Origin of the sequence: Exiguobacterium sp. s36, from assembly GCF_018618345.1 — a bacterium.
In the GTDB taxonomy this organism is placed as follows: domain Bacteria; phylum Bacillota; class Bacilli; order Exiguobacteriales; family Exiguobacteriaceae; genus Exiguobacterium; species Exiguobacterium chiriqhucha.
The window spans coordinates 1-114,872 of the sequence record NZ_JACSLW010000002.1; the positions used below are offsets into that span (position 1 = coordinate 1).

A 114,872-nucleotide genomic window follows, 5' to 3' on the forward strand; every position below is an offset into this window, starting at 1 on the left:
AGACAAATCGACTGGTATGCGACGGCGAAGAAATCGACTTTGCAAACGAAACTGTACCAGCCGGTCAATCAAGACATGTTCACGGTGTACCTCGATTTGTCAGCTTCGAACGGGATCGGCCTTCATCATCAGTTCGAAGAATTGATAGAGGATACGGCATTGGTCAGTCGGGAATTGATTGAAAGCGGCGGGAAGGTCGAGCTATTTGTGAACCGATTAGATCAAAAGGGACATGTCAATCACTTGAGCATCCAAGAAGGGGCGAAGCAGCTTAAAAACATCCTCGCTTTACTCTCTAGTCTATCGGAGCAAGATCACTATATGGGTTCAACCCGTTTCTCGCCTTACGTGACGAAAATAAAAAACAAGCAAGCTCAGCTCATAAAAATAGCATCACCTAACTGACTTTTTAAAAGCCCAGTTAGGTGATGCTATTTTTTTACCTTTTTTAGTCTTCAAAGAACCACTTCTTACGCGGTTCCACTTTCAGGTTGTCCCCGTGCTTCTTCATCTCGGTGATGAGGTAGCGTTCGAGCTCATTCATCGCCTTGACCCAATCTGTCATCGTCGCGACGAGCGGGACGACGGTCAGGATGAGGTCCTCCTCCTCCTCACGCATTCTCTCAATCATTAGCTTGGCGAAGTCGAAGTTCTCGTGAATCAAGTCCTCTTCCCGGTCGATGATGTGCTCGTTCTCTAATTCATAAGCCGAGAATAGACGCTCATGCCGTCTGAGCAAGTGCCGCATATGACGCATCAATTCGTCCTCGAGCTGAGGTGGTAGATGTTCGAGTGTCAGAAAATCGTCATGCAGCTTGTCGAGCACGTGGATAGCGGCACTGTTCGTATCAATCATCTTCGACTTCAAGACGGCCCGGCGATAAATCGGCGTCTTCTTCTCGAGCCAGCGGTTGGCTTTAATCTCTTCTTCAAAGAAGTCGTACGTCGTCTTTGAGGCTCGATGTTTCTTTTTCGTCTCATCGAGTGACTCAAATGACGAGCGTCCTCCCTCTGTTTCCGAGAACAGTCGCGCGATGCGGACGGCCATTTGGGAGACGGTCGCGATCTCGTCCTCAAGCTTCCGCTCATAGCGCGGCGGGAACAAGAGCGCATTGACGACAAGCGCCACGGTGATCCCCATCATGATGAGCAAGTAACGTTCACCGGCGAACATCCAGACGGGCATGTCCGACTGGCTCGCCCCTTCCATAATCAGAATCGTCGTCAAGATGACGGTCCGGGTCGTCGACTCGAGGTTCAAAAAGAGAAGGATCGAGATGGCGATGATGATGACGACTCCGATGGCGATCGGTGTCGGGTTCGGCGTCAACATTAATGAGAAGACGGCGAGCAAAGCCCCGATCAAGTTCCCTTTTAGTTCTTCTAATAGCCGGACACCCGTCTGATAAACGGACGGCAATAATGCGAGCGAAGCCGCGAGTGCCGGTACGACAATCTGTTGAAATTGAAATGCCTCGGCGATGAGCAATACCAAGGCGACGGATATCCCGGTCTTGATGGTTCTAGCTCCAAATCTCATGCGGTGTCGACAACGAAGTGTCTTCCTCCCTTATACACGTCTTAACTTTTTGTATCCCACTTACCCTGCCCTGAAACCTCACAACTTCAAGCCGTTGTCTCCTGTTTCGATAGCGCTTCCGTGGTATGATGGCGTTGGATATTTTCTTTAATCTTGATTGGGAGGGGTTTACTTGTCAACCATTGCTTTATTTGGAGGGAGCGGCCGCACGGGGATGCGGTTGCTTGAACGTTTGTTAAAAGACGGCCACGACGTCCGACTGTTGTCACGTCGCGAGGTCGAACCGAGGGATCGTCTCACGGTCATCATTGGTGATGCGACCGATGCGGATGCCATCGCAGAAACGGTGAAATCGGCCGACGTCGTCATGTCGGCGCTCGGTACGGATAAGCAGGACGTCTTGTCCCGCTTCACGCCGTTCATCATCTCAGCGATGCAAGCAGCCGGGGTCACGCGCATCTTGACGGTCGGGACGGCCGGCATCTTGCAGGCACATGATTCTGACAACTATCGTTTCGAGACCCGTGAGTCGAAACGTTCGATGACGACCGCGGCCGAGGATCACGCCCGGGCATATGAACTGCTCGATGCATCAACGCTCGATTATACAATCGTCTGCCCGACCCAATTGATTGAAGACGCGTCCGTCGGGAACATCGTCATCATAGCTGACGTGCTCGGGACACAGAACTCGGGACCAATCTCGCGTGACGATGTAGCAGATCTCGTCATTCAAGCCTGGGAAAACAAATCATATCGTAGACATCGCGTCGGCATCACGACGGAATCATAAGTAGGGGATGGGGATTTATGAACGAACAACGCATGCGCCTCGCGCAATTGACCGACGTATTTGACACACAAACTGAGACCGAGTCGGCTCGTCTCGCCAAGACCGCACTCCGAAAAGTGACACAAAACGAGATTTGGATCGCGGTCTGTGGTCATTTCTCGGCCGGTAAGTCGACACTTCTCAACAATTGGCTCGGGGACGGTGTGTTACCGACGAGCCCGATTCCGACGAGTGCGAATATCGTGACGCTTCGACATGGGGAAATCGGGGCATCCGTCGCCGTCAACGATACAGATTGGATTCGACTCGCGCCGGATGAGCTCGACCGTTTGAGCGACTACTGCAAAATCGAAGAGATTAAAGAAGTCGAGTACGCCCTGCCCCGCTTCCCGTTCGGAAGCGACGTCGTCCTCATGGACACGCCCGGAATCGACTCGACCGATGAACGGCACCGTCAAGCGACGGAACGCTCGCTCTTCCTCGCCGACCATCTGTTCTTCATGATGGACTACAATCACGTCCAGTCCGAACAAAACATTAAACTGATGAAACAGTTTAGCGCCGAAGGACGTCCCTACTCGATCATCATCAACCAAATCGATAAGCACGATGAAGGAGAGCTTCCGTTCAGCACGTTCAAGCGTTCGCTCGAGACCGCCTTCACCCGCCATGCGATCAATCCGGACGATATGTTTTACATCTCGCTCCGTGAGCTCGATCACCCGGAAAATGAAGTGGAACGCCTCCGGACGTACGTCCAAACCGTCATCGACGCCGCGCGGGAACATGCGGAAGCACGCGCCGATTTGCTCGTTGACACGTTGCTCGCCCGGTCCACACGTGCGAACGACGCGCTCCTGAACGAGTTGCCGGTCATCGAGAAGCAGCCGACGGAGATTCAAGCCCGCCTGCAACGTCTCGACAAAAAATCGATATGGCTCACCGCGTTCCGCCGCGAGTTCTTCAAACACCAGACACCGATTGTCGCGAGCGCGCCGATCATGAACTACGAGTTCCGCGAACTGTTGCGGGACTATCTCGAGAGTTGTGCGCCGGAGTTCAAGGTCGGCCTGTTCTTCTCAAAAGAGAAGACGCGCCAGGAACGGCTGCGTCGTGAAGACATTGCCGTCAAGGAGTTCAACCGATTGATTGATACGAACCTTCGCCCCCACTTGATCAAGTACGCCGAAGACATCGTCCGCGATTTGAAACTGCCCGAGGCGATTCTGTCGCGTCCTGACACGTTACCGGCCGCACCGAGCACGCTCATCAGTGACCAAGTGAAGTCCGGCGCATCGCTCAGTGGTGACACGGTGCTTCAATTCAGCCGCGACATCGAGTCGGCGCTCGCCTCTTGGGTGACGAAAGTGTCCGAACCGTGGGTCACGTCCGTCGAAACGTATCTTGAGGTTGAAGGCCAAGACCGAATCCATTCCATCGAGACCGAGCAAGATGAGTTGTATGACATGCTCGACACGTTGGCGCTACAACGTCAGCTCTCCGAACAACGAGACGAGCTCACCCATTACACGACACGTGACCTCTCTGATTCACGTATGACGGACCTTGAGACCCGTCACTACGTCACGGCCGACCAATTGCCGCAGAAACAAGTCGAACATCAGCAACAAGAAGTTGCTTCGACCTCGCTTTTGGTGGATGATATTACTGCTTTGTCTCTTGATTTTTCGTATGAATATGCGGTATGTGAAATATTAAAGGACCATCCGTTATTCAAGTCACGCGTCAAATCGCTCCGTCATAAATTGGCCCGGGCCGAATCCGAGACGTACACGCTCGCCATCTTCGGTGCGTTCTCGTCCGGCAAGTCGTCGACGTTGAACGCGTTGCTCGGTGAGACGGTGCTCCCGACGTCACCGAACCCACTGACGGCGTCGATCACGAAAATCGTGCCGCCGAACGGCCGTGCCAACAAAAGTGCGTTGATCACGTTCAAGACACGTGCCGAGCTCGAGGCGGAGCTGAACGATTACGGGGCGTCACTCGACGCGCTCCATCTCGACCACTCGTTCGTCAACGCCGTCAAGAACGCTCCCCTATCCTATCTCGGCAGCCAGGAGACGGTCGACTATGACACGTTCTGCTCGTTCGTCACGGAGGAAGAGAAGAGCTGTATCGTCAAAGAGATCGAGCTCGCCATCGACTCCCCTTGGGCCGAGCGCGGCATCATCTTCGTCGACACGCCGGGTGCCGACTCGCAGTTCAACCGTCATAGCGAGGTGCAGTTCGGCTATATGCGTGACGCCGATGCCGTTTTGTTCGTGACGTATTACAATCACGCCTTCACCGAGGCCGACCGAGAACTCGTCATCCAGCTCGGACGCGTCCAAGGGACAGGTGACCATCACATGTTCTTCCTCGTCAACGCGTCAGATTTGGCGGCGGATGAAGCGGAACGGTTCGCCGTCACCGATTATGTGTCGAACCAGTTGACGAAGCTCGGTGTCCGTCATCCGACGGTGCTGCCGATCTCGAGCCGAAACGCCATTCAGGGAACGGATGCCGGGTTCGACCGATTCTCGGCCAAACTTGAGCAATTCGTCGACCACGATTTGCGTCAGGCGAACGCGGTCCGCATCAAAGATGAGGCACATGCCCTCGTCGCCGCGTTCGAGGACGTCGTCAGCGAGGCCGAAGCGGATGCGAGCGTCAAGGCAGCCCGTCGTGGCAAACTCGAACAAGTGCGCACGTCTGACAATCGTCTCAACGTCACGACGCTCGAAGACCCGTTCAAGCGCGAGACGGACGAGCTACTCGCCCACCTCGAGACTCGCTCGCTCTTCCGGCTGTCGGACTTCGTCAAAGAGACGTTCCACCCGGTCGAGGTCGATGGGTCGAAAGCGAGCCTCGAGCGCGCCCTCACCCGGACGCTCGACAAGTATGCGTATGACATCCATCAAGAGTTGCAAGTGTTCCAATATCGACTCGAGCGCTTCTTGAAACGAGAGACGGAACGCTTGATCGAGCGCGAGACGCTCAAACTGCGTCCGCTCCTGCCAACGTTGTCGTTTGAGGACGACAGCGACATCGATTGGTTCCGTGACGCCGTCGACCCGGTCACGTTCGAGGCGGCTCCGTTCCGTCCCGTCTTGAAGCACTATAAGAACGCGAACCAGTTCTTCGAAGGCGACGGCCGGACGAAACTGCGCGACGACTTGAGTGCCCTGTTGAAGACGGCGGTGCGCGAGCAACTCGCGCGCGTCGGAAGTCATCAAGTCGAACGGACGGCGACGCAGCTTGCCGCGCTCGAGACGACGCTCAGCCAGAACTGGGACCGTGAAGTGAACGACCTCGTCGCCGGCGAATTGAGCATGCTCTCGGACGGTCAATCGTTCCAAGACATGACACAGCGCCTCGCTGCGCTCAGAAAGGACTGAACGCATGGGTTCCTTGTTGCTCGTCGGCTTGATTCCGGCCGTCATTATGACGGTCGCACTCGGCTTGTTTATCCGCCACCTGTATCTGAATAGAGAGTAGACTTTAAAGGATGGGGTCGAGACCGGCCCCATCCTTTTTTATGACAGCATGAACGGCTTTCACACCACTACTTGACGGTCCCAAAGCTTTTCGACGCTCACGAGTTCATCGTTGTCGAACGTCACTTTATATACGTCCGGCATGTCGATCTCTTCCCAGAACGAATAGCCGTTTTAGTCATCTTTTTATGGATTCCGCCCGACGTCCGACTGGCCCGATTGCAACAACGGGAGCTCGAGCGCTATGGAGCGGCGGCACTCGCTGGCGGCAGCCTATACGAGCAATCACAAGCGTTTTTGAGCTGGGCCGCCCTTTACGACCAAGCCGGGACAGAAGTCAGAAGCAAGACGTTGCATGAACAATGGCTGGCTGAACTGGCTTGTCCCATCCTAAGGATTGAGGGTGACTACTCGACCGAGGAACGTATCGCGATGGTGATGAATGCGTTAAAGCGGGATCAGCATCAATGATATTCCTTCCCGATTCTAATTTTAGTGAAATGAATTTCAGCGCTTGCCGGCGGGAACAACAGGTTACATACGAATACCTCGGTTCCGTCCAACATGTAACTCGAGACAGCGATATCGTGCATGAAGTAAGGTAGCTGTAGTCTCGTTAATTCTTTTATAGGTGCCACGCGGTCGTTCAAAGGAGCAGAGATGTCGACTTTGATACACCCTAAAAATTCAATCAGATGATGATAATCCTCATTTTCTTCCTCAATTTTAACTGAAACTTCATCTCCATAATACCGACAATCAAACCCGAGAACTCGAGCATCCCAATAATATATCTTTTCAAATTCATCTAGAATCTCTTGTGCATTCATTTTTTGTTCCGCACCTTCTCTTTAGAATAAGAGACCCGAGCACATGCTCGAGGCTCATTTGTTATACGTCGGCAGGATACCACACGTCGATGCGCTGCCGGATGTCGGTTATGACGTCCGCGAGTGTGAGCATATCGTCAATTGAATGGACCTCGGTCTCCCGCTCTCCTGCCTCAATCATTTTCACGAACGTCTGAATCTCATACGTCATATGGCTCGCCTGTTCTAAACCGAGTTCGACGGTCGTCCCGTCGCGGCCAACGAATGTCAACCGGTCGAGCGAACCGATATCGTCAATCACGATGCGTCCCGCTTCCCCGATGATTTCAGACGGGGCGTCCGTGCCATGGATCTTCGAGTGGAGCACGATGATGTCCATGCCGTCATAAGACAAGATGGCCGAACCACTACCGTCGACGCCTGACTCGAGCTTGACCGCGTTCGCCTGCACGCCGCCCGGTCGTCCGAACAGTTTCAGGGCCGGGCCGAGGCAATAGACGCCGAGGTCCATCAGTGAACCGTTCGAGAAGGCAGGATTGAACGTGTTCGGGTTGTCCCCGCGCTTATACAAGTCGTAGCGTGACGAATATTGCGACTTGTTCAAGATGACACGCCGGACCGGTCCGACGCGATGGAGCTCTTGACGCAACACCTTGAAGTTCGGCATGAACAAGTTGCGAAGCGCCTCGAGCAAGACGACGTCATGTTCGCGCGCCGTCTCAAGCATCTGTCTCACTTCCTCAACGTTTGAGGCGAACGGCTTCTCACAGAGGACGTGCTTGCCGTGGCGCATAAACAGCAGGCTCTGCTCGGCGTGGAGCGAGTTTGGGCTCGCGATATAGACCGCATCAATCACCTCACTGGACGCCATCTCCTCGAGCGAGGTGAACGTGTTTGGAATATCAAATTCTTCAGCGAACGCCGTCGCGCGTTCGTCTGTCCGAGAATAGACGGCGGACACGGTCGCGCCTGCGACTTGATGGGTCGCTTCAATGAAAGAACGGGTGATAAAGTTCGTGCCGATGATACCGAATCGAATCATGGGAAGATTCCTCTTTTCTTTAGGTTGGGATGACTTTGCTAAGCATGATTTCGTCATGGAGCGGGATGCCGTACTCCCCGATGACGGGGATTGACGGCTTATGGATCCGGGCCGCATCGACTGCGCCCGGGATGATCCGTGTGAGGCGCCAGCCTCGGCGTTGGTAAAACGCGAGCGCCCGCAGATTGTCATTTGTCGTGATGAGCGACAGCCGCTCAAGCTGATAGTGCTTGGCCACTCGCTCCACGGCATCGAGGAGTGCCGAGCCGATGCCACGCTTCTCCTGCAAACTGTCGAGCGAGATGATTTCAAGCTCGTCTGCTCGAATGACATACGTGACGAGCCCGATGATCACGTCCCTTTCCGACCAGACGAACCCGTCAAGTGCGGCGCAATCATACGTCCCGGTCGAGATGACCATCTCAGATGAGCCCCAGGCATCGATAAAGAATGCGCGGACCGCGTCACGCTTCGAAGGGGTAATCGATTCAATCATCGTCGAATCACTCCGCCTCTCGGGCAGGTGACGGTTTTGGCGCACTCGCCTCGGCGTAGATACGGAACTGTTTGAACTGTTCATCATAAATCAGGCGAATCGCCCAGCGGAACGCTTTTACATATAGGGTATACAGCCATGAGGACGGTGCGAGTGTGATGCGAATCGTAACGTCCGTCCCGTCTGCTGTCTCGCTCAATGTGTATGTCGCCGTCGACACCCCTTGATTCGTCATCGCCTGTACCTCGCACTCATATGGACGATTGACGGATGTTAAAATTGATTCGACCCGAATCTCTTTCTTATCCATTTGTTGGACCGAGATGAACCGTTTTCCCGTCACGAGTGAGGCGTCACCGTCCTCGTAGATGTTCTCAATCAAATGGTCGTTCCATTTGATGATATGTTCGTCTTCTGCGAGACAAGCGAACGTGTGGTCAATCGGTGCGTCGATTGTCATCGTATATGTAGCCACTTCAAGTTGTTTCAAATCAAATCCCCCTTAAGAAATCCCTTTTGGATAACGGATGTACTGGCGTTGCCCCTCGATGATTGCCTTATTCTTATTGATCAAGTGGTCGTAATTCAACTTGAACATTTGGTCAAAATCAGTGGCCTCGAGCACGTCTAACGCCTCCATGTTCTTCTGCATCTTTTCTTTGCCGACCGCAATTCCTTTGATGAACTTCTTTTCTTGTCGAGACAGACTTGACCACTCTTGTGAATTTTCGAGAAACGCCGCGAACGCTTGAATATCTTCACCCTGACTCGTTAATATCTTCAACGTTTGATGTTGATAGATATCTGCTAGCACGGCGAATTCTTTCATCTTAGACAAATCTGTGTCCGTGATGTGCTTTCGGATTAATACGTCATCGTTATAATACGCCGTATAGTCTTGAAGCATCTGATTGAACGTTTGCTGAATCTCCCAAAAGTGAGCAAACGCGTCTCTCCCCTGTTGAACTTGCGGGCTTGCATCCACAACCGGTATGTCCAACGGTTTCGTGTAATAAGAGATTGGAATGTTTGAGCGCTCTGTCGCCATACGCGACAGGTTGCCGCTTAAATCGGCAAAATAAGACAGGTTCGGCTGCGCAATCAGCACTTCGTCCACGACCTCTTCCCCGATTGTAAAGTAGGCGCTTGCTACCGGTTGATTGTTTCGCGTAAAGCCTGCCATGTAATACGGCGTTCCATTTACCATCCAATAGACTGGATTGACAAAAGCCCCTTCGGTCCATTTCTTATGTTTCTTTGCCTTTTTCATGAGTAATGTCGTTGTATTGTGCCACATCGTTGAATCTCTCCTTTTTGTCTTGCTGATGATTTTTTCGTCATACGCTAGACAAATAAACGTCTATTCACTCGGCACGAGAACTGTCAGCTGTTAGGTAAACACTTCGATTGGTTGCTTCTTAGTTCCTCTATTCATTGTAGTGAGATTTTGTTCGACCTATTCGTCGTCCTTGTCAGTGGACGATTAGAGTGATGAACGTCTGTTTAATATCAGCCACTCGATTCGAGCAAGGGTTGACGTTTCTATATATACGGCCGGGACAGCAGAGTCACGATACATATTGGACTCGGTTGCAAGTCCGTTCATCCACGTTTGAATCGATACTTCGGGCAATGTCAGCGTGATTAACGTTTTCTCAATCTGAAGCGAAGATCGATCACCGCGTTGCACTGTTAGGCGTGTTTGAATTTGAGAGGCACCTGAACCATGCGTCTTATACATGACATCGAACGATTCGATTGAACCTTCTAGGCACTGACTTAACTGGCGATGTATTACGAGACGTTTCGAGGCGGGATAAAATAAGTTAACGATGGTTTGCGAATCACGGACAAATTCTAGCATAGGACTCCTTTCCAGAGTTGGACCTCGAAGTTGGATTGTTCAATCGAGTGCTTTCTCGAAACAAATATACCGTTCATGCCCTTTCGGTTTTGAATCGAAATGGACGCTTCCGCGTTCGACGTAGCCGTGTCGTTTGTAAAAGTTGCAGGCGGCCTCATTCCCTGAGAAGCTGTCGAGTCGGATGCTCGTGTAGCCTTCTGCTTTCGCCAACTGTTCCGAGGCACGCAACATCGCTTTTCCGCTCCCTTGACCTTGCCGCTCCGGATGCACCATCAAAGAATGGATGACGAGTGGCCGAGCGTGACACCAGTCGATCGCCTCCCATTCCGGCGACTGCCATTCATCGAGCACGACGACTCCGAGCAACTCCTCACCGTCTTTCATGATATAGACAGAATCGTCTTTGATACACTCCTCAAAATAGGCGCGGTTCGGATACGTGTCGTCCCATTGAAAAATCTGTCGGGCGAGCAAATCGTCTTTACAGGCGAGATACAGTCGTTCGATTGCATCTACATCTGATGGTTTGGCTAATGCGATTGTGATCATTCCAATGCTCCGTTCTTGAAGGTGATTATTGCGGATTGATGATTCGCTCATATTTCATGTACTCGTCTTGGTTCATACTTAGACCGAACAGCTCCGTGATTGTGTCTTGCCGCCACGTGATGGGATTAAAATACTGTGAGCCCGTGTCGAACCAGCGCCCCTTCTGATCAAATCCCCACGTATACTTCACCCGGTCTAGTCCTTGCTGGATAAGCATCTTTCCTTCTTCCGGATTAGAATAAAGGCGGCGCTTCCCGAGCCACAAATACGGTTCAGGTGCCCACGGGCAGTGTTCAATCGCGAGTTGAAAATACTTGTGCTTCAAATGGCCGAATTCTTTTGCCAACGCAATGCACAGCAAGCCGCTCACTTCTTCTGGCCCTTGTTCGATGAGTGACGCTGCCAAGGCGACGTGTTCGTCCGTGATGACAAAGTCATTCCATCCCGTCCAATATAAGGCGAGCGCGAAATAGAACGGGTCATCCGGATGAAACGTATAGGCAGTGAGACCGAAGCTGTTCACCCGGGCAAAATCTTCGATGGTATTTATCAACTCATACCCGATCAGCAAGTCCCAGCGGCTGTGATCGGTCGGGTCCATCATCACGCGGTCAATCAACATCTGTTCGATGCCTCGGGTCTGTTGAAGGTACTGTTCGAGCTGTTTAAACTGTTCTGCCTCAACGTAGGCGTCGATGCGATCGTTCATCGCTTGTTGTTCCGCTGAAAGTTTTTCATTTCCTGAATACAGCTCAAAAATATTCCCTATAGCCTAATCATTCAAAAATGTGTTCTCCTCTCATGCGTCGCTTTCCACGATGCGCGCCAGTTCTTCAATCCGTTCGCGGGTGATCCCTTCCCGCTGTTCGACGGCAAGCGGATGGTCGGTCGGCTCCAATTCGATGAACGGCCGCATCCCCACTTCTCGGGTATGAACGTTCGTCTTTAAATTAAGGGTGTCCGGATAGCCAGGTAGTTCGGTTGCGAACCAGCCGAACATCGGGTCAAGTTCGATGCGGGACGGCTCATCCCACAAGTCGAGCATGCGGAAAAAATTGTCGGCACTAAGTGACACCCAGACGTTCCAAGAAAAAATCTCATCTTCTCCGACAATCGGGAGTTCCACACAGCCGTAGACGAAAAAATGAGCCTCATCGACGACACAAAGGTCATCGGTCAGTACGACGCGTCGCTTCAACTGTTTCTTCGTGAAGCCTTCGATGCTTACCGGCATGACAGAACCGTAACCTATCGGGGTTTCAAGTTCCTGGCGACAGTTTGAACACGGACAATTGTCGAGATGATCGCGTTTTTGGGAAAAAGGATTTATCATAGTTGCTGCTCTCTTTTCTTTAAAAATATTATATTAACGGTATGTGAAATAAATTTATTCGAAATACTCCAGAATGGTTTCTGGGTCATACTCCAATCCAACCAGATCGCTCGACCAATCGAGGCCGCACAGCAGCTCATCATCCGACATGTTCGGCAACCAGCGTTCGAGGAACAGGTCGACCGGCAACTCAATCACATGATAGTCGGCCCACTCTTCAGCCCGGCAAGCGAGCGCAAGCTCTCGGGACGAAAAGAATAACAACACGTCTGTCGCCTCGACGTGCGATGGTGCGTACGCCCATCCATCGTCCTGTTCCGCAGATATTCCAAAGACGAGTCCATTCTCCTCGACTCGTTCGCAAAACGTCTCGAGCACGTCATTCTCCGCCTGCTTCACTTCGACGAACGCCTCAATCGAATGCGCCGCCACCTCCAGGTCATCCATCTCGTGCCACCAGACGTAAATCGTCTCACGGTCGTCTTTTAGAAAACCGAGCTCGTCACCGGATCCGTTCGTCGCTAGCGTCACGAACCCTTCCGGCAACTCCTCTTGCTTCAATTCGTTGGCCCGAATCACATCATCCCACGTCTTATTGAAGAACCGCTCGTCCTTAATCGGATAAAAGAACCACTCTCCGAGTTCGAACTTGTTCCCGTGACCCCATGCGTCACGCAAGCCATCCGGGAAGCGCACCCCGATTTCTTGTTCCACCTGTTCAATCGCTTCGACCGAGAAGCCAGGAAGATTCGTCTCAAGTCTCATCTCATCGCCCTCTTTCTAACATCAATAACATGAGTATACTGAATTTACAAAAAAGAGGGAATTGATTCCGACAAGTTGATGCAATGATTAACGCGATTCTATCGCGCTAATCGTTTGAGAATGTAAAAAGGACCTGTACATCAGGTCCATCGTCACGAGACATCATTCGGTTGTAACCAGTAACTTCTTAGTCGATTCAACGACACCTAGATGCGTCATCACTCATCGAGGAACTGAACGCCGTTCACTTCATAATCACCGATTTGAATGAAGTGGAAGGTCGTGCCCTCTCCTAACCCTCTAGCCGCTCCCGAAAACTTAGCTACAACGTCAGGGCGTTTCCGCGCACCGAACGGCCATTTGTACAACAGTCCGTCTTTCAAGAAGTAGCCGACCTGACCTCGGACCTTCAGCGCCGAGCTATCGTGAAGAAGTTTCGGTGTCTTATACTTGTTAAGTCGCCCGGTCACATCGATATGAATCAAGTCATACCAAATCGACGGACAGAGCCAGACCCCGGTTCGATTTGCTTGCAGTAATTCGCAATCGACGATGGTCGGCGGACGTACTATATCGGACTGATAGCGCCGTAACACTTCACCTGTCTGCGAGAAGCAGACGAGTGCCTCGGTAGAAATCCCATCGCCGAACACCCCCTCGTCGACATAGCCGATCCAAATCCCCGTGTCGTTGACGGCGACCGCTCCGATGGCGTTGCCCGCATGGAACGAATGAAGAATCTTACCCCGCTCATCGATGACCCAGGCGTTGACGGGAGTCTCCTCGAGCGTCACATCGACGACCAGAAACGTTTCTGAATCAAGGAGACGGATGAATGGCGAACTCAACTGAAACGGCAGTCGCAGCGTCCGCTCGTTCCAATAGACGACCGGGCCACCCTGATTCACCAGAACAATCAAGTCATCCCCGAATACATCGGCATCAACGATTCGCGAATCTTTCGTTTGGTATAGCGTTTTAATGTACAAATTCACTTGATTCACGTCTCCTAACCCTTACTTAGCTCTCGCTTTCTCCCCTTTAGCCATAGACGATCAAGCCCTGCACCGACCACCGCCCAAAATAGGATCGTCACCCCATATTTGACGAACATCGTGATATTCGAAGGGTGGGTGAACGTCTCGACGAACCAATGCGTCTCCATGACCCAAAACGGAGGACTCGTCAGAAAGAAGAGAATCGATTTGTCATCAGCGCCGCTCCCATTATAAAGACAAATCAGCACCGCAAAAAGTGTAAGCCAAAACGTAAACGATTTGAATCGACCCATCGTCATGTCCCCTGTCGTGTTTTGGGTGTTTAGCCAGATTCGACCGTGTCCGTTCAGTGATGCAATCGGTTCTCATACTGTTCGAGCGTCGTGCGAAAACGCGCAACCTGTTCCGGCGTCACCGGATCGGTCATTCCATAGCGCTCGTCCAAATACGGCTTGAAATCGACGTCCGTCAATTCGATGCGTCGTGCCCACTCTAAAACCGTTTCCGTCGGCAACCATTTCTTCGCCGATGGCAACGCCTGATTGAATGCGATGAGAGCGTCCCGAATCGTCACACCGGTCCAAGCCGGTTCCTCGACACTCGTCATCGAGCTCGGGACTGGATGACGCGAGAACGTCCTTGTCATGAGCGAAGCTGTTTCGTCAACTCGCTTGCGGTGCTGAAAACGAATGTTAGCGGCAAAAATCAGTACGCTAAGCAATACACAGGCTAACAACAATACCCAATAGAAGAGGCCATCGCCTCGTTCGATGACGGTCGTCACGGAATCGATCGTATAATCCAAATAATCCAGTTTCAAACGAGACTGTTCTTCTTCTTTTGGTATCCTCATCTTTCCTTCGGACGACTCCATCAAATACTCAGATTCTGCCGGTGTCGGTCGTAACTTTAATCCCGATGTCGGAGGACGATACCACCACTCGATTAAATATGAGATGAGACGTATTCCGACAATGACCATCCCTACCGTCAGCACTGCGGTCAACCCAAGCCGAATCATCCAACGCATGGCGTCGCCTCCTCTATAATCGGTTTCCATATCAATTGTATCATCGAAAGTTTCATTTGGAATATCCATCCAGAAAGTTTCAGGCTTTCGTTCACAACAAATGCATCTTGGCGACCTTACTTGTCGGTCGCAATTTCAAAATCAAAGTCGCTAATTCGTTCGCTTCAGCATCCGTCATTAATTTGTCGGGAATCGCATTGAAAAAGAGCAAATATTCCTTCAAATCTATACGGTTAGTATCAAGCTCGGCAGCACGTTTCGCGTGTTCAAACGCCCGTTCATAGGCGTAAGGATGGTGACAGAACGGTTGGCTCATTAGAAGCGAAGCGGTCTCTTCCCAATCAGCAGTCTGCTCAACTTGAATCTGATCGCATACGATTTCGTAGACCATTAAATCATCCGTTTCAAACGCCACTTCAAGAAATGTATTTAACACCACTTCATGAGGGAGCGACTTCCCTAGACGTTGAACGGTCGCTCTGTCGTCTGAGAGAATTGCCTTGTGTAGTTGTTTTTTCAGACGCATTTGAACGTTTGCCCCTTCCTATATAATTTGTCTAAGCTCTTTTTTTCATTCATTTCCTTCTTTCTTTTTTTAGTCTGACTTCACCTATCCATCTTGACACACTATCCCTTTAGTGTAAAATTACACTTGTAAGTAAATGTAAATATAACCCTCATCAAGAAAGGGGTGTCCTGATGGGCAATCCAAAGAACTGCCTCATCGTGTTGTCATCGCTCTATGTGCTCGCATTTATCGTGAACCTGATTCCTTCCATCATGTTCCCTGATGCGACGATTCAGCCGATTCATGCGGTCGCATCCGGCTTACTGCTCGTCTGCATGTTCGGGACGTGTTTATTACGGAATCGTGTCGCCAAGCTGTTGATTATGGCTATTCTGTTCGCAAGTGTGACCGTGTTCACCTTGATCAGTTTCGAGTCGTACGTCTATGACATCGTGCTATTGGACGCCTTGTTCTTAATCCAGTATCCGCTCTATATCCTGTTCGTGACACCACTGTTCGGGCTCAACTACTTCCTGAACGTCAATCCGGAATACGTCGCCTTGCTCGTCTTTTTCATCGCAATTTTGTTGCTCGTCATCCATGAACTCGCGGTGACACGATTCGATCGAATCAAACCATGAGCGGAAGTTGCATCACGCGTCGTTTTCAAGCGATGATGATCTGCGGCACGAGCCTTTTCATATCCATCGTATACCTTTTGTTCTCCCCGAATTGGATTGGACCAGGATTCATGTGGATACTCGGAACGATGATATTGTTGGCAACCTCTTCAATAGGATTAACGGTTCACCTTTCCAAACATCGGGGATGGTATCGATCTAAGTACATTTTCGTAGGCATCGGCATATTCTTGATGCTTGGACTCATTTCCCTGTATATCTTGTGGTACGTTATTGCCATCAACATGAATCACACGACATCACATCCGCTAGGAGGACTCATATGAACTTCTATATCAGCTCCCGTTTCTCGAACATAGAAAAGGTCAGAGCCCTACGCAATCACCTACTCAACGACGGCCACACGCATACATACGACTGGACGACGAATGACCGCGCCACGTCACTTGAGGACTTGCGAGCCATCGGCACGAACGAGTTCGAGGCAATCAAGGCGTCGGACTTCGTCGTCATCTTGCTGCCGGCCGGCAACAGCAGCCATGTCGAGCTCGGAATCGCCCTCGGTGCAGGTGTTCCACTGTTCATCCATGACGCTACAAATCGTTTCGACGATGTCGAGACGACGAGCACGTTCTATCATCTTCCCCACGTCATCCAACTGACGGGATCGCTCGAGGACGTACCTCGGGCCATCACGACCCACTTCGCAACATGTGTTTCGCCTTCTGGAGCCGTAATCGGGTGATGTATTGATATGGGGTGTACCCGGTCAACCCATTAAAGTTGCGGATGAACTGATATTTGCTCTGGTTCGCCAAGCGGCACAAGTCGTCGACACGGATGACTGTCGCATAATTCTGTTCGATATACATAGAGACGGGTCCATGTGTTCGACTTTGAAGAGACGGGCGCGATGAAACGAATCTGTTCGGGCGAATCTGTTCGGGCGAATCGAATGGCACATTGATTCACGATGGCCAGACCAACCTTGCCACATGACTGACGACATCACCGGCATCCGTGTCGGTGGTGTCATTTACTTGATCTCGAAGAACGCACTCGCTCCGATTCGAAAAACGAGCTCGTCGTTTCAATCTGATGTTCTATAATGAAGATGATGGACACCTTTGATTGGTTATTCCCCACATATAGCGGGTAATTGAGGATGTGGCTCAGCACGAGCCGATTTGAAACGGATGGAGGGATGAACATGAAGCAATGGACCACTGACTCGATTTATTTGTTCGGGCTCATCGCTTGTATGATGATCGGCACGATGGCGTTCACCGTCCTTTTGTTCGAAAGTGACACCGGCCTTCTCGGCTATTTGATTTTACCTGCCATCGTCTTATCTTCCCTCATCTTCGGGATGCGGGCCGGGCTCACCTTGTCTGTCACGCTCCTCCTCTCTTTATTCATCTATTTCCGATGGTTCGCGTCCATCTATGAAGCAGGAAACATTCAGTTTTTCAACGGCAGAGGCATCAGTTTCACGATTTTGCTGCTCGTCATGTCCATCTTGTCCGGCCTCATTCATCAACTCGTGAAGAACGTGCAGCTGTCACGGCTCGAGTTAGAGGAGCGCGCCCGACAGCTCGTGGCCGTCGACCCTGAGACGTGGCTCGATAACGCCGAACGGTTTCAGATGGACTTGACTGCCGAACGCGATCGCCTCATCCGCCACGGTGAAGCTTTCACGGTGTCGTTCATTCAAATCCATGAGCTGAGACAGTTCGAGGAACGGTTTGGACGGACCGAATATGAATGGTTCTTGAACTACTTCAGCGACGAGCTCCACCTGGCCACGAGACGAACGGATCATAAGTATCGCGTCGCCCTAGACACGTTCGCCATCATCTATCCACACACGTCCCCTGAGGCCGCCCGTGTCGTCCATGACCGGATTCGCCCGTTACTCGAAAAGTACGAGCTTCAAAGCGGTGAACACGTGTCGTTGATGCATGTGGATACGTTCTATGACGTGAATCGAGAAAATGGCAATGCGGTCGTCGACGAAATCATTGCGAACATGTCCACGTTCAGTTGACTGTCGCCCGATAAATATCCCCAATCAGACCATCCATTTGATGCACCCCTAATTCTGCATTCGTCATGATGATCAGTGACTTGCCGATGTACGGGTACGCCACGAGCATGCTTTGAAAACCAATCCCCCAGCCGAGCGAGGATAGCTCGCGTTGCTCCTGTTCACCATCCAGAAAGACACCGAGCCCGGCGAACAGGTTCAACGACGAAGCAGACAGCATGTCTTCGACCGTCCGATGAGACAGTTCGCGACCGTTCCCTTTCACCGCCTCCATCAGTTCGATGACGACGCGCGACAAATCCTCAGTCGTCGTCCAGAGCCCGGCCGCCGCTGGATATGGATAGTGCGGGATGATGGGGGCGACGGAATGGCCGTGCTTGTCGTGGCCGCTCGCGAACGTCACACCTTCCACCTCAAAGTCATACCCACTCGCATGCATATCGAGCGGGATGAACAGCTCGTCACGCATCACATCCGCGAACGGACACTTCATCACGTCCTCAACCAATAGTTGAATCAGACAGAACCCGGCGTCCGAAAAGTGAAACGCTTGGCCCGGCTCGCCCGTCACATGAACCGGCCCGTCATGATACGGCGTGTCTCCGTTCATCAAAGCAGCCATCGACGGACGTCCGAACGTGACATCAAGTGCTCCGAAACCGCCCGTCGCATCGACAATTCCGGACTCATGACGCAACAACTGACGTAACGTCACTTCGGATGGTGTCGAGACAACATCCTTTAGTTGCCACGAGACGAGCCGATCATTCACCGGTTCATCTAACGCCAACTGTCCCGCTTCGACCAACTTCAAGACGAGGACACTGGTCAGAAATTTGCTCATCGAACAAGCATTGAAGCGCGTGTCAGCCGTCACCCGTTGACCGCTCCCCGTCGCCACCGTTCCCAATTGTTTAGCGTCCATCAGTCGCCCGTGTTCAATCCAGGCGATGCTACAACCCGGGACGCGATAATGTTTCATCCGCTCCTCGATATACGCTACATCTAGCGACATGCCGCACCTTCCTCTCCTAAAGATAATCTCACCGCATCACGATCAATTCGGACAAATCGTCAATCGAATCATCGGCGTCTGCTTCAGACTCTTCCCACCAATCGTTCCGTTTCCAAACCGTCCGTATGCCGACTCGCTTGGCGGCTTGGATGTCATGGAGCGCGTGATCCCCGACGAACATGGCAGTTCCTGGCGTAACGTCTAATGCCTCGAGAGCCCGATGAAACAGCTCGGGCTCTGGTTTCTTCATGCCTTCCCATTCAGAGACGAGAATACAATCGAAATAGTCGCGGATCCCTAGACCACGAATCGAATTCATTTGAAATTCGCCATACCCGTTCGTGATGATGCCGAGCCGAAGCCCACGCGCTTTCAAGGCGCTCAGCATCGGATCAAGATTCGGGAACGCGACGCAGAAATGCTGAAACTGGTTCTCATAATCATCGAGTAGTTCTTGTTGGGTGATCCCGGTAATCTCAAACTCCTGAATCAACTGATCATACACCGCGTCTTTCCAGCGATAGCCGTGCTGGTCGAGTTCGATGAAGCGCGTGACATAATCTCGTTCTTCGATGCCGGTCAGATGTCTGTTCAGTCTTGCATACTGGTCATGGATGAAGCGTCGCACGGATTCATCCCGGTTCAGCAGCGTGCCATCCAAATCAAAGAGCACGGCTTTTAACGCCGACACCTCGGTCGTTTGAATCGATTGAGTCAGCGACATGGGATTGAATCTTCGAGCACGACGACGGTCTTCGTTTCCGTATCGATAATCCGCGTGCGCGTATCGTTTTTCGACAGCAAAATCGCCTTGCCCGTCTCGTCAAAACAGTAGGCCATCGGAATTGAAAATCCACAGTTTCGATACGACCCGTCGGCATGGCTCGTCCCGAGAATGATGGAGCGTTGTTGCAATGCAATCTGTTTCGCTTCTCCAGACCAGTCACTGTACTGTTCTTCACTGAACATGCCGACTCCAATCGGATTGAAGATAATTTGGATAGGTTCTTCCGATTTGAGTCCGTCCAGCCCCATGAAGATTTCTCGACAGAGCATATATCCGTATCGAAGACCGTCGTCATCGACAGTTGACGGCATGAAGAGCGGCATCGCCTCCGGAGTCTTGGCACGGTCCAACAGTGTCTCCCCACGTTTGTTGATGATGAGGGCCCGGTCCACATTCTGCTCGTTCCGATAGCCCATCACGACTGCTGTCTGAAATGTCTTCGCAAGCTCCTTGACCTCGTCCAGATGTGTGTATTGACAATAACCTTCCGGATACAACATCAAGTCGACCGCAGGGTTCGCTTTGATGTCTTGAATGAATTGCTCTAAGTGTTGCTCCATTTTGGGTTGACCGATCAGAATCTTCATTTGTACCGCACATCCTTCTCTCATTTGCTTTGTTTAGAATCAATCGTCTCACTTCGAAGTAAACCCGACTGAATAAAGAGGTTTCTTCTCTTGAACCGCCTCGACCACGCCTCCAGCTATCTCTTCATGCGTCAACCAACGGCGCTCCCCCTTCTCGATCTGATAGCCGAGCTGCACTTGGTGATAACGGACGTCTTCAGGGATCGTCAGACCGTTTCTCATATCGCTCGAGTTGGCGTGAGTACCGAGGACATGGAACACGTCCGTGCCCCCGCGCAGTGCTAACAACACACACGGCAAGGCATCAGCTGCGTCCGAATGAATCCAGGCAACGACCAGGTCGAAATCTCCATGAATCGCCATCGAACGTCGCAGCGCCTCCTTCAGACGCAAGTCGTACCGATAGTCGACCAATACGGCAGACAGCCGGCCCGGCGATCGCTCGGTCAATCGGCTCATTTTCTCGGCATCCCGTCCGATGATGGACACGTGATACCCAACCTCTGCCAACCAAAGGACTGTTTCCGCCAGCATCCCGCTGCCGCCAATCACTAACGCATGTTTCACGCTCTATCCGTCCCTTCTGTCCGTTTATAAGTAAGGAAAGGAATCCTGACTGACGAGAGCGAAATCTACATACAATATCCCCTCAAGGAGGCATGATTCCCATTCCATCGACCATCTATTCCATCAAACCAATCGAGTCGTCACGCGAACTCAATGACTCGTTCCTTGTCATGAGCCAACTGCGCACCGACCTGACGCTCGATGCCTATCACGAGCTCGTCGCCGCCATGCGACCGCAAGGCTATGAACTGTATGCGTTATACGCCGACGATACCATCGTCTCACTCGCGGGGATCGAGGTACGTGTCAATCTCTATCTCGAGAAGCACGTCTTCATTTACGACCTCGTGACGTGCGCGAACCATCGCTCGAACGGATACGGCGAGATGTTGCTTCACTTCGTCCACGAATACGCCCGCGACCTTGGTGCCAAATACGTCTCCCTCGAGTCAGGACTCGCTCGAACCGAGGCGCACCGTTTTTATACAGATAAGATGGACTACGCCATCACGAGTTATTCGTTCCGTAAACAACTTTGATTTCTATGTAACGAAAAAGGAAGAGCCGAACGCTCTTCCCGTCTTTATTATATCGTGATTCACGAGCCAAAAACAGACTGTCTTCTCCTAAATTCATCCACTATACTGTGAAGACAACCTGACTGAAGGAGAGATGAAGCATGACCGATGACATGAGATCGCTCGACCCCGGCCCGTTTTTCCACGGGACGAAAGCCGAACTGAAACTAGGGGATTTGCTTGAACCGCAGCGACGCTCGAACTATCAAGACAAGCAGTCGAACTACATCTATTTCACCGCCACCCTCGACGCCGCCAAATGGGGTGCCGAACTGGCGAGCGGTAAGGCTCGTGAGCGCATCTATCTCGTCGAACCGACGGGTGACTTCGAGAACGACCCGAACTTGACGGACAAGCGCTTCGCCGGCAACCCGACCCGGTCATACCGGTCGAGCGCCCCGCTCAAAGTCGTGGCCGAGCTCGGGGCGTGGGAACGCCATCCGGACGATGTGATCACGCATATGCTTGAATCGCTTGAGAAAATGCGACAAGCCGGGGAAGATGTGATTGACGACTGACACGAAGGAGAAGCACCTTTAAGAAATCCCACAACAAACGCAAGTATCTCTTGATGTCTATCGAAGTGACTGATTGGCTCTACGTCTCGACAGCAAGAAGATTAGCATCAGATTGGCTATCGCTGAGATTGCAACCTTAAGCTGAAATCCATTCGTCAATCCTTCTATCACATATCCTTTTAGTTTTTGGGACAGACTCGCATCCGGTATCCAATCAATCACATAGCCAATTCCTAACATTGCGGGAAGGCTTATCACGACATAGATCATGATAAACATGGACGTGAACGTCTTGATCTTTATCGTCTCCTACCTCCATTTCTGGTTGCACTGAATCGTAAAGTCTCCCGACCAAATAGAAAATGATACAATCCATCCAATAATTGGCTCAAAAATAATAAAGAATAGACACTCTGTGTATATGTCGATGCCAACATGTATACAGAGTGTCTTTCGTATTAATTTTCTCTAACGTACTTTGCGAAACTATCGAGGATTGCCTGCCAGCCTTGGCGCTGTAACTCGAGCGGATTCATCGATTCCGCATCGAAAGTTTCAACGATTTTAGTCTGCTCACCTTCTGAAACAAATGAAATGCTTACTTTACGGTCGTCTTCGAGGCGATATTGAATGAGGTGATTAATTTGAACCTCATCATACACACCTTCAAAATCGAAGGCCATACTCTTGTCTTTCGCCTCCATCCGACTTCGAAACTTTCCTCCGGCTCTCAAGTCATTTTCAGCTTCCGTCGTATGCCAATCTTCGGATGCATGATTCCACTGTTTGATGTGTTCAGGGTCCGTCCAAAGTCGCCATACTTTGTCGATAGGTGCTTCAATAATTGATGACACCGTCACTGTATTTGATTCCATCTAATGATCTCCTTTGAAATGAATTGTTTCTAAACGCTTTAACGTCGACACTGGATGACATCCAACTATCCTTTACATCACTTTCATTCGATATGCGTTCGATGAACCCCTTCTCCAATCTAACTAAATAGAAGAAGGCGGTTTTTTGAATTGAGTCGAATGATTTGTATGAACGAGTGTGAACGGATCCGCGAGCGACGCGGCCGCCGCCTCCGTTTGAGACATCGTCTCTTCCGTGACGACCGCCTCTTGGCGTCGTAATCGGAACGCCCGCTCGAGGCGGCTCGTCAGCAAGTTGCTGAGGAAGACGAGCAGTGACAGGCCGAGAGCCGGAACGAGGAACATATGGTTCGTCATCCATGTCGTCGCTGTGAACTGCGTGAAATAAAAACCGAACATCGACGACCATTCAAACAGCGTCGGTCGGACCCCTTCAAACAGGAAGACGGTGCCTCCGAAAAAGACGCCGAACAACGACAGATGAATGAGCAACATGAGTGTTTGCACGAACTGTTGCATGAAGACGATGACCAACGTCGGAACGAGGTGCGGCCATAAGTGTTTCCTTGTCCGGTGCCACACACTGCCGCCCAACGTCTCGGCGACGATCATAAACTCTTGTTTGAGCAATTGCCGGACCTCTGTAATGAGATAAAGCGTGACCGCAGGCAAGCCGAGCGCCACGAACACCGTCAACTGCAGCGTCACGCGGTCCAGCAGCGGCGGCACCATGGTCGAATCCGCGAAGAAAAAGGACGGGAATAGCATCATCATAGCCAACAAAGAAATCGGTAGAATCAAAAACCCGTCTAACACCATTTTGAAGATTCGGTTCACGCGCGCCCCGCGAAACGCGAGTGGAATCCCGATCAATAGGCCGAACGCCATCCGTCCGAGCGCAACGGTCGCACAAATACCGACCGTCCACTTAAAGCCTTCGATCATCATCTGGAACAAGTCGTTGCCGGCCCGGTCGGTACCGAGCCATTGATCTTTCGACGGTTCAAGCGGTGGAATGCCAATCAACCGACCTTCGTCGGAGTAACGGTTCAAAAATTGGTCGACTTGGCCATCGCGGAATACGGTATTCCCGATACTTAGTAACAGCAAGCTGGCAAAAATGACGAACCCGATGATGAAAATCGGGTCCCGCAGTAACGTGCGTCGCATCAAATCCCTCCTTTCCAGGCGTTCGGGATGAGCCATTCCGCTACTAAATCCAATATGAAAATCGGGATATAGACGACCAACAAGATGACGAGCAGGATCGGCATGACCGGATTATAGACGGCGAACCGGAAAATCCCTTGCACGTTGAACAAATACTCGATAATCAACAGACTCGAGAGCACCGTGATCAAGTTCGAGCGGAAAAAGAGGTAGAAGCGGTACACCAAATTCGGGAGCAAATGTCTCCAGAACAGGGCGGCCGGTCGGACGCCTTTGGCCCGGGCCAGTTCGAGAAACAACGACACCTCCTCCTCGAGGATATGTTTCGTCAACCACTTGAGGAAGAAGAACAGAATCGTGAGCGTCAACGTCACAATCGGCAAAAAGCGTATGTATTCGGCGAACCCACCTGCGACTTCAATTCGATCGAACCCTGTCTTCTTATAAATCGTGATGGCAAGAAATTGCGAGACGATGAGCCAAAACAAATCCGGGATCATCTCGAGTGTCTGGCTCGTTTGCTGGAGCACCGTGCGCACGCGCTTTCCGCTCCGATAAAAGAAATAGGCGTACAGAAGGGCGAACCCGACCGAGACGATGAGTGACGTCATAAAGATGATGACCGTCTCTTTCATGAGCGGGGCGAGGTCTGGCAATAACGGTAACTCGCGTTGTGCGGTGACGTTGTAGTATGTAATCTCATCGAGTTTCGCCAACTGACTGAATTGTTGTTGAATCCCATTCCAGTAATTTGATGGCACGAACTCGAGTTGCACGACGAGTGACGGCAAGGCACTGATCGCAATCAATACAAATAGCGTGATGAAAAACTGAGCCGATTTTTGAGCAATCCAATTCATCCGATTCTCTCCTTTCAAAAAACAAGTACAATCTCATAACCGTTTCGAGCTTGCTTATAAACCATAAACTATAAAATCCAAAAAACGCTTCCAAAATAAAGCATATCCTTCATCCCGAAGTAAAATTTCCCCATTTACACTGTTATGATTTTATCATAATCATTTATGAATAAAAACAATATTCCGAAAATTTCAGAAATCTAAATTGTCTCTTGATTAAACAGTTTCTACATGAAAATCAGCGTTCTTTAAAACTTGACGACTTCCGTTGGACTCACCTTATTGCTTTATCGGAAAAGTAGATTTCAATTAATAATTAAATTCATAGGATGAATGGCAGAAAAACCATAAAAAAATATCCTTCTAATTAGAAGAATACTTTAGTATGTTGAAAAGAGCGTATCGCCATCTTTCGACTTCAACACATAGTCAACTCCAGTCGAATTCACTTTCGTCAACGTGACGGTACAATCAAACAACGTGCCTGGTCCATATGCAACGTCCTCCGGTATGTCCGGAAAATCGTAAGATTCCTCTTCAAACCAGAGCGTCACGCCGCCTTGTTTCGACTGATTGTCAACGACATAGCAACTCCCAGTTTCTGTCTCATAACGGCCAAGCGCGCGATCATATGTATCAGGTATGGCAATCATAAAACAAATGATTGCGATGCATATGCTGAATATAGCTCCTAGCAATTTCATCAATTTGCGCTCGCTCCGCCATTGTGACATATATACAAATGTCGAAAGCACACATATGAATCCGACAAACCAAAACGCAATTAATTGTGCCAACCTGATCACCTCTTTCATATTATACGAACATTGCCGTATAATGTTTCATCATCCTATCAGATTAAGGAGTCCTATATGGCCCACTTCCTCAAGTTACAATCTATCTCCATTTTCCTCGCGGTTCTGCTATTATTGAACATTCAACTGCTCGCCAACAGCGGACGGCTTTATTTGTTGATGGGTGATGCTTATATGCTAGCCATCACTATGTTCGGTCTTGTTTCACTCATCTTGTTCACGCGGCTCATCATCAAACGTGTCAGGCAACTCGCACCTTCACCATGGAACCTATCCCTGTACGTGTTATGGCTCCCTTATTTGGCGCTGTTCACCTATGCCTGGACACAAATCGTCCCCGCCCCTGGTGAAGCGGCATGGCCAAGTCGGGTCGTCGGGCTATTGATTATCGCGCTCACATTCACGTTCCCGCTCTATGTGTTCATCGTCCATATGGTCGCCTGCTCCAAACAACGAACGACGTAACCAAAAAACGTGTGCAACCCGAAGCGGGTGCACACGTTTTTTCATGAGAGCCCCTGTCTTCGTTTCTGCCACGCCACCAGCAAGATGCTGATGATGACGAGCAGGAACCACGACGACAGCTTGCCGAGGTCAACGAGCGCCCAACCGCTCAACTGGTTCGGATATGCCCAACCGTTGTAGAACGTGACGATATTTTCCGCGAACCAGATGAAGCAGGCAATCAAAAAGAAGGCGACGACGACGGGCATCGTGAAACGGCGGTCGTCGAGCCGGTACGTGACGATGGTACGGCCGAAGACGAGAAAGACGAGCCCGATCAACACCCAGCGCAAATCGAGCCAGATGTGGTGCCAAAAGAAGTTGAAGTAGATGGCGATCCCAAGGCCGAACGCGATGAGCGGCGGTGGCATCTTGAGAAACTCCAAATCGAGCCGGCGCCACGATTGGACGACGTAGCTGCCGACGCTCGCATACATGAAGCCTGCATAGAGCGGCACGCCGAACACTTTTGTCAGCGCCTCGTCCGGATAGCTCCACGACCCCATCTGGACTTTGAACAGCTCGAGGCCGAGCCCGATGACATGGAACCAGCTGATGACTTTCACTTCTTCCATCGTCTCGAGCCCGGTCTTGACGAGCACGACTTGGACGAACAGACACCAGATGAGTAGCACGTCATAGCGTGGGAGCGGAAAGTCGAACCATTTCGTCAGCGCGAGCGCACCGAAGATGGCGACCGGGAAGATACAGCTGAGTGCTTGTTCGTAACCAAAGATGAACAAATAACGGAGACGTCGCATCCTCTCACCTACAATTCGATGTATTCGTATAAGAACGACGACTCGCCGTCAAAGAAGCGCGGGTCATATAGACCGAGTCGCTCGTCATCCTCGACGACGACCACGAACGGGGACCACTGTTTGAGCGTGATTGCTTCTTTGTTCTCGGCGAAGAGCGGTGCAAGATCTGCATCGTCGGCACTCGTCAACTCGTATTGGACTTCGGGTTCTTGATAGACCGAGTCGCTGTAAATCGACACCGACTCGTCGGTCTTCGTGATGACGGTGAACTGGGTCGGGATGAACGAGGCCGACAGCGCCACCTCGTCGTGATCGGCGGCATACGACTGATACAAGTATGCCCCTTGCGCACTTTGAATCAGGACGTGAACGACGATCGCTGCCCAGGCGTAGCGATACACCGTGTGCCTGACGTCCGTTCGACGTGCGATCAGCCAGGCAACGAGGAAGATGCCCCAATAGACGAAGTCAACGATCGGGATGACGCCGAACGTGATCCGGACAGCCGATAACGGTTCGAAGTAACCCGTTCCCCAGGCGTTGAATAAGTCCGCCGTGTTATGGATGAACACCGACAAGAGCGCCCACCAGAAATAACGGATATCGGTCACCTTGAACAAGACGCGTACAAGTAGGTAAATGAGTAGCGCGAACAACGGGACGAGAAAAATCGAATGGGTGATGCCGCGGTGCCACATCTGATACATCCCTTCCGTGTCCCATAGTCGCGAGATGACGTCACTGTCCGGGATTTGACTCCCGACGAGCGTCGTGACGAATAAGGCCCGTTTTTCTTGTTTCTGAAAGTCTCGCTTATCGGCCGCCCCGTAGAGCGTCAGACCGAACAGCGTATGGGTAATCGTATCCAACGGTCTCCTCCTTTTGGACGGAAAAGACATCCCCCTCATGACGAGGAGGATGTCCGTCCTAGCTTATTTTTCTCGGTCCATTTTCATGGCGCGTCTTGCGACGACGGCGACAAAAATGACAGCGACAATCGGAATGATTAAAGGCATCCAATTCAACATCCGCCTGTCCCCTTTCTACAAGTGTCGCAAGCAGTATATCATACCTTCATTTCAATCGTTTAGTGAATGCTCGCCTTCGCATATCGTCCGGCCATCGCCTCGATCGTATCGCGCATATGGTCGCGGAGCGTCACCGGTTCAAGCACTTCGACTTGCGTCCCGAGCGACAAGAGCCAGAAGACGAAGCCGTCCGAGACGGCTGCGTCAAAACGGATCAGGAAGCGGTCACCGTCTTGCGTAATCGAGACGTCTTCGCCGAGCTTGTCGAAGATGACCGGGAGGACCCGCTCGTCGACGGCGAGGACGATTTCTTCGTCGAGCCCGTTGTACATATTGAATGACTTTTGGAAGTAGTCGTCCGGCAGATGATGCTTCATGCGCGGCGTGTCATCCTCGACGATTTCCGAGTTGACGATACGGTCGACGCGATAGTTTCGGATCTCCCCGATCGACTCATCGATACCGATCAAATAGTACTGCTCATGGTTCCAGTGCAGGTCAATCGGATTGACGACGTAACGTTCGCCGTCACGGCGGAGCGGGAACGTCCGCTTCGTGGCATCAAAGCCGATGACGTCCGTGTATTGGAACGAGATCGCCTTTTGTTCCTGAATCGCACGCTGGATGCGGTCGATATGGTACGGGATCTGTCCATGTTTCTTCTTCGGTGTTTTAATAATCGACTGGAGCGTCTCCGCTTCCGGGATGCTCGTCAGTTTTTGAAGTTTCTCGACGATCCGCTCTGTCACGTCTTCCGAGATGAACTTCGCCGCGACGATGGCATCGACCATCATCCGGAGCTCATGGATTTCAAACAAGCGGGCCGAATGCCAATATTTTTTGGCGAGGCCGTTCTTCTCGAGCTCATCCTGCACCTCGAACCCCGAATCGGTCAATGCTTGGATGTCGTCTTTCACTGATTTTTTTGCTAACTTAGAAGTATCTCCGATAGTAGATAAATATTCGAGCAAGTCTTCTAACGTCTTCGGATGGTTGTCATCTGTATGGCGTTCGAAAAACCGTCTCACCTCGAGTAACCGTTCTCGGTTGTTCACGGTTTAATCCCCTTTCATTTCTCTATGTAAAATATGTATAAACAGACAGTAGCATGTTATTTCCATGAAATAAAGTTATTTTCCATTACAATGCGTTTAAGGAGGCCATTCCGCTTTGAAACATTACGCGCACGTCAACGGCACAAAAATCGAATATATGGACCGAGGTCACGGTCCGATCATCATCCTGATTCATGGGACCCAGTCGTCAAGCCTCGAACCGTACCATGTGGACCGGCTCGTCGTGTCCGGTTTCCGGGTCATTGTCCCATCCCGTCCCGGTTACGGTGAGACTCCGTACTCATTTTCAGCCTCACCACAAGCGTTCGCCGCCAATTTACGTCGCATGATGGAAGTCATGGCCATCGATCAGTATCACGTGTACGGCATCTCGGCCGGGGGACCGACCGCCATCGAGCTCGCGTCGCAGAATGAGCATGCGCTCAGTCTGACGCTCGCAGCCGCGGTGACGAGTGTCGTCGACTTTCCGTATCGGCACTACATCAGCCGTAACGTCGCCCAACCGGCGTTCATCGCGCTACAGTTCGCCATGAGACAGTTCGTGCTCCGGGCGATTCAAAAACAACCGTTCGAAGCGACAGCCCGCATGATTCAATCGACGAGCCTGCTCGCACTCGATGTCATTCGTGACGAAGTGACCCCGTACGATATCTTCCTATTGAAACGGGTCGCGAACCAAATGGCGTTCGGTCTCGGTGCCCAGTTCGACTTGCGGCAACAAGTGACCGATGAAGCGCTGCTCGGGGTGACGTGTCCGACGTATATCGTCCACTCCAAAAATGACAAGGCCGTCCCGGTCCGCCACGCGCATCATGCGAAGCGACTCATCCCGCATGCCCAGCTCACCATCTTGAACAGCCCGGGTCATCTGATTTGGATCGGTCGTCAAGCGCGGAAGAGCGAGCAACAGATTGAACGCTTTATCCGCTTCAACTCGTAAGACGCCATTCCGGGCGTCTTTTTTAGTCGCCCGCTTCGAGCAGGTTGATCAATTCCTCCGTCACGTCCGCCGGGAGGCGGTACCCGATGTTCGTATCGTCCGCGTCGTACAGGCTACTGACGGATTTCGGATCATCGTTCAGCCAGATGTAATAGCGGTCCATCTCCCCGTCCTCGAAGTGGATTTCAATATCGTATTCAGGACCGACCACATTGGCGACACCGGGAAGTTCGTCCGCTTCACGCAGCATGTCTTCGAATACTCGTATCGCTTCCGGTTCGTCGAACGTGACGACATCGCGCTCTTGGAAACTTGAAAAACCGTCCGATTTCGAGACGCGGACTTCTTCAATCCCATCCGTCCGAAAATCGTTCGAGCCGCAGCCAGTCAAAGTAAGGGCTAATATTATATAACCAAGAACTGACATATGACGTTGTTTCATGAATAGACTCCCTTTGTTTGTGTATGGTTGATATACGCGATGAAAGCTAGTAAAGTTCCCATCACATGTCTATCGATCACTCATCCACCCCGAGCACTTGAATCAACTGATTCGTCATGTCTGCCGACACGCGGTAGATGAGGTGCGGATGGGTCACGTCCATCAAATAGCTCGGGTGCTGCTTCTGACCGAGCCAAAGATGATACTGCGCCATCACTCCGCCTTTCCAATGAAGTTCCAGGTCAAAGTCCGGTTCCCCGTGAATGGAATCTTCGAGCGCTTCATCTGCATTGCGCAACATGTCCGCGAACGGTCTCACTTTTTCGATTCCGTTGAACATGATGAAATCCGTCTCATTGAACGAACCGATCCCTGATGACTCAGCGACTCGCGCTTGAGTCATTTCTTCGTTGTTCAATTCATTCCAGTCCGGTTCCATCAACGCTTTGATTATCGCCGAAGCCCCTGTCAACATGGCTCGATTTAATTTCATGTCCTCCACCCCATTCACGTTGATAGTCATCTTTTACGAAAATCTTGACGAAAGGTTTCACAATTTTTGACATCATATCATTCATGCCTGTTTCCGCGTTCGCTCCAAGAAAATCGGCAACAGGTTCAAGATAATAGAGATGCTGGTGAGCACCCATAATGCCCGTCCCATACCTGGTATGACATCCGCCAACGCACTCCAATCCTCCGCTTCGACCCAGACAGATAAATAGCTGTAATCCGCGCATACTGTCAATGCGGTCAAGGACAACGCAAGCGCCATCGGCAGCTTGTAATCTTTCCCGACGCTGAACGTATATAAATTGACCAGTGTCGCCCCAATCGCCAGTAATCCTAAAACCATCCACACGTAAACCATCCCTCTCTATCATATGTAATTTATTCCCTATTATCAGAATAGCATACAGTGCCCCATTTAATGGGAAACAAAAAAGCCGAGCCGAAGCTCAGCTTTTCCTTATTGATACGTCCAACCGGTCAGGCTCGCAGTCGCGCCTTCGTAGCGCAACTGTTTCTCGAGCTCGCTCGGGAAGACACGGAGCGTCGCGACCGCCTCCCCGTCATTGACGAAGCATTCGACACTTGACGAGTCGACGAACAAATGAAGCGACGTCACGGCAATCGCTTTCGTCCGTGTCGTACCGTAATCCGTCGCGAACGGCTCTCCGGCGTTCGTCCGGTCAATCGTCAATTCGCCTGCCGCTGCGTCGTAACGGATGACGAGTGACTCGTCGCCGACTTGAAGCAAGTCGAGGCTGAAGTCTCTCCCATCCGTTTTCAGCTCCAGCTCGTAACGGTCCGGTGTCGCGACGCTGAGCGACGTGCCAGTCGCGTCGAGAAATGTGTCTTGGCGAAGCGTTGTCATCTCCGCCACCGGACGCTGCTTGAGCGACCCGTCCTCGATCGTGAGCACACGTGGTAACGTCAAGGCGTGGGCCCAACCGAACCGGTCTGTCGGATACTCGATCTCCGGGAGTCCCATCCAACCGACGAGCACGCGACGTCCATCCTGTTCTGTCGTCTGGGGGGCGTAGAAATCGAAACCGAAATCGAGTTCTTCGAACGCGCCGTGTGTGAACGTCATCGTCTCCACATCGAGCTTGCCGATCAAGAAACCGGACTGATAGATGTTGTGATAGCGGTGCCCGTTCGGTTCGATTCCTTGTGGCGAGAAGACGAGGACGTGCTGTCCGTTCAGTTCGAACACGTCAGGACATTCCCACATGTAGCCGAACGGATTGAGTCCTGTCTCAATCTCACCGAGGAACGTCCACTCGTCCAAGTCGCTCGAGCGATACAACACGACGCATCCCGTCTCGTCCGTGCGTTGTGCCCCGACGACTGCGTAATAAACACCGTCCTCGAGCCACACTTTCGGGTCACGGAAATGTTCCGTGTACCCGGCCGGCACTTCCGGGATCGCGACGTTGCGACGCTCAATCTTTCCATCTCGTAACACGCCGATCACTTGCGAGGCGTGACGCGTCCAGTCATCCGTCCGGTGATTGCCGGTGTACATGACGTGGAGTTCTCCGTCCTTCACGAAGCCGCTGCCTGAATAGGCACCGTGTGAATCTTCGGTCGTCTCCGGGACTAACGCTACCCCGCGGTCCGTCCACGTGACGAGGTCGGGTGATGTGACATGATACCAATGCTTGAGACCGTGTACCGGTCCAAGCGGGAACCACTGATAAAACATGTGATATTCCCCGTTGTAATATGCGAATCCGTTCGGGTCGTTCAGGAGTCCCGTCGGCGGTTGGATATGGTATCCGAACCGCCACGGGGAAGCCGCCGTCTTTGTGCGGAGCGTCTCCATCTCGAGGGCACTCACGTCACGTAACGAGCGATAACGCTCTGCCTTCGTCCAACTCATAACATCACTTCCTTTTTCTTAAGCTGCTTCTTTTACTGCTTCTTTTTTCGCTTGGCGTTTTGCGAGCACGAACGTCAATCCGAAGGCGACCGCGAAGGCAATGGCCATCCCGATGATATACGAGACGATTGACGCTGGTGCAATCGAGATAATCCCTGGAAGACCTGCCGCACCGAGGGCGACGGCGAGGACCTCACGTCCGACGATGAACGCCGAGGCGATCCCTGAACCGATGATGGCCGCGATGAATGGATAGCGTAGTTTCAAGTTGACCCCGAACATGGCCGGCTCTGTGATTCCGAGGAGTGCCGAGATACCAGATGCCGAAGCGACACCTTTCATCTTTTGATCACGTGTCAAGAAGAAGACAGCGAGTGTGGCCGCACCTTGTGCGACGTTCGACATGGCGGCGATTGGGAAGATGAACGATCCGCCTGTTCGTGCGATATCCGCGAGAAGTTGTGTCTCGATGGCGATGAAGCTGTGGTGCATCCCTGTGATGACGATTGGTGCGTACAAGAGACCCATGACGAGACCGCCGAAGAAGCCGAGTGAGTCGTACGTCCAAACGAGACCGTCGATAATCAAGTTACCCGCTTCACGCGTGATCGGTCCGACGAAGGCGAACGTGACGAACGCCGTGATGAGGAGCGAAAGGAGCGGTGTGAGCAAGATATCGAGTGAAGCTGGCATGAATTTACGGATGTTGATTTCAAGTTTCGACAAAATATAAGCAGATACGAGGACCGGTAACACTTGTCCTTGGTAACCGAGTTTTTCGATTTCAAAGCCGAGAATGTTCCAAACCGGGATATCGCCGACCGTTGCTTGCGCATAGGCGTTGACGAGATCCGGGTGAACCATGATCATCCCGAGCGCGGCGCCAAGGTACGGGTTACCCCCAAACCGCTTGGCGGCGGAGAAACCTATCAGGACAGGTAAGAAGACGAAGGCGGCGTTGGCGAACGTGTTGATCATCGCGGCGAGGTCGGCGATGCCAGGGTACTGGTCAATCAATGAGCTACCTTCGAAGAACAAATCAGGTGCCGTGAGCAAGTTGTTGATCCCCATCAAGAGACCACCGGCGACGATGGCCGGGATGATCGGGACGAAAATATCAGACAACATCTTAACGAACTGTTGGAGTGGGTTGCCTTTCTTCGCACCGGCCGACTTGACGTCGCTTGTCGACATATCGCCGAGGCCTGTCAGTTGAGCGAATTCGGCGTATACCTTGTTGACCGTACCTGTACCGATGATGATTTGATATTGGCCACCCGTCGAGAACGTCCCTTTGACGACGTCTAAGGCGTCCAACTTCTTCTCATCGACTTTCGATTCGTCGTTCAAGACGAGGCGGAGCCGGGTCGCACAGTGGGCCGCGGCGGCGACGTTGTCTTTTCCGCCGATTGCCTCTAAAATCGCTTCTGCTTCTTGTCTGTAGTTCATGCTGGTTTCCCTCCTAGCGCTTCAAGCACGCGTTGTTGTGATGGTATGGCTGGAATCGCGCCGTATGCCGTGCATGTCAATGCACCGGTCACGTTCGCATATTCGATGTCCTGCAAGAGTCGGTCGTCATCCATCCCGAGTGTCGACAACCGATATAGATAGGCTCCGACGAAGGCATCGCCCGCTCCCGTCGAATCGACGCTGTCGATTTTCACTGAAGCGATGACATCTTTGACATCTTTCGTCGCAATCAGCGTCCCGCGCGAGCCGAGCGTGATGGCGATTCGTTTCGCACCCGCTTCGAGAAGCGACGTGACCGCCTCGTCTAAATCATCAAGCCCCGTCAACAAGTGCGCCTCTTCTTCGCTCAATTTGACGAAGTCGGATTCAGCGATGAAATGGAGCGAATCTTGTTTGAACGCCTCGAGGTCGGTCACAAGCGCGTCACGGTAGTTCGGATCGAACGAGACGAACAGGCCGTCACGTTTGGCGAACTGAAGAAGTTTGAAGTAGGCGTTCTTTAACTCGCCGTCGAGGAGCGCCGTCGCCGACCCGAAATGGACGATGTCTCCAGGCTTGAATGCCGACAAGTCAATCGACTCGAACGCGTAGTCACCGTCGCTGCCGCGGCGGAACGTGAAGTCCCGTTCTCCGTCTTCTTGAATCGAGACGAACGCGAACGTCGTGTCACCTTCCTCAACGAGGTTCTCGACGCCGACACCGTTGTCGACGAGCGTCTGTTTTAAAAATCGGCCGAACGGGTCAGCCCCGACTTGACCGAGGAAGCTCGAGCTTCCACCGTGTTTGCTGACGACGGCCGCGACGTTTGCCGGTGCGCCCCCTGCTTTCTTCACGAATGTCGTCCCGTTGACGAGGTCGCTCGACGCGTCCTCACAAACCCAATCAATCAATAGTTCACCAATGCAATGTACGGTATTCATCCGTCCACCTCCATGTCTGAATGTATTGCTTCGTAGCATCTGTCGAACCGGTTCCAAAAATAAATAAAAAAAATGTTGCGGAACCGGTTCCGCAACACAAATGTAAACGATTTAATTTAAAATGTCAACGCTTTCGCGCAGTTTTAATTCAAAAGTTGTGAACGTTTTCATCGGGATGGTTTCACCTGTTAACAACTGGAGAATCATGTCAGCCGCTCGGGATCCGGTCCGACGGTATGGGAGGTGGACCGTCGTGATGGACGGATGGAGCACTTCGGTAAAATCATAGCCTCCAAATCCACTCACCGAGATGTCGCCCGGGACCGTCTTGCCGGCGTTGGCAAGTCCCTTCAACACGCCGAGTGCGATGTTGTCGGTCGCACAGACGACGAGTGACGCCGACAGCTCATGCCCTATCTGAGCCCCAATCGGAATCGCGTCATCGATTTTAAATGACGTCGTGTACGTCTTCACATCCGCCCCTGCCTCGTTGAAGGCGCGTAAAAAACCATCACGTCTCGTTTGACCGACGGCGATGTCGTACTCCTCGACGCCCACATAGATGATGTCGCGATGTCCCCAATCAATGAACTGCTTTCCGAGGGCGTACGCCGCGTCAAAGTCGGGATAAACGAGGCTATGAACGTGTCCATGTTCCTGACCGATCAATAAGACGGGGATTTGAATGTCTTGTATTGCCTGCAAGTGTCGCTCCGTCACGGTCGTCCCGAGCCAGATGATGCCGGCCACTTTCTGTTTCGCTAAGTTATACAGTTGCTCGATTTCCCGTTCGGTCTGTTGGGCCGTGTTGACGACAAGCATTTGATACCCGCGTTCGGTCAGTCGTTCATCGATGCCCATCATGGTCCGCGAAGCGGCATAGGAATCGAGCCGCGGCACGATGACACCAATCATTTTTGTCTGTTTCGACTTCAAGCTTTGCGCGAACTGGTTCGGCTCATAGTTCGTCTCTTGGATGACGCGCTCAATCTTGTCGCGGGTCGCCTGTCCGACCGAGCCCCCGTTCAAGTAACGGGAAACGGTGCTTTTCGCGACCCCGGCCAATTTGGCGATGTCATTGATTGTCACTTGTTTCATCTCAAAAACCTCCATACGAAAAAACTGACGCGTTAGACGCCGTCAGTTCAATGGTTGATTACATATCGTTTTTTAAAGTTTAAATAATAAAGGCCGTTCCGTTTCTCGAAGCCGTTCTTCTCGAGGACATGGCGTACCGCTTCCTGATGCGGACTCGTCGGCGGGATGCCGGCGCGGACCGTATGCCCTTCTTTCAAATCGGACTGCTCGAGCGCGAGGCGAAGCCCTTCAGTCGCATAACCCTTGTCTTTGAATGGGTCGAACACCATCAAATCAAGCTGATAGACGCGAGCCAGTTTCAAGAGCAACACTTTTCCGACGACTTGACCATCGACACGGAGGTCGTAATAGAAGTCCTCCCCATAGCTATGGGCGTCGGCTGAGTACACCTGCTCTTCGCCCATCTCGACAAAGATGCCTTTTAACTCTTCGGCTGACATGCCGTAGGAACTTTGACCGTATTTTTTAAAATGCTCATATTCGATCTCATCAATCTGACGAATAGGTTGACGCACGATTTCCATCCCGTGCCCTCCTTAACAGTTATCTCATTGTCTTTCCACACTCATTATATACGAACGGCGCCGTGAAGCGCAAAAGATAACCGAAATCAGACCGGTTCGATGTGAATGTGGACTGTATCGACGGCATGGTGTTCGTCGAGTTCGCGCTCGATGTCATCACATAAATCGTGCGCCTCCTCGACGGTGAGGCTTCCTTCGACGGCAATCGTCACATCGAGCATGACGTGATTGCCGAGGTGACGTCCTTTGATTTCACGGACTTCCTTGACGGCATCGAAATGTTGGATCGTCTCTTCATACGAATCGACAAGGTCCGGAGGAAACCCGTCCGAGAGCTGATGGGTCGCGTCGAGAAAGATTTGAATCGCCGTCCGGATAATCATCCCGGCGATGAGGACGGCGAGCACCGTATCCATCCACGGTAATTTAAAGTAGGCAAACAGGACGCCGAGCGTCGCCCCGATTGAAATCATGGCGTCGGCGAGATTGTCTTTCGCTGCCGCCTTCAAGGCGAGTGACCGGGTCTGCTTGGCCAATCTCGAATTGTACGCATATACGCCGAACATGACGAGCGCACTCACGAACGCGATGACGGCCGCGAGCGGGTTCGGTTCCACGTATTCGCCCCCGATCAGAGTGGCGATACTGTTCAATAGAACGAACACCCCAACGGCGACCATGATCAGTGATGCGACGAGTGCGGCGAGTGTCTCCATCTTGGCGTGCCCGTATTTATGTTCCGCGTCTCGGGGCAGCGCGGCGATGCGAATGCCGATATAGACGGCGATTGAAGCGATGATATCGGTCGTGTTATTGAATCCGTCGGCGAGGACGGCTTCCGAATTATACAAATAACCGAATACGACTTTTAGGACAGATAAGACCAAATACGTCGTGATGGATAAAATGGCGCCTTTGAGCGCTTTTGGTGGATGAGTTGTCGACTGCATCCGACCACCTCCTTATTAGCTAAGTCAGTATACCAGTCGAATGTCGTGTGGGCATAGAGAAACAGTGTTTCCCTCAGTCAAATAAAATGGAATATATTCCCGGTAGTTTCGTCTTTCGATAATTATGGTAAAGTAAATGAGAAGATACCTAACGGTTACCCAACAAAAGAGGTGAAACGAATGTTTACAGAACGTGATGGAATCAAGCTTCGCTTGGAACAAATTGACAGATTACTCGCCGATTTGAACCGAGAAGCAAAACAATTGATGGCTCGTCTGCGTGAACTCGACGCAAGCGGTGAAAACCCGCATGAAGTGACGCTCAAGCCGGAAGATCGTGATACGCTCAAATCGTCAATCGATGAGACGCTCGAAGCGCTTCAAAGTCGCTCGAAACGCCCGATCAACCCGAATGATGAGAAGAAGAAAGAACTCGCCTCGCATAAGGCGCTCATCGATGAACTGTCGGATTTACTCAGCAAGAAAAAATGAGACGCCTCCGCGTCTCATTTTTTCAGTAAGGAGATGCTATGACCTATATCGTTACGACTTGTTTACGCCCGACCGAGGCAACCATCGAACGGGCCGAGGCTCACGCAGCAAAGTACGGCGCCCGTTTTATCCCCCGGCGCAAACACTCCATCGACACGTTAAAGCAACGCCACCAGACAGGCGTCCTCGTCTTCGATAAGCGCCGTGTCGAATATACCCCACTCGACGGAGATGAACCGTTCTTTTTCCATCCATCGAGCTCGGTGTTCCGCGTCAAGCAGCTTGCACGTGGTGGGAACGACCCGCTCGTCGATGCTGCCGCAATCAAACCAGGTGACCGTGTCCTCGACTGCACACTCGGGCTCGGCTCGGACAGCATCGTCCTCAGTCATGCCGTCGGTCCGACCGGTCGCGCCGTCGGTCTCGAGAGTGAGTTCGTCACCGCGATGCTCGTCAAAGAAGGCTTGACCGTCTGGGAAGAGAAACACGACGCGGTCAATGAGGCGATGCGTCGACTCGAGGTAGTTTGGATGGACGCCCTCACCTATTTGAAGTCATGCCCAGACGATTCGTTCGACGTCGTCTACTTCGATCCGATGTTCGAAAAGACGATTTCAGAATCGGTTCACTTGAACCCATTAAGATCCCTCGCCAACACAAATCCACTGTCTTTTGAACTCATGACGGAGGCCCGTCGTGTCGCGGCCAGACGGATTGTCCTAAAGGCTCATTTTGAGAGTAAGACGTTCGAAACGTTTGGTTTTACACGGATTGTTCGCAAAACATCCAAATTTCATTACGGCATCATCGATGTAGAGACTTGACCCCTTAGGTCTTTAGGACCAATCGGGACGAAAGTCTCTTTTTTCGATTCTTATTTTCTGAATATTGACATTAATCTGACACAAGTTTAATGTTGGATTCAAGCTCACACAATTTCCCATTATTTTCACAGGAGGTTAGTACAAATGAAAAAACGTTCCATCCGTCGCACGACGCTCGCCGTCGCGCTGACATCGGTCATGAGCGTCAGTGCGATCCCGGCCGTCGGTGCCGCTCCACTCGCCGCCTCACCGCTACCAACCCCGAGCACGAATGCTCCATTCGATCACAACATCATCGATGAGGATCGGCTCGCCAAAGCGCTCGAGAAACGAGGCGTCATCAAAAAAGGGCTTTCGGCCACCGAGCGCCAAAAGGCCGTCGATGCCTATATCGAGAAGAAGCAAGGCAATGCGCAAGACGTCCATAAGCACGGCTTGAACGATAAAGCCGCTGAAGCAAAAGAGAAGATACATAACCAATTCGAGAAAGAATCGAAACGTCTCCTCGACAAAGCGAAAAAAGGACAAGCGAACTATCGGAAAGGCAAGCCGAACGGCCAAGTCAAAGTCGACCCGGCCAAGCAAGCTGGCTATAACGGCGCCGTCCGTGAAGACAAAGTACTCGTCCTTCTCGTCGAATATAGCGACTTCAAACATAACAACGTCGTTCAAGAAGAAGGCTATCTCTATAGCGACAACTTCAGTAAAGAACACTACGAGCAGTATATGTTCGGCGACGAGTCGTTCGAACTGTTCAACGGTGAAAAAGTCCAAACGTTCAAACAGTATTATGAAGAGCAGTCGGGCGGCAGCTACACGGTCGACGGCACGGTTTCTGACTGGTTGACCGTCCCAGGCACGGCGAAAGACTATGGTGGTGACAATCCGGCTGGCGGGAATGACAACATCGGACCAGGTCCGCGTCAACTCGTTAAAGACACGTTGAACGCGGCAGTCGCTTCAGGCATGGACCTCGCCGAATATGATGAATACGATTTATATGACCTCGACGGTGACGGCGACTTCAACGAGCCGGACGGCTTGGTCGACCACTTGATGATCATCCATGCCGGTACCGGCCAAGAAGCGGGTGGCGGTGTCCTCGGTGATGACGCAGTCTGGTCACACCGTTGGGTCGTCGGGAACAGTCCTTACCGTGTAGCTGGAACGACAGCAGACGTCCCGTACTGGGGCGGTCAAATGGCGGCATTCGATTACACGATTCAACCGGAAGACGGCGCAGTCGGCGTCTTCGCTCACGAATATGGTCACGATCTCGGTCTTCCAGATGAATACGACACACAGTACACAGGTCAAGGCGAACCAGTCCAATCATGGTCGATCATGAGTGGCGGCAGCTGGGCTGGTAAAGTGGCAGGTACGGAGCCGACGAGCTTCTCGCCACAAAACAAAGAGTACTTCCAAAAATTGATGGGCGGCAACTGGGCGAACATCACGGAAGTTGATCTTGAAGACATCACACAACAAGGTTTCGTCTCGAAACTCGATCAATCCGTGACGAAATCGACGAACCCTGGATTGTTGAAAGTAAACCTTCCAGACAAGAAAGTAAAAGGCATAGAGCCAGCATTCGGCGAGTATTACTACTACTCGACAAAAGGCGATAACTTGCATACCGAACTCGCAACACCGACGGTCAAACTCGGCGCGGACGGTACGCTCGCTTTCGACACACGTTTCGATATCGAATTTGACTACGACTACTTGTACGTGAAAGCACTCAGCGGCGGCAAAGAAGTCGTCCTTGATGTCTACGGCGATGACAACACTGGAAACGGTGCGGAATCGACGAACGGTGCTTGGGTGAACAAATCGTACGACTTGTCTCAATTCGCGGGTCAAGACGTGCAAATCGTCTTCGAATACGTGACAGACGGTGGACTTGCCCTTGAAGGATTCGCACTCGACAACTTGTCGATCACGTCAGGCGGTCAATCGCTTCTCGCAGACGATGCGGAAGGCGCAGAGAAAGTCACACTCGACGGTTTCGTCAAGTCAGACGGCTATGACACGAAACCTCACTACTACTATCTTGAATGGCGCAACCATGAAGGTGCAGACACAGGTCTCTTGAACGGCCGTGGCGTCAAGTACAACACAGGTCTCGTCGTCTGGTATGCGGATGATTCGTTCTCAGACAACTGGGTCGGGATTCACCCGGGTGAAGGTTTCCTCGGTGTCGTCGACTCGCATCCTGAGGCCCTTATCGGCAACTTGAACGGTCAAGAAACAGTCGCTGGCAGCACGCGCTACCAGATCGCAGATGCGGCGTTCAGCTTAGATAAGACGCTCCCATGGTACATCGATTCACCGAGCCGTGGCATCTATGACTACAAAGCTCAACCAGGCGTGAAACAGTTCAACGACGCCAACACGTACATCAACTCGCTCATCCCAGATGCGGGCCGTAAACTTCCACAATACGGACTCGTCGTCGACGTCGTCGGCGAAGCGAAAGACAACTCGGCTGGAGCTGTTTGGGTCCGGACGAAGTAAGCTTGATTCAACGCACCCCCGCCCTTCTCACCATGAGGAGGACGGGGGTCTTATTATTCTAAAAAAGCTTGAAATTTCATGACAGACTGTGTAACATACTAGATGTAACCGCCTCTGTAGGTTAGTGGCAGACCTCAGCAATGGTAATGCTGCAGCACGAGTTCGATTCTCGTCGGAGGCATCAAGAATACCGCTCAACCAAGTGGTTCAAAGCACTTCCTGTATCTTTCAGGAGGTGCTTTTTATTTATCCGTGAAAACAACTTTGACAGACGACAAAAAACGCCCCGAAGGACGCTTATTTGCTCATTTGATGCATTCCCTAATCTTTTTTAAACTTTTAACTGATCATTCAATTTGTTTTCTTTAGGTTGATAGCTCTTTTTAGAAGTGAAAAAGAAAATGATAGACAGTATAAAAAGTGCTACAGGAAATATTATTAAAGAAGGATTAAATTTTGTGGAACTAACAGCATACTCGCCATACAAATAAATCGTCATCCATAAAGAGTTACATAATAAAATCACTGCCGATATAACTTTCATAATTTGCCCACCCACCTTTCAAGTGATATTATAGCCGATTTCCAAGCCACTTTTGGCCGCTTCCGAAAATTTACAAAAAATCATTCATTAATATTATTTATTGGTGTCTAATTACAATTAGATACTTCATTTAACAAATATGAGTATACATAGTTTAGATGATGTTACAATAGACTCGATGAAAGAAGGGAGTGTTTTTTGATGTCAGTCGACTGGTATTACGCTCTGAACATAATCTTGATGTTGACGGCGGGAATCGCGTTCATGGCGAGAAGTTATTTTATCAAGAAAGTCATTGAGGGCGACGAATCCGTCTACCAACACAAGCAAAACAAGCGTCGCGCCCATCAATCGAGCATTATCTTGGCGGCTGGGGTTCTTGGGATTCTCATTTTAATAGGAGCAACCAGCTTACAAGAAGACGATCCGGCAGTCGAAACAGCGACGGACCAGACGGAAACAATGATACTCGCGGATGGCGAATATGGGCCAGGCACTTATAAGGTCGGTACAGACATCGACGCCGGTGAGTACAAGCTCACTGCTGCTGATGAAGATTATCACGGCTATTATGAGGTAAAGACTGATTCTTCGGCAGATGGGGACATGGTCGGAAACTCGATGTTCGAAACCACAGAGTATGTAAGTGTCGAGGATGGCCAGTATTTAATCGTCAAACGCGCAACCTTCGCAATGAGTAAAGAGGCTACCGTGGCTGAACCAAAAGAAACGGACAAAGATTCAATTTTAGAGCCGACCGATGACACTGTCGATGCGTTCTTTGATACTCCGGAACAGGAAGCTGAGTTTTTCAAAGCAATCGCACTGACGGTGGAACAAGGACGTGAGACGATACAGTTAGCATCTGCCTTGACGCGAACATGCGGAAAGCTATGCCCTGATGTGCCTGGTGAGGAGTGGGTGTTGCAACTCGAATCGGCGAACAACGAAATGTTCGGACTGCAACGAAGTCTTAACGATTTCGCTATTGACCTACGCGTTATCCCCGTCGGCAGTTCGGAGAATATCGACTTTACGCAACGGGATGAGCTTGCCAGTGAATTTGAACGAGTCTCAGAACTCATCACCCCAATTATGCTGAAAGAAGATTGGGCGACATGGGACGACGCCAATGCGGCGGTCGATGAAGCAATCACGCTTATGCAAAATATGCGCGCCGAAGACGTTTACACGGTCCCGAATCAACAATGAAGTTATGTAAAAATCGTGCACAGTAACGTGCACACTTACCGCCCATGCACGGGCGAATTCACAGTTTTTCCAACTACTTTCTTACAAATTCAAGACCATCAACCCGCATAACGGCGCGAATTCTCGAGCGTTCGCATTCCCACGAAAAACCAAAATAGAAATGGTAATGCTGCAGCACGAGTTCGATTCTCGTCGGAGGCATCAAACGCATTCCGTGACACGGACCAACACAAGCACTTTCTCAAACTATTGAGAAAGTGCTTTTTTATAGTCGATCGTCCATCCTTATATTCCAATAAATGGTATGATGGATAAATACTTATATAAAGGAGACTCGATATGAAACGTTTCATCATTCTACTTGCTGCCGTCGCCTTATTGGCCGCCTGTACCGAACAGACGACAGATCGTACGTCTGACTCACCCCCGAAAATTAAAAATGTCGTAATCGATGTATCCGAGACACAACCTTTCTCCGAGCCCGTCCCGACCGAAGAAGAAGTCACAATCTTTTTAGGGTATCTTGAGTCTCTGAGCAGTGATACGTTCGGCGCGTTGCGCGAATCAGAGCAGGCAATTTTCCCCTGTGGGATGTCTTGTGAAGACCGTCCGCTCGACGAAATCTCTACGCAAATCGACAGTAACCTGGAAGAACTCGAATCCGTACGTGCCGACATTGATGAGATTCTCCCGGCACTTGACCACTTGTTGTCATCTGACGCCTCAGGCATCGACCGCGAGGGGTTGACCTCTGTATTGAACGAACTCACTTACATTAGTGAGAGGTTGACACGATTTATAGAAGGTGACGATTGGGAATCTTGGGAACATGCCCGTACCAAATTGAATCATCTGTCATCGATGATGAAAGGCATCGCCATTAACCTAAGTGGTGTATGACAGCATATCAACTAGATATATCGCTCTCATCCAACCCCGGGTGAGAGCTTTTTCCGTCTAGTCATGGAAACTGTCTTGACACGGTTTCCGTTCCTCTATAAACTTGTAAAGTTGACAGAATGAATGATTTGGAAGGAGTACGATCCCCATGCTCAATGAATGGTTATGGATTCCTTCTGCCTTGCTCACGCTCGGTCTGCTCGTCCTCAGCTACAAGCTGTTCGGACGCGTCGGACTGTTCGCCTGGATTGCGATGGCCTCGGTCGTCGCCAACATCCAAGTGACGCAGCAGATTGTAATCGGTGGTTTCATCTTTACTCTCGGGAATATCGTCTACGGTTCCCTTTATTTAGCGACAGATATCTTGAATGAAAAATACGGTCGTCACACCGCCCGTAAAGGCGTCTGGCTCGGCTTCTTCATCTTGATTGTCTCGACCGTGCTCATGCAATTCGCATTGCTTTATGAGCCGTTTGAAGAGGCACTGTTCATGCATGAGAGCTTCAAAGCGCTGTTCTCGATGCTTCCGCTCATCACGCTCGGTAGTCTCGCCGCGTACCTCGTCTCGCAACTGTTCGACGTCTTCATCTATTCGAAGATTCGCGCCAAAACGGGTGAGAAAAAACTGTGGCTTCGGACGACCGGTTCGACCGTCGTCTCTCAGTTCATCGATACGCTCACTTTCTGTACGATTGCCTTCTGGGGCATGGAATGGGATATCTGGTGGAACATCTTCATCACGACATATGTCGCCAAGTTCATTATCGCCTGGATGGCGACACCGTTCATGTATTATGCGAAACGGACCGTCCCACAGGACGACGAGACAGAAAAAGCTGCTTAATCAAAAACCGCGAGCCGATGGGCTCGCGGTTTTTACTTTCCTTTGATATGAAGCCGCACCGCATAAGGGCGTGCATCTTCAAGCGACGATTTCTCCCGACAAACGGTGAGCGCCACGTACGCGTCGATGGCGAGCGCCTCGATGGCCTCGTCCGTCGCCTCGACCTCTAGTATGGTGTAGGGCGGCAGTTGTTCCAATTTGATCCACTGCCCGTGTAGATTTTTCGCGTAGATGATTGGTTCGTCGATCGAATAGCGTCGGAGTAAGTCCTTGACGTTCATACGATCCCTCCTTCACCAACTCTGTCTTTCTATTATAGAGAGCGTTTGCAATTCTGTAAACCGCGCTTCCTAAATTTTGGTGGCTTCACCCCTTCACGATTCACTTCAAATAGCCGATAATCTAGGTAGAGAAATGAGGTGAACCGATGCGCTATCGACGACAAGAAACGTTTCGCTATATTTTACCGAATCCCCGCTTCATCCCATATCGCCTCATTTGGGAAGACAAAGAACTGCATGACGGGGAAGCACAACTGCTCAATATCAGTGCCCACGGTCTGAAGATGCGATGCGACTACTTATTCCCACTTTCCGAAGGGCTGAAAGTTCAGATCAAATTGAATCTCGTCCCGTTGATTCAACCGCTCGACTTAACGGGCCACGTCAGGCACCGCGGACAAATGGGAAGCCTATATGATTACGGGATCCGACTCGAATCAGACTCAGACGAGACCCAGCAACTCGTGACGATGATTAAAGCGTATGCTCGTGAAAATCAATGAGAACGTGTCGATTGACACTTCTCATTTTTTGTTCGCTTGATTCCAGGGTATACTAATGGAAACAGAGACAGACTCGAGGTGTTGGGCATGACTAGAAAGTTTTTACTCATTCCGTGGGCCACTGCGATTGCTATCGCGCTCCTCGGCCCGAATGAACCGTTCTCGAGCCGGTTTTTGCTCGATTTCATCACGTATAATACGGACGCCTATGAAGGATATTCGCTTTCCCTTTTCAGCATCCTAGGCGTCTATCCGCTCGCCTTGTTCCCGCTTCTTTGGTCTGAAGTGAACCAGTTGCGCCCGAATCCTCTCATACCGGCAGCGACCGGTTTCATCGTCGGCGGCTTCATCATTGCCCCGTACTTGGCGTTCGCGCGGCAGTCGCCTTATCCGACACCGATTAAGCCGCTCCCGACGCGACTGCTCGGGGTGCTACTCTTGCTCGTCACGATTGGCTTGTTCATCGCCGCATCAACGACCGGGAACGTGGCAGAATATTGGTCTTACGTCGAACAGAACCAGTTCGTCCGGACGATGACGGTCGATTTCGTCTTGCTCGCCTTCATCCAAATCACGTTGATGAATCGGGATGCCAAGCGCTACAAGATGAGTTTGTGGCCTCTGCCTTATATCCCCTTGTTCGGTTTGTTGTTCTGGCTAATCATTCGCCATAAACAACCGTTCAACGAGGCACCACCGAACCGCCACAAATTAATATGAGACGAGCCCCTTTCACATTCAACAAGGAAGGGGCATCTCTATGGAAACCGGGATGACGGTTCCCAAATCAGTCCAGCTCCTTTATACTGAGAATTCAGCTTACAGACGAAAGAAGGTACACCAATGAGATTTTTTAAAGTGATGACGCATACGAACGACAGAGGCGAAGACATCATCTTGAGCGAATACTTCAAAATTAACGACAAACAAGTCGATCAGTTTTTGAAGGACACGCTCGAGCTTGATATGTACGACCAGAAAGTGACACTGAAAGAGTGTCAAATCGCCAAAGACCGTTGGGAATGTCCGGTCGGCGATTTCGTCGTCGTCGAGTATTTCAATGAGAAAGAATTCGACAAGATGACCGAGTATCGCAGCCCGGCACCGAAGAAATAACAGTAAAAAGGGATTTCCGACATTGATCGGAAATCCCTTTTTGTATGAATCGCCTATCAAGCATCGGCGTCCTTAGTTTGAGTCGTCATTGTCCTGTTCCGGGTCCGGATCTGGATGTTGGGTCGGTGCCGGTTTAGTGGCCGGATCTGACTCTTCATCCGGGACTGGATCTGGGTGTACCCCAGGTTGTGATTCATCACGTTTCATTGAGCATCCCTCCTCTGCATAATGCTTTAATTCCACATTCCGTCTTCACTAAAACATCAGTGTATGTCTTTGTTACCGATGACACGACGCGAGATGGCTTTCTCGATTTCGACGATGACAAAGACGATGAGACCGAACGCGACCGGATAAATCCAGTCTTGCAGCTCGAGCGGTGCCGTACCGAACAGCGTATGCATGAACGGGACGTAGGTGATGAACAACTGGAGCCCGATCAGTAGTGCTGAGACGACAAAGGCGATTTTATTGTCGAAGAAATGACGGTTGAACGCTGGCGCGAGCTCCGTCCGACAGTTGAACAAGTGGAACAGTTGCGCCATGACGATCGTATTGAGCGTAATTGTCTGCAACTTATCAGTCGAATAATCGAAATCACCGAGCATATAGTTGATAATTAAACTACCGCCCCCGATTAAGATCGAGACGAACGTTATGCGGAAAATGTAATAGCGACTTAACAACGGCACGTTCGCAGGGCGCGGCGGCCGTTTCATCGTGCTCTCTTCAAGCGGCTCGAATGCGATAGCGAGCGAGAGCGTGATGGCGACCACCATGTTGACCCAGAGGATTTGAACCGGGCTAAGCGGTGCCGCTGCACCAAGCAAGATACTCATGGCGACGAGAAGTGCTTGTCCACCGTTTGTCGGGAGCAAGAACAAAATCGTCTTCTTCAAGTTATCGTAGACACGGCGTCCTTCACGGACGGCGTTGTAAATCGTCTTGAAGTTGTCATCGACGAGGACCATCTGCGAGGCCTCTTTCGCGACTTCCGTTCCTTTAATCCCCATCGCGACACCGATGTCGGCCCGTTTCAAGGCTGGTGCGTCATTGACGCCGTCTCCGGTCATCGACGTGATTAAGCCGTTCTGTTGCAACCCTTTGACGAGACGAAGTTTATCGTTCGGGCTCGTCCGGGCGAAGACATCATTATGAATCGACGCCTCTTTGATTTCTTCGTCGGTCATGTTCGTCAATTCTTTCCCTTCGAGGGCACCTTCGACTTCCATACCGAGTTCTCGCGCGATGGCGACGGCCGTGTCTTTATGGTCGCCGGTGATCATCTTGATACGGATTCCTGCGTCACGACAAGCCGCGACCGCTTCAATTGCTTCTTGACGTGGCGGATCGACGATACCATAAAGCCCGAGGAACGTGATGCCGTTCTCGACGTCTTCGTGGTCGACCGTCTCTTTCGAGGCGTCGACGCGCTTGAAACCGCCTCCGAGCACGCGTTGTCCGCGGTCGGCAATCTCTTTTCGTTTCTCATCCCAATAGGCGCGGTCAAACTCCGTGTCTTCCGCCATATCGAACAGGCGGTCCGGCGCCCCTTTGATGAAGATCATGCGCTCGCCCTTATAATCGACGAGCGTCGCCATATATTTGTACTCCGAATCAAATGGAATCTTCGAGATGACGTCCAAACGTTCGATCGGCCGCTCCGCCTTTTCGGCGAGCGTGAGCAAGCATGCTTCCGTCGGGTCACCATTGACGACCCATTCGCCGCCTTCTTCGTACAACTGGGCGTCGTTACACGTTTTCCCGACCGTTAGCAAATCGATCATCGACTCGTCATCATCCAAATCGAACGGTTGACCGTTCAATTCCAAATCACCGTCCGGCTCATAACCGCTCCCTGAAACTTCGATGTCGTGTTTGGACGTGACGACTTGTTTGACGGTCATCTCGTTTTTCGTCAACGTCCCGGTCTTATCGGTACAGATGACCGATACGGCGCCGAGCGTCTCGACCGATGGTAGGCTGCGGACGATGGCTTTTTTCTCAGCCATGTTCCGGACACCGAGCGCGAGGATGATCGAGATAACGGCCGGTAACCCTTCTGGAATCGCGGCGACGGCGAGACCGATTGTCGTCAGCATCAACTCGATCGGGTCGAAATCGCGGACGAAGTAACCGAACGCGTAAATGACGACCGAGATGACGAGGATGGCAATCGATACCGTCTGACCAAACTTCGTCGTCTGCCGAATGAGCGGCGTCTTCACCGTCTCGACTTCAGCAATCGAGGCGTTGATTTGGCCGAGCTCCGTGCCTTCTCCGATGGACGTGACGATTGCTTTCGCGCTTCCTGTCGCCACGCTCGTACCCGAATAAATCATGTTCTTGCGATCACCGAGGACGGCGTCTTCCGGGACGACTTGAATTTTCTTTTCGACCGTCGTCGCTTCGCCCGTCAATGCCGATTCCTCGACTTTGAACTTCTCCGCTTGAATGACACGGGCGTCAGCCGGGACCTTGTCCCCGGCGGCAAGGACCAAGATGTCCCCGACGACGAGGTCGCTCGAGTCGACTTGGCTCTGCTTCCCGTCACGGATGACGCTCGCCTTCGTCTCGAGTAACTTCTTAATACCTTCTAACGCTTGCTCGGCCTTGTTCTCTTGAAGGTAACCGACGACCGCGATAATCGTCACGACGAGTACGATGACAATCGTATCGATGTACTCCCCTAAAAAACCTGTGACGACCGCGGCACCGAGTAAGACAAAGACAAGAATATCATTGAATTGACGTAAAAATTTTATGATTTCAGGTGTCTTCTCTTTCTCGGGCAGTACGTTCTTCCCGTACTGCTCTTGCCGACTTGACACTTCCCCTTTCGACAGACCACTGTCCGTGTCCGTCTCGAGCGAACTCTTTACCGCATCCGGTTCGAGTGCGTGCCAGTTTTTTGTCTCCATCTGCATCTCTACTCCTCCTTGGTCATTCCTATATGAAAAGTCTTTCCCCTTTCTGTTCCCACTCCGGACCGGACTGACACATATGAGCTTGTTTTTTTCGCGAATTTCAAAGTTAATTTTGTTCACAATTATCCAATTCCTAAGATGGAAACGCTACCACCAAAAAAAGTCGTGTCAGATGGATGAAATGGCTTTACAGAACCGTTCGAATGGTTAACTATAGAGGAAATATAGAACAGAGAGAAAGAGGTACACCATATGGTCATTATTCAAGGTATCGCACTTTTACTGTTGATTCTTGCCTTATTCACATTATTCAGCTACAAAGCCCCGTTCGGGATGAAAGCGATGGGCGCCCTTGCCGGCGCCGCCATCGCCAGTTTCTTAGTCGAGGCATTCAACGCCTATGCCATCGGCGGTCTGCTCCCGCTTCCTTTATATGAAGAAGTCGGACAAGCAGCCGGTTCATTATCAGGTCCGGCCGCAGCCGCGCTCGTATCGATCGCCCTCGGCATCAATCCAGTTTACGCGCTCATGCTCGGACTATCGGTTGCGGGCTTCGGGATTCTTCCCGGCTTTTTCGCCGGCTACATCCTCGCGCTCGCCGGTCGTAAATTAGACCGGCACTTGCCGGCCGGTGTCGACATGATCTTCTACGTCATCATCATGGCTCCGCTCGCCCGTCTCGTGGCGACAGGCGTCGATCCGCTCGTCACGAACACGCTGACACAAATCGGTGCGGTCATCGAACTCGCCGCGACACAGAACCCGGTCGTGATGGGACTTGTCCTTGGGGGGATCGTCACGGTCGTTTCGACATCGCCACTCAGCTCGATGGCACTCACGGCGATGCTCGGCTTGACAGGTGTGCCAATGGCCATTGCCGCCCTTGCGTTGACGGCGTCGATTTCGATGAACTTCTTGCTGTTCAAGCGCTTGAACATCGGGACGAAGAAAGACCAACTATCGGTCGCAATTGAACCGCTCACGCAAGCAGACCTCATCTCGGCGAACCCGATCCCGATTTACAGCGTCAACTTCGTCGGCGGTGCGATTGCCGGACTCATCGTCGCCATGACCGGCATGGTGAACGATGCCCCAGGTTCTGCTGCCGGGATTCCGGGACTGCTCGTCATGTACGGCTTCAATGATTGGCAGACCGTGACCGTGACGGCGCTCATCTTGTTCGGAGTCGGGATCGTGGCCGGACTCGTAGGTAGTAAGCTGTTCAAAAACTTCCCAATCACGCGCCAAACCGAAAAAATGGCTGTTTCTGACGAAGAAGCCGCTTAATACAAAAAGGTTCTCACTCGAAATGGAGTGAGAACCTTTTTGTTATCGTTCCGCTTGCACTTCGGCGACCGTCTCTGCGACCGGTGTCCGATAGAGCGGAAAGAAATCAGATGGTCCGTGGCGGAGCAGATGATCTTGATTCAACCGGTGATAGACCACCTCGTCGAGCACGGCTTGACCGATGTAATACGTGAGCGGCTCGTCACTCGAGAAACTCTGCTTGAAATGAAAGAGCGCATCTTCCCCGGTCGCACCGCCACCGAGATGAAGGTACACCTTGTCCTTCTCGACCGCACGACGAATCATCTCCCGGAACAAGAAGTGGTTCGGCCGGAGCGCCAAATAGTCCGCTTCCGACCCGCCAAGATGATAGTGGGCCCCGTCATCTCCGAACAACATGAACACGCCCGCCACGATGATGCCGTCATGGACGGCAAACAATAATTCCGTCTCACACGTATCGCTGTTCCATAGGTCCTCGAAGTATCGATTCGGGAAATAATAGGCGTCATTCGCAGCACGCCGGTCCATTGTGGCCCGATACAGTCGAATGAACTCATACAATTCATGCGCCTGACCACGAGCGACCGTCACCTGTTCACGGACGGCCCGCTTCACGTTCCGTTTCGTCATCTTGCTGAAACGTTGCTCAAGCTGTTCGAACGAATCATCAAGTCGGACGTGGACCGTCTGCCGAATAGGGATGGCTTGCCCGAATACTTGCATCAAGTCCGGGTCGACGCGACATGGATGATAACGAATCGTCTCGGTGACGGTCGCTTGATTTTCAGCGCGTTGCAGAAAGAGTCGGCGTGCCTCCTTGACGTCCTCGTTCGTGAAGTTGCCTTCACGGAACGGGCCGCCATAACCGTACGCCGTCACGAGGTCGTCATGGCGATGCGCGATCAGACGACGGATGTACGGGTACAGTAAAATCCCGTCATCCTTGGCCGCGATATACAACTCAGGCTGCTCGCCGGGTTCACAGTTGGCCAACACGTAGTCGTAATGGTCATACGAATCACAGTTGACCTCCCGCAACCAGTTCTCCCACTCCCAACGGTGTTTCACGATTTGATTGAACATCATTCGTTCCCCTCTTCCTAAAATTCGTCATTGGTTCGAAGCGTGACAGGACAGTCTGAAGTCGTTTCCTATGTCCTGTTCCCATTCACCGCTGACTATTTGAAAGAGACGGATAGCTTTTTGTTGTTAACAAACATGAAGCGAGTTTGTTCATTCACAATAAAATCATCATGATTTCTTTTGAATTATGGAAAAAGACGACCGTGCCGAACACGACAGGTCGTCTCACAAGATTAAGCTTTGAAGTCGAGGATACGTTGGGACCGGGACGACTCACGGGCAGTCTCGATGATCCGTGTCGTCAAGAGCGCGTCACGAAGCGGGACGAGCGGGCGCCGCGTCGTATAACTATCCGCGAGCGCTTGATAGAACGTCACGTAACCGCCTGGGTCGATGTCGATCGTCGATTTAGAATCCGTGACGACCGTTCCGGTCTCACGGTCGGGGCATCTGACTTCCCCGTTCCGGAGACACGCCTCTTGCGGATCGAGCCCGAATTTGAGAAAGCTGCCTTCCGTCCCGTGCATTTCGAATCGCGGCGCCTCGATGGCGATGAACGGGTTCGAGCGAAGATAGACCCGTTTCTCTCCATAGTGCAACGTCACATGGAACCCATCATCGGACTGGCCCCCGTCACGTTGAACCATGACATCGGCCGATACTTTGTCCGGCTTCCCGAACAAGACGAGTGCTTGGTCAATCAAGTGGCTGCCGAGGTCAAATAGAATGCCCGCGCCCGGCCCAGCGTTCTCGCGCCAACGGTCACGGACAGTCGGACGGAACCGGTCGAACCGTGACTCGACGACTTTCCAATCACCGAGACGATGTTCTTCGAGCAATCGTTTGACAGTCAAGAAGTCTCCGTCCATTCGGCGGTTATGGAAGACGTTAACGATTCCCGCACTTGCCTGTTCGAGCGCAATCAACGCCTCCCCTTCCTCCGTCGTCACGAACGCCGGCTTTTCGACGAGTACGTCTTTCCCTGCTATCAGGCACCGTTCGACCATGTCTTTATGTAAATCGGATGGCGTCGTGATGACGAACAACGAGGCCTCTGTTGCAAGTGCCTCATCTAGCGTCGCATAAACCATTACGTCGCCGAGGACGGCTCGTACGTCTTCCGGGCGTGATGAGACGACACCGGCAATATGGAAGTCATCAAGTTCCTGTAAAAATGGTACATGGAATGTCGTCGCGGAAAAACCGAAACCGACAAGTATTGTGTTGATCATCTTGTTTCCTCCCATCAATTCGCTTCTCAGTATATCAAAAAAAGGGGTTGGTTGACCCCTTATGCACTGACACTCTCATCCATATTGTATTCGAACGTGTTGTATCCGTCCCGTGAGTCCACGAAAACGAAGCCAAACCGTGGATAATAACTATTCAAGAACGCATTGTCGGCCACACAGTCGAGTCGAATCGGTTCATGTGTGTCGGCCTCACGCAAGACGTGCTCCATCAGTTGTTGACCGACGCCTTGGCCTTTTAACCGTTCGCTGACGACGATTCGATGGATGTATTGACCGCGTTCGCCATCTTCCCATAAATTGTGATCCCAGTCATCTGCCGGAAGTAAGGCGATCGAGGCCAATACCGATTCGTCTTGCTCGTACACGTAAACGTGTCCCGAGGTGATGTCCGTCTGCACCCGATCCATGAGGTCCTGCTCCAAATATTCCGTCCATTGGTCGCTACCTTGTTGTTTTAGCGCTACGGCTCGTTGTTCGATTAGGTCCGCGATGTGCTTGGCATCGCGTTTCGTCGCGAGTCGAATCATAACGTCCTCCTTTGTATTGCAGTATTTGAAATACAAATATAACGGACTGTTTCGACTCGTTTCAACCATCTTGCTCACATCACGTGAAGGGGACGACCTCGCCTCCGTTCAACTGGTAACTATACGTCATTGTCGCGTTCAGACTGTGCGATACGGAACAGTAGCGATCAACCGACAACTCGATGGCACGACGGACCCGCTCTTCAGGCATGTCCCCATCGAGGACGTATAAGATGTGAATCGCCGTGAACTTCTTCGGATGTTCCGTCGCCCGGACACCGTCGATGTTCATCTCGAACCGCTCGAGCGGTAAGCGCATCTTATGCAAAATCGAGACGATATCGATGCCTGTACAGGCCGCCGTCGCCTGCAGGAGCATCTCGGTCGGCCGTGGACCGGTGTTGAGACCACCGACTTCCTCCCCGGCGTCGAGCGTCACATCATGCCCCGACGGCGTCGTCGTCTGGAACGCCATCCCTTGTTTCCAATTCACTTGTAAATGCATCTCTGTCTCCTCCTTATGTTTCGATAGCTTACTATTCCCTTGAATGAGGTATTATTAATCTATGCAGTGAAATTGTCGTTTAGGGAGTTGGTCGCATGGATTGGTCGGTCATTATTAGTTGGGGACTGTATATCGTCCTCGGATTGAATTTATTGTTCGCATTAGCCGTCATATTCGCGGAGCGCCGTGACGTCGGGGCGACGTGGGCATGGCTGCTCGTTTTATTTTTCTTACCAATCCTAGGGTTCATCGTCTACATGTTTCTCGGACGTCAGTTGAAAAAAGATAACTTCTTCAACTTGAGCGTCGAAGAGCGCTCGTTCCACGCCCTTCAAGTCGACAGTCAAATCGAGCAGATTCGCCGGAAAGAGACGATGATTGCTCAACCGTTATTCGAGAAGTACGAGCAACTGCTCGAGATGAACTTGCGCTCTTCGAAATCGCTCATTAGCGTCCACAACAAATCTGCCATCATGCACGACGGGGAACAGAAGTTTAAAGCGCTCATGGACGATATTCGGAGCGCCGAGACGGAAATCAATATCCAGTACTACATCATTCAGCGGGATGCGCTCGGGAAGGCGCTCATCCATGAACTGATTGAACGGGCCAAGGCCGGTGTCAAAGTGCGGCTCCTCTATGACGCGGTCGGCTCGCGCAGCCTCCGCAACTCCGACTTCAAAGAATTGATTGCCAATAACGGCGAGGTCCGTGTCTTCTTCCCGCCGACACTCGGCCTCATCAACTTTAAATTGAACAACCGGAACCACCGGAAAGTCGTCATCATCGACGGCAAAATCGGCTACGTCGGCGGCTTCAACGTCGGAACCGAATACCTCGGCCTCGTCGAGAAGTTTGGCTACTGGCGTGATACGCACCTTCGAGTCGAGGGAGACGTCGTCTACCATTTGCAACATCGGTTCATTCTCGATTGGAACTATTCCGGCAGCAAACATCATGACCCGGAGAACTCGTTCTGTTTCGCCCGCCATGACATCAAGGATATGTCACCGATGCAAATCGTGACGAGCGGTCCGAACTCAGACACGGAACATTTAAAAAACATGATGATTAAAATGATTATGTCGGCGAAGGAGCGCGTCATCATTCAGACGCCTTACTTCATCCCGGATACGAGTTTCATGGACGCCTGTAAGATGGCGCTCCTGTCCGGTGTCAAGATGGACATCATGATTCCCGGCAAGCCCGACCATCCGTTCGTCATGTGGGCGTCACTGTCATTCCTAGGCGAACTGCTCGACTATGGGGCGAACGTCTATATGTACGGGGAAGGTTTCCTGCACGCCAAGACGCTCGTCGTCGATGATGAGATTTCAACCGTCGGGACGACGAACTTGGATGCCCGCAGCTTCCGGTTGAACTTTGAAGTGAACGCCGTCATCTATGACGAGCGAGTCGCGCTCGAACTCGCCTCGTTGTTCGAGTCAGACGTCGCCGTCAGCCGGAAGTACACGATTGACGATTATTCAGCCCGGAAATGGACCGTCCGAATGCGCGAAGGCGTGTCACGATTGCTCAGTCCGATCTTATAACCTCCATTTATTGTAGTCGCCCTGTTATGTCGGATTAGCCATCGACATGATGGGGCGATTTTGATGTGGCGATGGGGAAAGATTACCTCACAACAAGCTGTGACGATTTCTCGTCATATTCTAAATTTTGTTAGCTTTTTAAAGAATACTCGCTAGTTCTTTCCCAAATTAGGGTATAAAGTATCAGTACTAACGTCCTACACTACCGCTACGGCTAGGAAAGGAGGAAGTATGCGTTCACGCATATGTCATACAATGGCTGATCATGAACCCATTCACCAAGACCGAGACACCACGAAACCCGATCCTTCCTCATGGGACCAGCTTCCGATTGGCTTGTTCGCCTTCAACCTGCACGGCCAGATTGTCAGCTATAATGAAGCTTTCATCGATTTGTTGGGTATATTGCCGATTTCGAGTCTATCGCTAGAGCGGTGCTCGTCATCTGCATTCGATTTGGCAGTTGCCATCCGCAACGTCTTGAACGGACAGACGATTCGCATGGCCGGCTGGTATAAACCGCCGGAACGGCAACCTCGCTTCATTCGCACGACGATGTCCCCAAGTTATTCGCCAGACGGTGATCTCGATGGCGGTGTCGGTATTTTAGAAGACGCGACGGAACAACGTCGCTATGAAGAGCGGATGGAACACTTGTCGTCGCTCGATCCGCTGACTGAACTATACAACCGGAAGAAGGTCGGGGATGTTCTCTCGACGACGGCTCAGGAGACCGTCGACAAGCGGGCACCCGCGGCTGTCATCATGCTCGATATCGACTATTTCAAACTCGTCAACGACACGTTCGGCCACCCGACCGGTGACCTCGTTTTGCGATCGATCGCCCAACTGCTCAGGCGCAACATCCGCAAGTCGGACTCGATTGGGCGCTGGGGCGGAGAGGAGTTTTTAATCGTCGCCCCCCAGTCGACACTCGCCGATGGTGTCCAGCTCGCGGATAAGCTTCGGCAGAAGATTAACGCCGAGCCATTCGGTCCCGTCCCGCGCGTCACGTGCTCGTTCGGCGTCAGTTCGCTCGAAGGCGGAAAGACGGTCGAACAGGCGCTCCAAGACGCGGACGAGGCACTTTACGTCGCCAAGAACCGCGGTCGCAACCAAGTGTCGAGCAAACGATAGTTTTGAAAAAGGATGCGTCCCCGCATCCTTTTTTTGTGGACAAACGATTCCGTCAAGTCGGCTAGCCTTTACAAACTTGAGATGATTGATTATAGTTATTGCAGACTCATTATATCTATAATAAAAGGAGTGTTTATGCATGCATGAGCAAGTCACTAAAAAAGCGGCCCGACTCGACTCCCTTCAACGGATGCCGGCAGAAGAAGTATTAAGTTTCTTGTCTTTCGCACCTGATGACCATGTTCTCGATTTGGGTGCAGGGACCGGTTATTTGAGTCTCCCACTCGCTCCTTTGGTCACACGGGTGTTTGCGGCCGATCACGATCAAGGGATTCTCGATTATCTCGAGACGAAAGCGCTAAAGCTCGGTCATGAGAATGTATCTCCCCTCCTCGCAGATTTTCGAAAGTTACCTTTGGATAACGATACGATTGACAAAACGGTCGCCACGATTTCGCTCCACGAGGTGTCTCCGCTGCACGACGCCCTCACGGAAATTTATCGGACTTTGAAACCAGGCGGACGCTTCTTATGCCTCGAATTAGAGAAACAGAGTACGGCACGAGGACCACGAGTCCTCGCTCACGACATGCAGCAGGCGATGCGGACGAGCGGGTTCAACATCATTGAAGTCGTCAATCCCGATTCAACGATTGCGAATCAACCAGTCTATATCATCATTGCCGAAAAGGAGGCATAATCCATGCAATTCTCCAAAAGTACCGACTACGCCCTTCATGCGTTAGCCTATTTGGCAAACCTCAATCCGTCCGGGCCGACCGGGATCAAACAATTGGCTGATGTGTTGAACGTCTCGGAAAGCTATCTGTCAAAAATCATGACCAACTTACGCAAAGATGGACTCGTCAATGCAGTCCCTGGCGCAAAAGGTGGATATGAACTGGCACGTGAGGCATCCCGTATTTCGTTTCTCGATGTCATTCTGGCGATGGAAGGCCGTCAACAACTGTTCGAGTGCTCGAACACGACGTCCAAACAACACAGTATGCTCGTCCAGGAAACACCTGCATCGGGCTGCCGAATCAAGCGCGTCATGGATGCCGCCGAGTCACAGTTCTTCGACTATCTTTCAAATCAGAGCATTCAATCGGTCATCAGTCAGTAAAGCATATTTGTAACAACAAAAAGGGATGATAATCTGCCTAGAACAGATCATCATCCCTTTTTTTATTATACGTTGAAGCGTGATACGAGCTCCTGCAATTCTTCGGCCATATCCGCAAGTGACTTCGCGGATTGAGCGATTTCTTCCATCGAACCGAGTTGGTCCTCCGTCGTCGCCGCCACTTGCTTCGAGGCGACCGAGTTCTCGTCGGCGATATGGGCGATTTGTGTCGCTGCGGCCGAGACCTCTTCGACGTTGGCGGCAATCTCTTCGACCGTCGCCGTCACGTCTTCGATGCGCGGCGTCATCGCCTGCGTCTGGGTCATAATCGTTCGGAAACGCTTGGCCGTGTTTTCCGTCGTCTCGAGCCCGGCTTTCGTATGGGCCGACACTTCTTTCATCAACTGGACCGAACGCTCCGTCTCTTGTTTGATATTGTCAATCAACTCAGAAATCTGTTTCGTCGACTGTTGCGATTGTTCGGCGAGCTTGCGCACTTCACTCGCGACGACGGCGAAGCCTTTCCCGTTCTCACCGGCCCGTGCCGCTTCAATCGCAGCGTTCAAAGCGAGCAAGTTCGTCTGGGTCGCGATGCCGTTGATGACGTCGACGATATTGCCAATCTCGTTCGAACGTTCGGCGAGCGAGTGAATGACTTTCCCGAACGTCTCGACCGATGAGTCAATCGCTTGCATCTGGGCCACGTTTTCAGTGACGGCAGTCGTCCCGTTCTCAGCCTCGAGCGCCGTCTCGCGGGACAGCTCAGACACATCGGTCGAGCTTTCTGCGATACGCATGATGCCACCGGTGATAGCTTGGAGCGAGACAGCGTTATCGTCGAGTTGACGTTTCGAGTCGTCCGCTCCGGCGGCCATCTGTTGGACCGCTCCGGCGATTTGTTCCGAGGCAGCCGTGTTCTGCGCCGAGTTCGCCATCAGTTCCTGTGACGAGGCGGCGACTTGTCCGATTGATTGATCGAGATTTTGGATGATGGCACGCAAGGAACGCGTCATCTCGTTGAAGCTCGCGGCGACACGACCGACTTCGTCATTCGACTCGACGACGATATCTTCGGTCAAATCACCGGCTTGAATCCGTTCAGCCCCGACCGTCAAACGGTTCAATGGTCGCAAAATCGAGCGTAAGATGACATAGAGCAGTCCCGCTGCCAAGACGAGCATCAATCCGATGACCCCAACGGTCGTCCAAAGAATTCCGGACGTCTCATCCGTGATTTCCTCATCATGTAACGTCCCGGCAATCTTCCAACCAGTCAACTCGTTCGTCATGAAATCCATCTGCTTGCCTTTATTTTCGAACTCATAGGCAAAGCGGCCCGCATCTTCTGCATAGAGCGGTTCGATCCATTCGCCCTCCCCTTTCTCCCCGGCCGCCATTGTCGGATGGGTGACGAACTGTTGCAACGCATCAAGAATCGTCACGTAGCCTTCTTTCCCGATTTGAATGCTTGCCGCGACGGCTGCGATATCGTCGACGTCGACGTCCACCGCGATCACCCCGCGACCATCTGTCCCTGTCTGCGACAGCGTGATCATCATCTTGTTCGAGGCTGCATCCACGTAAGGATCCGTCACGACGGCGCTCCCACCGGCCGCTTCTGCCGCCTCATACCACGGACGTGTCCGTGGGTCATAATCATCCGGTAACTCTTGCGCCGGATAAATCGTCATCTCGCCACCAGTCGAGGCGTAGTAAATATTCGTCACGTTCGGATGCGTCTCCAAATACTCGAGAAACTTCTCTTCCAAGTCAAGATTCTCCGCCCCCGACTCGTAGAGGGACGAATCAATCCGTCCGGCAAAGAACGCGACATCGCGTTGAATCGGTTCAATCAAGTTAGTGATTTCATCATTCATCCGCTCCACTCCCGCGTGAGCCGACTGCATGATTTGTTCGGTGATTTTCTGTTTCGCCTGATTGTAGGCGACAAATCCAATCAATAAAGAAGGAATCAATAATAGCACCAGCGACATCGTAATCAATTTTTGTTTAATGGTAATCGTGCGGTCGTGCTTTCGTCTCATAAAACAACTCCCATTCTCGAGAAAACTCGTTATGTTAACCTTTGTATCGGACAAAGCAGGAGAATGTTGACACCCTAGACAAAAAAACATCACCTTTTTCTATTTTTCGTTATTGAAACCCTTTTCATACACAAAAAGACCATTTGTTCACATAAAGCGAACAAACGGCCTCAGTCGTTGGTCAAATAGCGGGCCAGATTGTCGAGCGTGGAGCGAAGCCCGGTGTCGTGATCTTGTTTCTGAATCCCCGGTGGGACGTTCTCACAAACAATTGTAATGCGTGTTCCTCCATCGAGTGCCTCTAAATACCACGTCTGAATCATCTCTCCAGCAAAGGCGGGGTCTGTGGACTCGAACGTTCCGATTTGTACGATTTTGAGGCCGGGAACGAGGTCTAGAAAGCGGCCGTTTGATACGTCGGCCCGGTCAGTCGTTTTACCGGAGGCGAAATCAGTTTCTTCATACGTAAGGACGAGCTGGTACGTGCCGCCAATCCAAGGCTCGAACACGGTCGCGCGAGCCGACATACCTTCCGGTGGGAGCCACTCGACGAGCTCCTTTTTGTCGAGAAACGCTTGATAAATTCGATCTGGTGATGCCTCAATCCATGTCATGGCCGTATCAATCCGTCGATTCATCACTTATCACCTCTTACATGTCGTTATTGAATTCTCTATCAACTATTCGCGTACCCAATCACCAGTTCTCAGCCCTCGATACGAGTCATTGATTGAACTCGTTTTCGGTCCAACTTGCCTAAAGACGTATAGGGCAGCTCTTTAACGAAAGCGATTTCTCGAGGGATTTGATAGGTTGCCACTCGTGTGCGTAACCAGCTCAAAAGTGCTTCTTCAGTCATTTGTTTATCAGAATATAATTGGACGTATGCCTTCAGAATTTGGCCAGCGTAGACATCGTCTACACCGATGACAGCGACGTCTTCGACACTCGGATGGGTGCACAGCGCAGCTTCGATTTCCGACGGATAGATGTTGTTGCCGGCTGAAATGATCAAGTCGTCTGTCCGTCCACATAAAAAATAATACCCGTTCTCGTCCCGATAACCCATATCGCCCGTTTCAATCCAGAGGTCTGGGCTATTTTTCATGGACCATGTATTCCGAATGCAAAATTGACCGATTCTACCCGGTCCAACTTCTTTTCCGTCCATCACGACCTGCAATCGGTTTCCCGGAATTGCTTTTCCGAGCGTGTCTGGATGATCATATAAATCTTCAGGTGTCGCAATGATGTTCAAACCGGCTTCCGACGTCCCATATAGATTGTATAAGACATTCCCCAGATGATTGGTTACTTCACTCACTAAAACCGGATTTAGTTTTGCACCCCCAGACGCAATGCAAGCCAAGGAACCAAGCGCTTCTTGGTCGTGCTTCAATATTTTATGGACCATCAAAGGAACGACCGTGACCACTTCGACTTGATGCTGCCGAATGAGGGCGCATGCGTGTTTCGCATCAAAGCTCTCTTGCATGACAACTTTCTTTCCCAGAGCAAGAAAGGATAATAGGACAGCGATCCCATAGCCATGGTAAATCGGCGTGGCGATATAGGCCGTATTGTAGGTTGGCAGCTGCAATCGGTTCAGTAAAGCCGCAAACGGATGGAGGAAGTTAAACAGGGACGGACGGTGAATCACTTGTTTCGGCTTCCCAGTCGTGCCACCGGTCAACAGCACAATCTTTCCGCTGGATGAAGCCGTCAGTTTGGCTTTTTGGTGTGAAGCCGACGTTGACAACCTGTTGATGGATTCTTGCGTTTCATGATAACTGACGAGTTTTGCATGCTGATAGGACGATTTTTCAATCAATCCACGAAATTCTTCGTCGTAAATCAGGAAGTCGAAGAGATGTTCTTGTACGAGCCGGTCGAACTGCTGTTGACTCATGGCACAATTGAGCAAATATACATCTGCGCCGAGCCGCGATGCAGCAAAAATGCCTTGCACGAACGACGCGTGGTTTTTACAGAAGAACGCCACTTTATGGCCTTTCACAATCCCATACCTCTCTGCTAAAAGAGAAGCTAGATGTTCACAGCGCTTCTTCAACTCCTCATAATTGATTGTTCCCCGACCATCCACCAAAGCAATCTTTTGGCCGCCTGTCTTTTCCGTCAATGCAAAAAGAAGCATCAGGTTGACACCGTTTTGACGGATTGCCAAGCAAAGACGTCCTAAGTTCGATAAGGAAAGAAAATTGAGCTGCGACAATATGTTCAACAAATTAAACATTGCTTCTGTCACGCTCCTTTTTCTTGACTAACTTGAGAACGATAAAGGATAACGGTGACCTGAAAACGACTGAAGCCCATTGACCTAGAATCAGCCACCACGGTTTATAGACGTTCCGTTTCGTATACAAGGCGTGACCAATCATTTCCGCCACGTGAACCGGTGACATGGCGGGAGAGTTCTGATAAGCAATCGTCGGTTCGATCATCGGTGTCCTCACGAGCGGCAAGTAAATCGAAGTGGTGTATATGTTTTTGACTTTCAGTTCCGGCTCCGCCGAGCGCAACCACGTATCAAACGCGGTTTTAGACGCCTGGTAGGCAGCCCAGTAAGGTACAGGCAAGAGCAAGACGTTGATTGTAGAGACGTTGATAATTTGTCCGTTCTTTTGGGCAAGCATCGGAATGAGCGAGAGCAATAACTGGACCGGGGCAAAATAATTGAGTGCCATCGTACGTGTGAAGTCATGGTAACGATCCAGCGATTGGACAATTGGACGGTTGATGGAGATGCCGGCGTTGCTGACGACAACATCTAATCCGTCCGGCAATTGGTTCAGAAATGCCAGCAATTCGATTCGTTCCTCTTCGTTTCGCAAATCTGCCGGGAATACCGTCACACGGGCTGAAACCTGTTCAATGTCGTCTTTCATGGCGTTCATGTTTGCTTCGCTGCGGGCCACTAGAATCAGGTGCGCAGTCGTATCCGCTAACAGATAGGCGAACGCCTTGCCGATTCCTGAACTCGCTCCAGTGATTAGGACCGTCTTCCCGTCCACTTCTTGTTTCATCTTTTCGAAATGAAAGGAAGGCGATAAAAATAGAAACTTCTCCAAAAGCGTGTAGTTATGCATATAGCCAGCACCTTTTTATAAAATATTGTGATTGAATCAGGAATCACTGTTGACTTAATGTTCGAGATACATATCCAAATGCAACAGCTCGTCTCGAAGCGGCGACAAATCTTTTACCGAATGGACCCCCATCATATAGTCGTATCCGAAGAACACCTTGAACGTGTATTGTTTGTCTGACTCATTCTCTTTATACTCTAACTCGGCATAAAGCGTATTCCGGAACATGAGGCGAAACATGTTCGGGACTTGGTCTCGGGACATGACCTTTCCTGGCTTCACTTTTTTACGAAGTTCTCTCATCCGGATCGGATAAAGCTCATTGAACGCGTGTTGCGAAAAAGGTCGATAGTCATAGTCGCGTCGTTCTAGATAGGAGACGGTCAATGTCTTTACGCCTAAATAGAACATGATTTGCTCAATCGCTTTGACGTAATTCGATTCCACGCGGAGATATTCCTCCAATGTGAAGACGACTCCGTCAAACGTTCGATTGATGTCAGAGATTTCGGTCCATTCGTCAATCTCACCTCTCGTTTCAGGATGATATTTGGTTACGCTATAGATGTTCATCTAGTCACCTGGCCTGTTCTTTAAATATTGGCAGTCTAAAAAACGGACACAACGGTTGAGTCGTGTCCGAGCATACGCCGACGACGGCGTCGTGATCCCCTTTCGTCCACCCGTAGGCGACTTCGCGCAGATTGAGCCAACCCCGTTGCGTTGATGGTCTATTAACATGTAATCGATACGCCGCTTCATCATAAATCACTCCGTCTTGAGAAACGGAGACCTCACTGTCGTCAGCTTAGACGGTAAAAACGCATCAATTGCTTCTATGACTTCCTGTAGAACCTCAATCGTACCGAACGTATCGACATCCCTCTCTAGCCCATGGTTCACTCCCATGAGCAGGTGCGTCTTGAGCGATGGGATGGCCGCTAACGCGTCTACCCGATTCGCCGTATAACAATGGTCCTTGTCACCGATGACGACGAGTTGAGATGCCCGGGTCGTCCTCATCGTCTGTGTCACATCCTCGCGTCCAAGGAGCGGCGTCAACCAAATGACATGTGCCTCGTGGAATATGGGACGGGTCAACTCATGGTCTAGCGCGACGGTACCAAGCGACTTCCCGACGAAGACGAATGCTTCGTATTCATGTGTCGATAAGACATGATCGATGACCGTCCGCACATCGTGACGGACGACGTCGTCGATGTCATCGATGTGCGCATAGTCGTCACGGTAATATTGGTAGTTGATTTCCAAAATATCGCTTGAGCGTTCTAAGAGCAAGCTCGTTGTAAAATGGAACATCGGGGCAGCGGTCGAATACCGAAACCCCGGTAGTAAAATCGCGAGTTGCCGCGATGGCCTGTCCTGCGTCAACAAAGTATACGAGACTTCAATCCCGTCAAATCCTTTTAGCTTAGTTGTCTGTTATTGCATGATGATCCCCCTTATTTATAAAAACGGACGCGACCCGCTCAGGCCGCGTCCGTTCATGCGCCGACGATGGCGTCGTGATTCCCTTTTGTCCACCCGTAGGCGACTTCGCGCAGAGCGAGTTCCCCGAATAAACGCTCTTTCGCATCGATGACCTGCCCATCACGTTGCTCATAGAACGTGCGGTAAGGGTTCAATTCGAGCGCCCAAATGATGAGCCCGTGATTCGACATCGCTTGAATCGCTCGCTCTAGCAATAGCGAACCAATCCCGTTACGCTGATGGTCCTCTAGAATGTAAATCGCATAAATCTCATTCGGATGGTCCGGATATTCGCCCGTCCGTTCTTCCCCGTAAAGAACGAACCCGACGATTTCCTCTTCGACGATGGCGACAAACCCTTCGACTTCTCGTTTCGCGAGGGCGCTGCGGACCTTTTCAGACCACTCGATCGCGTTCGAACCGAGCTTCAAGAGAAAGTCGGTCGGCACAATTCCCCGATAGGTTGTGCGCCATCCGTTCACCCTCACCCGCGCAATCCCGTAAGCGTCTTTTGGCTCGGCTTTCCGTACGAGCATCCGTACCCCCTCCTTAGCGTAAGTTTTACAAGTATTTTACCACAAATCACCCAATCGAAATCAGACTTCTTCCAGATTTGACTGACAATCATTTGACAAAAAACGACCGTAGGAAATCCTACGGTCGTACTGGTCAAGCAACGTTACGCGTTGTTGTAGCTTGCGTCTCCGTCAATGGTTTTTTCAAGAATGAGAGGAGAAGTGCTCCAATCAAGGCTCCCGCAAGAATCGCAAGGGCGTAAAGACCCATGCTCATAGCGACGTTTCCAGCTCCTTCAAGGAGTGGGAAGACGAAGATTCCACCGTGCGGCGCTGGCAATTGGATGGCGAAGAAGGCTGACAATCCACCAGCGATGGCTGATCCGAGAATCGCTGACGGCAATACCCGAATCGGATCGGCCGCTGCGAACGGAATGGCCGCTTCTGTGATGAACGAGGCTCCCATGATATACGCTGTCTTCCCGGCTTCACGTTCTTGTTTCGAGAACTTTTGACGGGCGAATACAGTCGATGCGAGTGCGACGAGAAGTGGTGGCACCATCCCGCCGGCCATGACGGCCGCCATGACTTCTTGGTTACCGGCAGTAAGTGCCGCTGTACCGAAGACGTAGGCTGTCTTGTTGATTGGACCGCCCATATCGACGGCCATCATTCCACCAACGATAACACCGAGCAAGATGGCGTTCGCTCCGCTCATGCCGTTGAGTGTGTCCATCAACCATGTCATGAGTGCAGCGATTGGTTCGTTGACGACGAGCAACATGATCATCCCAGAGATGAATGAGCCGAGTAACGGATACAACAGGACTGGCTTGATTCCTTCAAGTGTGGCCGGCAACTTCGCGAGCGCTTTCTTCAAGAAGAGGACGACATAACCGGCAAGGAAACCGGCGATGAGTCCACCGAGGAATCCGGCGTTCCCTTGGCTGGCGAGTGCCCCGGCGACGAGACCTGGTGCGAGACCTGGACGGTCGGCAATCGACATCGCGATGAAACCAGCAAGAATCGGAACAAGGAAGCCGAACGCTGCGCCACCGATTGTCATGAGTTGGGCGGCGAATTCGTTGTATGACGGGTCATCCGGGTTAGCCGAGTTGATGCCCCAGAAGAAACTGAGGGCAATCAAGAGACCACCAGCGACGACGAGAGGAAGCATCGCAGATACCCCGCTCATCAAGTGCTTGTAGATACCGGTGCGCTGTTCTTTTTGCTGACCTGACTTCCCAGTCGCTTGATAGACCGGTCCATCTTGTTTCACAGCACGATTAATCAACTCTTCTGGCTTCCGGATCCCTTGGGCGACCGGGACTTCAATGACGTGTTTACCCGCGAAACGATCCATCTCGACGGCTTTATCAGCCGCGACGATGATGGCTGTCGCTTTCGCAATATCAGCCGCTGTCAATTCATTCTTGACGCCGGTCGAACCGTTCGTCTCGACTTTGATATCGACACCCATCGCTTCCGCTTTCTGCTTCAAGCTATCGGCGGCCATGTACGTGTGAGCGATACCCGTTGGACAAGCCGTGACAGCAAGGATGTAAGGTGCATCGGCTTGAACCGGTTTCGAAGCAACAGGAGCCGCCTCAGCCGCTTCTTTTTCTTCGATGGCCCGAATGACGTCATCTTCTGACGTGGCTGCATAGAGACGTTCTTGGAACGCTGGATCCATAAGGAAGACAGATAATTTCGAGAGTGTTTCCAAGTGTTCGTTATTGGCGTGTTCTCCAGCGGCGATCATGAAGAACAAGCGGCTGTTTTGGCCGTCGAGTGCTTCGTAATCGATGCCTTCCGAGCGTCCAAAGGCGATGGCCGGTTGTTTGACGGCCTTCGTCTTCGCGTGCGGGATGGCAATCCCTTCACCGAGTCCGGTCGTACTTTGTGCTTCACGTGCGAGGATGGCGTCGCGGTAGCCGTTACGATCCGATAGTTTGCCAGCGCGGTCGAGCACGTCGACGAGTTCTTCGATGACTTCGGCTTTCGAACGGCTGCGGAGATTCAGTTGAATCGTGTCCTTTTTAAGAAGGTCCGTGATGTTCATGTTGTTTCCTCCAATCGAGATAGTGGGATGACGCTGACTTCGCCGACCAGGCGGTCCACGTCTTCTTTTGTGCACAGCCCGAACGTATATGCAGACGCGCTGCCGGTCGTGACCGCATAGCGGAACGCTTCGGTTGCGTCGTGGTCGAGAATGTTGGCGACGAATCCGGCGACGAGTGAATCGCCTGCTCCGACCGAGTTGACGAGTTTGCCGCTCGGTGTGTTCGCCGTATAGGCGCCTGAACTGTTGACGAGCATCGCACCGTCACCGGCGAATGAGACGATGACGTTTTGGGCACCGCGTTCGACCAACTGCTCCGCATACGGGAGCGCCTGTTCGAACGTCTCGATGTCTGTATCGAACAGTTCACCAAGTTCATGGTGGTTCGGTTTAATCATGAGCGGATTGAGTGAGAGGACTTCGAGCATCGCTTCCTTCGTCGTATCGACGACGAACTCGGCACCGTTTGCCCGCACCGTCTCAGCGAGCGTGCGGTAGAGTGTATCCGGCAGATTGCCCGGAATGCTTCCGGCGAGGACGACGATGTCGCCCGGTTGAACGTGATCGAACTGACGCGTCAACCGTTCAAGTTCCGTGTCCGAGATGACCGGGCCGCTCGCGTTCAATTCCGTCTCTTCTTGCGCTCGAATCTTGACGTTGATGCGCGTCTGACCATCGACTTCGACGAAATCGGTTTGGACGCCCTTGTCGGTCAGCGCCTTCTTGATGAAGTCTCCCGTCGTGCCGCCGACGAATCCTAACGCGACTGTGTCGACGTCATATTCACGTAAGACGAACGCGACGTTGATGCCTTTTCCTCCGGCCCGCTGCGTCGTCTCTTGAATCCGGTTGACTTCACCGAGGACGACTTCAGGGAGCGTCACGTAATAATCGATTGAGGGGTTCAGTGTTAACGTGTAAATCATTGGGCGTTCACCACCTTTGTGATTGATTGAATTGAACTGACGCTTGTCGAGTCGCTCCATGTGACGAGTGTAGCCGCTTCGAGCGGAGCCACCCGACTGAACGAACGTTTCCCGAATTTTGAATCGTCCGCCAAAATGTACGCCTCGCGAGCCAGTTCGATTGCTGTTTTTTTGACGAGTGCCTCTTCCGGGTCTGGGGTTGTGTACCCGGCCTCTAGGTCGACGCCATTGATGCCAAGAAAAGCGAGGTCGACCCGATAGTTCATCATGCTCTCCCGAGCGTTATAGCCGACGAGTGCCTGTGTCGACCGTTTCAACTCACCACCGATCACGAACGTCTTGATATCGAGGTCGAACAAGTCGTTGGCGATTGGTAAACTGTTCGTCACGACGATGACGTCTTTTCCATCTAAAAAAGGAACCATCGCTTGCGTCGTCGTCCCGGCATCGAGATAGACGGACATCCCGTCTTCGATGAATGTCGCGGCCTTCCGTGCAATCGCGACTTTTTCATCGACGTGCTGATCTCGTTTCTCCTCGAACGTCGGCTCTTCTTCGTAGCGGGCCACGAGCGTTGCGCCGCCGTGTACCCGTTCGAGATAACCTTCTGCTTCGAGGTCGGTCAAATCCCGGCGAATCGTCGACTCCGACGATGCCGTCAACTCGACCAATTCTTTCAATTTGACAATCTTTTGCTCCGACAGACGTTGCAAAATCAGTTGATGTCGTTGCTTCGTTAACATCATATTCCCTCCGTAGCTCTAATATAAAGCGTTTTCATTTAAAAAACAATCATAAACATTCAAAAACATTCATCTTTTTTTACGTTTTCACAATTATAACATAAAAAACGGTCACTTAGTGACCGTTTTTGACAGTTCGTTATCGTTTCATCAACCAATCGTTCAATCGGCGGATGAGTTCGGGATGAAGCGGTGCCTCAATGGCGTTTCGATATTCCTTATGCAATGTGAGGAGCGCATGCGGACTCGTCCGTTCGACGAGCAAGTGGTTCATGTTGTGGATGATGTGGCTGTCGATGTCCCCTTTCGTCCGAATCGAGTGGACATGCTCCGGCGGGACTTGGACATCGCGGTCACCGGTCAGGGCGAGCACCGGGACCCGCACATGTTCGAGTCGCTCGCGGACGTCATACGACGCATGCTCGCGAATCCATTTGGCGTTCACGACTTGGCCGCGGTACTTGAAGGCGGCGACGTTCGTCCGCAGCGACCGTTCGAGCAAATCGTCTTGGCGCTGGCGAATCTTCTTCGGGACGCCGGTCAATCGATAGAACACGCCCTTGAGTCCTTTCACCGAACCGACTTCAGTTGCGAGTGCGTCGGCTTGCAGCAAGAACATCTTCTTCGAGGAATCGTTGAATCCGGCAAGAAGAAGCAGTCCGGCCGCGTTCGTCTCGAGCTGGACCGCCGGGGCGATCACTGCCCCTTCGCTGTGACCAAGCACATACATGTCACCTGCGTCCGGCTCCTGTTTGATGGCGTTGACGACGGTGATCGCATCTGTAACCAAATCGTGCAGCCCGACTTTATTGAAATCACCGTCCGATTCACCGATGCCTTGTTTATCATAGCGGTAGACGTTGACACCCATCTCAAAGAGCGCCTCGGCCAACTTTTTATATGTGCCGAATTGGGATGGTCCAAGATTGCCGTCCCGGTCGCTCGGCCCACTCCCGCTGAGCAGGACGACCGTCTTACGGGGTTCGCCGTGGGTCATCCACGTACCGGCCAGTTGTCCATAATTCGTTGTCACGTTCAGTTGTCGTTCCATTGTATCGCCTCCCCTTTCATCATACCGAAGTATTTAAGAGAGGACGAGTGTTTATCCGTAAAGAAAAGACGTTCTTATTAGGAACGTCTCGGGGAAAATCGTTTCATTGAGTAATCAGCCACTGCTTCAGCCATTCAACTTGCTCTTCCATCACTTCATTGGATAGACGATCTAGATTATCGTATTCAGTATGCAAGTCATAAACCGCCAACCGCGAATCGCTCAGGACGGCTAGAGGTAAGTCAGCTTCTCCGTAGCTGTCCAGACTTGAACTGCCTAATATCGTCACATCAAGTGCTTCGAACGGTTCTGTCTCTAAAAAGGAGTGGCGTTTCATCCCAATCGTTCGAATGTAAAGTGGGTCGTCCCCCGTTCCCATGGCATCTAACTGCAGAATCGTCTTCAACGATGGTTGACGCTCTTTCAATTGAGCGAGATAGTCATCACTTGCCTCTTCTCCAAACCCACTACCATTTAAAAAAACGTAGCGGATTGTGGCATCGGTTTTCACACCGTCCATCTTTTCTAAAAAATGATAAAGGATGGGAGACCCACTAACGCTTGATAGGACATGATCCCCTTTCCACGAAGCGTCAAGGCGAGACATGATGACAATTTCTTCATCCCCTTCCCCTTGTTGTACATACTCTATATACGGTATTTCTTCGAGGTACGGTTCGATGACAATCATTTCGCCATCACGAAAAGCTTTGGCCGCCTCTCCATCGATTCCGGTACCCCCAATTGGTAATGTATAGGAAACAATCACGAAGCCGCTCTCATCCGGTTCATTTGGATGCGGTGTAATGACGTAACCGGCTGCCCCTGCTTCAGCGAGTTTACCTAAGTAACGGTTGGCCGCTTCATCATTATCGATGACCCCGTAATAATCTGACGTATAGGCCGTATGCGACTTTTCGAGAGAAGTGTCTGTCATCGGCAACACGATCACTTTGCCTTCTACTTGTTCGATGGGGTCATCCCAGTTCATATGTAAAAGTTCACCTTCGATCTCCTGTTCGAGCGCCATGCTCGAGTATCCTTCAAAATAATCGTCGCCTAGATAAATGTCCGTCCAATAAGTAGAGCGCTGGACGTAATGGACGATACGCTTCGCACTCACTTCTAGCTCTGTACCAAATGTGTCAAAAACTCAAAACTATCGTAACTATCTGCATCCGATCTTGTGACGCAAAATATTCAGCCGTCTCATAAGGACTTGTTGATGAGAGCGGATTGAAATAAAGAAAAACGGTAAATAGTGCCGACAGTAAGCTGTACATAATTGTCATCTGCGTATCTCCATGAAAAAAAACTCATCAATAAATGGTTGTATTATCCTATTATATTAAGTTATCTGACAATTGTATATTTCTTTTTCACAAAAAACGGCCTCCCTCTGAATGAGGGAAACCGTTTTGATCGGTGCAAGACTTATACACCTTCGTATGCAGCGTACATGATCTCTTTCAATTCTTCGACGAGCGGCATTTTCGGGTTGGCCGTCGTACATTGGTCTTCGAACGCGTCGACTGCCATCTTGTCGACTTTCGCGTCGAGCTCCGCTTTCTTGATGCCTTGGGCTTTGAACGAGAGCTTGATGTTCAAGCGCTGACCGAGCTCGATGACAGCTTGAATGAGTGACTCGACGCCTTCCTCCGTTGTGCTGGCTGGAAGTCCGAGGTAGCGCGCGATTTCTGCGTAACGCTCGTCGGCGATGAATGACTCATATTTCGGGAACGCCGCGAGTTTCGATGGGCGTGTCGCATTGTAGCGGATGACGTGCGGCATGAGGATCGCGTTCGTCCGTCCGTGTGGGACGTGGAACTCGCCACCGATTTTGTGTGCGATCGAGTGGTTGATACCGAGGAACGCGTTCGCGAACGCCATACCAGCCATTGTCGATGCGTTGTGGACTTTCTGACGCGCTTCGGCGTCACTTCCGTTCTCATACGCTTTCGGGAGGTAATCGAAGATCATCTTCATCGAACGAAGCGCGAGTCCGTCTGTATAATCGTTAGCCATGACTGAGACGTACGCTTCGATGGCGTGTGTCAACACGTCCATTCCTGTATCGGCCGTGATTGATGCTGGGACCGTCATGACGAACTCAGGGTCGACGATGGCGACGTCCGGTGTGATCGCGTAGTCAGCGATCGGGTATTTGACGTTGCGTTTCTTATCCGTGATGACCGTGAACGGTGTCACTTCAGAACCCGTGCCTGATGTTGTCGGGATGGCGACGAACATCGACTTGTTACCGAGCGTCGGGAACTTGTACGTCCGCTTGCGGATATCCATGAATTTTTGGCGAAGGTTCGAGAACTTCTCTTCTGGGCGTTCGTAGAAGAGCCACATGCCTTTCGCGGCATCCATTGGTGATCCACCGCCGAGAGCGATAATCATGTCCGGTTGGAAGTGGCGCATCGCTTCGGCACCGCGCATCACCGTTTCAACTGACGGGTCTGGCTCGACTTGGTCGAAGATGCGGTACTCGACGCCAGCTGGCAAGTTTTTGACGACTTTATCGGCAAATCCGAGTTTGACCATCATTTCATCGGTAACGATCATTGCCCGTTTTTTCGATGTGAGCGATTGAAGGTACTGGACCGAGTTTTTCTCAAAGTAAATCTTTTCTGGGACTTTAAACCACTGCATATTCACGCGACGTCTCGCCACCTTTTTCACGTTGAGTAGATGTTTCGCCGTCACGTTCTCAGAGACGGAGTTTTTACCGTACGACCCACAACCGAGTGTGAGTGATGGTGTCATTTCGTTATAGAGGTCACCAATCCCACCGTGTGCCGTTGGCGAGTTGACGATGATGCGGCAAGCTTTCATCCGGAGTCCGAAGGCGAGGATGGCGTCGTCGTCAGTCGAGTGGATCGCTGCCGTATGTCCGAGACCACCGATTTCAAGCATCTTCTCAGCGATGGCAAATCCTTCTTCACGCGATTGGACTTTATAAGCACCGAGCACCGGGCTGAGTTTCTCGTGTGAGAGCAACTCTGTCGCACCGACCGTCTCGAGTTCGGCGATCAAGATTTTTGTATCGGCCGGGACTGTGAGTCCAGCTCGTTCGGCGATCCAGGCTGCCGGCTTCCCGACGATTTCCGGGTTGACCGCACAAGAGTCTGTTTTGATAACGAGTGTCTCGAGTTTCGCTTTCTCTTCTGGTGAGCAGAAGTAGCAACCGAGCGCCGTCATTTCCGCTTTCACTTCTTCATACACTTCTTGGTCGACGATAATCGCTTGTTCAGATGCACAGATCATGCCGTTGTCGAACGTTTTCGACAAGATGACGTCCGAGATGGCGCGTTTCACTTTTGCTGTTTTGTCGATGTAGGCCGGAACGTTACCAGGACCGACGCCAAGGGCTGGTTTACCAGTCGAGTAGGCTGATTTGACCATCGCCGCTCCACCAGTTGCGAGGACCATGGCAACACCTGGGTGGTTCATGAGCGCTTTCGTCGCGTCGAGTGACGGTTTTTCGACCCATTGAATCAAGTGTTCCGGAGCTCCCGCTTCGATGGCTGCGTCACGAAGGATCCGTGCCGCTTCACTTGAACACTGTTGTGCCGACGGGTGGAAACCGAAGATGATCGGGTTACGTGTTTTGATGGCGATGATTGCTTTGAACATCGTCGTTGATGTCGGGTTCGTGACCGGTGTGACCCCGGCGACGACTCCGACTGGTTCCGCGATGTACGTGATACCGTTTTGCTCATCGTCCTCGATGACGCCGACCGTCTTCTCGCCACGGAGTGAGTTATAAATATATTCTGTCGCAAAGATGTTTTTGATCATTTTATCTTCAAACACACCGCGACCGGTTTCTTCATATGCATGTTTCGCGAGGGCGACGTGTTGTTCGAGACCTGCGAGCGCCATCGCTTGAACGATTGCATCGATTTTCTCTTGGTCGAACGTCATCAATGTCTCGAGCGCCGTGTGGGCTCTAGTGACGAGCGTGTCGACCATCTGTTCTGCTGATGTTTCTACTACTGCTTTCTCTTTAACTGCCATGTTGGTTTCCTCCTCATGAATGAGAGCTTATACTGTTGACTTGATGGAGAGCACGGGGCAATCAATTGGTTCGAGAAGAGTTTGTGCTTTCCTTCACATTCATAGAATACAACGTTTCTCGCATTTTGTGCGTGACAACAATGTGAACTCTTTCACAATATTTTTCAGGGGAATGAGGATAGGGCTTGCTTTTTCATATGTCGCTCAGTAAAATCGAATGCGTTTTCATGAAAATAAAGTATATGCGATATGAAAACGCTTACATACGTTGTGTCCATGATGGGGCGAATGCGCTGTGCAAAATGTCACGGGATGAGGATTGGTCGTCCACCCTGCGCTCGGTCGTGTATAATGAAGAAAGAACCTAATTAGGAAGTGACATGATTATGCCGAGACAAGACGCAGCCGATCAGTTCGTGAAACTGATCCCATTTATTCGCCGGAAGTTGTTACGTCGTTCCGACCTTCCGCAAATCCCAAACTTAAACTTTTCCCACTTTCATCTCCTCATGTTGATTGAAGATGAAGGCGCGGTCACGAACGGACACATCAGTGAGACGTTATCGATTGCCCCGCCGAACGTGACGCCGCTCATCACGAAGCTCGTCGATGAGGGCTACATCACCCGCGTCCCGGACGAACGCGATCGCCGCGTCATCTGGAATCAACTGACCGAAAAGGGCGAACTCGTCCTCCGCGAGCGTCGCGATTCGTTCCGTCGCCTGTTCGAGGACCGTCTCGCGTTTCTGAACGAGGAAGAGACGGACCGCCTGATCGACAGTTTGAAGACGTTGACGGAGATCGTCGAGAAGATGGATAAAAGCGAGGGATGATTTTTGCTCGTCAACATCCACGTCTTCTTATATAATCGAGGATGAATCAATCGAACAATGGAAAGAGAGATGACATGTAATGGGTCGTAAATGGAACAACATTAAAGAGAAAAAGGCGTCAAAAGACGCCAATACGAGTCGCATCTATGCGAAGTTCGGCCGTGAAATCTACGTAGTCGCCCGTCAAGGGGAACCAGATCCAGAATCAAACCAAGCACTCAAGTTCGTCGTCGAACGAGCGAAAACGTACAACGTCCCGCGCGCAATCATCGACCGTGCTATCGACAAAGCGAAGGGCGGCGACGAAGAGAACTTCGACGAGCTCCGCTATGAAGGATTCGGACCGAACGGCTCGATGCTCATCGTCGACACGCTCACGAACAACGTCAACCGGACGGCGTCTGAAGTCCGCGCCGCTTTCGGTAAAAACGGCGGCAACATGGGTGTCAGCGGGTCGGTCGCTTACATGTTCGACGCGACGGCCGTCATCGGTGTCAACGGCATGTCTGCCGACGATGTACTCGAACTCATGATGGAGCACGACCTCGACGTCCGTGATGTCATCGAAGAAGATGAGACGGTGATCGTCTATGCGGAACCAGAAGCGTTCCATGCCGTCCAGACTGCCTTCAAAGCAGCAGGCATCGAGACGTTTGAAGTCGCCGAGTTGACGATGCTGCCCCAAAACGAGATTACCCTCGACGACGAGTCGAAAGAACAGTTTGAAAAACTACTCGACGTCCTCGAAGACCTCGAAGACGTGCGCCAGGTATACCATAACGTTGAAGGATGACGAACGAGCGATAACTTTTCGGAGTTATCGCTTTTTTTGAACAATCGATTTGACAACCCGAAACACGTATGTTAAATTTCAAAAGTCTTTATCATATTAAAGTGATAACAAGAGAAAGAGTTTTGAATGAAAGGTGTTGGAAATGATGAATGCTGTCTTATTAGCTGTTATCGTATTATTCGCGCTCGCGATCAGTCGCGTGCACATCGTCTTGTCACTCATCCTTGCCGCCGTCGTCGGTGGTCTAGTCGGAGGTCTCGGATTCAATGAGACGTTGACCGCCTTCAGTGACGGGCTCGGCGGAGGTGCGACAATCGCCCTCAGTTACGCGTTGCTCGGCGCCTTCGCCGTCGGTCTATCAAAAACTGGACTCCCAGACATCCTGGCTGAAAAGTTAATCAGCATGTCAGGACGCGACGTCACTGGCAAAAGTGTGACACGGGTCAAGGCGCTATTGCTATCGTTCTTATTACTTCTAGCGATAAGTTCACAAAACGCGCTACCGATTCACATCGCGTTCATCCCGATCGTCATCCCGCCGCTCCTCGTGCTGTTTAACGAGTTGAAGCTCGACCGCCGGCTCGTGGCGACGATTCTCACATTCGGTCTCGTCACCCCGTACATGTTACTCCCGGTCGGATTCGGTGGCATTTACTTGAACGAGATTTTGCTGCCGAACGTGGAAACGAACGGCATGACCGTCGGTGATGTCAACATCGTCAGCATCATGGCCATCCCGGCGCTCGGAATGCTCGTCGGTCTCATCACTGCCTTCTTCCACTATCGGAAGCCGCGTTCGTATGAGACGATTCAACTCGGACCAAGCGACTATGAGGTCCGGACGTTGAGCCCGCTCAAGATTTGGCTCACGGCCGCTGTCATCCTCGTCGTGCTCGTCGTACAGCTTCAGACCGAGTCGATGATCGCCTCGGCCGTCACAGGACTCATCTTGTTGACGTTGCTTCGCCTCATCCCTTGGTCAGAGGCCGATGACATCTTCACGAGCGGCATGCGCATGATGGCTTTTATCGGTTTCGTCATGATCGCAGCGAGCGGTTTCGCCGCCGTCATTCGCGCGACCGGTGCCATCGAACCGCTCGTCAGTGGTGCGAGCGGCATTATGGGTGACTCACAATTCGTGGCCGCACTCGTCATGCTCCTCGTCGGACTCGTCATCACGCTCGGCATCGGTTCGAGTTTCTCGACGGTTCCGATTATCGCAGCCATCTTTGTCCCGCTCTGCATCCAATACGGTTTCTCGGTCGAGGCGACAATCGCCATCATCGGGACGGCCGGTGCACTCGGTGACGCCGGTAGCCCGGCGAGTGACTCGACACTCGGACCAACGAGCGGCTTGAACGCCGACGGTCAACACGATCACTTGCGTGAGACGGTGTGGCCGACGTTCCTCCACTACAATATCCCGCTCATCATCTTCGGCTTGATTGCCGCCATGGTACTGTAATCACTTCCGATTGCGCCGAGCGTAAATCGTGCCGAGCAAGACGAGCACGAGTAAGAACCAAATCCCGGTATACATGAGGATCTCGATAATCATTGCTAATTCCTCCTAAATGTCCATGTAAAAAGGAGCGACGAAATCGTCGCTCCTTTTTATGATGAAGTTTTTAGCTGTTGTTGACAAGTGTTCAAGTATCCGTCGACGGTATCCGCGACTTCGCGGCCTTCCCGGATTGCCCAAACAATCAAGCTTTGTCCCCGTCTCGCATCCCCTGCGACAAACACACCCTCGACGTTCGACGTATAGTCATGGTTCGCCTCGATGCCGACTTTCCGGAGTTCACGCTCCGGTCGTTCGAATCCGATGGCGACAAGCACGAGATCGGCTGGATACGTCTCGACCGAACCGTCGACGACGAAGAACGTCGCCTTTCCGTCCGGTTTGACGATTTTCTCCATCCGCTCCGTCTCAATCCCGACGACCCGGTCCCCTTGTTTGATGACCCGGTTCGAGCGAATCAAATATGTGCGCGGGTCACGGTCGAAGTGTTCGATTGCTTCCGCATAGGCGTAATCGGTCGATAACGTGTCCGGTTGGAGCGGCCATGGCTTCTCCGGCGCCCGGAACATGCCTTTCTCCGGATGCTTCCCGAACTGCGTCACCGACTTGGCTCCTTGACGGATCGCCGTCGCCACACAGTCCGCGCCCGTGTCCCCGCCACCGATGACGATGACGTCTTTCCCGTTGGCGTCGAATCGAGCGTCGAGCGATTTCCCGCCGAGCGAACGCGTCGACTCGGTCAAATAATCCATCGCCGGCTCGACGCCTGTGGCATCATCCCCATCGATGCCGAGCGTACGCTGTTTTTGAGCTCCCGTGGCGAGAATGACGGCATCGTACGTGTGACGAAGTGACTCGATGGTCACATCGGTCCCGACGTTCACGCCCGTCTTGAAGCGAATCCCCTCCGCCTCAAGCAGACGTACACGACGTCGGACGACATCTTTCTCGAGCTTCATATTCGGGATGCCATAGAACAACAGGCCACCCGCCTCATCCGCTTTCTCATAAATCGTGACCGCATGGCCGAGCTGATTCAACTGATCGGCCGCTGCGAGCCCGGCCGGCCCGCTGCCGATGATGGCGACACGGCGTCCGGTCCGCTTCACGACGTGACGAGGTTTGACCCAGCCTTCCTCGAAGGCGCGGTCGATAATCGTCCGCTCAATCGATTTGATGGCGACCGGGTCTTCGCTGATACCGAGCGTACAAGATCCTTCACACGGCGCCGGACAGACACGACCCGTGAACTCCGGGAAGTTATTCGTCTCCATCAACCGTTCATAGGCTCGATACCAGTCCTGATCCGTTACGAGCTTGTTCCACTCCGGAATCAAATTGTGAATCGGGCAACCGATCGTCTCTTGTCCAATCATATCCCCGACGTGACAGAACGGGGTGCCGCAATCCATGCAGCGCTCGGCTTGTTTGACGATTGGTCCGTCTTCCATGCGGGAAGCGTATTCTTTATAATCATGAACCCGTTCGACGACTGAGCGCTCCGGCAATGTCTGTCGTGGGATATCGATAAATTTATGTCTCATACTCCCCCTCCTTCAGTCACGACACGGAATAGTTCGAGGGCGCGGTCGGCGTCACTCAATTCCGGACGCGTCGCCTCGATGTGACGCATGACGTCAAGCACGTTCGCATAGTCACGCGGCACGATTTTGACGAAGCGTTTGCGTTCTTGCTCGAACGCCTCGAGCACAGCTCTCGCTTTGACACTGTCCGTATGGAACTGGTGCATCTCGAGCAGTGCATAAATTTGTTCGGCATCCTCGTCGGTCAACTCACGGTCGACCGAGACGAGTTCTTGGTTGACGAGCTGTTCGTACGCTTGGTCCCCGTACAGATAGGCGACCCCGCCCGACATCCCGGCACCGAAGTTACGCCCGATATCCCCGAGGACGACGACCGTGCCACCGGTCATATACTCACAGCCATGGTCGCCGACGCCTTCAGTCACGGCGACGGCACCGGAGTTCCGGACGGCAAACCGTTCTCCGACATGACCGTTGAAGAACGCCATCCCTGATGTCGCGCCATACAGGCAGACGTTACCGGCGATGACTTGTTCACTCTCTTCGAACGGGGCATGTTTCTCTGCGATGATGGCGAGCTTTCCACCGCTCAGGCCTTTGCCGACATAATCGTTGGCGTCACCGATGACCGAGATGGTGATCCCGTTCGGCAAGAAGGCGCCGAGGCTTTGTCCGGCCGAACCGCTGAGACGGAGTGAAATCGTGTCCTCGGCGAGTCCGACGTTGCCATGCACTTTCGTCACTTCATGGCCGAGCATCGTTCCGACGGCGCGGTCCGTATTGCGGACGCGCCCGACGAAGAACGTCGGTTGGAGCGATTTGATGGAACGGGAGACGGCCGGAATCAATTTGCGATGATCATAAGACTGATAGGCCGGATGGGCCAATTCCTCTTTCTCCGGCAAAGCCGTCGGAATCGACAGCATCGGCGTCAAGTCGAGCGTTTTCGCTTTCGGATGAGCTTGTTTCCAGGCACTCTCCTCCAACAAGTCCGTCCGCCCGATGACGTCACGAAGCGAGGTCGCCCCGAGCGAGGCTAAAATCTCCCGTACTTCCTCGGCGAGGAACGTCATCAAGTTGACGACATGTTCGGGCTTGCCCATGAACTTCGCACGCAACGCCGGGTCTTGGGTCGCGACACCGACCGGACACGTATCGAGGTGACACGCCCGCATCATGATGCAACCGAGCACGACGAGCGGTGCCGTCGCGAACGCGTATTCCTCGGCCCCGAAGATGGCGGCGAGGACGATATCGCGCCCGGTCATGAGTTTGCCGTCAGTCTCGAGCGTGACGCGACCCCGGAGCCCGTTCAACGCGAGCGTCTGGTGCGTCTCGAGCAGACCGAGCTCCCACGGGAGTCCCGTATGCTTGATTGACGTCCTCGGCGACGCCCCGGTCCCGCCGTCATAGCCGCTGATGACGATCGTATCGGCGTTCGCCTTGGCGACACCGGCCGCGATTGTCCCGACGCCCGACTTCGAGACGAGCTTGACGCTGATTTTCGCGTTCGGATTGACATGCTTCAAGTCGAAGATGAGTTGCGCCAAATCTTCAATCGAATAGATGTCGTGATGCGGTGGTGGCGAGATGAGTCCGACACCTGGGACGGAGCCGCGCACTTCGGCGACCCATGGGTAAACTTTGTTACCCGGCAGTTGTCCGCCCTCACCCGGTTTCGCCCCTTGCGCCATCTTGATTTGAATCTCATCGGCGTGATACAAGTACTCGGCCGTCACGCCGAAACGTCCACTCGCGACTTGCTTGATACGACTGACGCGTTCACTGCCGTCCTCATCAGGGGTGAACCGCTTCCGGTCTTCCCCGCCTTCCCCGGAGTTGCTCTTGCCACCGATTCGGTTCATGGCGATGGCAAGCGTCTCATGGGCCTCTTTCGATAGAGAACCGAACGACATCGCTCCCGTCTTGAACCGACTGACAATCGATGCGACCGACTCGACCTCGTCGAGTGGAATTGCATCCTGTTGTTTAAAGGAGAACAATTGGCGCAAGAATTGACCTGACGACTCATGGAGCTTGACGTAGGCATCGTAATACCGGCGCTCGTTCTCGCGGCAGGCTCGTTGCAAGAGGTGAATCGTCTTCGGATTAAAGGCGTGTTCTTCCCCATCGGCGCGCCACTGGAAGTCGGTCCCGGCCTCGAGTGGTCGTTCGCGTTTATAGGCGGATTCGTGCTGCCGGCGCGACTCGTCTTCAAGTTCGGTGAAACCGACACCGGACAACTGTGACGTCGTACCGCGGAAGTGACGCTCAATCAAGGCGCGGTCGATGCCGACCGCCTCGAAGATTTGGGCGCCACGGTAACTTTGGACGGTAGAGATGCCCATCTTCGACATGATTTTGACGATGCCGTCGACAGAGGCCGTCTGATAGCGGCGGACCGCCTCGTCGAACGAGTAGGACAGCTGGCCCGCCTCGATCGCCTCGGCGATGGTCGCATAGGCGAGATATGGGTAGACGGCGTCGGCGCCGTAACCGATTAAGGCGGCAGCTTGATGGACTTCACGAACTTCGCCGCTCTCGGCGACGAGACTGCATGATGCCCGTAGATTGACGCGAATCAAATGTTGGTGGACGGCGCTCAATACGAGAAGCGCCGGCATGGCGAGCATATTTTCGTTCATGTTGCGGTCCGACAAGACGATGACGTCGGCGCCGTCACGAATGAGCCCCTCGACTCGCCCGAACAACACCTCTAACGAAGCCTCCAAATCGTGCGTATATGACGTATCGACCCGTTCGACGCGCAACGTCTCGTTCACTTTTTCGAGCGCGGCCGCATCGAGGAACGGGTGCTTGAGCCAGACGCGACGGGCGTGACCACGGCCGTTATGGACCGGGTTCGCTTGTGGCCCGAGCCATGTGAATGTCGCCGTAACGATTTTCTCACGCAACGCATCGATCGGCGGGTTCGTGACTTGGGCGAAGTGCTGTTTGAAGTAATGGAACAAAGAACGTGGCCGCTCGGATAACACCGCGACCGGTTGGTCATGTCCCATCGACCCGATTGGATCTTTTTTCTCGAGGATGAGCGGGACGAGATATTGTTCAATGTCCTCTTTCGTGTATCCGAACGCACGCTGCTTCCGATGCAGGTCGGCGACGAACGGCTCGTCGACCGGTCCATCGCTGAGCTCGGTCATCTGCTTCAACCATTTGCCGTACGGCTCGGCCCGTGCAATCGTCTGTTTGATTTCCGCGTCCGGGATGAGTCGTTTCGACTCCAAGTCGATTAACAACAGTTGCCCGGGACGAAGTCGTTGCTTCGACTTCACGTTCTCGGCTTGAACCGGGATGACGCCGCTCTCTGACGATAAAATGAGCTCGCCATCGAGCGTCTCGATATAGCGCATCGGCCGCAGTCCGTTCCGATCCAAGATGGCACCGATTTGACGGCCGTCCGTGAAGACGACACCAGTCGGTCCATCCCAAGGCTCCATGATCGACGAATGATATTGATAGAAGTCTTTTTTGAACGGGTCTATTTTCACTTCCGCGAACGGCTCAGGGATGAGCATCATCGCCGTATGGGCGATGGAACGCCCGGTCCGGGTGAAGAACTCGAAAGCGTTGTCGAGCATCGACGAGTCACTCCCCGTCTCTTGGAGGACCGGGAACAGCTGATTCACATCCTCGAACAAATCGGTCGAGGTCACGCCTTCGCGGGCCCGCATCGCATCGATGTTGCCACGGAGCGTATTGATTTCCCCGTTATGGACAATCATGCGGTTCGGATGCGCCCGTTCCCATGACGGGAACGTGTTCGTCGAGAAGCGGGAATGGACGATGCCGAACGTGCTCTTAAAGGACGGCGCCTGCAAATCGAGATAGAAGCGCTCGATTTGTTCCGGCGTGAGCATCCCCTTATAGACGATCGTCTTTGTCGACAAGCTCGGCATGTACAGGTTCAACGCTTCGGTCTTTTCAATCATCCGCCGGAGCTGATAGAGCGTCCGCTCGTTCGAGTCATAGTCCGCGAACGGGCACGAGACGAACCATTGATAGATGGTCGGCTGTGTCACGCGGGCATGTTCACCAATCGCATGTGGATTGACCGGGACTTCGCGCCAGGCGATGGTCGCAAAATCGAATTCGTCGGCGATTGCTTCCATCTGACGTTGCTTGTCCCGAAGTCTCGACTCATCCGGTTGGAAAAAGACCATTCCGACTGCATAGCGACCTGGCGTCGGCAAATTCATCGTCTCCAGGAACAGTTCGTGCGGCAGCTCGGTCATGATGCCCGCGCCGTCTCCCGCATCGATGACCCCTTGTCCGCCACGATGTTCTAGCTTGCAGAGCATCGACAGCGATTTACTAACGATGTCATGTTTTTTCTCTCCATTTAGGTTGACATATAGCCCAATGCCACATGCGTCTTTTTCGAATCGTGAATCGTACAAGCCTGTTCGCTTCATCGAATCAACCCCTCTCTCTCGATCTTGTTTCGTAAATTTTATTTTGTTCTAAATATTCTGATAAATCAAGTGGGTTGTATACTATTCTGCATAACACAAATCGTCAAAGTCATAATTGAAAGCGGATTCATTAGCTTTATCAAGCTATTTATGAAAACCACTTATAATCTATAAAGAATAATTATCCATCAAATATATTAGTATATAGGTTCACAAGAACTTAAATATTCACAAGGAAAAGCGATAACCAAATTAGGCTACCGCTTCAACTTCAACCAACTTATTCGACCGTCTTGCGAGAATGGTGTAAAAATGCCCGTGGCTTCTTCCAAATGATCAAGCCTACATAACCGAGCGTGAGCAAAATCAAGGCACTGACGAGGACGACGTAAAGCGTTGCTTCCTCGATTCGAGCGAAGATGGCGATGTATGCCCAGACGAAGACGAGCAGATAGATGAAGTCACGATGCCACCACATGAAGACGAGTGCTAGGACGACCCCGACCATGAGCATGAGCGACGTCCAAGCAAGCTCGTCGAGTCCGAGCACGGTTGTGACCCGCTCCCGATTCATGACGACGAACACGTTGACGATCGTCGCGACGGACACCCAGCCGATATAAATCGAGAATGGGAACCGGTCGAGCCAGCTCGTCGACGTCCGGAAGGCGATGTAATAGAGCCAAGCGAGCGTCGCCAAGAACGCGACCATGACGACGAGCGAGGCGATGAACCACTCGTTCGTAAACGTAAGCAACCAAAGGCCGTTCAAGATACACGAGACGAGAAAGCCCGCTTTCATCCGATTGGCCTGCCGGTTCGCGACCGACCCTTTCTTCAATTGCAAGACGAGCCAGACGGCGAGCGCGACATAAATCACGCCCCAAATCGAGAACGCATAGCCGGCCGGTTTGAAGTAAATATCGATGCGGTCCGACACAGCAGCGTTTTCACCGCTCGCGAAGTAGTTGATGACGACCGTCGCCAAAAATGCCAGCCAGTTGATTAATGGCCATTTTGATAAGTCCATAATTAGGATCCTCCGAAGAAGACCTGACACCTCCTTTATTAGCATAGTTTTCTATACCCATGTGCCAACGCTCATACACATCCGGACTAGCTCTAGGAAGAATCGCTAATTACACAATAAAACGACCCCGGTCTCAACCGGAGTCGTTTCAAAGAAGCGGCAGTGTCACCGCATTCGGGATTGCCCATCTGAGTTCATGGACAAAAGGCATCAATTGTTTAAAAGTCGATCTCGTCCGGGTCTGGACCGAGACGGTCATGGGTCGCCACGGCATCGATTTTCGCCAAATCGTCCGCGTCGAGCGCGAAGTCGAACACATCGAAGTTCTCTTGAATCCGGTGCGGCGTGACCGATTTCGGAAGCGCGACGTTCCCCGTGTCCAAATGCCAGCGAAGCACGACTTGGGCCGGCGTCTTCCCATGTTTCTCAGCAATCTCGGCAAAGGCCGGGATATCGAGGAACTTCCCTTGCATGAGCGGGCTCCATGCCTCGACTTGGATGCCCTCGTCTTGGCAATATTCGACGAGATCCGGTTGCGGGAGTTGCGGATGGAGCTCGATTTGGTTGATGAGCGGCGTCATCAGGCCTTCCTGTTTCAACGTATCGAGATGATGCTCTTTGAAGTTCGACACGCCAATCGCCTTGATTTTACCGGCCTCATAGAGGTCAATCAAATCTTTCCATGCCTCGACGAACCCGTCGACTGGCCAGTGGAGCAGACAGAGATCTAAATAGTCAGTCTCGAGTCGAGCGAGTGATTCGTCAAACGCCTCTTTCGTCCGACGCTGGCGAATGTCTTCGTTCCAAATCTTCGACGTCAAAAAGATATCTTCACGAGCGACGCCTGATGTTTGAATCCCTTTGGCGACACCCTCTTCATTCTTATAGACGGCTGCCGTATCGATATGGCGATATCCGACTTTGAGTGCCTCGGCGACGGCCTGTGGCGCCTCCGTCTCGTTGTCGACTTGCCATACCCCAAAGCCGATCATCGGAATTTTGACACCGTTGCGTAACGTTGCGAGTTGCATACAATCATTCCCCTTTCCAATCTGTTCGAGCTGATTGTATCATACCCCTCATTCTATTTCGAAAAACTAAATCGTCAAATCTTTTCGTGTGAAGCGTCCATAAGATAGGAGCATGCTGACGACGAGAATCCCCGCCAACAAGAAGAAGGAACGAAGCGTGGAATCCCCTTGGATTTGTGCGTTGGCGTCAAACAACGAGAATATCGACAGCGCATTCAACCAGTCGAGTTGGTCACTAAATCCTGAGAACACATTCGCCATCAAGAAGAGGGCGAATATGCCTCCCGTGACCATATACGACCGTGAGCTGTCGTCGAACAGGCTCGCGAGCACATAAGCGAGCCTCCCAAGCATGAGCAGCAGCAGACCCGCGTTTAACTGCAGCGTCCACAATAAGCCAAGGTCAATCTGTAAATCAAACAAGACGTTGGCGAGCATCAGGCTGAGCCCGTTCAGTCCGACGAGCAAGGCTGACGCCATCAAGAGTACGACCAGACTGGCCGTCACGTAACCGCCACGCAAAATCGGTGCGGCCAAATAGAGCATGACCTCGCCTGAGTCCACCGGTTTGGCCATGAGCCGTGAGGCGAATGTGAGTGCGAACAGAATCGCCAACACGTAAAAGATGAGCCCATAGTAATTGCCGGCCAACAAGTTCATGACGTTGTCCATCGCCAAATTCGGATCGATTTTGAACACATCGAGTAGCTCAGGTGGCAACGAATCCAGTTTGCCTTCAATCAGCCCCGTCTCTTGGATGGACGGGAACACCGCCGCCAAAAAGAACAAGTAGAGACTCGTCCCGAGCGAGTATCCAAAAATCCAGCTCCGGTTTTGTTTGAACAGTGCCGCGATGAGAACCATTTAGTTCGCCTCCCCGTAATATTGCATGAACAGATGCTCAAGCTCGTCGGTGCCGCTCGACAACGATTGGACCTCGAAACGAGCGAGTCGATGAATCAAGCGGACGCCTCATGGCAACAGTTGGCCGGGCGGGGCCATCGACCCGGAGCTGTCGACCGATTCGTATTTACGGTACGTGCAACAAGCGATTTTATCCGACCCGGGCCTGTCGACGTCATCGATGACCGAATCGAAGCAAGACTATTTCCGATTTTTCTTGCACGGCATCATTCGGAAATAACTAAAAAGTCGCCTTCCCCTTCTTGTGTGTATAGCAAGGGGGAGGCGACTTTTTATATTTCGTTGTTATTTATCATTCGTTCTAAACACCGATTCCTTGATTGGATAAAGCGACAGGTCGAGCTCGCAATCTCCTGTCAGAACGAGGTCTGCGAGCACTTTCCCGATGAACGGACCGACCGTCAAGCCGGACGAGCCGAGACCGTTCGCGACGAGCAACTGCTCCGCTCCCGGTACGCGTCCGAGAATCGGAATCGAGTTCGGGGTGACCGGGCGAAAGCCGACCCGCGTCTCAATCAGTTCAGCCTCAGCGAGTCCCGGAGCCGATTCTAGCCCTTTCGAGAGCACTTCATGAATTCCGATTGCCGTCGGCCGTGCGTCGAACGCCTTGTCACGCTCATGCGTCGAGCCGATGACGATTCGTCCTTCTTCAAATCCGAGCAAATAGCGGCGCCGCGGCGGCATGACGACCGGCCAGTCGGAAGCATCCGTGTCCGGCAGCTGGACGTGCACGATTTGCGCTTTTTCGCCAGCGACACGGGCCGTATAGCCGATCGGCTCCATCAACTCGGGCAACCACGCCCCACAGGCGAGCACGATCTCATCCGCCTCAAAGCGGACACCGTCGCACTCGACATGATAGCCGTCCGCTTCGACGAGGACGGCCGAACCGTCAACCAAGGTCACGCCACGCTTCACGGCGACCCGTTCGAGGGCAGCTCGCAATTTCTCTCCATCGACACGAGCCCCGCCTTCGACAAGGAGGGCGTCATATTCGTCCGAGAGCGGTGGAAATAGCGCTCTCGCCTCTTCCGCTGTCATCCGGGTCAACTCCCCGATTTCTGGTGCTTCTTCCCGGCGCAGCGCCGTCCGTTCTTGCATCTCGTTCAATTTCTTGTCTTCATGCAAGGCGAGCGTCCCGACTCGTTTATAGCCGGTCTCGGTCTCTCCTTCTCGTTTCAAGTCATCGACGACCGTCGCATAGTAGTGAGCGCCGCCTTTGGCGAGCGCGTACCATGCCTTATTGCGACGCTGGGCGATCCATGGGCAGACGATTCCTGCTGCCGCGTCGGTCGCACGGCCCTTTTCTTTCCGGTCGATGACGGTGACGTCGGCTTTCCCCGCCAAATGATACGCGGTCGAGATGCCGACGATTCCTGATCCAATCACAATCACTTTTTTCATAACAGTTGCGCCCTCATCGGTTCGATGACGGCTTCACATCCTTTCTTAAAAAAATCACCGGCCCGAGGGCCGATGATCAGTCGCGCATGGCGAGGCGATAGAGTAAATCGAGTAGTTCAATGTAGAGCCAGATGAGCGTCACAATCAAACCGAACGCTGCCAACCATTCGAGCTCTTTCGGAGCCCGGCTCTCAACTTGACGCGCGATGTAATCGAAATCGAGTACGAGCGCGAGCGAGGCGATGATGACGATCACAAACTGCACACCGATCGCAAGCGGTGATGAGCCCGTCATGAACGGGAGCCCTGAACCGAAGAAACTCATCCCGATTTGGATGAGATAGAGCAACATGACCGTAAAGATTGCGGCCGTGACGCCGGCACGGAACTTTTGCGTCACTTTGACGAGACCCGTCGAGTAGACGAACCACATCGCGAACGCGACGATGAACGTCGTCAACACGGCACGTCCAACGATGCCCGGAAGCATCGCTTCGAAGAAGTACGAAATCAACCCGACGAACACACCTTCGACGATACCATACAATGGCGCAACGACCGGTGCCGTTCTCGGTTTGAACGTGATGACGAGTGCTAACACCAAACCAAGGATGAGTGAGCCGATCATGAGCGGGAACAACAACGCCTCCCCGATTGTCGGCACGAGCATCCACGTCGTCCCGGCGGCTGCCGTGACGAGCAAGAGTAACGTGAACACTTTCGACCACGTACCGGCTTTCGTCATCGGTGTGGCGCTATAAGCTGTTGTCTCCATTGATTTACGGAGAATTGGATTCGATTTAAGCTTCAACTGTCGTTAACCCCTTTATTCTATTTTCAGTGTTTAGCCATGACCTTGATGAATTCGCGCATATAGTCAGGCAGGTCAGGCGGACGGCGGCTTGAGACGATATGACCGTCGACGACGACTGGCTCATCATGCCAAATCGCACCCGCGTTTTCCATATCATCTTTAATGCCCGGCGTGCTCGTGACGTTGACACCATCGAGAATCTTCGCTGAAATCAACACCCATCCGGCGTGACAGATTTGACCGATCGGCCGCTTCTCGTCATGCATGTAGCGGACGAAGCCTTTCACCGAATCGAATCGGCGCAACAAGTCTGGTGACCAGCCACCCGGGACGAGGATAGCGTCGTACGATGAGATGTCGACGTCATCGAACGCAATGTCCGATTTGGCCGGAACGCCGTATTTGCCGATATAAGCATGATCCGCCTTTTCACCGGCCAGGATGACGTTTGCGCCTTCCTCGCGTAACCGATGGACCGGATACCATAATTCTAAATCTTCGAAGTCGTCGCTGACGATTTGCAGAACGTTTTTACCTTGTAATTGCATCGAATCCCTCCCTTTATTTGTCTTTCACAAGTATACCCCATAAGCTACGTGGCGAAAACAGTGACTGTCCACCAAGTACGTGACTCACATCAATTCGTTTGTGTCACGGTCACAATCACATTGCCAGCCTTTCCTCCAGCATCGACGTATCGATGCACCGCGACGATGTCCTCGAGCGGGTAAACCGAATCGATGACGGCCTTTAACCGACCGGCTTCGAATAGCTCGTTCAAGAAAGCCAAATCCTCTTTCCGTTCACTCGCAGGTCCTTGCCCGGCGACAGAACTGAATTTCCCGTGTTCGGCAACATGTTTCCGTGCCAACCGCTTATCGATGTTTCCAGCCGCATCGAACACAGCGTCGTATGTGGTCAGTTTCTCGTCGTAGTTAGGCTTCGTGTAGTCGACCACGACGTCCGCGCCGAGACTTCTCACCAGTTCGAAGTTTCGCTCCCGACAAACTGCCGTTACGTGAGCCCCGTAATATTTCGCGATTTGAACGGCCATCGAACCGACTGCTCCGGAGGCCCCGTAAATTAATACGGTCTTCACTTGTTCGATGTTCACTTTTCGCAAAAAGTGAAGAGTCGTCGTCCCGCCAAACGGCAAGCTGGCTGCTTCGACAAAACTAGCGTTGTTCGGCATGCGCTCGACACATTTACTCGCTTTGACACACGCATATTCGGCATAGCCACCGAACCGCATCCCGGTCAGCGCATAGACACGGTCGCCGACCTTGAAGTGCTCGACGCGGCTGCCCGTCTCGACGACCTCGCCTGCCAAGACGACACCCAGAATCGGTTGACGCGGTGCCTTGAAACCGACGACGATTCGCATCGGAAGCTTACCTAGAGCCGGTACATCGAGTGACCGTAGCCGACGGTCCCCGGAATGAACGGCTGTGGTGTAAACTTGAATCAATAACTCATCCGATTTTGGCACCGGTTTGTCGACTTCTTGAAGCTGCAATACGTCCGGTGGTCCATATGCGGTACAAATTACTGCCTTCATCGTATCCCTCCTCTTAAGACGTGATGTTGTTACTAGAGGAATTCACCGTTTCAATAAAATAAAACCAGATGAAAGAGTCATCTGATCTCTGAAATTGGTTTTTCATCATACAAGCTGAGGAATTAGAATGACCGCCAACAGAAATACGGCAGTGGTCTTTGCTTTATTTCGATTCAACGAAAAAGGAAGCAAAAATAGCCCAAGAACAGTGATGGCGAGGATTAGGAATCCATGGATGAAATACCCTTCGGCGGATGCGATTGGGATACTGATCACCTGAACGGTTGGATTTGAGAAAAAACCCATCGCTTCAAAAACAACATTTCCGATTAGGCCAAGGCTCAGTAAGCATAAAGATAATGCAAAAAGTAATGAGTGCTGTTTCAAGATGATCCTCCTTTTAAAAGTATTTCAATAAACATGACGAGCTAGACTCGCTTGTCTTCTTCATTATAAGCAATCACATATTGTTTATGGAAAAAAATTCAACTAGTTCGGTTACAATGAGGTGGCTTCTATATCAATTTATTGAAAGAACTCTTACACGAAGGAGGTTTACAATGAAGACGTGCTATTATCTTGGATGGTTCAATGAATTTTTCCCAACTTATTTGGCAAATGCCTTGTCACGAGACGTGACAGATCGGCAGTCCCTTGTAATGATTAGCTCAGATCCTGCCTCAACTGCGGTTAATGGTGTTATCGAGCAATCGTGGCTACAGGAGGCTGGCATCTTGTTCAACGATTCTCACGTAATCAATTATGAAATGGATCGCACTAATGCGAAACATCTTCTCGACGCAGCTTCGATGATTTTCTTATTAGGTGGGGACACCATCAAGCAAAATCAGTTTATTCATGAATATGACCTAATCCAATCGATTCAACAAAGCGACGCTATCGTCTTAGGTGCTAGTGCTGGCGCCATCAATATGTCTTCGTCTTGGTTATGCTCGCCAAATATGGGTTATAACGTAACAACCTCAACTATTTTTCAAGGCGTGGCCCTCAACGATTTTTCGATGCTCTCCCACTTCAATCTCGAACAACACATGCACGTCGTCAAGCAAGAGCTAGCCTCGTTCTCTGAAGAAATACCAATCTATTTGTCGAACAAAGATTGTGCGTTTCGTGTTCAAGGCGATCAATTCGATATCTTCGGCGACGTCTATTTGTACTCGAATCGAAACATGACGAAGCTACCTGAGACCAAGTCCTTTGCCACTAATTTTTCACCCCCGCTCTAGAAGGGACTGATTATGCATCCTCGAGATGTGTACGAGAGTAAATCTGTATATGGAAAGCGAAACGTTCTGAAGTCCATATATTGTGTTATAATGAGTGCGACTTTTTGTAAATTCGAACGAGAAAGGGGACTTCCCACATGAAACAATACCATGATTTATGCACCCATATCCTCGAGCACGGTGTCGTCAAAGAGGACCGGACCGGGACCGGGACGACGAGCGTGTTCGGCCACCAAATGCGGTTCAATCTTCAGGATGGATTCCCCCTGGTCACGACGAAAAAACTACATACCCGCTCGATTATCCATGAACTGCTCTGGTTCATCACCGGTGACACGAACGTCAAGTATCTTCAAGATAACGGTGTCCGTATTTGGAACGAATGGGCAGACGAGGACGGCAATCTCGGTCCGGTTTATGGGGCACAGTGGCGCTCATTCCCAAAACCAGACGGCACGAGTGTCGACCAGCTCGCACAAGTGATCGAGCAGATTAAGACGAATCCGGACTCGCGCCGACTCATCGTCTCGGCATGGAACCCTGGGCAACTCGAGGACATGGCGCTGCCACCGTGTCACTTGTTGTTCCAATTTTACGTCGCAGACGGCAAACTATCGTGTCAGCTCTATCAACGCAGCGCCGATACGTTCCTCGGCGTACCGTTCAATATCGCGTCATACGCCTTGCTCACGCATATGGTCGCCCATGTGACCGGCCTTGAGGTCGGGGACTTCGTCCATACGCTCGGCGACGCTCACATTTACCATAACCACCTCGAACAAGTGAACCTTCAATTGACACGTGAGCCACGCCCGCTCCCGACATTGAACATCTTGCGCGACGTGACGTCGATCGAGGACTTCCGCTTCGAGGACTTCGAGATTGTCGGCTATGACCCGCACCCGCATATCAAGGGAGCGGTCAGCGTATGATTGTCCACGTCGTTGCCATCGGGAGAAATCGGGAAATCGGGAAAGATAACGCCTTGTTGTGGCGCCTGCCCGATGACTTGAAACAATTCAAGGCCATCACGACGGGCCAAACGGTCGTCATGGGTCGAAAGACGTTCGAATCGATCGGTCGTCCGTTACCGAACCGCCGCAATATCGTCGTCACGTCCGACCGATCATTTTCAGCTGAAGGTGTCGATGTTTGGCACGACCTCGAGTCGCTCAAAAATGAGACGACAGACCTTTACATCATCGGCGGCGCGACGCTTTATGAGCAAACGCTTCCGATGACGGACCGGTTCTATGTCACCGAGGTCGACGGCACGTTCGAGGCAGACACGTATTATCCACCGCTGCCGAACGGACTCACCGTGTCGGACGAACAGTTCCATCCGGTCGACGAGCGGCATGCCTATAGCTTCACTTTCCGTCAATATGACAAAAGGGACATCGACTGAATCGACGTCCCTTTTTAGTCGGGCAATTTTTCGAGCCACTGCTCGATTTTTTCAGTGATGACATCATGATGGTCCCGTTCAGCCAAGTCGTCGTATAGAGTACCGAGCTCGAGTGCCGTCCGTTTCGACAAGGCCAATACATGACTGTACTTGCCACGCTGCTCCTTGACGGCCGAGAGTGTCCCTCTCGTCTCCGTCGTACTCGATTCGTCTAAGATGAACATCTCCATATGATCGTTACAGGCGTAACGGTCGTAAGGCCGATAGATGACCTCGTAGCGTCGATGCTGTTTCGGCAACTGTTCGGCGAGCATGGCGTACTTCTCCGGGCTCATCGTCACGTAAGCGAGCCGCTTCTCCTCCCGGACCGCCGTCGAATAACGGATGATTCGATTGCGCCCGTCACGTTTCGCTTTATAGAGCGCCTCATCGGCGTACGCACACCACTCGCCGAGCGTCATTCCGGTCTGACAGACGCGCGTATAGCCGATGGACACCGTCACGTGATGTTCGTATGTGAACGTCATCTCCTCAATCCGGCTGCGGACCCGTTCGAGCACCGCATCGACGACGTGGCGCTCGGACACGTTCAAGATGATGAGGAACTCTTCCCCGCCGTAACGAATCAACTCGTCACTCGAGCGAATCGCCAAACGAATCTCCTCGGCAACGCGATGCAACACCTCGTCCCCATACGCATGACCGAACGTATCGTTCAACTGCTTGAAATGATCGATGTCGAGCAACGCGAGCGTGAAGCTTTCACCGGACCGCTCTAGGCGGGACATAAAGCGACTGAACGTCGCTTTCAAATATTTACGGTTGAAGGCGCCTGTCAATTCGTCGACGAGCAGCGCGTTCGAGACGAGCCGTGCCTTCTCGATATGATGTCCGAGGCGGACGAGCCGCTCTTCCATCGGAATCCACTCTTCCCAATAGTCATCGAACCCATACGAGTAGGCGGCGAGTCGATAATGTTCATTCGTTCCAATCACGATGAGCGGGACGTACAGCTTCTTCATCTTGCTAACGAACGATTGGATTGCCCGCTCCGGGAAACGGGCCCACAGTTCGACGTCCATGATAATCGCCTTCGGCACGTCTTCATAATCGTATTCGACGGCTTCTTCTAACGTCTGTAAAAAGACAGGACGTGCCCCGAGCTTTTCCACCCGCGGCTTATAGCGGCTGAACGTCGCAAAGTTGTTCGACAAAATCAAGACGAGGTCCTCGTCTTCTTGCTCGATGCCCAGGATCGTATGGATATATCGTTTCACCGGGGCAATCAATGCCATCGCTTCTGCTTGCGTCAGGACGGCCGGCAACTCACGCACGTCAGATTCGACACGACTGAAGATTTCAAGCAAGTGCATGAACCGTCTCTGTTTCACTTCTTGTTTCATCCAATCCAATAAAAACTCGATGTCTGTTGTTTGAATCTGTCTCGCGCTCGTGATTTGCGCCAAAATCTTATGTATACGATCTGTGAGTTGCTGCTTCATTCCCGACCCCCCAGTTTCGTTCTCCCGATATTCGCTTCTGACTATGATTATGCGACTTCATCCACGAAAATACAACTATTTACTTATTTTTTTCCTATTGTTTGACAGTAATATGGTTCTTAAGACCCATAAGACAGCAGAAAAGAGCGGTCATGGACCGCCCTTCCCTTATTTACCAACTTTTAAGTTAGGAGACGTCATCTCTTCCGGACGAATCCATTGATCGAACTGCTCTTCCGTCAATAGTCCGGTCTCGAGCGCCGCTTCCTTCAACGACGTCCCATTTTTATGGGCGAGTTTCGCGATTTTGGCTGCGTTCTCGTAACCGATATGCGGGTTGAGTGCCGTCACGAGCATGAGCGACCGTTCCACGTTGTGAGCGATGACGTCCAAATCCGGTTCGATGCCGACGGCGCAATGCACGTCGAACGAATGTAGACTGTCCGTCAACAAGCGGCACGTCTGGAGGAAGTTGTACATGATGACAGGCTTGAACACGTTTAACTCGAAGTTTCCTTGGCTCGCACCGAATCCGATGGTCGCATCATTGCCAAGAACTTGGGCAGAGACCATCGTCAACGCCTCGCTCTGCGTCGGGTTGACTTTTCCTGGCATGATCGAGCTGCCCGGTTCGTTTTCCGGAATCAAAATCTCGCCGATACCGGCACGCGGACCAGACGCGAGCCAACGGACATCGTTGGCAATCTTCATCGCGTCCATGGCGAGTGCTTTCAAGGCACCATGGGTGAACACGAGCTGATCGTGACTCGTGAGCGCATGGAACTTGTTGACAGCCGTAATGAACTGTTTGCCGGTCTCTTGCGAGATTTTCTCGGCCACGACTTCGCCGAACTGTGGATGGGCGTTGATGCCCGTCCCGACCGCCGTCCCGCCGAGGGCGAGCTCTGTCAACGGTTCGAGCGTGCGCTCAATCATCTGTTTCGACAGCTCGAGCATACGGACCCAACCGCTAATCTCTTGACCGAGCGTGACCGGCGTCGCGTCTTGCAAGTGCGTCCGTCCAATCTTGACGATGTCCATGAATGACTCGGCTTTCTTCGCGAGCGTCGCGTGGAGCGCCTCAATCGATGGCAACACATGGTCCTCGACCGCTAGGATAGCCGCGATGTGCATCGCCGTCGGATACGTGTCGTTCGAGCTCTGCGACTTGTTGACGTCGTCGTTCGGATGAATCGTGAGCGTTTGACCACGGTCTTTCAACTTATCATTCGCCAAGTGGGCGATGACTTCGTTGACGTTCATGTTCGACTGTGTCCCTGAACCCGTCTGCCAGACGACGAGCGGGAACTCGGCATCATGTTGCCCAGCGACAATCTCATCGGCGACTTCGGCGATGACGTCGGCTTTCGCTTGCTCCAATACACCGAGCTCAGCGTTGGCGAGTGCGGCACCTTTCTTCAAAATCGCGAAGGCATGCACGACCTCAAGCGGCATTTTTTCAGTCCCGATTTTAAAGTTCTCTAGACTGCGCTGTGTTTGGGCTCCCCATTTGGCTGAAGCCGGAACGTTGATTTCCCCCATCGTGTCCCGTTCGATCCGATATTCCATGAAAATTCCCCCTCTTTTTTTGACTACGCTTTCATTTTAGCGAAACTTTTGCAAAAAAGAAATCATTCCCCCGCAATTGACAAAAAGTCGGGCCCACGCCCGACTTTTAGCCTGTCATCAATGCCCGTTTAGCCACGTCATGGGCCCGGTTCTCCGCTCGAGGAATCCATTTGATGAATTTATTCGGCAATTCGTCATAAAGCGTCAGCGCCTTGACGAACAACGGACGCATCGATTGGTCTTTGAGGAAGCGCTGTTCGAGCGCCCGTACGACCGTCTCGGCGTCTGAATAGAACATGAACGTCGATTCGCCCGTCAGTTCGTGCGCTTGTTCGAGGGCGAACGCGAGCGCGGCGAGCTCCGCCTGAACGCTCGTTAACCCGACGCGTTGGGCAATGTACGTGGACACCGTGCCGTCGGTCTTCTTGATCCAGACGCCAATACCGTTCTCACCAGCCTCTTGGTTCGTCGCCGCATCAAAATAAATGTGAACCAAAGCGATACGCCTCCCAATCGGTCTCAATCGGTGCATGAATATCGATGAGCGAGAGACGTTTCGACAAGAGCGCCACTTCTTCTTGCCCATCAAGTTTCTTCGCAAACTTCTGATGCGCCTCTTGAAGCGCTTCTTGTCTCACGATGTCGTATAGCGTTTCGACCGTGTCATACGACTGGACGAGGATGGTCGCTGTCTTCGGTCCGATGCCGCGGACACCGGGAATATTATCTGAGGCGTCGCCTTGGAGCGCCTTCACATCGACGAACTGCTCTGGTCGGACGCCGTACGTCGCAACGAACACTTCCCGATTCATCATCATCTCTTCCCCTTTTTTCGGAACGATTTGAAACACGTTCGGGGAAAGCAACTGATGCAAATCGCGGTCTGACGAATACATATACGATTCGCCCGGGAATGCGGTTGCGACGGCCCCAATCAAGTCATCAGCCTCGTACCCGGCGAGCTCAGACTGAAAAATCCCGCGCTCGGTCAACGCTGCCCGCAACTTGACGTAATCGTGGAACAACGGTTCCGGCAAGCCGGTGCGAGTCGCTTTATAGTCCGGAAACAGGGCGTAACGGTGCGTCGTCTCGCGTGGTCCGTCCCAAAAGAAAGCGATATGCGTGAAGTCGTTCGTCCACCCGTCAACTTTTCGAAGCAGTCCCTTCAACGTCACATCGGGGTCGAGAGCCCGACGACGCTCTGTGGCAAAATAATATCGCGACAAGAGGTTAAACCCATCGACCAACATCAATTTCATCATGCATTCACCTCACAAGCTTGTAATCCGCGCGTGAGCGCGTCCCGGTCAAGATTTTTTCCAATCCAGACGAAGACGGAACGTGAGTCGTCGCTCGGTTCGTTCGCGAACGTCGCCCCCATCAGTTGATTCGTCGCTTGGACGACGAATTTTGATGTTTCTCCGTCTAAACGAACAATCGCCTTCAAGCGATAGACATCATCTTCATAGTGCATGAGCACTTCTCGGACGTATTGAGTGACGCGTTCCCGTTTGAGCGGCACGTCCGTCGTGAGCGTGATGGCCCGAAGTGATGAGACCGAGGAGTGTCCTGCCGTCAGTTGGCCGATGAGCTGTTCGTCGACTCGTGAGAGCTGGAACGTATTCTCCGTCAAGTCATAGTCGCCGACCGTCTGCACCGTCTCGATGACTCGAACGGTCGGATTCAGCGCGTGAATCCGCTCATGCGCCTGTTTGAGCGCATCCGCATCGACGAGGTCGACTTTATTCAATAAAATCACGTCAGCATAGGCAATTTGATGGATTCCTTCTATAAACAGCTCGCGGTCCAGTTGACTGGCATCGACGACAGTCAATATCGCCGTCAGCTTGAAGCGCGTGCGCAAATAGTCGTCATAATAAATCGTCTGAATGATTGGCGCCGGGTCGGCCACACCAGTCGTTTCGATGACGATGCGGTCGAACGTATCCTTCGATGCGAGCTGATAGAACGTCTTGCTCAAATCGCTTTGAATCGAGCAACAGATACAACCGTTCGACAGCTCGATCTGCTCTTGGTCCATCTTGACAATTAACTGTTCGTCGATATTCACCGACCCGAGCTCGTTGACGATGACGAGCAGCCGCTCGTCCGTCGCTTCTAGCAAGCGATTCATATAGGTCGTTTTTCCGGCACCTAAAAAACCGGTCACCAATTGCACGGGAATCATGTACTGCACCTCACCTTATAAATTTTCGTGGACCCGCGCCCATTTCTCATAGCGCGCATCCAGCAAGTCGATCAAATGTAGCATCCACGCTTCTGTCGTGACCGGTAACACGCTCGATCCCCACTCGCGCTTGCCGTGGTGGGATAAAATCATATGCCAAATCCGATGATGGGCGTCGAGCGACAACGTGACACTTGCGGCCTGTTGACTCTTCTCGAACAACAGTCCGCCGTATGGCATATGTCCGATGAAGCTTCCCATCGGATTGATCGAGATGCCGGTCGTCTCACTCGTACCGTTGACCGAGAACAGTTGCTCGAACCGATTCGGGGACGACAGCAAGTGACTGTACTCGAACAACTTGCCGATATCATGGAATAAAATCCCGAGCGCGAGTTCGTCCCAACGGAGCGGCTCCTTCAATTCCGCGATGGCCTCGCAGGCCGCGTAAAGCGACTCGAACGTGCCCCGGAACGCCTGTTCAACTTTTACACCGTTCATCGTATTCCATACGTCTACTTTGTGCAACTGCTCGGCTTCTTTGATGACCCGGAACGCCATCGCCAAATGGTCGTCCTGTTCTTGGATACGATAACCGAGTCGAAGCATACAGACCGTGTGCTTCAAGAGGCCGCCGACATAGTTATGATGATGATACAGTGCAGCCGGTGCGAGTACGAAATCGTCCCAATAGCGGTCGAGTAGCGACATCGCAATCGCTTGATAGTCAGGCGAGAGCGTCGACAGAATCGCGAACAGCTCATCGGCGTATTGTTCCATCGTCTCGTCTCCAGGAAGACCTGGCAACAATGAGACTGCCTCGTCCCGGGCAATCGGTTTGGCCCGGTCGATTGTAATCGACTTGGCGCCGTCCGGTTTCGGATAGACGTCGATTTTCCCTTCAAGCTCGATCACACCAGACTCGTAAATCGGTAACAACTGCTCTTCATTGCCACGCAACCATTGCTTGGCACGGATGAGTCCGCTCGATGTCGTCAAATTCAGTTGCAGCCATTTGGCACCCGATTTGCCTTCTCTCACTTCGACTGTACTGACGAGCGCTTTCGTCTGGACCGGTGTCCCGTCCGTAAGGTCAGTCAATCGCGTCGACGCTTTTTCGACGGTCGGGAGTTGGAACCGCGTCCGGTCGAAGCCGCTCCCCGTAATCGGATCAATCTGTTGGTAATAGTTCATATACAATGCCCTCCTTCTTCTCTTTGCCCATTGTATCGTGTTTTCCACTTCGAGGCGAACATACTTTCGTTATAGGTCATGAAGATTCCTAAATTATATTGAAAGCGCTTACTAGAATTGATACGATTAAGACAGCCAGATAAAGGGGGAACTCACATGATTTCATTGGTAGATACGTATGAACGGTTGATCGCAACAGGGGAAGCGACACGTTACGCAACAACGCACTCAACAATTGATAGCATTTTACAGGCATCGGCTTGCCCGGTCTCACATCACGAACTCGTGGCGGCGGTCTCGGGACATGCGGGGAATCCATATACGCCGGACCAACTCGTCGACTCGGTCATCGAGCATGAGATGAAAGGCGCAATGGCCGTCCTCGTCGTCGCCGGTTATCCGATTCAAACACCGCTCGCCAAAGCCGTCGTCTTATCGGCATTCGCTCGGACGAACCGGATGAATATCGAGAAACTGAAAGAACTCGGTCATGCCGACCTGCTCGTGCGCATCCAGTCGGCCGAACGGTCATGGAAGCGGACGTATACACACTTATACCGCTCGGCACCAAGTCAGCTTTGTGACCAACTCGACTCACTTCTCGGCGGTTGTGCCGTCCATCGTGTGCTCGAGGCCATCGATTTCAATCCGAACGTCAAAACGGCATAAAGAAAGAGCGGTCCCCGGGCCGCTCTTTCTTTATGCCTTCAATTATCCTTCTGTCACTTCGACCGCTTCCGGTTCGAACAATGTGACGTTCCGTGCTGGTGAGAACGTTGAAATCGCATGCTTATAAATCAACTGTTGGCGCCCTTCCGATTCGACGATGACCGTGAAGTTGTCAAACGATTTGATGACTCCCCGAATTTGAAACCCGCTGACTAAAAACACGGTCGTCGGCACCATTTCTTTACGTAACTGATTCAAAAAATGATCTTGAATGTTATAGCTAGCCTTCATGTTGCATTCCCCCTAGTCTATGTCTCTTTGAAATAATCGGAATTTTCGAAAAAACTCCTCAACTTCATCATAAATATTTTGATACGATAGTTCAAATGATTTTCGTCCCATATCGACCCAAATCCCATTAAATTGATGACGGAACCATGTCAATTGACGTTTTGCGAACTTGCGCGTGTGCTGTTTGAGCGTCTCGCTCATCTGTTCTCGGGTCATCAATCCATCAAGATACGGAACGACTTCCTTGTAACCGATGGCGCGCATCGCTTGCGTGTCCCGGTAACCAGCCGCGAGCAAGCGCTCGACTTCCTCGATGAGGCCCGCTTCGAGCATCAAGTCGACACGATGGTTGATACGCGAGTAGAGCACGTCCCGGTCCGCATGCAAGACGAACAGTTTATAGGCGTAATGTTCCGACGGGAGGCTGTCCATCGCCTGGGCGTCGCCTTGGAGCGCGACTTCAAGGGCCCGGATGACGCGGCGGACGTTATTCGGATGAATGCTCTCGGCCCGTTTTGGATCGAGCGATTGCAGACGCGCATGCAGCGCCTCAGGTCCACCCGTTTCAGCTTCTAACTCGAGCGCTTCACGCAATTCGTGATTGACCGGTCGTTCTGTGAACTCATAGTCATATAGAATCGCACGGATGTAGAGACCTGTCCCGCCGACCAGAATCGGCAATTTTCCGCGCGCATAAATATCATCGATCGCCGCCCGGGCCAACTTTTGGAAAGTGGCGACGCTCATCGCCTCGTCCGGGTCGCATATATCAATCAAATGATGCGGAACCCCTTCCGCCTCCTCGACCGTCACTTTTGCCGAACCGATATCCATCCCGCGGTACACTTGGACCGAGTCGCCCGATACGATTTCACCGTTGAACGCTTTGGCGAGCTCAATCCCTGTCGTCGTCTTCCCGACAGCCGTCGGTCCGACGAGGACGATGACTGGTGTCTTTTCCATCCTTGTCACTCCTCAAACGAAAGACCGTCCCTTAAAGGAAACGGCCCGTTAAATTCTTCTTTTTATTGTATCATCAAACACGACCGCAAACAGCATCCATCCGCATAATAATAGTCCCATCAGTAAAATTAGGCCGTCACTCATCCGAGGTCGCCTCCTTTACGTATGTCATTCCCACTTTTCACATTTTAGACACAAATGAATGCGCAAAAAAACGACGCTCCCAAAGGAGCATCGTTCATTGTGTCACTTCTACTAAACGGCGCTGGCGCCACATCGTCAATCCAAAATAAAGAATCGCGGTGCCGCTCGCGGCCCACCACATAACGCCATAGAGCGGCGTCATCAAATTTGCGAGACCGAACAGCGCCGGAATAATCAAGGTCAACCAAGCGAGCACGAAGGCGACCCGGGCCGTCAAGCCGTCAATCTGCCACCCTAGGCCCATCCCCATGAAGAACAGTCCCCACAAGAGCGACCAAAACAACCACGTGACTGCTCCCATCACATCGCCCGTCGTGAATGCGATCACCGCATAGAAGACGGCCGAAATCGATACGAAGAGCGAGAACCATCCGACGCCCCGACCGTCCAAATCGAATAGGAACGTCACACCGACGTACAAATATGTGAACGCGAACAAGTAGATGCTCGCATATCCAAACATCTCCGCCGAACTCGCCCCGATGACGAGCCACGTCGCGATGAACGTCTGTAATAGTCCAGTGAACAGACTAAACACACCCGCACTCTTAACGTCCACTTTTCCAAACAAAACGAGGCTGTTGATGAACAGTGCTACGCCTCCAAATAATAAACTTATATTCCCCACACTCATTGCTCCTTCATACAGATGTCTGACGTCTAATTTTATCTACGTCCACTGTAACTTGAATTCGCTTTCAGTGCAAGTGGAGAAATGGACGTTCACGGACTCGACAAACGTCACTCGTTTTCGAGCGTTTGAATCGCTTCATCGATTCGTTCCTGTTCGTCCTCTGTAAACGTCGGGAATTGTGGATCGATGTCTTCAAGAACATCAATCATGACCGTCGAGACGATATAACGTGCGTACCAGTCATCATCTGCCGGCAGTACATACCACGGGGAAAGTTCTGTTGCTGTGTTCGACAACATATCCTCAAAAATAGCTTGATAATCGTCCCAATGCTTTCGTTCCTCGACATCACTGAACGAGAACTCCCAATTCTTGCTCGGGTCTTTTAGTCGTTCGAGGAGACGGTCTCGTTGCACTTCTTTCGATACATTGAAAAAGAACTTGATGACCGCGAATCCGTTCTCGTTCAAATATTGCTCGAAATCGTTGATTTGACGATAGCGGATTTTCCATACCGACTCTTTGTCCTCATCGTCCGGGATGACCTCTTCTCCGAGCAGGTCATGGACGCGCGGGGCAATCACTTCCTCGTAATGGGAACGGTTCAAGATGCCGACCTGACCGCGTTCCGGCATGAGGTCATGCATCCGCCAGAGATAGTCATGTTTCTTCTCTGTATCCGATGGTTTTTGGAACGCATTCGTCTTTAACCCTTGCGCGTTCAAATTCGAGAAAATGTAACTGATCGCCTCATCTTTACCACCCGCATCGAGCGCCTGTAAGACGACGACGACACCCTTTTTGGCTTCGGCATATAGTTTCCAATGCAACTCTTTCAATTTTTCGACACTCTCCGGAATCAGCTTGTTTTGCAACGTCTCGTCCGATGGGCGGTCCTTGATCGTGGTTGGGTAATCGTTCAGACGAATCCCGTTTTTATGGTCAATGCGAAATGATTGAATGTCCATATGTCCTCCTTGATTGCGACAATTTTTACGTACAATCCGTATTTACCCTATTCTTTCAAAAAATAGCGACAAAAAAATCCTTTCCGCCGAAACGGAAAGGATGTTTGAATGGACTCGGCTTAGTAGATTCCGACCGCGTCGAACGATTTCGCTGCCGCGACCGCTTGTGTACTCGTTGGACCGTACAAATCTTTGGCTGACTGTACGACTGCTTGACGTAGGCTCGAGAAGTTCGATGTCGGTGTCAAGTAGACAGTGAGCGCGCGGTAGTAGACATCGCCCATTTGCTTGACGCCGATGCCTTGAACCGATACGCCGTAGTGTGAGCCCCCGCTCGCGAACAAGTAGGCCGCCTTGTTGACGATACCTGAGTTGATATGGACGCCACCGTTGTCTTGCGTCCCTGTGTAGCGGACCGAGTAGTGGTCCGGGTCACCGTTGGCCGCTGGGTTCGACATCGAACGGAGACCGTCCCCGGCAATACCCGGCGTATAGATGTCTTCCCCGACCAACCAGTCGAAGTTCGAGCCGACGCTGTACTCCGCGACCGTACCGAAGATATCAGAGATCGCCTCGTTGATGGCTCCTGATTCGTTCTGATAGATCAAACCGGCCGTGTACTCTGTGACCGCGTGTGACAATTCGTGAGCGACGACGTCAAGGGCGCCCGAGAGGTATGTGAACGTTTGGCCGTCCCCGTCACCGTACACCATCTTGCTGCCATCCCAGAACGCGTTGTTGTAGCTGCGGCTATAGTGGACCGTCGAGTTGAGGGCCGCACCGTTGTTGTCATAGCTGTTACGACCGTACGTGTTTTTGAAGAAGTCATACGTCTTCGTCGCGTTGACGTGGGCGCTGACCGCGGCCCGGTCGTACGTCGTGTTCAAGACGTTATCGACATCGGCCCAAAGCGATCCAGGAAGGCGCGTCCGGTTACCGGCGTCATACGTATAGATGCCTTTGCCGCGTGTCGAGTCCTGGAGATAGTAATATGAACCGCTCTTCGTCGTCTTGAACGTTTGGCTCTGGCCAAGGACGTCGATTCCCGTGCCGGTATACGTCGTACCCGTGACACCGTTCGTCGGTTTGGCGTGTGCCAATTGGTTGTACTTGTTCAATACTTTCCCGCTTGCCGCATCGATGAAGTACGTCCAACGTGACGGCTCATCCGCATCAAGAATCGTCCCGGTCACTTCATACGCATAGACCGCCTCTTCCCCGTTCGGATAGACGACGAGTTCCGCTGCCGGCTCAAGCTCGTATGCGCCTTTGTGGCCGACAAGCTCTTTATAACGAGCGACCGCTTTTTGTTCATTCAGCTTGATTGACTTATGTAATCCTTTGAGTTGTTTCGTATCATCGACGACCGTTTTCAATTGGCCATCATTATCGACGACACCGACGACGATTCCACCGAAGACCGGTACACCGTCAACCGTCTGTTGTAATTTGACGACTTGTCCGACTTTGTCACGCTTCGATTCGAGCGTTTTGAATTCGCCTTTCGCTTTCGCATACTCTTTGACGATTGTCGTCGGCGCCTCGTTCGATGGTTTCGTCAACGTACCTGACTTGAGCTCCGCCGCGCCGACAAGTTGCGGCACAAGCAAGACGCCTGCGATGAGTGATGTAGATAAAACTTTTTTCATGTGTGTTTCCCTCCTTATGTGGTGTCTCCTACTTTACATAGTTTCCCACATTTAATGTATCCAACTTTTTAATTATTTTGACAATTCAAATTATTAAGACATTTGGACTAACCCATCATTTTCTCTAGTCGTATCAGCCGTAACAAAAAAAGCGTCACCGTGGAAGGTGACGCCAGTCATCAATAAACATCTTTTTGTGTGAAATGGTAGAACGCATAAGCGAGAGCCGCTAGCGACCAGACGAATATGACGATGAGCGAGAACGGTAATGTCATCCCCTCGATCGGTGGGGCTTGCCCCTCGAGATAGGTATGAAGACCGAAGTTGACGTTCACCAAATATTTCGAGCTGTCCCAATTCGACCCGAGCGACGTGAGGAGCGGTCCTGAAATCAGGACCGCCATCATGATCCCAATCCCAGTCGCCGTATTTTTGACGATGACCGAGATCATGAGTGCGATCGTCCCGACGGCCGCGACGACGAACCAGGATAGGCCGACCGACATGAGCAAATATTGCCACATCGGCAGCGTATGGACGAAGTCGGTCGAGAACGTCCCGGTCGCCGAGGCTTGGAACCCAGTCAAAATCGGCGCGGTCCATCCGTCCCAACCGAGCACGATCCCAGAGATGACATAACTGACGAGTGCCGTGATGAAGATAAGAATCGACGTATACAGCAGCGTCGTCATCCATTTAGCAAGCAAAATCTTAAAGCGCCGGACCGGACGGGACAACAGCGTCTTGATTGTGCCATCATTATGCTCACCGCTGACGATATCGGCCATCAGGACGATGATGAAGAGTGGGAGCACGAGCGTCGTTCCTTGCGAGAAGAAGACACGCATGAACGTCGGCGCCCCAGGATAGTTCGGGTTAATATCATTATCTAAGTAATATTGATTCTGTTGGACCTGGAACTCCAAAATTTGACGGAACTCATCCTGAACGTTCGCCGAGGCGAGCCGGTTTTGCGTATCAACGATCTCTTGCTGTAAATCGACACGCCAGTCAATCGTTCCTTGTTCTTCCCGTTGTTTCTCGATCTGCCGGTAGTTGGCATACGTGAACATCGAGACGAGCACGATGAGAATGGTCGACACGACGAGAAGCCGACGTTTCTTATGAATCTTTAAGACTTCGTTCCGAATGAGGCCAAGGATTGACGGATTAGACAATATGGTCACCCCCGGTCAATGAAATAAACAATTCTTCTAGCGTCTGGACGCGTCGTTCGAGACCGAACACGTCGACGCCTCGATCGAGCAAGTAGCGATTCAAGCGAGCCGTTTCTTCCAGATTCATTGAGACCCGAATCGTCCGTTCATCGACAACATCGGCGTGATCAATCGACTCGAATCCGCGGATGATCGGCAAGACTTCAAAACTGTCGGCCACGTGGACATCGACCGTCGACGCCAACTCATGAATCAGTTCCTCGACCGTGCCGACTTTCACGATTTTCCCGCGCGACATGATGGCGACGCGGTCCGCGAGCAGTTCGATTTCAGCCAAGATGTGGCTAGAGACGAGGACGCTCAAGCCCGTTTCTTCGACGAGACGGCGGATGAAGAGTCGAAGGTCACGAATCCCCATTGGGTCGAGCCCGTTCGTCGGCTCATCGAGAATCAAGACGCGTGGATTGTTCAACATGGCCTGGGCGATACCGAGCCGTTGCCGCATCCCGAGCGAGTAGGTCTTCACTTTGTCATCGATTCGTGCCGTCAAGTCGACGAGGTCAATCACTTCTTGAATGCGGGCCTCATCGACACCGGGTAACATCCGGGCGAAGGCGTTTAAGTTCTCACGCCCGCTCATGAACTTGTACAGTTCGGGGTTCTCGACGATAGCGCCGATTTGATTCATCGCCTGCACGAATTGACGTTCGACGCTGAACCCACAAATTGAGACAGTCCCGTTCGTCGGTTTAATCAATCCGACGATCATCCGGATCGTCGTCGTCTTACCGGCCCCGTTCGGACCTAAGAACCCAAACACTTCTCCGGGGAAAACATCGAACGAGATGTCATCGATGATCGTTTTCTTACCGATTACTTTTGTCAAATGGTCTATTTTCAATGTTGGTTGCATCATCTCACCTCATCTACATTCTATCGGACTCGACCGCATCTGTCCTATTCGAACATTCACATAGGGCAGGTTCAAACTTATTTGATATGATAGTTCTATAGAAAGTGAGGTCATCACATGAAAAATGGGAAATGGTATACGTTTTTAATCGGTTCTGTCTTCTTGACGGGCATCGCCCTTTACGGGTTATGGATCGGTTATCAAGATATCGTCAATCCGCCGGAACGGACACTCTCGGTCAGCGAAGACGCGAGACCCGAACCGGTCGGTGACGTCTACGTCGCACTTGGAGATTCATTGACACGCGGCGTCGGCTCGACTTCGGGTGCTGGATATGTCCAACCGGTTGGTGAAGCTCTCGAAGAAGATGATATCCGCACGCAGAACCTGGCCGTCTCTGGTGCCCGAACGGAAGACCTATTGGCGCAGCTCGAGCAACCCGAAGTAAGACGCACGATTGAGAACGCCCGCTATATCACGCTCACGATTGGCGGCAATGACTTGTTCAATCGCGGCGAGAACGTCGACAATTTCGAATCGGTCGATATCGAGCAAGTCGTGACCGATGCAAAGACGAACTTGAATGAGATTTTCGAACAAGTCCGCGGGTTGAACGATACGGCGCAAATCGTCTATATCGCACTCTATAACCCGTTCCAAGCGAACGAGAACGGCGAGGCGTTCAACCAATTGATTCTCGATTGGAACGCCTCGGCCGCCACGTACGGCAACGCGCAACGCATCGATGTGATCGATCCATTCGCTTACGTCTCTGACGTCGGCCGTGACCTCGCGACCGACCAGTTTCATCCGAGCGACCGGACGTATGACAAGTTAGCCGAGGACGTGCTTTTCATCCTCGAGTAAGCAAAATGGCCTGATCGTCGCGATCAGGCCATTTTTTCATCGTTCATATTTGACGAGCCAACGCTCCCCGTCGCGTGTCATCGTCGTCCCGAACCAGCCCGTTTTCAATAGAGCAACTTGTTGTTCGGTCTCGCCCATGTTGAGCCACGTCGCCTCACCCGCCGGTTTCCAATCGCTGTGCAGTTCCTTCATAAAAATGTAGCGCAGTTTGCCGCCGTATTTAGGTTTGAGGGCGCCGATGCGAAGGCCGAGCGCGAACTTGTCCTTCAGACTCGGGATATTGAACGGCGCCACGGTCGCGCATACGAGGTCGAACCGACTGTCCTGTTCAAGCTCTTTCATAAGGAGCTTGCCGAGATGTTGTTGCAGGCCGTAACCACGATAGTCCGGATGGACGTTCGTCACTTCTTGATACAAGACGCGGTCGATCGTCTCCAGCGGATAACCGATATCATAGCCGAGATGCTCCGCGTCGAGCGGCGGGATAAGCAGGGCCCGGAACGCAATTAACGTCCCTTCGTGATACGCCCCAATCAACGTGCGGTCGCTCAACAGCTTCATGAACTCTTCGGTCGTGAGCGACTGGTACTGACTTCCTTCCGTCAACGCGTCCATGACGGACCGTTGCACCGCCTCGATTTGATCGAGCTCTGCCACCGTCAAATAGTTGACCACGATGTCGAGGCCGTTACAATCACCGCGCCACATGGTCGGCCCCTCCGACGACGTACGTCGCCGTCGTCAGACGTGACAAGACGTCCTCATCGACGTCGACACCGAGACCAGGCCCGTCGGTCAGACGGATGAACGGCAAGTCGTACATCAAATTGCCGATGTCTTCAGCGAAACGGAGCGGTCCCGTCAATTCAACCGATTGGACAATTTTGCTCGAGAAGGCGACATGGAAGCCCGCGCTCGAGGCGACCGACGACTCGACCATCGAACCGATTTGACACTCGATGCCCGACATTTCGGCCATATGCACAAGTTTTTTCGCCGGATAGATGCCGCCACACTTCATCAATTTGATATTCACTTTGTGGGCGGCCTGCATCATCGTCAACCGACGCATCTCCGTCACGCCGCGCACCCCTTCATCAATCATGAGCGGCACCGTGATTTTCCCTTTCACTTCGACCATGCCTTCAAAGTCGTCGGCCTTGACCGGCTGTTCGACCCAATCGATTTGGAATGGCTCGAGCTGCTTCATCGCTTGGAGTGTCTTGGCGGCATTTACCCAACCCTGATTGACGTCGACCCGAATCGGCACGTCTGGGCCGACGGCACGACGGACCGCCTCGACCCGACGTACGTCCGAGGCGACGTCGACGCCGACTTTCATCTTGACGGCCGTGTACCCTTGTTCAATCTGTTCGCGAGCCTCGGCCGCCATCGCCTCCGGCTCGCCGATACTGAGGACGTGCGTGACCGGAAACGCGTCGTGATAACGGCCACCGAGCAAATCATACACTGGAAGCCCGAGCTTTTTCCCGACGACGTCATGACAGGCGATATCGAGAGCCGCCTTCGCCGCCGGCACGTCACGGATGGCCCGGTCCATCACGTCGTGAATCCGTTCCATCTGTATCGGATTTTCTCCGATTAAGAGCGGTCCGAGCACATGTCGAATCACACTGATTGTACTATCGAGCGATTCGCCCGTGACATGTTCATCGGCGACGGCCTCTCCATAGCCGACGTGACCACATTCGGTTGTCAATTTTACAATCACTGAAGGCATGTCGTCATAACGATGGTAACTGACGATGAACGGCACTTTTAACGGTAATCGAATCGCAAACAGTTCGATTTTCTCTATTCTCATATCCATTCTCCTTTACTTCTTACTTGTCATTAGCTATATTGTCGTTAAATAGTCGTTAAATTGCAAGGAGGAGTTTTGATGTCCATCCATATCGCCATCGTCGGATCGCACGAATTTGTGGAGACGATTCGCTCGCTCGGTTCACCAGAGGACGTCCGGTTCGCCTATCATCCGTATGAGCATCCGCACGAAGCAGCGACCATCGCTCAAACGCTCGGCTCGTTCGACGGCGTCTTTTTTTCCGGCTCATTCCCGTTCGCCTATGCGACCCCTCATCTTAGCCACGTGGCGGCACATCACGTCGTCCAAGACGAGACTGTCCTCTTGACGACGCTTTTATATGCGACGCTCACCCACTCCGTGTCGCTCAATCAAGTATCAATCGATTTGGTCGAACCGAGACGACTGACGTCGATTCTCGACTCGTTTCCAAACGAACGGGTCGCCCCCACCGTCATGCGCATCAGTCCTGATCTCGCATTCGAGGACGTCATCGCCTTTCATACCAATCACCAAGGCAAACAAACGAATCTGGCCATCACGAGCATCGAGCGGGTACATCATGAGCTCGTTCGTGCCGGGTTCAACAGTCAACTGATGATTGAGCCGACAGTGACCGTCAGGAACCATCTCGAACAGTTAATTCAACAAGTTCGGCAACAGTTGGCCGATGCCGCCCAGTTCGCCATCATCCGCTACGACACGGACGATATGGCGTTGCGTGACCATCTCGACTCGGTCCGGTATCTGGGTGGACATCTCGAGTCCGCGGAGGACCATCACATCACAGTATTGACGACCAAAGGTGAAGTGCTAAACGCGTTCGAAGAAGATACGCTCGCACCGATCGGGACGTACCGCATTGGAATCGGTTATGGCACGGACTATCAACAGGCGGACGAGCATGCTCAAATCGCCTTGTCTGCCGCAAGTGAAGAGCGCATCCGCATCGTCGATGATTCCAAACGATTATCGTTCCCGACCCGTGACGCGCACATCCCGTATCGCGTGACGGAACAACTTGCCTTCGACTTCATCAAACAAGCCGGAGTCAGCCCCGTCAATATCGGGAAGATTTTACAATTCGCCAAACGAAAGCACGAGTTCACGGCTAAAGAGTTGACCGACTATCTCGACGTGACGCGACGTACGACGGAACGGCTCATCAAAAAACTACATGACGCCGGCATCGTCGATGTGATCGGTGAAGAGATGAGCTATGGCCAAGGCCGGCCTCGCGCCGTCTATAAATTCAATTTCCCGACCTCATGAGGCCGGGAAATTTTTTATTGCGCCGCTTGTTGTTCAATCAATGGTTCTGCACTCAACACAGCGATCCGTTCAATCGTGAAGCCTGTGAACGCATAGATGATTGAAATGACAGGAACGACAAAGTTTAAGATAGCGTATGGCGCGTATTCGAAAGCCCCGACGCCGAGTGTCCCGAGAATGAACACGCCGCACGTATTCCACGGGATGAAGACCGACGTGAGCGTACCGCCGTCTTCAAGCGCTCGCGACAAGTTCTTCGAATGAAGTCCCATCTTCTCGTAGGCACTGGCGAACATGCGTGACGGCACGACGATCGAGATGTATTGTTCGGAACATGATGCGTTCGTCGCGAACGCCGCTAAAATCGTCGAAGCGACCATCGATCCGGCCGTCTTCGCAAGTTTGACGATTTGGTTCATGATGGACTGGAGCATGCCCGAGTATTCCAAGATGCCCCCAAACGTCATCGCGACGATCGTCATCGAAACGGTATACATCATCGCATCGAGACCACCCCGACTGAACAAGTTATCGACGAGTTCGTTGCCGGTGTCGATTACGTATCCACTTTGGAGCGCGCCGACACTATCTGAGAGCGAGCCGCCTTGGACGATGACTTGCGCCAAAAAGCCAAGGGCGATGCCGACGACGAGTGCCGGAATGGCCGGCACTTTTTTCGCGACGAGCGCGATGACGGCGAGGGGGATTAGCAACAACCACGGTGAGATGACAAAACTGTCTTTTAAAATCGCGAGCGTCTGGACGATTTCCGACGAGTCCGTCGTCGTCTCGCTGAAGCGGCGGCCGAGCCACCAATACGCGCCAAGCGCAATGATAAGGCCCGGGATAGTCGTATAGAGCATGTGACGGATATGGACGAATAGGTCCGTATGCGTCAAACCGGCCGCCAAGTTCGTCGTATCCGACAGCGGCGACATCTTGTCCCCAAAATAGGCGCCAGAAATGACCGCTCCGGCGACCATCGGTGCTGGTATCCCCATACTTAGCCCGATGCCCATCCCGGCGACGCCAATCGTCCCCATCGTCGACCATGAACTTCCGATGGAGAGCGCAACGACCGCACAGATGATACAAATCGTCACAAGAAAATAGGCCGGTGAGATAATCGTCAACCCATAATAAATCATCGTCGCGACGACGCCTCCCCCAATCCACGCCCCAATCGTCAAGCCGACCAAGATGATGATGACGACCGCCGGCAAAGCGAGCCGAATCCCTTTGTACATCATCTCTTCAATCTCTTTCCACTTATAGCCGTGTCGCCAGGCGACGAGTGCCGCCACAGCAGTCCCGATGATGAGCGGGATGTGTGGGCCTTGTTTTAATTGGACAATGGCTACGAGCATGACCCCGATCATGACAAGTAGCGGCAATACTGCCCAGCGAAGCTTCATGTCTACCTTGTTCCCCTGTTGTTCCATGTACCTTCCTCCCCGATAGCGAAAGATTCTGAATTGTCGTTATATTGTCGCTAATAAGATGATGATAACGCTTACATTCGAGGAAGGCAATAAAAAAATGAACGGAAGCGAAGTCCCCTCGTTCATTTCGTTAATCAATTAGTGTGTACGGCCCGTCGCAACGTATCGGCGAGCAGGGCGGACGCTTCCGGTAATACGTCACGATCGAACGTCATTTGTGGATGATGAAGCCCTGGTGTCAAGTTGGCCCCGATTCCAATCATCGTCGCATCGAGTCCCGGTTGCTCGACCGTATAAAAATGAAAATCGTCGCTACCTGACGTGATGATACGATCGACGAGCGTATCATCCCCGAACCGCTGACTAATCGCTTCAGCCGCATGTCGGCTCGAACGCTCGCCAATCAAGGCGCCAGGGGTGAAATCTTGCCACTCCCAGTCGATCGTCACTCCATGCAGGACTGCAATCTGGTGCAACATCGTCTCGACCCGGTCGCGCAGCTTGAGCAGTTCCTTGTTCTGTTGGGCCCGGACGTCAATCGAGAATGTCGCATTGCCCGGAATGATGTTCAAATTCTCACTCCCAGCTTGTACACCCGTCAGTTTGACCGAATGCGGCTCAAACGGTGACAAATAGATACTCTTAAGCATCTGTTGAATCGTGAAAATGACGTCTAACGCGTTCTGACCTTGATGCGGCCGCGCGCCATGAGCATCGTCCCCGCTGATCTTGCCTTTCAAGAAGAACGCGGCCCCATGTTGAATCGCAGCCGCATATTGACCGCGTTTCAGTTCCTCGAGCGGACGCAAATGAATGCCGTACAGCTGACTGACGTCTTGTAACGCCCCGTGTCGAATCATCGCGAGCGACCCGTTGCCTTGTTCTTCGGCCGGTTGGAAAATAAACCGGACCCGTTTCGGCAAGTGTTCGTGTCGCAACTCATCAAGTGCACCGAGCACCATGCTGATATTGGCATCATGGCCACATGAGTGATTGGCTTGGAACGTCCCGTCAACTTGTTGCCATAACGCGTCGATGTCGGCTCGGACAGCGATGACATCATCTCCCTCACCAATCTCGGCGATGACGCCGGTGACGTCGGCAAACGTTTCGTGACGGACTTGCCATGACGTCAAAATATCGGCAATCGTCTTCGTCGTCTCGATTTCTTTCCAGCTCACTTCGGGATGGGCATGAAAATGCTCAAACCAGTTCAATACGTTCGTCATGATCGATCCCCCCATATGTACTTATATTTTTTTGACCCCTTTAATCAATACCCATTGCAGCGGCAATCGGGCCCACGTCACCCATTTCGGGAGCGGCATCTTGCCGAGTTTCGACGGTTTGAGCGCCATATTGATATTGGCCGGGAAGACGGCAATCAAAAATGCCGGTAACGTTCCCTTCACAAACCGTGTTCCCTTGTTCGTGAGCAACAGTACGCCATAGACGACTTCGATAACCCCGCTAGCCTGGACCATGAACCGTTTGAACGGCCATGATTTCGGAATGATCGACATGAACGCCCGTTCTTGAACGAAGTGCATGATGCCGGCTCCTAAAAATAAAACACCGTATAGTGTGCGAATCAATGGAATCCCCTCCTTTTTTCTAAGCATAACAAAAAAGATGGGCTACGTGCCCATCTTTACAATGCATCCCCATTCGCATTTTGAATCTCGACATCGACCGTCTCGGTCTTGCCGTCACGAACGTATTCGATTTTGACCGTTCCGTCCGTATCGCGAATCAATTCACTCCGAAGGTCAATGAACGACGAGACGGCTTGATCATTGATTTTCACGATGACGTCGCGCGCTTCAAGTCCGGCCCGTGCGGCCGAGCTGTTCGCTTGTACTTCGACGATGATCGTACCTGCTGTCACCGACTCCGGCAAGTTGATTTGCTCGGTCAAGTACCCTGGTGGGAACTCGGACACGTCTCGGAGCGACACACCGAGCGACGGATGGTTCACTTCGCCCGTCTGTTCGATTTGATTGATGAGCGGCAAAGCGATATCGACTGGAATCGAGAAGCCGACCCCTTCCACCGAATCGGTCGCAATTTTCATCGAGTTGATGCCGATCAATTGGCCCGATTCGTTAATCAAGGCGCCACCGGAGTTACCCGGGTTGATGGCAGCATCCGTCTGGATGACCTCGGCATTGAAATCGGCTTGTCCATTCTCATCCGTATCGACCGGAACGAGACGGGACGTCGACGAGACGACCCCACGCGTCACCGAGTTCTCAAACTGGCCGAGCGGATTGCCGATGGCGATGACAGTCTGTCCAGGTTTTAGTTCACTTGACTTCCCAATCGTGATGACGGATGAGACTTTGTCCGCATCGACTTCGAGTACAGCCAAATCGTACGTGGCGTCGCTGCCCATCAACTTGGCGTCCGCTGTCGATCCGTCATTGAACGTCACGGTGAGACGGTCAGCACCGTTGACGACGTGATGGTTCGTGACGATGTAAGCCGAGTCACCGTCTTTCTTATAGATGACACCCGAGCCGACACCAGCTTCAACCGCTTCATTCGATAATCCGTTCGAAGCGAAATTGTTTACCGTCACGACGGCAGGTTG

General features: G+C 52.1%; 117 protein-coding genes, 1 tRNA gene and 2 pseudogenes (1 of these 120 running past the window's edge). 35 read left to right on the top strand and 85 right to left on the bottom strand.

Annotated features, from left to right (window positions below):
- Positions 1-405: pseudogene (locus KNP95_RS05440) on the top strand (DUF58 domain-containing protein); the annotation flags it as partial.
- A gap of 43 nt (positions 406-448) precedes the next feature.
- On the opposite strand, the gene KNP95_RS05445 reads toward KNP95_RS05440, so the two are convergent.
- Positions 449-1,540, bottom strand: coding sequence for an FUSC family protein (locus KNP95_RS05445; protein ID WP_214707830.1), 1,092 nt, complete (start codon positions 1,538-1,540; stop codon positions 449-451).
- A 172-nt stretch (positions 1,541-1,712) separates the two neighbouring features.
- Between KNP95_RS05445 and KNP95_RS05450 the strand changes: the two genes are divergently transcribed.
- The 3 genes and pseudogenes from KNP95_RS05450 to KNP95_RS05460 all read left to right on the top strand — a co-directional run.
- The gene (locus KNP95_RS05450) at positions 1,713-2,333 is read left to right on the top strand and encodes an NAD(P)-dependent oxidoreductase (RefSeq protein WP_214835996.1); all 621 of its coding nucleotides are present in this window, start codon (positions 1,713-1,715) and stop codon (positions 2,331-2,333) included.
- Between the two features lie 17 nt (positions 2,334-2,350).
- Complete coding sequence (locus tag KNP95_RS05455; protein ID WP_214835999.1) at positions 2,351-5,731, top strand: dynamin family protein; 3,381 nt, start codon at positions 2,351-2,353, stop codon at positions 5,729-5,731.
- A gap of 273 nt (positions 5,732-6,004) precedes the next feature.
- Positions 6,005-6,301 (top strand): annotated as a pseudogene (locus KNP95_RS05460) (P-loop NTPase family protein); the annotation flags it as partial.
- Here the strand turns inward: KNP95_RS05460 and KNP95_RS05465 are convergent.
- The 14 genes from KNP95_RS05465 to KNP95_RS05530 all read right to left on the bottom strand — a co-directional run bounded on the left by KNP95_RS05465 (position 6,295) and on the right by KNP95_RS05530 (position 15,263).
- Positions 6,295-6,660, bottom strand: coding sequence for a hypothetical protein (locus KNP95_RS05465; RefSeq protein ID WP_214756625.1), 366 nt, complete (start codon positions 6,658-6,660; stop codon positions 6,295-6,297). The pseudogene KNP95_RS05460 and the gene KNP95_RS05465 overlap by 7 nt on opposite strands.
- Before the next feature lie 61 nt (positions 6,661-6,721).
- A complete protein-coding gene (locus KNP95_RS05470) occupies positions 6,722-7,702 on the bottom strand; it encodes a Gfo/Idh/MocA family protein (protein WP_214756626.1) in 981 nt (326 codons plus the stop codon).
- A gap of 19 nt (positions 7,703-7,721) precedes the next feature.
- Entirely contained in the window at positions 7,722-8,198 is a 477-nt protein-coding gene (locus KNP95_RS05475; protein ID WP_214756628.1) for a GNAT family N-acetyltransferase, read from the bottom strand.
- Positions 8,199-8,205: 7 nt separating this feature from the next.
- Positions 8,206-8,688: an SRPBCC family protein gene (locus KNP95_RS05480; protein ID WP_214756630.1), complete on the bottom strand. Its 483-nt coding sequence runs from the start codon at positions 8,686-8,688 to the stop codon at positions 8,206-8,208.
- A 12-nt stretch (positions 8,689-8,700) separates the two neighbouring features.
- Complete coding sequence (locus KNP95_RS05485; protein ID WP_214756632.1) at positions 8,701-9,495, bottom strand: hypothetical protein; 795 nt, start codon at positions 9,493-9,495, stop codon at positions 8,701-8,703.
- A 186-nt stretch (positions 9,496-9,681) separates the two neighbouring features.
- Positions 9,682-10,062: a hypothetical protein gene (locus tag KNP95_RS05490; RefSeq protein WP_214836002.1), complete on the bottom strand. Its 381-nt coding sequence runs from the start codon at positions 10,060-10,062 to the stop codon at positions 9,682-9,684.
- A 39-nt stretch (positions 10,063-10,101) separates the two neighbouring features.
- Positions 10,102-10,662, bottom strand: a complete 561-nt coding sequence (locus KNP95_RS05495) for a GNAT family N-acetyltransferase (RefSeq protein WP_214836004.1) — start codon at positions 10,660-10,662, stop codon at positions 10,102-10,104.
- On the bottom strand, positions 10,637-11,320 hold the full coding sequence (locus tag KNP95_RS05500) for a hypothetical protein (RefSeq protein ID WP_214756636.1): 684 nt from the start codon (positions 11,318-11,320) through the stop codon (positions 10,637-10,639). The genes KNP95_RS05495 and KNP95_RS05500 overlap by 26 nt, the downstream gene beginning before the upstream one ends.
- Before the next feature lie 90 nt (positions 11,321-11,410).
- Positions 11,411-11,944 (bottom strand): DUF2199 domain-containing protein, encoded by a 534-nt coding sequence (locus tag KNP95_RS05505; protein WP_214756637.1) that lies wholly within the window; start codon positions 11,942-11,944, stop codon positions 11,411-11,413.
- A gap of 54 nt (positions 11,945-11,998) precedes the next feature.
- Complete coding sequence (locus KNP95_RS05510; protein WP_214756638.1) at positions 11,999-12,709, bottom strand: DUF2750 domain-containing protein; 711 nt, start codon at positions 12,707-12,709, stop codon at positions 11,999-12,001.
- Positions 12,710-12,927: 218 nt separating this feature from the next.
- Entirely contained in the window at positions 12,928-13,713 is a 786-nt protein-coding gene (locus KNP95_RS05515) for a TetR family transcriptional regulator (RefSeq protein WP_214756639.1), read from the bottom strand.
- 5 nt (positions 13,714-13,718) lie between these two features.
- Complete coding sequence (locus tag KNP95_RS05520) at positions 13,719-14,000, bottom strand: hypothetical protein (RefSeq protein WP_214756640.1); 282 nt, start codon at positions 13,998-14,000, stop codon at positions 13,719-13,721.
- 53 nt (positions 14,001-14,053) lie between these two features.
- Entirely contained in the window at positions 14,054-14,737 is a 684-nt protein-coding gene (locus KNP95_RS05525; protein ID WP_214756641.1) for a hypothetical protein, read from the bottom strand.
- 91 nt (positions 14,738-14,828) lie between these two features.
- Positions 14,829-15,263: a hypothetical protein gene (locus KNP95_RS05530; RefSeq protein ID WP_214756642.1), complete on the bottom strand. Its 435-nt coding sequence runs from the start codon at positions 15,261-15,263 to the stop codon at positions 14,829-14,831.
- 173 nt (positions 15,264-15,436) lie between these two features.
- Here KNP95_RS05530 and KNP95_RS05535 point away from each other — a divergent pair, with 173 nt between their 5' ends.
- Both KNP95_RS05535 and KNP95_RS05540 read left to right on the top strand, forming a co-directional pair.
- Complete coding sequence (locus KNP95_RS05535) at positions 15,437-15,886, top strand: hypothetical protein (RefSeq protein ID WP_214756643.1); 450 nt, start codon at positions 15,437-15,439, stop codon at positions 15,884-15,886.
- A gap of 322 nt (positions 15,887-16,208) precedes the next feature.
- Complete coding sequence (locus KNP95_RS05540; protein ID WP_214756645.1) at positions 16,209-16,631, top strand: group-specific protein; 423 nt, start codon at positions 16,209-16,211, stop codon at positions 16,629-16,631.
- On the opposite strand, the gene KNP95_RS16205 is transcribed toward KNP95_RS05540, so the two are convergent.
- Positions 16,579-16,758: a helix-turn-helix domain-containing protein gene (locus KNP95_RS16205; RefSeq protein ID WP_215114825.1), complete on the bottom strand. Its 180-nt coding sequence runs from the start codon at positions 16,756-16,758 to the stop codon at positions 16,579-16,581. The genes KNP95_RS05540 and KNP95_RS16205 overlap by 53 nt on opposite strands.
- 338 nt (positions 16,759-17,096) lie before the next feature.
- On the opposite strand from KNP95_RS16205, the gene KNP95_RS05545 reads away from it, so the two are divergent.
- Positions 17,097-17,933 carry a GGDEF domain-containing protein gene (locus tag KNP95_RS05545; RefSeq protein WP_214756646.1) on the top strand — a complete coding sequence of 279 codons (837 nt, stop codon included), beginning with the start codon at positions 17,097-17,099 and terminating at the stop codon, positions 17,931-17,933.
- On the opposite strand, the gene KNP95_RS05550 is transcribed toward KNP95_RS05545, so the two are convergent.
- The 4 genes from KNP95_RS05550 to KNP95_RS05565 are packed head-to-tail and all read right to left on the bottom strand — an operon-like array spanning position 17,926 to position 20,889.
- A complete protein-coding gene (locus KNP95_RS05550) occupies positions 17,926-18,948 on the bottom strand; it encodes a serine hydrolase domain-containing protein (RefSeq protein WP_214836007.1) in 1,023 nt (340 codons plus the stop codon). The genes KNP95_RS05545 and KNP95_RS05550 overlap by 8 nt on opposite strands.
- A gap of 28 nt (positions 18,949-18,976) precedes the next feature.
- Positions 18,977-19,672, bottom strand: a complete 696-nt coding sequence (locus KNP95_RS05555) for an HAD family hydrolase (RefSeq protein WP_214756648.1) — start codon at positions 19,670-19,672, stop codon at positions 18,977-18,979.
- A complete protein-coding gene (locus KNP95_RS05560; RefSeq protein WP_214756649.1) occupies positions 19,663-20,322 on the bottom strand; it encodes a carbon-nitrogen hydrolase family protein in 660 nt (219 codons plus the stop codon). Before KNP95_RS05560 ends, KNP95_RS05555 begins: the two co-directional genes overlap by 10 nt.
- A 48-nt stretch (positions 20,323-20,370) precedes the next feature.
- The gene (locus KNP95_RS05565; RefSeq protein WP_214756650.1) at positions 20,371-20,889 is read right to left on the bottom strand and encodes a Rossmann-fold NAD(P)-binding domain-containing protein; all 519 of its coding nucleotides are present in this window, start codon (positions 20,887-20,889) and stop codon (positions 20,371-20,373) included.
- 92 nt (positions 20,890-20,981) lie between these two features.
- Between KNP95_RS05565 and KNP95_RS05570 the strand changes: the two genes are divergently transcribed.
- Together KNP95_RS05570 and arr are read left to right on the top strand one after the other, a co-directional pair.
- The gene (locus KNP95_RS05570; protein WP_251130855.1) at positions 20,982-21,428 is read left to right on the top strand and encodes a GNAT family N-acetyltransferase; all 447 of its coding nucleotides are present in this window, start codon (positions 20,982-20,984) and stop codon (positions 21,426-21,428) included.
- 140 nt (positions 21,429-21,568) lie between these two features.
- Positions 21,569-21,985, top strand: coding sequence for an NAD(+)--rifampin ADP-ribosyltransferase (gene arr, locus KNP95_RS05575; protein WP_214756651.1), 417 nt, complete (start codon positions 21,569-21,571; stop codon positions 21,983-21,985).
- 458 nt (positions 21,986-22,443) lie between these two features.
- Here the strand turns inward: arr and KNP95_RS05580 are convergent, their stop codons facing one another.
- The 4 genes from KNP95_RS05580 to KNP95_RS05595 form a co-directional block, all read right to left on the bottom strand.
- A complete protein-coding gene (locus KNP95_RS05580) occupies positions 22,444-22,860 on the bottom strand; it encodes an SRPBCC family protein (protein ID WP_214756653.1) in 417 nt (138 codons plus the stop codon).
- A gap of 123 nt (positions 22,861-22,983) precedes the next feature.
- On the bottom strand, positions 22,984-24,030 hold the full coding sequence (locus KNP95_RS05585; protein WP_214719637.1) for an ABC transporter permease: 1,047 nt from the start codon (positions 24,028-24,030) through the stop codon (positions 22,984-22,986).
- Complete coding sequence (locus tag KNP95_RS05590) at positions 24,030-24,890, bottom strand: ABC transporter permease subunit (RefSeq protein WP_214836010.1); 861 nt, start codon at positions 24,888-24,890, stop codon at positions 24,030-24,032. The genes KNP95_RS05585 and KNP95_RS05590 overlap by 1 nt, the downstream gene beginning before the upstream one ends.
- Before the next feature lie 380 nt (positions 24,891-25,270).
- Complete coding sequence (locus KNP95_RS05595; RefSeq protein ID WP_214832697.1) at positions 25,271-25,543, bottom strand: hypothetical protein; 273 nt, start codon at positions 25,541-25,543, stop codon at positions 25,271-25,273.
- Between the two features lie 219 nt (positions 25,544-25,762).
- On the opposite strand from KNP95_RS05595, the gene KNP95_RS05600 reads away from it, so the two are divergent.
- Positions 25,763-26,170 carry a hypothetical protein gene (locus KNP95_RS05600; protein ID WP_214756656.1) on the top strand — a complete coding sequence of 136 codons (408 nt, stop codon included), beginning with the start codon at positions 25,763-25,765 and terminating at the stop codon, positions 26,168-26,170.
- A gap of 41 nt (positions 26,171-26,211) precedes the next feature.
- Here the strand turns inward: KNP95_RS05600 and KNP95_RS05605 are convergent, their stop codons facing one another.
- The 3 genes from KNP95_RS05605 to KNP95_RS05615 all read right to left on the bottom strand — a co-directional run bounded on the left by KNP95_RS05605 (position 26,212) and on the right by KNP95_RS05615 (position 29,053).
- Positions 26,212-26,970: a DUF817 domain-containing protein gene (locus KNP95_RS05605; RefSeq protein WP_214755934.1), complete on the bottom strand. Its 759-nt coding sequence runs from the start codon at positions 26,968-26,970 to the stop codon at positions 26,212-26,214.
- A gap of 8 nt (positions 26,971-26,978) precedes the next feature.
- Positions 26,979-27,839: a metal-dependent hydrolase gene (locus tag KNP95_RS05610; RefSeq protein ID WP_214828038.1), complete on the bottom strand. Its 861-nt coding sequence runs from the start codon at positions 27,837-27,839 to the stop codon at positions 26,979-26,981.
- 218 nt (positions 27,840-28,057) lie between these two features.
- On the bottom strand, positions 28,058-29,053 hold the full coding sequence (locus KNP95_RS05615) for a helix-turn-helix transcriptional regulator (protein ID WP_214836011.1): 996 nt from the start codon (positions 29,051-29,053) through the stop codon (positions 28,058-28,060).
- Between the two features lie 115 nt (positions 29,054-29,168).
- Between KNP95_RS05615 and KNP95_RS05620 the strand changes: the two genes are divergently transcribed.
- Positions 29,169-30,014, top strand: coding sequence for an alpha/beta fold hydrolase (locus KNP95_RS05620; protein WP_214828041.1), 846 nt, complete (start codon positions 29,169-29,171; stop codon positions 30,012-30,014).
- Between the two features lie 22 nt (positions 30,015-30,036).
- Here KNP95_RS05620 and KNP95_RS05625 read toward each other — a convergent pair whose 3' ends face one another.
- From KNP95_RS05625 to KNP95_RS05665, 9 genes are all read right to left on the bottom strand, one after another.
- Entirely contained in the window at positions 30,037-30,456 is a 420-nt protein-coding gene (locus KNP95_RS05625; RefSeq protein WP_214828043.1) for a YhfM domain-containing protein, read from the bottom strand.
- Positions 30,457-30,532: 76 nt separating this feature from the next.
- A complete protein-coding gene (locus tag KNP95_RS05630; protein ID WP_214828045.1) occupies positions 30,533-30,949 on the bottom strand; it encodes a YhfM domain-containing protein in 417 nt (138 codons plus the stop codon).
- A gap of 81 nt (positions 30,950-31,030) precedes the next feature.
- A complete protein-coding gene (locus KNP95_RS05635; RefSeq protein WP_214836013.1) occupies positions 31,031-31,318 on the bottom strand; it encodes a hypothetical protein in 288 nt (95 codons plus the stop codon).
- A gap of 108 nt (positions 31,319-31,426) precedes the next feature.
- Complete coding sequence (locus tag KNP95_RS05640; protein ID WP_058763572.1) at positions 31,427-32,845, bottom strand: glycoside hydrolase family 32 protein; 1,419 nt, start codon at positions 32,843-32,845, stop codon at positions 31,427-31,429.
- An 18-nt stretch (positions 32,846-32,863) separates the two neighbouring features.
- Positions 32,864-34,294, bottom strand: coding sequence for a sucrose-specific PTS transporter subunit IIBC (locus KNP95_RS05645; protein WP_021067362.1), 1,431 nt, complete (start codon positions 34,292-34,294; stop codon positions 32,864-32,866).
- Positions 34,291-35,235: a carbohydrate kinase family protein gene (locus KNP95_RS05650; protein ID WP_214836015.1), complete on the bottom strand. Its 945-nt coding sequence runs from the start codon at positions 35,233-35,235 to the stop codon at positions 34,291-34,293. The genes KNP95_RS05645 and KNP95_RS05650 overlap by 4 nt, the downstream gene beginning before the upstream one ends.
- Before the next feature lie 111 nt (positions 35,236-35,346).
- Positions 35,347-36,333, bottom strand: coding sequence for a LacI family DNA-binding transcriptional regulator (locus tag KNP95_RS05655; RefSeq protein ID WP_214836017.1), 987 nt, complete (start codon positions 36,331-36,333; stop codon positions 35,347-35,349).
- 47 nt (positions 36,334-36,380) lie between these two features.
- Positions 36,381-36,857 (bottom strand): GNAT family N-acetyltransferase, encoded by a 477-nt coding sequence (locus KNP95_RS05660; protein WP_021067359.1) that lies wholly within the window; start codon positions 36,855-36,857, stop codon positions 36,381-36,383.
- An 86-nt stretch (positions 36,858-36,943) separates the two neighbouring features.
- Complete coding sequence (locus KNP95_RS05665; protein WP_214836019.1) at positions 36,944-37,807, bottom strand: cation diffusion facilitator family transporter; 864 nt, start codon at positions 37,805-37,807, stop codon at positions 36,944-36,946.
- A 180-nt stretch (positions 37,808-37,987) separates the two neighbouring features.
- Here KNP95_RS05665 and KNP95_RS05670 point away from each other — a divergent pair, with 180 nt between their 5' ends.
- From KNP95_RS05670 to KNP95_RS05700, 7 genes are all read left to right on the top strand, one after another.
- Positions 37,988-38,299, top strand: a complete 312-nt coding sequence (locus KNP95_RS05670; RefSeq protein ID WP_021067357.1) for a hypothetical protein — start codon at positions 37,988-37,990, stop codon at positions 38,297-38,299.
- 38 nt (positions 38,300-38,337) lie between these two features.
- A complete protein-coding gene (locus KNP95_RS05675) occupies positions 38,338-39,123 on the top strand; it encodes a class I SAM-dependent methyltransferase (RefSeq protein WP_214836021.1) in 786 nt (261 codons plus the stop codon).
- Between the two features lie 144 nt (positions 39,124-39,267).
- Entirely contained in the window at positions 39,268-41,640 is a 2,373-nt protein-coding gene (locus KNP95_RS05680) for an immune inhibitor A domain-containing protein (protein WP_021067355.1), read from the top strand.
- Positions 41,641-41,750: 110 nt separating this feature from the next.
- Positions 41,751-41,821 (top strand) — tRNA-Thr (locus tag KNP95_RS05685).
- Between the two features lie 564 nt (positions 41,822-42,385).
- Positions 42,386-43,396 (top strand): Rv1352/Rv1906c domain-containing protein, encoded by a 1,011-nt coding sequence (locus KNP95_RS05690; protein WP_214836023.1) that lies wholly within the window; start codon positions 42,386-42,388, stop codon positions 43,394-43,396.
- A gap of 339 nt (positions 43,397-43,735) precedes the next feature.
- On the top strand, positions 43,736-44,296 hold the full coding sequence (locus tag KNP95_RS05695) for a hypothetical protein (protein ID WP_214836026.1): 561 nt from the start codon (positions 43,736-43,738) through the stop codon (positions 44,294-44,296).
- Positions 44,297-44,444: 148 nt separating this feature from the next.
- The gene (locus KNP95_RS05700; RefSeq protein ID WP_214834733.1) at positions 44,445-45,140 is read left to right on the top strand and encodes a queuosine precursor transporter; all 696 of its coding nucleotides are present in this window, start codon (positions 44,445-44,447) and stop codon (positions 45,138-45,140) included.
- A 32-nt stretch (positions 45,141-45,172) separates the two neighbouring features.
- Here KNP95_RS05700 and KNP95_RS05705 read toward each other — a convergent pair whose 3' ends face one another.
- Positions 45,173-45,421, bottom strand: coding sequence for a hypothetical protein (locus tag KNP95_RS05705; protein ID WP_214719659.1), 249 nt, complete (start codon positions 45,419-45,421; stop codon positions 45,173-45,175).
- Between the two features lie 146 nt (positions 45,422-45,567).
- On the opposite strand from KNP95_RS05705, the gene KNP95_RS05710 reads away from it, so the two are divergent.
- From KNP95_RS05710 to KNP95_RS05720, 3 genes are all read left to right on the top strand, one after another.
- Entirely contained in the window at positions 45,568-45,924 is a 357-nt protein-coding gene (locus tag KNP95_RS05710; protein WP_214836029.1) for a PilZ domain-containing protein, read from the top strand.
- Between the two features lie 87 nt (positions 45,925-46,011).
- Positions 46,012-46,644 carry a hypothetical protein gene (locus KNP95_RS05715; protein WP_214836031.1) on the top strand — a complete coding sequence of 211 codons (633 nt, stop codon included), beginning with the start codon at positions 46,012-46,014 and terminating at the stop codon, positions 46,642-46,644.
- A gap of 123 nt (positions 46,645-46,767) precedes the next feature.
- Positions 46,768-47,040, top strand: coding sequence for a hypothetical protein (locus tag KNP95_RS05720; protein WP_021067350.1), 273 nt, complete (start codon positions 46,768-46,770; stop codon positions 47,038-47,040).
- 72 nt (positions 47,041-47,112) lie between these two features.
- Here KNP95_RS05720 and KNP95_RS16150 read toward each other — a convergent pair whose 3' ends face one another.
- Together KNP95_RS16150 and KNP95_RS05725 are read right to left on the bottom strand one after the other, a co-directional pair.
- Positions 47,113-47,247, bottom strand: coding sequence for a hypothetical protein (locus KNP95_RS16150; RefSeq protein WP_021067349.1), 135 nt, complete (start codon positions 47,245-47,247; stop codon positions 47,113-47,115).
- A 56-nt stretch (positions 47,248-47,303) separates the two neighbouring features.
- The gene (locus KNP95_RS05725) at positions 47,304-49,967 is read right to left on the bottom strand and encodes a cation-transporting P-type ATPase (protein WP_214836033.1); all 2,664 of its coding nucleotides are present in this window, start codon (positions 49,965-49,967) and stop codon (positions 47,304-47,306) included.
- 252 nt (positions 49,968-50,219) lie between these two features.
- Between KNP95_RS05725 and KNP95_RS05730 the strand changes: the two genes are divergently transcribed.
- Complete coding sequence (locus KNP95_RS05730) at positions 50,220-51,254, top strand: PTS sugar transporter subunit IIC (protein ID WP_214719662.1); 1,035 nt, start codon at positions 50,220-50,222, stop codon at positions 51,252-51,254.
- A gap of 42 nt (positions 51,255-51,296) precedes the next feature.
- On the opposite strand, the gene KNP95_RS05735 is transcribed toward KNP95_RS05730, so the two are convergent.
- The 4 genes from KNP95_RS05735 to KNP95_RS05750 all read right to left on the bottom strand — a co-directional run bounded on the left by KNP95_RS05735 (position 51,297) and on the right by KNP95_RS05750 (position 54,625).
- Positions 51,297-52,343 (bottom strand): lipid II:glycine glycyltransferase FemX, encoded by a 1,047-nt coding sequence (locus tag KNP95_RS05735; protein WP_214836035.1) that lies wholly within the window; start codon positions 52,341-52,343, stop codon positions 51,297-51,299.
- Positions 52,344-52,573: 230 nt separating this feature from the next.
- A complete protein-coding gene (locus KNP95_RS05740) occupies positions 52,574-53,572 on the bottom strand; it encodes a Gfo/Idh/MocA family oxidoreductase (RefSeq protein ID WP_214836037.1) in 999 nt (332 codons plus the stop codon).
- Positions 53,573-53,631: 59 nt separating this feature from the next.
- Positions 53,632-54,120: a GNAT family N-acetyltransferase gene (locus KNP95_RS05745; protein WP_214713666.1), complete on the bottom strand. Its 489-nt coding sequence runs from the start codon at positions 54,118-54,120 to the stop codon at positions 53,632-53,634.
- Between the two features lie 79 nt (positions 54,121-54,199).
- The gene (locus KNP95_RS05750; protein WP_214713668.1) at positions 54,200-54,625 is read right to left on the bottom strand and encodes an OsmC family protein; all 426 of its coding nucleotides are present in this window, start codon (positions 54,623-54,625) and stop codon (positions 54,200-54,202) included.
- 95 nt (positions 54,626-54,720) lie between these two features.
- Between KNP95_RS05750 and cls the strand changes: the two genes are divergently transcribed.
- From cls to KNP95_RS05770, 4 genes are all read left to right on the top strand, one after another.
- The gene (cls, locus tag KNP95_RS05755) at positions 54,721-56,178 is read left to right on the top strand and encodes a cardiolipin synthase (RefSeq protein ID WP_029595559.1); all 1,458 of its coding nucleotides are present in this window, start codon (positions 54,721-54,723) and stop codon (positions 56,176-56,178) included.
- Between the two features lie 231 nt (positions 56,179-56,409).
- The gene (locus KNP95_RS05760) at positions 56,410-57,315 is read left to right on the top strand and encodes a GGDEF domain-containing protein (RefSeq protein ID WP_214836039.1); all 906 of its coding nucleotides are present in this window, start codon (positions 56,410-56,412) and stop codon (positions 57,313-57,315) included.
- A 139-nt stretch (positions 57,316-57,454) separates the two neighbouring features.
- Positions 57,455-58,015 (top strand): class I SAM-dependent methyltransferase, encoded by a 561-nt coding sequence (locus KNP95_RS05765; protein ID WP_214836041.1) that lies wholly within the window; start codon positions 57,455-57,457, stop codon positions 58,013-58,015.
- A 3-nt stretch (positions 58,016-58,018) separates the two neighbouring features.
- Positions 58,019-58,441, top strand: coding sequence for an RrF2 family transcriptional regulator (locus KNP95_RS05770; RefSeq protein ID WP_214836044.1), 423 nt, complete (start codon positions 58,019-58,021; stop codon positions 58,439-58,441).
- A gap of 65 nt (positions 58,442-58,506) precedes the next feature.
- Here the strand turns inward: KNP95_RS05770 and KNP95_RS05775 are convergent, their stop codons facing one another.
- The 13 genes from KNP95_RS05775 to adhE form a co-directional block, all read right to left on the bottom strand.
- A complete protein-coding gene (locus KNP95_RS05775) occupies positions 58,507-60,486 on the bottom strand; it encodes a methyl-accepting chemotaxis protein (RefSeq protein WP_214836047.1) in 1,980 nt (659 codons plus the stop codon).
- Between the two features lie 170 nt (positions 60,487-60,656).
- Positions 60,657-61,124 carry an SRPBCC domain-containing protein gene (locus tag KNP95_RS05780; RefSeq protein WP_214836050.1) on the bottom strand — a complete coding sequence of 156 codons (468 nt, stop codon included), beginning with the start codon at positions 61,122-61,124 and terminating at the stop codon, positions 60,657-60,659.
- Between the two features lie 68 nt (positions 61,125-61,192).
- Entirely contained in the window at positions 61,193-62,671 is a 1,479-nt protein-coding gene (locus KNP95_RS05785; RefSeq protein WP_251138497.1) for a class I adenylate-forming enzyme family protein, read from the bottom strand.
- A 61-nt stretch (positions 62,672-62,732) separates the two neighbouring features.
- Positions 62,733-63,593, bottom strand: a complete 861-nt coding sequence (locus tag KNP95_RS05790; protein WP_214836053.1) for an SDR family NAD(P)-dependent oxidoreductase — start codon at positions 63,591-63,593, stop codon at positions 62,733-62,735.
- A gap of 54 nt (positions 63,594-63,647) precedes the next feature.
- Positions 63,648-64,166, bottom strand: a complete 519-nt coding sequence (locus KNP95_RS05795) for a hypothetical protein (RefSeq protein ID WP_214836055.1) — start codon at positions 64,164-64,166, stop codon at positions 63,648-63,650.
- Positions 64,167-64,361: 195 nt separating this feature from the next.
- Positions 64,362-64,913 (bottom strand): alpha/beta hydrolase, encoded by a 552-nt coding sequence (locus KNP95_RS05800; RefSeq protein WP_214836056.1) that lies wholly within the window; start codon positions 64,911-64,913, stop codon positions 64,362-64,364.
- Positions 64,914-65,098: 185 nt separating this feature from the next.
- The gene (locus tag KNP95_RS05805; protein WP_214719670.1) at positions 65,099-65,620 is read right to left on the bottom strand and encodes a GNAT family N-acetyltransferase; all 522 of its coding nucleotides are present in this window, start codon (positions 65,618-65,620) and stop codon (positions 65,099-65,101) included.
- Between the two features lie 133 nt (positions 65,621-65,753).
- Positions 65,754-67,661, bottom strand: coding sequence for a PTS fructose transporter subunit IIABC (locus KNP95_RS05810; RefSeq protein WP_214836058.1), 1,908 nt, complete (start codon positions 67,659-67,661; stop codon positions 65,754-65,756).
- Positions 67,658-68,587, bottom strand: coding sequence for a 1-phosphofructokinase (pfkB, locus tag KNP95_RS05815; RefSeq protein ID WP_214791395.1), 930 nt, complete (start codon positions 68,585-68,587; stop codon positions 67,658-67,660). Before pfkB ends, KNP95_RS05810 begins: the two co-directional genes overlap by 4 nt.
- Positions 68,584-69,330, bottom strand: coding sequence for a DeoR/GlpR family DNA-binding transcription regulator (locus KNP95_RS05820; RefSeq protein ID WP_029595570.1), 747 nt, complete (start codon positions 69,328-69,330; stop codon positions 68,584-68,586). The genes pfkB and KNP95_RS05820 overlap by 4 nt, the downstream gene beginning before the upstream one ends.
- A 139-nt stretch (positions 69,331-69,469) precedes the next feature.
- Entirely contained in the window at positions 69,470-70,381 is a 912-nt protein-coding gene (locus KNP95_RS05825) for an alpha/beta hydrolase (RefSeq protein ID WP_214832735.1), read from the bottom strand.
- 103 nt (positions 70,382-70,484) lie between these two features.
- Positions 70,485-71,504, bottom strand: coding sequence for a zinc-binding metallopeptidase family protein (locus tag KNP95_RS05830; RefSeq protein ID WP_214836060.1), 1,020 nt, complete (start codon positions 71,502-71,504; stop codon positions 70,485-70,487).
- 311 nt (positions 71,505-71,815) lie between these two features.
- A complete protein-coding gene (gene adhE, locus KNP95_RS05835) occupies positions 71,816-74,407 on the bottom strand; it encodes a bifunctional acetaldehyde-CoA/alcohol dehydrogenase (RefSeq protein ID WP_214836062.1) in 2,592 nt (863 codons plus the stop codon).
- Between the two features lie 386 nt (positions 74,408-74,793).
- Here adhE and KNP95_RS05840 point away from each other — a divergent pair, with 386 nt between their 5' ends.
- The 3 genes from KNP95_RS05840 to KNP95_RS05850 all read left to right on the top strand — a co-directional run bounded on the left by KNP95_RS05840 (position 74,794) and on the right by KNP95_RS05850 (position 77,498).
- Entirely contained in the window at positions 74,794-75,240 is a 447-nt protein-coding gene (locus KNP95_RS05840; RefSeq protein WP_138859482.1) for a MarR family winged helix-turn-helix transcriptional regulator, read from the top strand.
- Between the two features lie 79 nt (positions 75,241-75,319).
- A complete protein-coding gene (locus tag KNP95_RS05845) occupies positions 75,320-76,033 on the top strand; it encodes a YebC/PmpR family DNA-binding transcriptional regulator (RefSeq protein ID WP_138859483.1) in 714 nt (237 codons plus the stop codon).
- A gap of 145 nt (positions 76,034-76,178) precedes the next feature.
- Complete coding sequence (locus tag KNP95_RS05850; protein ID WP_214719677.1) at positions 76,179-77,498, top strand: Na+/H+ antiporter family protein; 1,320 nt, start codon at positions 76,179-76,181, stop codon at positions 77,496-77,498.
- Between the two features lie 149 nt (positions 77,499-77,647).
- Here KNP95_RS05850 and KNP95_RS05855 read toward each other — a convergent pair whose 3' ends face one another.
- The 10 genes from KNP95_RS05855 to KNP95_RS05905 all read right to left on the bottom strand — a co-directional run bounded on the left by KNP95_RS05855 (position 77,648) and on the right by KNP95_RS05905 (position 90,683).
- Complete coding sequence (locus tag KNP95_RS05855) at positions 77,648-79,099, bottom strand: glutamate synthase subunit beta (RefSeq protein WP_214719678.1); 1,452 nt, start codon at positions 79,097-79,099, stop codon at positions 77,648-77,650.
- Positions 79,096-83,535, bottom strand: coding sequence for a glutamate synthase large subunit (gene gltB, locus KNP95_RS05860; protein WP_214836064.1), 4,440 nt, complete (start codon positions 83,533-83,535; stop codon positions 79,096-79,098). The genes KNP95_RS05855 and gltB overlap by 4 nt, the downstream gene beginning before the upstream one ends.
- Before the next feature lie 280 nt (positions 83,536-83,815).
- The gene (locus tag KNP95_RS05865; RefSeq protein ID WP_214836066.1) at positions 83,816-84,565 is read right to left on the bottom strand and encodes a TspO/MBR family protein; all 750 of its coding nucleotides are present in this window, start codon (positions 84,563-84,565) and stop codon (positions 83,816-83,818) included.
- 218 nt (positions 84,566-84,783) lie between these two features.
- Positions 84,784-85,596 carry an aldo/keto reductase gene (locus tag KNP95_RS05870; RefSeq protein WP_214836067.1) on the bottom strand — a complete coding sequence of 271 codons (813 nt, stop codon included), beginning with the start codon at positions 85,594-85,596 and terminating at the stop codon, positions 84,784-84,786.
- A 66-nt stretch (positions 85,597-85,662) separates the two neighbouring features.
- Positions 85,663-86,460: an ABC transporter permease subunit gene (locus tag KNP95_RS05875; protein WP_214836071.1), complete on the bottom strand. Its 798-nt coding sequence runs from the start codon at positions 86,458-86,460 to the stop codon at positions 85,663-85,665.
- Positions 86,461-86,805: 345 nt separating this feature from the next.
- On the bottom strand, positions 86,806-87,924 hold the full coding sequence (locus tag KNP95_RS05885) for an NAD(P)/FAD-dependent oxidoreductase (protein ID WP_214719684.1): 1,119 nt from the start codon (positions 87,922-87,924) through the stop codon (positions 86,806-86,808).
- Between the two features lie 76 nt (positions 87,925-88,000).
- Positions 88,001-88,735: a Bax inhibitor-1/YccA family protein gene (locus KNP95_RS05890; protein WP_214836074.1), complete on the bottom strand. Its 735-nt coding sequence runs from the start codon at positions 88,733-88,735 to the stop codon at positions 88,001-88,003.
- Between the two features lie 26 nt (positions 88,736-88,761).
- The gene (locus KNP95_RS05895; RefSeq protein WP_021067315.1) at positions 88,762-89,286 is read right to left on the bottom strand and encodes a type 1 glutamine amidotransferase domain-containing protein; all 525 of its coding nucleotides are present in this window, start codon (positions 89,284-89,286) and stop codon (positions 88,762-88,764) included.
- Positions 89,287-89,375: 89 nt separating this feature from the next.
- Positions 89,376-90,296 carry an NAD(P)-dependent alcohol dehydrogenase gene (locus tag KNP95_RS05900; protein ID WP_214836077.1) on the bottom strand — a complete coding sequence of 307 codons (921 nt, stop codon included), beginning with the start codon at positions 90,294-90,296 and terminating at the stop codon, positions 89,376-89,378.
- A gap of 105 nt (positions 90,297-90,401) precedes the next feature.
- Entirely contained in the window at positions 90,402-90,683 is a 282-nt protein-coding gene (locus KNP95_RS05905) for a hypothetical protein (protein WP_214752091.1), read from the bottom strand.
- A gap of 173 nt (positions 90,684-90,856) precedes the next feature.
- Here KNP95_RS05905 and KNP95_RS05910 point away from each other — a divergent pair, with 173 nt between their 5' ends.
- From KNP95_RS05910 to KNP95_RS05920, 3 genes are all read left to right on the top strand, one after another.
- Complete coding sequence (locus KNP95_RS05910; protein WP_214836080.1) at positions 90,857-91,543, top strand: Type 1 glutamine amidotransferase-like domain-containing protein; 687 nt, start codon at positions 90,857-90,859, stop codon at positions 91,541-91,543.
- Positions 91,544-91,680: 137 nt separating this feature from the next.
- The gene (locus KNP95_RS05915; protein ID WP_214836083.1) at positions 91,681-92,475 is read left to right on the top strand and encodes a thymidylate synthase; all 795 of its coding nucleotides are present in this window, start codon (positions 91,681-91,683) and stop codon (positions 92,473-92,475) included.
- The gene (locus KNP95_RS05920) at positions 92,472-92,951 is read left to right on the top strand and encodes a dihydrofolate reductase (protein ID WP_214836086.1); all 480 of its coding nucleotides are present in this window, start codon (positions 92,472-92,474) and stop codon (positions 92,949-92,951) included. Before KNP95_RS05915 ends, KNP95_RS05920 begins: the two co-directional genes overlap by 4 nt.
- 14 nt (positions 92,952-92,965) lie before the next feature.
- On the opposite strand, the gene KNP95_RS05925 is transcribed toward KNP95_RS05920, so the two are convergent.
- The 6 genes from KNP95_RS05925 to KNP95_RS05950 form a co-directional block, all read right to left on the bottom strand.
- Positions 92,966-94,453: a GGDEF domain-containing protein gene (locus KNP95_RS05925; protein WP_214836089.1), complete on the bottom strand. Its 1,488-nt coding sequence runs from the start codon at positions 94,451-94,453 to the stop codon at positions 92,966-92,968.
- A gap of 168 nt (positions 94,454-94,621) precedes the next feature.
- Positions 94,622-96,022 (bottom strand): class II fumarate hydratase, encoded by a 1,401-nt coding sequence (fumC, locus tag KNP95_RS05930; protein ID WP_214836092.1) that lies wholly within the window; start codon positions 96,020-96,022, stop codon positions 94,622-94,624.
- A gap of 106 nt (positions 96,023-96,128) precedes the next feature.
- Positions 96,129-96,518: a reverse transcriptase-like protein gene (locus KNP95_RS05935; RefSeq protein WP_214719694.1), complete on the bottom strand. Its 390-nt coding sequence runs from the start codon at positions 96,516-96,518 to the stop codon at positions 96,129-96,131.
- Complete coding sequence (locus KNP95_RS05940) at positions 96,499-97,284, bottom strand: 5'-3' exonuclease (RefSeq protein ID WP_251130320.1); 786 nt, start codon at positions 97,282-97,284, stop codon at positions 96,499-96,501. The genes KNP95_RS05935 and KNP95_RS05940 overlap by 20 nt, the downstream gene beginning before the upstream one ends.
- Positions 97,281-98,210: a CobW family GTP-binding protein gene (locus tag KNP95_RS05945; protein ID WP_214836095.1), complete on the bottom strand. Its 930-nt coding sequence runs from the start codon at positions 98,208-98,210 to the stop codon at positions 97,281-97,283. Before KNP95_RS05945 ends, KNP95_RS05940 begins: the two co-directional genes overlap by 4 nt.
- Positions 98,211-98,225: 15 nt before the next feature.
- Positions 98,226-99,404, bottom strand: coding sequence for a DNA-binding protein (locus KNP95_RS05950; RefSeq protein WP_214836098.1), 1,179 nt, complete (start codon positions 99,402-99,404; stop codon positions 98,226-98,228).
- Positions 99,405-99,560: 156 nt separating this feature from the next.
- On the opposite strand from KNP95_RS05950, the gene KNP95_RS05955 reads away from it, so the two are divergent.
- Entirely contained in the window at positions 99,561-100,073 is a 513-nt protein-coding gene (locus KNP95_RS05955; RefSeq protein ID WP_214836101.1) for a hypothetical protein, read from the top strand.
- A 42-nt stretch (positions 100,074-100,115) separates the two neighbouring features.
- Here KNP95_RS05955 and hfq read toward each other — a convergent pair whose 3' ends face one another.
- The 7 genes from hfq to KNP95_RS05990 all read right to left on the bottom strand — a co-directional run bounded on the left by hfq (position 100,116) and on the right by KNP95_RS05990 (position 106,873).
- Entirely contained in the window at positions 100,116-100,364 is a 249-nt protein-coding gene (hfq, locus tag KNP95_RS05960) for an RNA chaperone Hfq (protein ID WP_021067304.1), read from the bottom strand.
- 12 nt (positions 100,365-100,376) lie between these two features.
- On the bottom strand, positions 100,377-101,327 hold the full coding sequence (gene miaA, locus KNP95_RS05965) for a tRNA (adenosine(37)-N6)-dimethylallyltransferase MiaA (RefSeq protein WP_214719698.1): 951 nt from the start codon (positions 101,325-101,327) through the stop codon (positions 100,377-100,379).
- A 238-nt stretch (positions 101,328-101,565) separates the two neighbouring features.
- Positions 101,566-102,159: an AmiS/UreI family transporter gene (locus KNP95_RS05970; protein ID WP_214836104.1), complete on the bottom strand. Its 594-nt coding sequence runs from the start codon at positions 102,157-102,159 to the stop codon at positions 101,566-101,568.
- A gap of 113 nt (positions 102,160-102,272) precedes the next feature.
- Positions 102,273-103,133, bottom strand: coding sequence for a PPK2 family polyphosphate kinase (locus KNP95_RS05975; protein WP_214836107.1), 861 nt, complete (start codon positions 103,131-103,133; stop codon positions 102,273-102,275).
- Between the two features lie 119 nt (positions 103,134-103,252).
- Complete coding sequence (locus tag KNP95_RS05980; RefSeq protein ID WP_214719701.1) at positions 103,253-104,782, bottom strand: M4 family metallopeptidase; 1,530 nt, start codon at positions 104,780-104,782, stop codon at positions 103,253-103,255.
- A gap of 179 nt (positions 104,783-104,961) precedes the next feature.
- Positions 104,962-105,960: an ABC transporter permease gene (locus KNP95_RS05985; protein WP_021067298.1), complete on the bottom strand. Its 999-nt coding sequence runs from the start codon at positions 105,958-105,960 to the stop codon at positions 104,962-104,964.
- On the bottom strand, positions 105,953-106,873 hold the full coding sequence (locus KNP95_RS05990; protein WP_214711058.1) for an ABC transporter ATP-binding protein: 921 nt from the start codon (positions 106,871-106,873) through the stop codon (positions 105,953-105,955). Before KNP95_RS05990 ends, KNP95_RS05985 begins: the two co-directional genes overlap by 8 nt.
- A 117-nt stretch (positions 106,874-106,990) precedes the next feature.
- On the opposite strand from KNP95_RS05990, the gene KNP95_RS05995 reads away from it, so the two are divergent.
- Positions 106,991-107,740, top strand: coding sequence for a GDSL-type esterase/lipase family protein (locus KNP95_RS05995; protein ID WP_029595597.1), 750 nt, complete (start codon positions 106,991-106,993; stop codon positions 107,738-107,740).
- 36 nt (positions 107,741-107,776) lie between these two features.
- On the opposite strand, the gene KNP95_RS06000 is transcribed toward KNP95_RS05995, so the two are convergent.
- Positions 107,777-108,448, bottom strand: a complete 672-nt coding sequence (locus KNP95_RS06000) for a GNAT family protein (protein WP_214836109.1) — start codon at positions 108,446-108,448, stop codon at positions 107,777-107,779.
- On the bottom strand, positions 108,435-109,565 hold the full coding sequence (locus KNP95_RS06005; RefSeq protein WP_214836110.1) for a mandelate racemase/muconate lactonizing enzyme family protein: 1,131 nt from the start codon (positions 109,563-109,565) through the stop codon (positions 108,435-108,437). The genes KNP95_RS06000 and KNP95_RS06005 overlap by 14 nt, the downstream gene beginning before the upstream one ends.
- Before the next feature lie 78 nt (positions 109,566-109,643).
- Between KNP95_RS06005 and KNP95_RS06010 the strand changes: the two genes are divergently transcribed.
- Positions 109,644-110,837, top strand: coding sequence for an HTH domain-containing protein (locus KNP95_RS06010; protein ID WP_214836112.1), 1,194 nt, complete (start codon positions 109,644-109,646; stop codon positions 110,835-110,837).
- Between the two features lie 14 nt (positions 110,838-110,851).
- Here the strand turns inward: KNP95_RS06010 and nhaC are convergent, their stop codons facing one another.
- The 4 genes from nhaC to KNP95_RS06030 all read right to left on the bottom strand — a co-directional run.
- On the bottom strand, positions 110,852-112,252 hold the full coding sequence (gene nhaC, locus KNP95_RS06015; protein ID WP_214836444.1) for a Na+/H+ antiporter NhaC: 1,401 nt from the start codon (positions 112,250-112,252) through the stop codon (positions 110,852-110,854).
- A gap of 161 nt (positions 112,253-112,413) precedes the next feature.
- The gene (locus KNP95_RS06020) at positions 112,414-113,508 is read right to left on the bottom strand and encodes an amidohydrolase (RefSeq protein ID WP_214836114.1); all 1,095 of its coding nucleotides are present in this window, start codon (positions 113,506-113,508) and stop codon (positions 112,414-112,416) included.
- 21 nt (positions 113,509-113,529) lie between these two features.
- Positions 113,530-113,874, bottom strand: coding sequence for a DoxX family protein (locus tag KNP95_RS06025; RefSeq protein ID WP_214836116.1), 345 nt, complete (start codon positions 113,872-113,874; stop codon positions 113,530-113,532).
- Positions 113,875-113,930: 56 nt separating this feature from the next.
- Positions 113,931-114,872 carry the 3' portion of a S1C family serine protease gene (locus KNP95_RS06030; protein WP_214836118.1) on the bottom strand. The gene runs 321 nt beyond the window's last position, so 942 of the gene's 1,263 nt are visible here — the last part of the coding sequence; the start codon falls outside the window, past its right edge — the gene reads right to left on this strand; it ends in the stop codon at positions 113,931-113,933.

Excerpts from the sequence above, each read along its gene's own strand:
- KNP95_RS05550 (WP_214836007.1), bottom strand. The coding sequence starts at position 18,948 with ATGTCGCTAGATGTAGCGTATATCGAGGAGCGGATGAAACATTATCGC.
- KNP95_RS05845 (WP_138859483.1), top strand. The coding sequence starts at position 75,320 with ATGGGTCGTAAATGGAACAACATTAAAGAGAAAAAGGCGTCAAAAGAC.
- KNP95_RS05560 (WP_214756649.1), bottom strand. The coding sequence starts at position 20,322 with ATGAAGATTCTGATCGGTCAACCCAAAATGGAGCAACACTTAGAGCAA.
- KNP95_RS05950 (WP_214836098.1), bottom strand. The coding sequence starts at position 99,404 with ATGAACTATTACCAACAGATTGATCCGATTACGGGGAGCGGCTTCGAC.
- gltB (WP_214836064.1), bottom strand. The coding sequence starts at position 83,535 with ATGAAGCGAACAGGCTTGTACGATTCACGATTCGAAAAAGACGCATGT.
- hfq (WP_021067304.1), bottom strand. The coding sequence starts at position 100,364 with ATGAAGGCTAGCTATAACATTCAAGATCATTTTTTGAATCAGTTACGT.
- KNP95_RS05740 (WP_214836037.1), bottom strand. The coding sequence starts at position 53,572 with ATGATCAACACAATACTTGTCGGTTTCGGTTTTTCCGCGACGACATTC.
- arr (WP_214756651.1), top strand. The coding sequence starts at position 21,569 with ATGACCGATGACATGAGATCGCTCGACCCCGGCCCGTTTTTCCACGGG.
- KNP95_RS05915 (WP_214836083.1), top strand. The coding sequence starts at position 91,681 with ATGAAACAATACCATGATTTATGCACCCATATCCTCGAGCACGGTGTC.
- KNP95_RS05885 (WP_214719684.1), bottom strand. The coding sequence starts at position 87,924 with ATGAAAAAAGTGATTGTGATTGGATCAGGAATCGTCGGCATCTCGACC.
- KNP95_RS05570 (WP_251130855.1), top strand. The coding sequence starts at position 20,982 with ATGATTCCCATTCCATCGACCATCTATTCCATCAAACCAATCGAGTCG.
- KNP95_RS05780 (WP_214836050.1), bottom strand. The coding sequence starts at position 61,124 with ATGAATCGACGGATTGATACGGCCATGACATGGATTGAGGCATCACCA.
- KNP95_RS05790 (WP_214836053.1), bottom strand. The coding sequence starts at position 63,593 with ATGCATAACTACACGCTTTTGGAGAAGTTTCTATTTTTATCGCCTTCC.
- KNP95_RS05655 (WP_214836017.1), bottom strand. The coding sequence starts at position 36,333 with ATGAAACAAGTGACAATCAATGACATCGCCAAATTGGCCGGGGTCGCG.
- KNP95_RS05675 (WP_214836021.1), top strand. The coding sequence starts at position 38,338 with ATGACCTATATCGTTACGACTTGTTTACGCCCGACCGAGGCAACCATC.
- KNP95_RS05555 (WP_214756648.1), bottom strand. The coding sequence starts at position 19,672 with ATGTCGCTGACTCAATCGATTCAAACGACCGAGGTGTCGGCGTTAAAA.
- KNP95_RS05770 (WP_214836044.1), top strand. The coding sequence starts at position 58,019 with ATGCAATTCTCCAAAAGTACCGACTACGCCCTTCATGCGTTAGCCTAT.
- KNP95_RS05650 (WP_214836015.1), bottom strand. The coding sequence starts at position 35,235 with ATGAATACCGTACATTGCATTGGTGAACTATTGATTGATTGGGTTTGT.
- KNP95_RS05980 (WP_214719701.1), bottom strand. The coding sequence starts at position 104,782 with ATGAAAAAAGTTTTATCTACATCACTCATCGCAGGCGTCTTGCTTGTG.
- KNP95_RS05995 (WP_029595597.1), top strand. The coding sequence starts at position 106,991 with ATGAAAAATGGGAAATGGTATACGTTTTTAATCGGTTCTGTCTTCTTG.
- KNP95_RS05665 (WP_214836019.1), bottom strand. The coding sequence starts at position 37,807 with ATGCAGTCGACAACTCATCCACCAAAAGCGCTCAAAGGCGCCATTTTA.
- KNP95_RS06000 (WP_214836109.1), bottom strand. The coding sequence starts at position 108,448 with ATGTGGCGCGGTGATTGTAACGGCCTCGACATCGTGGTCAACTATTTG.
- KNP95_RS05525 (WP_214756641.1), bottom strand. The coding sequence starts at position 14,737 with ATGCGTTGGATGATTCGGCTTGGGTTGACCGCAGTGCTGACGGTAGGG.
- KNP95_RS05660 (WP_021067359.1), bottom strand. The coding sequence starts at position 36,857 with ATGGAAATCGTGCGTCAACCTATTCGTCAGATTGATGAGATCGAATAT.
- KNP95_RS05690 (WP_214836023.1), top strand. The coding sequence starts at position 42,386 with ATGTCAGTCGACTGGTATTACGCTCTGAACATAATCTTGATGTTGACG.
- KNP95_RS05865 (WP_214836066.1), bottom strand. The coding sequence starts at position 84,565 with ATGGACTTATCAAAATGGCCATTAATCAACTGGCTGGCATTTTTGGCG.
- KNP95_RS05990 (WP_214711058.1), bottom strand. The coding sequence starts at position 106,873 with ATGCAACCAACATTGAAAATAGACCATTTGACAAAAGTAATCGGTAAG.
- miaA (WP_214719698.1), bottom strand. The coding sequence starts at position 101,327 with ATGGAAAAGACACCAGTCATCGTCCTCGTCGGACCGACGGCTGTCGGG.
- KNP95_RS05720 (WP_021067350.1), top strand. The coding sequence starts at position 46,768 with ATGAGATTTTTTAAAGTGATGACGCATACGAACGACAGAGGCGAAGAC.
- KNP95_RS05545 (WP_214756646.1), top strand. The coding sequence starts at position 17,097 with ATGAAGCAATGGACCACTGACTCGATTTATTTGTTCGGGCTCATCGCT.
- KNP95_RS05495 (WP_214836004.1), bottom strand. The coding sequence starts at position 10,662 with ATGAGCGAATCATCAATCCGCAATAATCACCTTCAAGAACGGAGCATT.
- KNP95_RS05925 (WP_214836089.1), bottom strand. The coding sequence starts at position 94,453 with ATGAAGCAGCAACTCACAGATCGTATACATAAGATTTTGGCGCAAATC.
- KNP95_RS05490 (WP_214836002.1), bottom strand. The coding sequence starts at position 10,062 with ATGCTAGAATTTGTCCGTGATTCGCAAACCATCGTTAACTTATTTTAT.
- KNP95_RS05875 (WP_214836071.1), bottom strand. The coding sequence starts at position 86,460 with ATGGTTCTCATCGCGGCACTGTTCAAACAAAACCGGAGCTGGATTTTT.
- KNP95_RS05810 (WP_214836058.1), bottom strand. The coding sequence starts at position 67,661 with ATGAACATCACGGACCTTCTTAAAAAGGACACGATTCAACTGAATCTC.
- KNP95_RS05825 (WP_214832735.1), bottom strand. The coding sequence starts at position 70,381 with ATGGAACGACAACTGAACGTGACAACGAATTATGGACAACTGGCCGGT.
- KNP95_RS05850 (WP_214719677.1), top strand. The coding sequence starts at position 76,179 with ATGAATGCTGTCTTATTAGCTGTTATCGTATTATTCGCGCTCGCGATC.
- KNP95_RS05535 (WP_214756643.1), top strand. The coding sequence starts at position 15,437 with ATGGGCAATCCAAAGAACTGCCTCATCGTGTTGTCATCGCTCTATGTG.
- KNP95_RS05465 (WP_214756625.1), bottom strand. The coding sequence starts at position 6,660 with ATGAATGCACAAGAGATTCTAGATGAATTTGAAAAGATATATTATTGG.
- nhaC (WP_214836444.1), bottom strand. The coding sequence starts at position 112,252 with ATGAAGCTTCGCTGGGCAGTATTGCCGCTACTTGTCATGATCGGGGTC.
- KNP95_RS05955 (WP_214836101.1), top strand. The coding sequence starts at position 99,561 with ATGATTTCATTGGTAGATACGTATGAACGGTTGATCGCAACAGGGGAA.
- KNP95_RS05735 (WP_214836035.1), bottom strand. The coding sequence starts at position 52,343 with ATGATGTTCAATCAAATCGTGAAACACCGTTGGGAGTGGGAGAACTGG.
- KNP95_RS05500 (WP_214756636.1), bottom strand. The coding sequence starts at position 11,320 with ATGAACGATCGCATCGACGCCTACGTTGAGGCAGAACAGTTTAAACAG.
- KNP95_RS05625 (WP_214828043.1), bottom strand. The coding sequence starts at position 30,456 with ATGAAACAACGTCATATGTCAGTTCTTGGTTATATAATATTAGCCCTT.
- KNP95_RS05765 (WP_214836041.1), top strand. The coding sequence starts at position 57,455 with ATGCATGAGCAAGTCACTAAAAAAGCGGCCCGACTCGACTCCCTTCAA.
- KNP95_RS05940 (WP_251130320.1), bottom strand. The coding sequence starts at position 97,284 with ATGATGAAATTGATGTTGGTCGATGGGTTTAACCTCTTGTCGCGATAT.
- KNP95_RS05800 (WP_214836056.1), bottom strand. The coding sequence starts at position 64,913 with ATGTTCCATTTTACAACGAGCTTGCTCTTAGAACGCTCAAGCGATATT.
- KNP95_RS05510 (WP_214756638.1), bottom strand. The coding sequence starts at position 12,709 with ATGAGACTTGAGACGAATCTTCCTGGCTTCTCGGTCGAAGCGATTGAA.
- KNP95_RS05750 (WP_214713668.1), bottom strand. The coding sequence starts at position 54,625 with ATGCATTTACAAGTGAATTGGAAACAAGGGATGGCGTTCCAGACGACG.
- KNP95_RS05520 (WP_214756640.1), bottom strand. The coding sequence starts at position 14,000 with ATGGGTCGATTCAAATCGTTTACGTTTTGGCTTACACTTTTTGCGGTG.
- KNP95_RS05895 (WP_021067315.1), bottom strand. The coding sequence starts at position 89,286 with ATGCAATTACAAGGTAAAAACGTTCTGCAAATCGTCAGCGACGACTTC.
- KNP95_RS05710 (WP_214836029.1), top strand. The coding sequence starts at position 45,568 with ATGCGCTATCGACGACAAGAAACGTTTCGCTATATTTTACCGAATCCC.
- KNP95_RS05795 (WP_214836055.1), bottom strand. The coding sequence starts at position 64,166 with ATGAACATCTATAGCGTAACCAAATATCATCCTGAAACGAGAGGTGAG.
- KNP95_RS05585 (WP_214719637.1), bottom strand. The coding sequence starts at position 24,030 with ATGCGACGCACGTTACTGCGGGACCCGATTTTCATCATCGGGTTCGTC.
- KNP95_RS05775 (WP_214836047.1), bottom strand. The coding sequence starts at position 60,486 with ATGAGACGAAAGCACGACCGCACGATTACCATTAAACAAAAATTGATT.
- KNP95_RS05920 (WP_214836086.1), top strand. The coding sequence starts at position 92,472 with ATGATTGTCCACGTCGTTGCCATCGGGAGAAATCGGGAAATCGGGAAA.
- KNP95_RS05760 (WP_214836039.1), top strand. The coding sequence starts at position 56,410 with ATGCGTTCACGCATATGTCATACAATGGCTGATCATGAACCCATTCAC.
- cls (WP_029595559.1), top strand. The coding sequence starts at position 54,721 with ATGGATTGGTCGGTCATTATTAGTTGGGGACTGTATATCGTCCTCGGA.
- KNP95_RS05700 (WP_214834733.1), top strand. The coding sequence starts at position 44,445 with ATGCTCAATGAATGGTTATGGATTCCTTCTGCCTTGCTCACGCTCGGT.
- KNP95_RS05530 (WP_214756642.1), bottom strand. The coding sequence starts at position 15,263 with ATGCGTCTGAAAAAACAACTACACAAGGCAATTCTCTCAGACGACAGA.
- KNP95_RS05580 (WP_214756653.1), bottom strand. The coding sequence starts at position 22,860 with ATGGAATCAAATACAGTGACGGTGTCATCAATTATTGAAGCACCTATC.
- KNP95_RS16150 (WP_021067349.1), bottom strand. The coding sequence starts at position 47,247 with ATGAAACGTGATGAATCACAACCTGGGGTACACCCAGATCCAGTCCCG.
- KNP95_RS06005 (WP_214836110.1), bottom strand. The coding sequence starts at position 109,565 with ATGAGAATAGAGAAAATCGAACTGTTTGCGATTCGATTACCGTTAAAA.
- KNP95_RS05820 (WP_029595570.1), bottom strand. The coding sequence starts at position 69,330 with ATGTTAACGAAGCAACGACATCAACTGATTTTGCAACGTCTGTCGGAG.
- KNP95_RS06010 (WP_214836112.1), top strand. The coding sequence starts at position 109,644 with ATGTCCATCCATATCGCCATCGTCGGATCGCACGAATTTGTGGAGACG.
- KNP95_RS05730 (WP_214719662.1), top strand. The coding sequence starts at position 50,220 with ATGGTCATTATTCAAGGTATCGCACTTTTACTGTTGATTCTTGCCTTA.
- KNP95_RS05910 (WP_214836080.1), top strand. The coding sequence starts at position 90,857 with ATGAAGACGTGCTATTATCTTGGATGGTTCAATGAATTTTTCCCAACT.
- pfkB (WP_214791395.1), bottom strand. The coding sequence starts at position 68,587 with ATGATTTACACGTTAACACTGAACCCCTCAATCGATTATTACGTGACG.
- KNP95_RS05605 (WP_214755934.1), bottom strand. The coding sequence starts at position 26,970 with ATGCGACGTCTCCGTTATTTGTTCATCTTTGGTTACGAACAAGCACTC.
- fumC (WP_214836092.1), bottom strand. The coding sequence starts at position 96,022 with ATGGAATATCGGATCGAACGGGACACGATGGGGGAAATCAACGTTCCG.
- KNP95_RS05630 (WP_214828045.1), bottom strand. The coding sequence starts at position 30,949 with ATGAAATTAAATCGAGCCATGTTGACAGGGGCTTCGGCGATAATCAAA.
- KNP95_RS05470 (WP_214756626.1), bottom strand. The coding sequence starts at position 7,702 with ATGATTCGATTCGGTATCATCGGCACGAACTTTATCACCCGTTCTTTC.
- KNP95_RS05645 (WP_021067362.1), bottom strand. The coding sequence starts at position 34,294 with ATGAACTACAGACAAGAAGCAGAAGCGATTTTAGAGGCAATCGGCGGA.
- KNP95_RS05595 (WP_214832697.1), bottom strand. The coding sequence starts at position 25,543 with ATGATTGCCATACCTGATACATATGATCGCGCGCTTGGCCGTTATGAG.
- KNP95_RS05670 (WP_021067357.1), top strand. The coding sequence starts at position 37,988 with ATGTTTACAGAACGTGATGGAATCAAGCTTCGCTTGGAACAAATTGAC.
- KNP95_RS05600 (WP_214756656.1), top strand. The coding sequence starts at position 25,763 with ATGGCCCACTTCCTCAAGTTACAATCTATCTCCATTTTCCTCGCGGTT.
- KNP95_RS05695 (WP_214836026.1), top strand. The coding sequence starts at position 43,736 with ATGAAACGTTTCATCATTCTACTTGCTGCCGTCGCCTTATTGGCCGCC.
- KNP95_RS05870 (WP_214836067.1), bottom strand. The coding sequence starts at position 85,596 with ATGCAACTCGCAACGTTACGCAACGGTGTCAAAATTCCGATGATCGGC.
- KNP95_RS05540 (WP_214756645.1), top strand. The coding sequence starts at position 16,209 with ATGAACTTCTATATCAGCTCCCGTTTCTCGAACATAGAAAAGGTCAGA.
- KNP95_RS05715 (WP_214836031.1), top strand. The coding sequence starts at position 46,012 with ATGACTAGAAAGTTTTTACTCATTCCGTGGGCCACTGCGATTGCTATC.
- KNP95_RS05745 (WP_214713666.1), bottom strand. The coding sequence starts at position 54,120 with ATGATTCGACTCGCGACGAAACGCGATGCCAAGCACATCGCGGACCTA.
- KNP95_RS05455 (WP_214835999.1), top strand. The coding sequence starts at position 2,351 with ATGAACGAACAACGCATGCGCCTCGCGCAATTGACCGACGTATTTGAC.
- KNP95_RS05445 (WP_214707830.1), bottom strand. The coding sequence starts at position 1,540 with ATGAGATTTGGAGCTAGAACCATCAAGACCGGGATATCCGTCGCCTTG.
- adhE (WP_214836062.1), bottom strand. The coding sequence starts at position 74,407 with ATGGCAGTTAAAGAGAAAGCAGTAGTAGAAACATCAGCAGAACAGATG.
- KNP95_RS05705 (WP_214719659.1), bottom strand. The coding sequence starts at position 45,421 with ATGAACGTCAAGGACTTACTCCGACGCTATTCGATCGACGAACCAATC.
- KNP95_RS05975 (WP_214836107.1), bottom strand. The coding sequence starts at position 103,133 with ATGGACATTCAATCATTTCGCATTGACCATAAAAACGGGATTCGTCTG.
- KNP95_RS05805 (WP_214719670.1), bottom strand. The coding sequence starts at position 65,620 with ATGCTCGTACGGAAAGCCGAGCCAAAAGACGCTTACGGGATTGCGCGG.
- KNP95_RS05505 (WP_214756637.1), bottom strand. The coding sequence starts at position 11,944 with ATGATAAATCCTTTTTCCCAAAAACGCGATCATCTCGACAATTGTCCG.
- KNP95_RS05640 (WP_058763572.1), bottom strand. The coding sequence starts at position 32,845 with ATGAGTTGGACGAAGGCAGAGCGTTATCGCTCGTTACGTGACGTGAGT.
- KNP95_RS16205 (WP_215114825.1), bottom strand. The coding sequence starts at position 16,758 with ATGTATATCGAACAGAATTATGCGACAGTCATCCGTGTCGACGACTTG.
- KNP95_RS05945 (WP_214836095.1), bottom strand. The coding sequence starts at position 98,210 with ATGATTCCCGTGCAATTGGTGACCGGTTTTTTAGGTGCCGGAAAAACG.
- KNP95_RS05485 (WP_214756632.1), bottom strand. The coding sequence starts at position 9,495 with ATGTGGCACAATACAACGACATTACTCATGAAAAAGGCAAAGAAACAT.
- KNP95_RS05855 (WP_214719678.1), bottom strand. The coding sequence starts at position 79,099 with ATGAGACATAAATTTATCGATATCCCACGACAGACATTGCCGGAGCGC.
- KNP95_RS06020 (WP_214836114.1), bottom strand. The coding sequence starts at position 113,508 with ATGACGAACGTATTGAACTGGTTTGAGCATTTTCATGCCCATCCCGAA.
- KNP95_RS05840 (WP_138859482.1), top strand. The coding sequence starts at position 74,794 with ATGCCGAGACAAGACGCAGCCGATCAGTTCGTGAAACTGATCCCATTT.
- KNP95_RS05900 (WP_214836077.1), bottom strand. The coding sequence starts at position 90,296 with ATGAAGGCAGTAATTTGTACCGCATATGGACCACCGGACGTATTGCAG.
- KNP95_RS05590 (WP_214836010.1), bottom strand. The coding sequence starts at position 24,890 with ATGAATTGGATTGCTCAAAAATCGGCTCAGTTTTTCATCACGCTATTT.
- KNP95_RS05725 (WP_214836033.1), bottom strand. The coding sequence starts at position 49,967 with ATGCAGATGGAGACAAAAAACTGGCACGCACTCGAACCGGATGCGGTA.
- KNP95_RS05680 (WP_021067355.1), top strand. The coding sequence starts at position 39,268 with ATGAAAAAACGTTCCATCCGTCGCACGACGCTCGCCGTCGCGCTGACA.
- KNP95_RS05475 (WP_214756628.1), bottom strand. The coding sequence starts at position 8,198 with ATGATTGAATCGATTACCCCTTCGAAGCGTGACGCGGTCCGCGCATTC.